Origin of the sequence: Kineococcus sp. NPDC059986 (genome assembly GCF_040702905.1) — a bacterium.
Lineage (GTDB): Bacteria > Actinomycetota > Actinomycetes > Actinomycetales > Kineococcaceae > Kineococcus.
In genome coordinates, this window is record NZ_JBFBND010000019.1 from 1 (window position 1) to 93,366 (window position 93,366).

91 protein-coding genes, 2 tRNA genes and 1 pseudogene are annotated in these 93,366 nt (G+C 74.0%); 50 read left to right on the forward strand and 44 right to left on the reverse strand.

Features of this window, described 5'->3' with window-relative positions; genetic code table 11:
• The first annotated feature begins 185 nt into the window (after window positions 1-185).
• Window positions 186-797: a hypothetical protein gene (locus tag AB0637_RS14960; RefSeq protein WP_366173230.1), complete on the forward strand. Its 612-nt coding sequence runs from the start codon at window positions 186-188 to the stop codon at window positions 795-797.
• Window positions 798-971: 174 nt separating this feature from the next.
• On the opposite strand, the gene AB0637_RS14965 is transcribed toward AB0637_RS14960, so the two are convergent.
• The 5 genes from AB0637_RS14965 to AB0637_RS14985 all read right to left on the reverse strand — a co-directional run bounded on the left by AB0637_RS14965 (window position 972) and on the right by AB0637_RS14985 (window position 5,884).
• A complete protein-coding gene (locus tag AB0637_RS14965; RefSeq protein WP_366173231.1) occupies window positions 972-2,078 on the reverse strand; it encodes a hypothetical protein in 1,107 nt (368 codons plus the stop codon).
• 213 nt (window positions 2,079-2,291) lie between these two features.
• A complete protein-coding gene (locus AB0637_RS14970; protein ID WP_366173232.1) occupies window positions 2,292-3,404 on the reverse strand; it encodes an HNH endonuclease family protein in 1,113 nt (370 codons plus the stop codon).
• Between the two features lie 54 nt (window positions 3,405-3,458).
• Window positions 3,459-4,082, reverse strand: coding sequence for a maleylpyruvate isomerase family mycothiol-dependent enzyme (locus tag AB0637_RS14975; RefSeq protein WP_366173233.1), 624 nt, complete (start codon window positions 4,080-4,082; stop codon window positions 3,459-3,461).
• Between the two features lie 16 nt (window positions 4,083-4,098).
• Window positions 4,099-5,481: an APC family permease gene (locus AB0637_RS14980; protein ID WP_366173234.1), complete on the reverse strand. Its 1,383-nt coding sequence runs from the start codon at window positions 5,479-5,481 to the stop codon at window positions 4,099-4,101.
• An 85-nt stretch (window positions 5,482-5,566) separates the two neighbouring features.
• On the reverse strand, window positions 5,567-5,884 hold the full coding sequence (locus AB0637_RS14985) for a hypothetical protein (RefSeq protein WP_366173235.1): 318 nt from the start codon (window positions 5,882-5,884) through the stop codon (window positions 5,567-5,569).
• Between the two features lie 57 nt (window positions 5,885-5,941).
• Between AB0637_RS14985 and AB0637_RS14990 the strand changes: the two genes are divergently transcribed.
• Window positions 5,942-7,861 carry a CYTH and CHAD domain-containing protein gene (locus tag AB0637_RS14990; RefSeq protein WP_366173236.1) on the forward strand — a complete coding sequence of 640 codons (1,920 nt, stop codon included), beginning with the start codon at window positions 5,942-5,944 and terminating at the stop codon, window positions 7,859-7,861.
• Window positions 7,862-7,865: 4 nt separating this feature from the next.
• Here the strand turns inward: AB0637_RS14990 and AB0637_RS14995 are convergent, their stop codons facing one another.
• Window positions 7,866-9,635 (reverse strand): bifunctional diguanylate cyclase/phosphodiesterase, encoded by a 1,770-nt coding sequence (locus AB0637_RS14995; RefSeq protein WP_366173237.1) that lies wholly within the window; start codon window positions 9,633-9,635, stop codon window positions 7,866-7,868.
• A gap of 165 nt (window positions 9,636-9,800) precedes the next feature.
• Here AB0637_RS14995 and AB0637_RS15000 point away from each other — a divergent pair, with 165 nt between their 5' ends.
• Together AB0637_RS15000 and AB0637_RS15005 are read left to right on the forward strand one after the other, a co-directional pair.
• Complete coding sequence (locus AB0637_RS15000) at window positions 9,801-12,563, forward strand: EAL domain-containing protein (protein WP_366173238.1); 2,763 nt, start codon at window positions 9,801-9,803, stop codon at window positions 12,561-12,563.
• Between the two features lie 20 nt (window positions 12,564-12,583).
• Window positions 12,584-13,105, forward strand: a complete 522-nt coding sequence (locus tag AB0637_RS15005) for an FBP domain-containing protein (RefSeq protein WP_366173239.1) — start codon at window positions 12,584-12,586, stop codon at window positions 13,103-13,105.
• Between the two features lie 78 nt (window positions 13,106-13,183).
• On the opposite strand, the gene AB0637_RS15010 is transcribed toward AB0637_RS15005, so the two are convergent.
• Window positions 13,184-13,756, reverse strand: coding sequence for a GNAT family N-acetyltransferase (locus tag AB0637_RS15010; RefSeq protein ID WP_366173240.1), 573 nt, complete (start codon window positions 13,754-13,756; stop codon window positions 13,184-13,186).
• Window positions 13,757-14,005: 249 nt separating this feature from the next.
• Between AB0637_RS15010 and AB0637_RS15015 the strand changes: the two genes are divergently transcribed.
• From AB0637_RS15015 to AB0637_RS15025, 3 genes are all read left to right on the forward strand, one after another.
• Window positions 14,006-14,995: a glycoside hydrolase family 6 protein gene (locus AB0637_RS15015; RefSeq protein ID WP_366173241.1), complete on the forward strand. Its 990-nt coding sequence runs from the start codon at window positions 14,006-14,008 to the stop codon at window positions 14,993-14,995.
• Between the two features lie 17 nt (window positions 14,996-15,012).
• A tRNA-Gly gene (locus AB0637_RS15020) sits at window positions 15,013-15,085 on the forward strand.
• 23 nt (window positions 15,086-15,108) lie between these two features.
• A complete protein-coding gene (locus AB0637_RS15025; protein WP_366173242.1) occupies window positions 15,109-15,561 on the forward strand; it encodes a hypothetical protein in 453 nt (150 codons plus the stop codon).
• Here the strand turns inward: AB0637_RS15025 and AB0637_RS15030 are convergent.
• Window positions 15,513-17,504, reverse strand: a complete 1,992-nt coding sequence (locus AB0637_RS15030) for a SpoIIE family protein phosphatase (RefSeq protein ID WP_366173243.1) — start codon at window positions 17,502-17,504, stop codon at window positions 15,513-15,515. The genes AB0637_RS15025 and AB0637_RS15030 overlap by 49 nt on opposite strands.
• Before the next feature lie 50 nt (window positions 17,505-17,554).
• Window positions 17,555-18,028, reverse strand: a complete 474-nt coding sequence (gene soxR, locus AB0637_RS15035) for a redox-sensitive transcriptional activator SoxR (RefSeq protein WP_366173244.1) — start codon at window positions 18,026-18,028, stop codon at window positions 17,555-17,557.
• A 46-nt stretch (window positions 18,029-18,074) separates the two neighbouring features.
• Between soxR and AB0637_RS15040 the strand changes: the two genes are divergently transcribed.
• Window positions 18,075-18,749: a VOC family protein gene (locus AB0637_RS15040; protein ID WP_366173246.1), complete on the forward strand. Its 675-nt coding sequence runs from the start codon at window positions 18,075-18,077 to the stop codon at window positions 18,747-18,749.
• A gap of 25 nt (window positions 18,750-18,774) precedes the next feature.
• Window positions 18,775-19,812, forward strand: a complete 1,038-nt coding sequence (locus AB0637_RS15045; RefSeq protein WP_366173247.1) for an LLM class flavin-dependent oxidoreductase — start codon at window positions 18,775-18,777, stop codon at window positions 19,810-19,812.
• A gap of 169 nt (window positions 19,813-19,981) precedes the next feature.
• Here AB0637_RS15045 and AB0637_RS15050 read toward each other — a convergent pair whose 3' ends face one another.
• Genes AB0637_RS15050 through AB0637_RS15065 form a run of 4 tightly spaced genes read right to left on the reverse strand, consistent with a single transcriptional unit; the run spans window position 19,982 to window position 23,376 of the window.
• Window positions 19,982-20,281, reverse strand: a complete 300-nt coding sequence (locus AB0637_RS15050; protein WP_366173248.1) for a DUF3618 domain-containing protein — start codon at window positions 20,279-20,281, stop codon at window positions 19,982-19,984.
• Window positions 20,278-20,751, reverse strand: a complete 474-nt coding sequence (locus tag AB0637_RS15055; protein WP_366173249.1) for a phage holin family protein — start codon at window positions 20,749-20,751, stop codon at window positions 20,278-20,280. The genes AB0637_RS15050 and AB0637_RS15055 overlap by 4 nt, the downstream gene beginning before the upstream one ends.
• Before the next feature lie 32 nt (window positions 20,752-20,783).
• Complete coding sequence (pruA, locus tag AB0637_RS15060; RefSeq protein WP_366173250.1) at window positions 20,784-22,418, reverse strand: L-glutamate gamma-semialdehyde dehydrogenase; 1,635 nt, start codon at window positions 22,416-22,418, stop codon at window positions 20,784-20,786.
• A 40-nt stretch (window positions 22,419-22,458) separates the two neighbouring features.
• The gene (locus tag AB0637_RS15065) at window positions 22,459-23,376 is read right to left on the reverse strand and encodes a proline dehydrogenase family protein (RefSeq protein WP_366173251.1); all 918 of its coding nucleotides are present in this window, start codon (window positions 23,374-23,376) and stop codon (window positions 22,459-22,461) included.
• Between the two features lie 89 nt (window positions 23,377-23,465).
• Between AB0637_RS15065 and AB0637_RS15070 the strand changes: the two genes are divergently transcribed.
• A complete protein-coding gene (locus AB0637_RS15070; protein ID WP_366173252.1) occupies window positions 23,466-24,578 on the forward strand; it encodes a helix-turn-helix domain-containing protein in 1,113 nt (370 codons plus the stop codon).
• A 56-nt stretch (window positions 24,579-24,634) separates the two neighbouring features.
• A complete protein-coding gene (locus AB0637_RS15075) occupies window positions 24,635-25,300 on the forward strand; it encodes a type IV toxin-antitoxin system AbiEi family antitoxin (RefSeq protein WP_366173254.1) in 666 nt (221 codons plus the stop codon).
• Window positions 25,301-25,824: 524 nt separating this feature from the next.
• Here the strand turns inward: AB0637_RS15075 and AB0637_RS15080 are convergent.
• Window positions 25,825-26,574, reverse strand: coding sequence for an SDR family NAD(P)-dependent oxidoreductase (locus tag AB0637_RS15080; RefSeq protein ID WP_366173255.1), 750 nt, complete (start codon window positions 26,572-26,574; stop codon window positions 25,825-25,827).
• Between the two features lie 143 nt (window positions 26,575-26,717).
• Between AB0637_RS15080 and AB0637_RS15085 the strand changes: the two genes are divergently transcribed.
• The 7 genes from AB0637_RS15085 (at window position 26,718) to AB0637_RS15115 (ending at window position 31,517) form a co-directional block, all read left to right on the forward strand.
• Entirely contained in the window at window positions 26,718-27,566 is an 849-nt protein-coding gene (locus tag AB0637_RS15085) for a helix-turn-helix transcriptional regulator (RefSeq protein WP_366173256.1), read from the forward strand.
• A gap of 41 nt (window positions 27,567-27,607) precedes the next feature.
• Window positions 27,608-28,168: a nucleotidyl transferase AbiEii/AbiGii toxin family protein gene (locus tag AB0637_RS15090; protein ID WP_366173257.1), complete on the forward strand. Its 561-nt coding sequence runs from the start codon at window positions 27,608-27,610 to the stop codon at window positions 28,166-28,168.
• 63 nt (window positions 28,169-28,231) lie between these two features.
• Window positions 28,232-29,032, forward strand: coding sequence for a PHP domain-containing protein (locus AB0637_RS15095; RefSeq protein ID WP_366173258.1), 801 nt, complete (start codon window positions 28,232-28,234; stop codon window positions 29,030-29,032).
• Complete coding sequence (locus tag AB0637_RS15100; RefSeq protein WP_366173259.1) at window positions 29,029-29,520, forward strand: hypothetical protein; 492 nt, start codon at window positions 29,029-29,031, stop codon at window positions 29,518-29,520. The genes AB0637_RS15095 and AB0637_RS15100 overlap by 4 nt, the downstream gene beginning before the upstream one ends.
• A complete protein-coding gene (locus AB0637_RS15105; RefSeq protein ID WP_366173260.1) occupies window positions 29,517-30,020 on the forward strand; it encodes a putative immunity protein in 504 nt (167 codons plus the stop codon). The genes AB0637_RS15100 and AB0637_RS15105 overlap by 4 nt, the downstream gene beginning before the upstream one ends.
• 37 nt (window positions 30,021-30,057) lie before the next feature.
• The gene (gene pip / locus AB0637_RS15110; protein ID WP_366173261.1) at window positions 30,058-31,023 is read left to right on the forward strand and encodes a prolyl aminopeptidase; all 966 of its coding nucleotides are present in this window, start codon (window positions 30,058-30,060) and stop codon (window positions 31,021-31,023) included.
• A complete protein-coding gene (locus tag AB0637_RS15115) occupies window positions 31,020-31,517 on the forward strand; it encodes a MarR family transcriptional regulator (RefSeq protein ID WP_366173262.1) in 498 nt (165 codons plus the stop codon). The genes pip and AB0637_RS15115 overlap by 4 nt, the downstream gene beginning before the upstream one ends.
• Here AB0637_RS15115 and AB0637_RS15120 read toward each other — a convergent pair.
• Together AB0637_RS15120 and AB0637_RS15125 are read right to left on the reverse strand one after the other, a co-directional pair.
• Complete coding sequence (locus tag AB0637_RS15120) at window positions 31,475-32,317, reverse strand: DUF4241 domain-containing protein (protein ID WP_366173264.1); 843 nt, start codon at window positions 32,315-32,317, stop codon at window positions 31,475-31,477. The two genes, AB0637_RS15115 and AB0637_RS15120, sit on opposite strands and share 43 nt — an antisense overlap.
• 82 nt (window positions 32,318-32,399) lie before the next feature.
• Window positions 32,400-32,903, reverse strand: a complete 504-nt coding sequence (locus AB0637_RS15125; RefSeq protein WP_366173265.1) for a hypothetical protein — start codon at window positions 32,901-32,903, stop codon at window positions 32,400-32,402.
• Window positions 32,904-32,925: 22 nt separating this feature from the next.
• Between AB0637_RS15125 and AB0637_RS15130 the strand changes: the two genes are divergently transcribed.
• Entirely contained in the window at window positions 32,926-33,369 is a 444-nt protein-coding gene (locus AB0637_RS15130) for a GNAT family N-acetyltransferase (RefSeq protein ID WP_366173266.1), read from the forward strand.
• On the opposite strand, the gene AB0637_RS15135 is transcribed toward AB0637_RS15130, so the two are convergent.
• The 4 genes from AB0637_RS15135 to AB0637_RS15150 form a co-directional block, all read right to left on the reverse strand.
• Complete coding sequence (locus AB0637_RS15135) at window positions 33,329-34,198, reverse strand: hypothetical protein (RefSeq protein ID WP_366173267.1); 870 nt, start codon at window positions 34,196-34,198, stop codon at window positions 33,329-33,331. The genes AB0637_RS15130 and AB0637_RS15135 overlap by 41 nt on opposite strands.
• Window positions 34,195-34,653, reverse strand: a complete 459-nt coding sequence (locus AB0637_RS15140) for a hypothetical protein (RefSeq protein WP_366173268.1) — start codon at window positions 34,651-34,653, stop codon at window positions 34,195-34,197. The genes AB0637_RS15135 and AB0637_RS15140 overlap by 4 nt, the downstream gene beginning before the upstream one ends.
• 26 nt (window positions 34,654-34,679) lie before the next feature.
• A complete protein-coding gene (locus AB0637_RS15145; protein ID WP_366173270.1) occupies window positions 34,680-36,713 on the reverse strand; it encodes a SpoIIE family protein phosphatase in 2,034 nt (677 codons plus the stop codon).
• 86 nt (window positions 36,714-36,799) lie between these two features.
• Window positions 36,800-37,237 (reverse strand): MarR family transcriptional regulator, encoded by a 438-nt coding sequence (locus AB0637_RS15150; RefSeq protein ID WP_366173271.1) that lies wholly within the window; start codon window positions 37,235-37,237, stop codon window positions 36,800-36,802.
• A 121-nt stretch (window positions 37,238-37,358) separates the two neighbouring features.
• Between AB0637_RS15150 and AB0637_RS15155 the strand changes: the two genes are divergently transcribed.
• Window positions 37,359-39,128, forward strand: coding sequence for an ABC transporter ATP-binding protein (locus tag AB0637_RS15155; RefSeq protein ID WP_366173323.1), 1,770 nt, complete (start codon window positions 37,359-37,361; stop codon window positions 39,126-39,128).
• An 8-nt stretch (window positions 39,129-39,136) separates the two neighbouring features.
• On the opposite strand, the gene AB0637_RS15160 is transcribed toward AB0637_RS15155, so the two are convergent.
• A complete protein-coding gene (locus AB0637_RS15160) occupies window positions 39,137-40,369 on the reverse strand; it encodes a PAS domain S-box protein (RefSeq protein WP_366173272.1) in 1,233 nt (410 codons plus the stop codon).
• Window positions 40,370-40,456: 87 nt separating this feature from the next.
• The gene (locus AB0637_RS15165) at window positions 40,457-41,032 is read right to left on the reverse strand and encodes a TetR/AcrR family transcriptional regulator (protein ID WP_366173273.1); all 576 of its coding nucleotides are present in this window, start codon (window positions 41,030-41,032) and stop codon (window positions 40,457-40,459) included.
• Between the two features lie 113 nt (window positions 41,033-41,145).
• Here AB0637_RS15165 and AB0637_RS15170 point away from each other — a divergent pair, with 113 nt between their 5' ends.
• Together AB0637_RS15170 and AB0637_RS15175 are read left to right on the forward strand one after the other, a co-directional pair.
• Window positions 41,146-42,714: an MFS transporter gene (locus AB0637_RS15170; RefSeq protein WP_366173274.1), complete on the forward strand. Its 1,569-nt coding sequence runs from the start codon at window positions 41,146-41,148 to the stop codon at window positions 42,712-42,714.
• A gap of 37 nt (window positions 42,715-42,751) precedes the next feature.
• The gene (locus tag AB0637_RS15175; protein WP_366173276.1) at window positions 42,752-43,177 is read left to right on the forward strand and encodes a ChaB family protein; all 426 of its coding nucleotides are present in this window, start codon (window positions 42,752-42,754) and stop codon (window positions 43,175-43,177) included.
• A gap of 12 nt (window positions 43,178-43,189) precedes the next feature.
• Here the strand turns inward: AB0637_RS15175 and AB0637_RS15180 are convergent, their stop codons facing one another.
• From AB0637_RS15180 to AB0637_RS15205, 6 genes are all read right to left on the reverse strand, one after another.
• Window positions 43,190-43,999, reverse strand: coding sequence for a hypothetical protein (locus AB0637_RS15180; protein ID WP_366173277.1), 810 nt, complete (start codon window positions 43,997-43,999; stop codon window positions 43,190-43,192).
• Window positions 44,000-44,183: 184 nt separating this feature from the next.
• Entirely contained in the window at window positions 44,184-44,447 is a 264-nt protein-coding gene (locus tag AB0637_RS15185; RefSeq protein WP_366173324.1) for a GNAT family N-acetyltransferase, read from the reverse strand.
• Window positions 44,448-44,460: 13 nt separating this feature from the next.
• On the reverse strand, window positions 44,461-44,847 hold the full coding sequence (locus AB0637_RS15190) for a Fic family protein (protein WP_366173278.1): 387 nt from the start codon (window positions 44,845-44,847) through the stop codon (window positions 44,461-44,463).
• Window positions 44,844-45,041: a DNA-binding protein gene (locus AB0637_RS15195; protein WP_366173279.1), complete on the reverse strand. Its 198-nt coding sequence runs from the start codon at window positions 45,039-45,041 to the stop codon at window positions 44,844-44,846. Before AB0637_RS15195 ends, AB0637_RS15190 begins: the two co-directional genes overlap by 4 nt.
• Window positions 45,042-45,204: 163 nt before the next feature.
• Complete coding sequence (locus AB0637_RS15200) at window positions 45,205-46,173, reverse strand: hypothetical protein (protein WP_366173280.1); 969 nt, start codon at window positions 46,171-46,173, stop codon at window positions 45,205-45,207.
• A gap of 253 nt (window positions 46,174-46,426) precedes the next feature.
• A complete protein-coding gene (locus tag AB0637_RS15205) occupies window positions 46,427-47,017 on the reverse strand; it encodes a hypothetical protein (RefSeq protein WP_366173281.1) in 591 nt (196 codons plus the stop codon).
• A gap of 17 nt (window positions 47,018-47,034) precedes the next feature.
• On the opposite strand from AB0637_RS15205, the gene AB0637_RS15210 reads away from it, so the two are divergent.
• Both AB0637_RS15210 and AB0637_RS15215 read left to right on the forward strand, forming a co-directional pair.
• Entirely contained in the window at window positions 47,035-47,661 is a 627-nt protein-coding gene (locus AB0637_RS15210; RefSeq protein ID WP_366173282.1) for a VOC family protein, read from the forward strand.
• 123 nt (window positions 47,662-47,784) lie between these two features.
• The gene (locus AB0637_RS15215) at window positions 47,785-48,435 is read left to right on the forward strand and encodes a PilZ domain-containing protein (RefSeq protein WP_366173284.1); all 651 of its coding nucleotides are present in this window, start codon (window positions 47,785-47,787) and stop codon (window positions 48,433-48,435) included.
• Between the two features lie 105 nt (window positions 48,436-48,540).
• On the opposite strand, the gene AB0637_RS15220 is transcribed toward AB0637_RS15215, so the two are convergent.
• Window positions 48,541-49,533 carry a DUF5666 domain-containing protein gene (locus AB0637_RS15220; RefSeq protein WP_366173285.1) on the reverse strand — a complete coding sequence of 331 codons (993 nt, stop codon included), beginning with the start codon at window positions 49,531-49,533 and terminating at the stop codon, window positions 48,541-48,543.
• A 181-nt stretch (window positions 49,534-49,714) separates the two neighbouring features.
• On the opposite strand from AB0637_RS15220, the gene AB0637_RS15225 reads away from it, so the two are divergent.
• From AB0637_RS15225 to AB0637_RS15235, 3 genes are all read left to right on the forward strand, one after another.
• Window positions 49,715-50,416, forward strand: coding sequence for a response regulator transcription factor (locus AB0637_RS15225; protein WP_366173286.1), 702 nt, complete (start codon window positions 49,715-49,717; stop codon window positions 50,414-50,416).
• A gap of 3 nt (window positions 50,417-50,419) precedes the next feature.
• A complete protein-coding gene (locus AB0637_RS15230; RefSeq protein WP_366173287.1) occupies window positions 50,420-51,787 on the forward strand; it encodes a HAMP domain-containing sensor histidine kinase in 1,368 nt (455 codons plus the stop codon).
• Window positions 51,788-51,898: 111 nt separating this feature from the next.
• Window positions 51,899-52,219: a hypothetical protein gene (locus tag AB0637_RS15235; RefSeq protein WP_366173288.1), complete on the forward strand. Its 321-nt coding sequence runs from the start codon at window positions 51,899-51,901 to the stop codon at window positions 52,217-52,219.
• 84 nt (window positions 52,220-52,303) lie between these two features.
• Here the strand turns inward: AB0637_RS15235 and AB0637_RS15240 are convergent, their stop codons facing one another.
• Window positions 52,304-53,839, reverse strand: a complete 1,536-nt coding sequence (locus tag AB0637_RS15240) for a CCA tRNA nucleotidyltransferase (RefSeq protein ID WP_366173289.1) — start codon at window positions 53,837-53,839, stop codon at window positions 52,304-52,306.
• 32 nt (window positions 53,840-53,871) lie between these two features.
• Here AB0637_RS15240 and AB0637_RS15245 point away from each other — a divergent pair, with 32 nt between their 5' ends.
• Both AB0637_RS15245 and AB0637_RS15250 read left to right on the forward strand, forming a co-directional pair.
• Entirely contained in the window at window positions 53,872-54,348 is a 477-nt protein-coding gene (locus AB0637_RS15245; RefSeq protein WP_366173290.1) for an NUDIX hydrolase, read from the forward strand.
• Window positions 54,345-56,540, forward strand: a complete 2,196-nt coding sequence (locus AB0637_RS15250) for a DUF6049 family protein (RefSeq protein ID WP_366173291.1) — start codon at window positions 54,345-54,347, stop codon at window positions 56,538-56,540. The genes AB0637_RS15245 and AB0637_RS15250 overlap by 4 nt, the downstream gene beginning before the upstream one ends.
• On the opposite strand, the gene murJ is transcribed toward AB0637_RS15250, so the two are convergent.
• A complete protein-coding gene (gene murJ, locus AB0637_RS15255) occupies window positions 56,505-58,175 on the reverse strand; it encodes a murein biosynthesis integral membrane protein MurJ (protein WP_366173292.1) in 1,671 nt (556 codons plus the stop codon). The genes AB0637_RS15250 and murJ overlap by 36 nt on opposite strands.
• An 89-nt stretch (window positions 58,176-58,264) precedes the next feature.
• Here murJ and AB0637_RS15260 point away from each other — a divergent pair, with 89 nt between their 5' ends.
• Window positions 58,265-59,404, forward strand: coding sequence for a C40 family peptidase (locus AB0637_RS15260; protein WP_366173293.1), 1,140 nt, complete (start codon window positions 58,265-58,267; stop codon window positions 59,402-59,404).
• Between the two features lie 9 nt (window positions 59,405-59,413).
• Here the strand turns inward: AB0637_RS15260 and AB0637_RS15265 are convergent, their stop codons facing one another.
• Window positions 59,414-60,349, reverse strand: coding sequence for a hypothetical protein (locus AB0637_RS15265; protein WP_366173295.1), 936 nt, complete (start codon window positions 60,347-60,349; stop codon window positions 59,414-59,416).
• A gap of 282 nt (window positions 60,350-60,631) precedes the next feature.
• Here AB0637_RS15265 and AB0637_RS15270 point away from each other — a divergent pair, with 282 nt between their 5' ends.
• From AB0637_RS15270 to trxA, 5 genes are all read left to right on the forward strand, one after another.
• Window positions 60,632-62,098, forward strand: coding sequence for a hypothetical protein (locus tag AB0637_RS15270; RefSeq protein WP_366173296.1), 1,467 nt, complete (start codon window positions 60,632-60,634; stop codon window positions 62,096-62,098).
• Complete coding sequence (gene sigM / locus AB0637_RS15275) at window positions 62,095-62,709, forward strand: RNA polymerase sigma factor SigM (RefSeq protein WP_366173297.1); 615 nt, start codon at window positions 62,095-62,097, stop codon at window positions 62,707-62,709. The genes AB0637_RS15270 and sigM overlap by 4 nt, the downstream gene beginning before the upstream one ends.
• An 87-nt stretch (window positions 62,710-62,796) precedes the next feature.
• A complete protein-coding gene (locus AB0637_RS15280; protein WP_366173298.1) occupies window positions 62,797-63,639 on the forward strand; it encodes a hypothetical protein in 843 nt (280 codons plus the stop codon).
• Between the two features lie 118 nt (window positions 63,640-63,757).
• Window positions 63,758-64,801 (forward strand): thioredoxin-disulfide reductase, encoded by a 1,044-nt coding sequence (gene trxB, locus AB0637_RS15285; protein ID WP_366173300.1) that lies wholly within the window; start codon window positions 63,758-63,760, stop codon window positions 64,799-64,801.
• A 28-nt stretch (window positions 64,802-64,829) separates the two neighbouring features.
• Window positions 64,830-65,156, forward strand: coding sequence for a thioredoxin (gene trxA / locus AB0637_RS15290; RefSeq protein WP_366173301.1), 327 nt, complete (start codon window positions 64,830-64,832; stop codon window positions 65,154-65,156).
• 72 nt (window positions 65,157-65,228) lie between these two features.
• Here the strand turns inward: trxA and AB0637_RS15295 are convergent, their stop codons facing one another.
• Window positions 65,229-65,891, reverse strand: a complete 663-nt coding sequence (locus tag AB0637_RS15295) for a GNAT family N-acetyltransferase (protein ID WP_366173303.1) — start codon at window positions 65,889-65,891, stop codon at window positions 65,229-65,231.
• 151 nt (window positions 65,892-66,042) lie between these two features.
• Between AB0637_RS15295 and AB0637_RS15300 the strand changes: the two genes are divergently transcribed.
• Window positions 66,043-67,464, forward strand: coding sequence for a PLP-dependent aminotransferase family protein (locus AB0637_RS15300; RefSeq protein ID WP_366173304.1), 1,422 nt, complete (start codon window positions 66,043-66,045; stop codon window positions 67,462-67,464).
• The gene (locus tag AB0637_RS15305; RefSeq protein WP_366173305.1) at window positions 67,461-68,417 is read left to right on the forward strand and encodes a D-alanine--D-alanine ligase; all 957 of its coding nucleotides are present in this window, start codon (window positions 67,461-67,463) and stop codon (window positions 68,415-68,417) included. Before AB0637_RS15300 ends, AB0637_RS15305 begins: the two co-directional genes overlap by 4 nt.
• Window positions 68,418-68,419: 2 nt before the next feature.
• Here AB0637_RS15305 and AB0637_RS15310 read toward each other — a convergent pair whose 3' ends face one another.
• From AB0637_RS15310 to rpmH, 8 genes are all read right to left on the reverse strand, one after another.
• Window positions 68,420-69,565 carry a ParB/RepB/Spo0J family partition protein gene (locus AB0637_RS15310; protein WP_366173306.1) on the reverse strand — a complete coding sequence of 382 codons (1,146 nt, stop codon included), beginning with the start codon at window positions 69,563-69,565 and terminating at the stop codon, window positions 68,420-68,422.
• The gene (locus tag AB0637_RS15315) at window positions 69,562-70,548 is read right to left on the reverse strand and encodes a ParA family protein (RefSeq protein ID WP_366173325.1); all 987 of its coding nucleotides are present in this window, start codon (window positions 70,546-70,548) and stop codon (window positions 69,562-69,564) included. Before AB0637_RS15315 ends, AB0637_RS15310 begins: the two co-directional genes overlap by 4 nt.
• Before the next feature lie 368 nt (window positions 70,549-70,916).
• Entirely contained in the window at window positions 70,917-71,675 is a 759-nt protein-coding gene (gene rsmG / locus AB0637_RS15320; RefSeq protein WP_366173326.1) for a 16S rRNA (guanine(527)-N(7))-methyltransferase RsmG, read from the reverse strand.
• A gap of 47 nt (window positions 71,676-71,722) precedes the next feature.
• On the reverse strand, window positions 71,723-72,286 hold the full coding sequence (locus AB0637_RS15325; RefSeq protein ID WP_366173327.1) for a R3H domain-containing nucleic acid-binding protein: 564 nt from the start codon (window positions 72,284-72,286) through the stop codon (window positions 71,723-71,725).
• A gap of 85 nt (window positions 72,287-72,371) precedes the next feature.
• Window positions 72,372-73,385, reverse strand: a complete 1,014-nt coding sequence (gene yidC / locus AB0637_RS15330; protein WP_366173307.1) for a membrane protein insertase YidC — start codon at window positions 73,383-73,385, stop codon at window positions 72,372-72,374.
• A 45-nt stretch (window positions 73,386-73,430) separates the two neighbouring features.
• Complete coding sequence (gene yidD / locus AB0637_RS15335; RefSeq protein WP_366173328.1) at window positions 73,431-73,679, reverse strand: membrane protein insertion efficiency factor YidD; 249 nt, start codon at window positions 73,677-73,679, stop codon at window positions 73,431-73,433.
• Between the two features lie 43 nt (window positions 73,680-73,722).
• Window positions 73,723-74,073 carry a ribonuclease P protein component gene (gene rnpA / locus AB0637_RS15340; RefSeq protein WP_366173308.1) on the reverse strand — a complete coding sequence of 117 codons (351 nt, stop codon included), beginning with the start codon at window positions 74,071-74,073 and terminating at the stop codon, window positions 73,723-73,725.
• Between the two features lie 19 nt (window positions 74,074-74,092).
• Entirely contained in the window at window positions 74,093-74,230 is a 138-nt protein-coding gene (gene rpmH / locus AB0637_RS15345) for a 50S ribosomal protein L34 (protein ID WP_366173309.1), read from the reverse strand.
• A 539-nt stretch (window positions 74,231-74,769) separates the two neighbouring features.
• Between rpmH and dnaA the strand changes: the two genes are divergently transcribed.
• From dnaA to AB0637_RS15400, 11 genes are all read left to right on the forward strand, one after another.
• On the forward strand, window positions 74,770-76,338 hold the full coding sequence (dnaA, locus tag AB0637_RS15350; protein ID WP_366173310.1) for a chromosomal replication initiator protein DnaA: 1,569 nt from the start codon (window positions 74,770-74,772) through the stop codon (window positions 76,336-76,338).
• A gap of 748 nt (window positions 76,339-77,086) precedes the next feature.
• Window positions 77,087-78,214, forward strand: coding sequence for a DNA polymerase III subunit beta (gene dnaN / locus AB0637_RS15355; protein ID WP_366173311.1), 1,128 nt, complete (start codon window positions 77,087-77,089; stop codon window positions 78,212-78,214).
• Window positions 78,215-78,277: 63 nt separating this feature from the next.
• Window positions 78,278-79,192, forward strand: a complete 915-nt coding sequence (gene gnd / locus AB0637_RS15360) for a phosphogluconate dehydrogenase (NAD(+)-dependent, decarboxylating) (RefSeq protein ID WP_366173312.1) — start codon at window positions 78,278-78,280, stop codon at window positions 79,190-79,192.
• 49 nt (window positions 79,193-79,241) lie between these two features.
• Window positions 79,242-80,426: a DNA replication/repair protein RecF gene (gene recF / locus AB0637_RS15365; protein WP_366173313.1), complete on the forward strand. Its 1,185-nt coding sequence runs from the start codon at window positions 79,242-79,244 to the stop codon at window positions 80,424-80,426.
• Window positions 80,419-81,033, forward strand: coding sequence for a DciA family protein (locus AB0637_RS15370; protein WP_366173314.1), 615 nt, complete (start codon window positions 80,419-80,421; stop codon window positions 81,031-81,033). The genes recF and AB0637_RS15370 overlap by 8 nt, the downstream gene beginning before the upstream one ends.
• 375 nt (window positions 81,034-81,408) lie before the next feature.
• Window positions 81,409-83,415, forward strand: coding sequence for a DNA topoisomerase (ATP-hydrolyzing) subunit B (gyrB, locus tag AB0637_RS15375; protein ID WP_366173329.1), 2,007 nt, complete (start codon window positions 81,409-81,411; stop codon window positions 83,413-83,415).
• A 69-nt stretch (window positions 83,416-83,484) separates the two neighbouring features.
• Window positions 83,485-86,214: a DNA gyrase subunit A gene (gene gyrA, locus AB0637_RS15380; protein WP_366173315.1), complete on the forward strand. Its 2,730-nt coding sequence runs from the start codon at window positions 83,485-83,487 to the stop codon at window positions 86,212-86,214.
• On the forward strand, window positions 86,211-86,741 hold the full coding sequence (locus tag AB0637_RS15385; RefSeq protein WP_366173316.1) for a DUF3566 domain-containing protein: 531 nt from the start codon (window positions 86,211-86,213) through the stop codon (window positions 86,739-86,741). Before gyrA ends, AB0637_RS15385 begins: the two co-directional genes overlap by 4 nt.
• 64 nt (window positions 86,742-86,805) lie before the next feature.
• Window positions 86,806-86,879, forward strand: a tRNA-Ile gene (locus AB0637_RS15390).
• Between the two features lie 93 nt (window positions 86,880-86,972).
• On the forward strand, window positions 86,973-87,986 hold the full coding sequence (locus tag AB0637_RS15395; protein ID WP_366173318.1) for an ATP-binding protein: 1,014 nt from the start codon (window positions 86,973-86,975) through the stop codon (window positions 87,984-87,986).
• 16 nt (window positions 87,987-88,002) lie between these two features.
• Window positions 88,003-88,590, forward strand: coding sequence for a hypothetical protein (locus AB0637_RS15400; RefSeq protein WP_366173319.1), 588 nt, complete (start codon window positions 88,003-88,005; stop codon window positions 88,588-88,590).
• Window positions 88,591-88,605: 15 nt separating this feature from the next.
• On the opposite strand, the gene AB0637_RS15405 is transcribed toward AB0637_RS15400, so the two are convergent.
• On the reverse strand, window positions 88,606-89,997 hold the full coding sequence (locus tag AB0637_RS15405; RefSeq protein WP_366173320.1) for a polysaccharide biosynthesis tyrosine autokinase: 1,392 nt from the start codon (window positions 89,995-89,997) through the stop codon (window positions 88,606-88,608).
• A gap of 194 nt (window positions 89,998-90,191) precedes the next feature.
• Between AB0637_RS15405 and AB0637_RS15410 the strand changes: the two genes are divergently transcribed.
• Window positions 90,192-91,577, forward strand: a complete 1,386-nt coding sequence (locus AB0637_RS15410; protein WP_366173330.1) for a sugar transferase — start codon at window positions 90,192-90,194, stop codon at window positions 91,575-91,577.
• A complete protein-coding gene (locus tag AB0637_RS15415; RefSeq protein ID WP_366173321.1) occupies window positions 91,574-92,695 on the forward strand; it encodes a glycosyltransferase in 1,122 nt (373 codons plus the stop codon). Before AB0637_RS15410 ends, AB0637_RS15415 begins: the two co-directional genes overlap by 4 nt.
• A gap of 150 nt (window positions 92,696-92,845) precedes the next feature.
• Here the strand turns inward: AB0637_RS15415 and AB0637_RS15420 are convergent, their stop codons facing one another.
• Entirely contained in the window at window positions 92,846-92,992 is a 147-nt protein-coding gene (locus AB0637_RS15420) for a hypothetical protein (protein WP_366173322.1), read from the reverse strand.
• A 75-nt stretch (window positions 92,993-93,067) separates the two neighbouring features.
• Window positions 93,068-93,366: pseudogene (locus AB0637_RS15425) on the reverse strand (methyl-accepting chemotaxis protein); the annotation flags it as partial.

Genomic DNA, 93,366 nt, shown 5'->3' on the forward strand with positions numbered 1-93,366 from the left:
TCGGGTCCCGGAGGGGAGCCTCTCGGCCGTACAGCGTGGCCACGAGGTAGCGCGCCATTGAAGCGGCCGGTACCTCGCACCTCGCGGGATGACCGTGAAGTCGTGACCACTGCTCTAGTCCTGGCCTGCTCCCAGCCAGCATGATCGCTTCCTGAGGGAGCAATACATCGGCATCAAGGTGAGGAGTGCAGCTCATGGGAGTCGACACTGGGTTCACCCGCGAGGACCACCACGGCCCGGTCTGGGCCGACCTCGACGAAGACCACTTGCCCTGCACGGTCCAAGCGGACGCCGTCATCGGAGAATCCGCGAAGGTGGCCGTCTTCCTCAGCGGCTTCCGCGTCTTCCCCACAGGGGTGTCCACACGCTTGAGCGTGCGGCTGCGCGATGGTCAGGACGAGGCGACCGAGAACCAGATGATCAACGACGTCTTCGATGACTCCTGGACGCACTTCCCGTCCCCCAGCGCCGACACCTCGCGTTTGACCTGGTGGTTCGAGTTCTCCGACGGCCGCTCGGCCTACGGCGTGGATGACGCCCTGCGCGAGGAACTGCACGCGACCGCTGACGCAGGAGCCCCAGCGGTGCCATCGCGGCCGGTGCTGGTCGGCGGTGCTGGCAGCGGCATCGGTGGTCCGCTGAGCGTGGAGCGCGACTTCTGGTTGTGGCCGCTGCCCTCGCCAGGCGTCTTGCGGGTGCATTGCGCCTGGTCTGCGCTGGGAGTCGCGCTGACCACCGTGAACTTGGACGCCGATGCATTGCTGCACGCTGCCGGGCAGGCCCGCCGGCTCTGGTGAGCTCCAGTGGGTAGTCGCTTCGATCAAGCTCCTTCCACGGTGGTGGCGTCGACAGCCTCCCCGCAGACGACTTACCGACCATCCTCAATTCGTCATGTGCGGACGATTGACGACGTGTTGATCTGCGCTATGCGGGGGAAGTCGTCTGCGGGGCGCTCGGGCTGCGGGGACTCCTCAAACGCGCGGTGACGACCCCTGCAAGACAGGTCGCGGCACAGCGGTGCCCTGGTGATAGATCGCCTCCCATCCCTGCACCGCGCGCCGCCACAGGGTCATTCGACGCGACGTCCGCCCGCCTCGGCGCAGCTCATAGGTGACCAGGAAGGTGTCCTGTCCCAGCGCGCGGCAGTGGAAGTCGTCGGCCTGCCATGTCTGGTACTCCCGCGCCTCACGGCGACGCAACAGCACACCGACGACGTCTTGTCGGGTGTGACGCCGGCCGTTGACTCCGACGGCGACGAAGTCAGCGGCCAGGTACGCGTAGGAGTCGCCCGTCGCCAGCCTCTCGGTCAGTCGGTGCAGAACGGGTTCGCGGGCCTGTAACTCACGCAGCACCGGTACGACGTCGGGGTCTGTCTGCGGGGGCCACGTGCTGCTGTCAGTGGCATCAGCGGCCTCCTCGTCGTGGAAGTTCGAGGGTTGAGTCGTGGGCTGGTCGCCACTAGTTCCTGGGCGCCCGGGCTCACTCTGGTGGGTTGCCCGCCCCTGCAGACCAGTGCCGGCGGCCAGCACCTCACCATCGGCGGCCACGGCCCGCCAGGAGGTGCGCTGGGCCGTCTGCCGCGCCGTGCCCTCCAGCCAGGCGGCCGTCCACCACAGACCGGCCGCCGTGGGGGCGAAGTGCTCGGCGCCGTCCGGTGTCCTGAGCATGATGGCGATGACGGCCTGGTCGGCGTGGCCGAAGAAGTGCCCGATGCCGCCTTCGGGGTCGCCGTTGGGATCGAAGTGGTCCCAGGTGGCGGTTGCTGGGTGGGTCGGTGCGGCAAGGGAGGCGGCGAACCAGCTGCGGCTGCTGGAGCTGCGGTGCCCGTAGGAGAGGTAGATCCGATCGTGTCCTGGAGCTCGGAACGCGGTGGCGTGGGCGATCGGGGTGGGTTCGGCGAGGATGTGGGCGGCGAAGACCGCGTGCAGGCCCTCGGGTGCGGGGGTGGGCGCTCGGGGCTTCTGATCCCCCAGGGTGGGCCTACGCAGGTGGGAGTTCACGACGGCGTCGAAGCAGGAGCCGGCGGCCCGTTCGGAGACCGTCGTGGGGTCCAATATTCGGGGCACGCGCAGCTTCATCGGGTTGAGGCTAGTCGCGCCGTGCCATCGTGGGCCGCTCGCCGGGGCGTGGTCTGTGAGCACCTGCTCGATCTGCCCGGACTGCCCAGGCGCCGAGCAGGACGACCGCCCGCAAATCGGCATGAGCGGTAAGTCCAGCAGCTCTTGTGCTGCTGGGTGAGGCCGCCTGTTACGTGCGATTGCGCGGACATGTCCATGTAGCAGCGGTCCAGCTCACGCCCGGGTCGTGACAGTTCCACCGCAGATAACGTGGTCGGCGTCGCGGTAGAAGGCGTACTCCGGGTCCTCGCCCTCGACGTAGGGGCCGTACCCGGCGGCCTTGGCCGCCTTGCACGTCCCCAGGTCCGGGTCGGTGCCTGCGGCCGCGGCGACGACGGGCGGGACGGCCGGGTCGACGGGTGGCGGAGCGACCGTCGAGGGCGCGGGCACCTGCGGGGACTCGGAGACCGCCACCGGCGCCGGCGCCGGCGCCGGGACGAGCGCGACGGCCGCCGGGGCGGGCGCAACAGCCCCCGAGGCGGGCGCGGTGGCCATCGGGACGGGTTCGCCGGGGCAGGCGGCGAGGACCCGGGCCATGGCGTCACGTTCGGCGGCCGTGACCCACAGGCCCCACGTCGCCTTCACGGCGATCTGGCGGGCGACGTACGCGCAGCGGTAGGCGCGGTTCGGCGGGAGCCACGTCGCGGCGTCGCCGTCACCCTTCTGGGCGTTGAGGGGCCCGTCGACCGCAAGGAGTTCGAGGGGGTCGTTGGCGAAGGCCGCGCGGCGGGCGGGGTCCCACTGCTGGGCGCCCTTCTGCCAGGCGTCCGACAGCGCGACGACGTGGTCGACCTGCACGGCCGAGGACGTCGTCTCGCCGCGGGTGAAGGCGATCGTCGCGCCGCTGTAGGGGTCGGCGAGGGTGCCGGTGAGGACGACGCAGTCGCGGGTGCCGGGCTTGAACGTGTCCGCGGTGAGGTCGCGGGCGAGGACGTCGTTGTGGGTGTCGCAGCCGTTGCGGTCGGTGTCCACCCAGCCGTCGCCGAACTGCTCGCGGCCGTACCCGGTCCGGGGGGCGCGGCCCTTGACGGGCAGCGTGGCGAGGGCGGCGGCGGCCGTGCCGGCCTGCGGCGTCGTGACCGCGGAGCTCGACGGCGACGGCACCCCCGCGGACGGGGACGACACCGGGGACGACACCGGGGACGAGGCCGGGGACGACGCCGGGTCGCTCGGCGCGGACGGGTCCACGGCGGTGGCGGCGGGCAGGCCGCACCCGGCCAGGACGGGGACGGCGACCGCCAGCGCACCCGCGGCGACCACCCTCGACCAGGAGTTCCGGTACCTCACCCCACCATCGTCGGCAGGCGCACCGCCCGGCTGGAGCGCGGGTCCCCGGGTCGGTCAGGGCAGCCGCGACCGCAGGACGCCGACGCCCTCCCCCGCGAGGTCGTCCAGCCCCGCGGCGCGGCCGGTGACGGCGAGCAGGAGGGCGTCCGCCGGACCCCGCACCTCCGGGCCGTCACCGTGCGCGAACCCCACGTCCTGCGCGACGAGGCGCAACCCCGTCAGCGCGCCCTTCGGCACGAACCCCCGCGGTGACGTCGAGAGGAACTCCAGCGCCGCCCGTGCGCGCGGCGCGGGGACGTCGTGGTGCAGGCCCAGGGGCCGGCGCACGTCCGCGCCGTGGACGAGCACGTCGACGAGCGGAGCCTGCGGTCCGGACCCCGGTGGCGTGAACCGGGCGTCGGCGCCCGCGTGCAGCGTGCGGCGCAGGTCCGCGAACGACCGCCGGGCCAGCGTGCGGGTGACGCGCCGGTTGGCCCGGTCGAAGTCCCCGCGGGACAGCAGGACCGCGAGCACGACCCGCGGGACGCTGACCTCCAGCGGCATGACGAGGTGGGCCAGGACGTCGTGCACGGTCCACGCCGCACACAGGCTCGGCGTCGTCTGCCGCTGGGGGGTGAGGTCGGCGAGCTGGTCGGCGAGGGTGCGGCGCTCGTCGGCGATCTCGGCGAAGAGGTCCACGGGTCCGTGGCCGGGGTCAGACCGTGGCGCGCGAGGCCGACCGGCGCCAGACGTGGGTCACGAGCCCCAGAACGACGCCCAGCCCGACGAGGACGCCGGCGATCTCGTACTGCTCGGTCGCCCGGCCGGACGTCCACGGCAGCACGAGGTACGCGCAGGCGACGGCGCCGACGACCGGCAGGACCCGCCCGGCGGAGAAGTGCGAGTGGGCCACCCGGTCCCGGCGCAGGACGAGGACGGCCACGTTGACGACGCAGAACACCGTGAGCAGCAGCAGCGACGTCGTCCCGCCGAGCACCGCGACGACCGGGGAGTCGGGCGCGAGCGAGACGTAGGTGATGAGCGCCAGGGCGATGCCGGTGGTGAGGGCGACGGCCGCCCACGGGGTGCGCCGGGTCGGGTGGACGGCCGACAGGAACGGCGGCAGGACGCCCTGCCGGCCCATCCCGTAGAGCAGGCGGCTGGCCATGAGCATGTTGATGAGCGCGGAGTTCGCGACGGCGAACATCGAGATGAACGGCAGCGCCTCGGCCATCGGGAAACCCGGCGCCGCGGTCTGCGCCACCTCCACGAGCGGGGTCTCGCTCTCCTTCAGCACCCCGACGGGGACGACCGCGACGGCGCAGATCGAGACGAGGACGTAGATGACGGCCGTGATGCTCAACCCGGTGAGCAGGGTGCGCGGGAAGATGCGGCTGGGGTCCTTGGTCTCCTCGGCCATGTTCACCGAGTCCTCGAAACCCACCATGGCGAAGAACGCCAGCGAGGTCGCGGTGCTCACGGCGAGCAGGAGGTTCTTGTCCTCCGGCGTCTCGAACAGCACGACCCGGGAGAAGTCCGCGTTCCCGCCGAGGATCGCGTAGAACCCCAGGCCGATGACCGTCAGCAGCCCGGTGAGTTCGACGATCGTGAGGACGACGTTGAGCTTGACGCTCTCGGACACCCCGCGCAGGTTCACGGCGGCGATGAGGAGCATGAACGCCAGGGCCACCAGCAGGATCCCGGTGTTCCCCAGGCCGAGCCCGAAACCCGCGACGAGGTTCGCGGCGAACGCGCGGGCGGCCGCCGAGGCGGACGTGATGCCCGAGCACATGACGACGAAGCAGACGAGGAACGTCAGGAAGTGCAGGCCGAACGCCTTGTGCACGTAGAGCGCGGCGCCCGCCGCCTGCGGGTACTTCGTCACGAGTTCGAGGTAGGAGAACGCCGTGACGGTCGCGACGGCGAAGGCGACGAGGAACGGCAACCACGCCGCGCCGCCGACCTCCCCGGCGACCTGACCGGTGAGGGCGTAGACGCCCGTGCCGAGGATGTCGCCGACGATGAACAGCAGCAGCAGCTTCGGACCGATCACCCGGTTGAGTTCCGGCGGCGCCTGCTGCTCGACGGTGGTGCTCACACTGACCTCCCACTGCTGCGCGGTGCGGGACGTGCGGGTGGTCCATCGTGGCAGTTGCCGCCCCGGGTGGTCCAGACGAGGAGCGTCAGTCCAGGGAGTACGCGGCGGCGAAGTCGTCGACCGCGCGGACGACCTCGCGGGCGCTGCCCGGCGGAACCCCGTCCTGCTCGGTGAGCGCGGCCGCCCGTGCGGTCGCGTCCAGGCCCGCGGTGCGGCGGCCGGCGTCCGCGAGCGCCGCCCCGGCCAGCGCCGTGCGCGGCAGACCGGCCGCCGCGCCGAGCCGGTCCAGGACGAGGCCGGCGACCCAGTCGGGGTCGAAGCTGCCGTGCGGGGGCGCGAAGACGCGTTCACCCTCGACGTAGTCGCCGCTGCCGCCCCAGTGCCGCCCCGTGTTCTCCGCCACCCCCGCACGGTAGGGGGACGGGGGGCGCTCGGCCACGCCTGCCGGTAGAACCGACGCATGGTCAACCAGCCCGGACAGGTCCACGAGGAGGTCGAGGTCAAGTACGACCTCGCCGCCGACGCCGAACTTCCCGCCCTGGGCAGCGTGGTCCGGGACCTCCCGGACGCCGAGGAGCGGGGCCTGCGGCAGGGTGACCTGGGCGAGCACGACCTCGTCGCGACGTACTTCGACACCGCGGACCTGCGGCTGCAGGCGGCCCGGACCACGTTGCGCCGCCGCACGGGTGGGCACGACGCGGGCTGGCACCTCAAGACCCCCGGTCAGGAGGGCGCCCGGCTGGAGCGCCGGGTCCCGCTGGGGCGTGCGGTGTCGACGGTCCCGGTGGCGCTGCGCCGGCTCGTCGAGGACGTCACCGGGGGCGAGCGACTCGTGCCCGTGGCCGAGATCCGGACGCACCGCACGGTGCGCACGCTCGTGGACGCGGCCGGGACGCGACTGCTGGAGCTGGCCGACGACCGGGTCCGGGCCCGACGGCTGCTCGACGGCCCGAGCGGGGACGACCAGGACCCGGCGCAGGACGGGTCGCAGGACGAGGGCGAGGGCGGCGGTCTCGCGGCGGGGGCGGCCGGTGGTGCCGTCGTCGGAGCGGCGGGCGGTGCCGCGGTGGGCGCGGCCCCCGGTGCTGCCGTGGGGGCCGCGGTGGGGGCGGCCGTGGGAGCGGCCGTCAGCGCCGTCGAGGACCTCCCCCCGGGACAGGACGACGGCACCCACGTCTGGCGCGAGGTGGAGCTCGAGCTCGTCGACGGTGACCGTGCGCTCTTCGACGCGGTCGACGCCCGGTTGCGGGCCGCGGGGCTGGAGGTGTCGGGCAGCGGGTCGAAGCTCGCCCGCGTGCTCGGCGGCCGTCCCGCGCGCCCGGCGACTCCGTCCCCCGAACCCCCGGTCGAGACCTCGGCAGACGCGCCGGTGCCCGACGCCGACGCATCGGAGGAGCCGACGCCGCGTGCCGCGGAGCGGGTCCTGACCCCGGCGGCCCCCCGCCGCACGGACCTCGACCGGTCCTCGCGCGCCGGGGACGTCCTCGTCGCGCACCTGGCCGAGCAGGTGCAGCGCATCCTCGACCAGGACCCGCGCGTGCGGGCGGACGAACCCGACAGCGTCCACGCCATGCGGGTCGCCACGCGTCGGCTGCGCAGCGCGCTGAAGACCTACGGGTCGCTGCTGGCGACCCCCACCGGACCCCTGCGCGACGAGCTGCGCTGGCTCGCCGGCGAACTCGGCGGAGCCCGGGACGCGGAGGTGCTGCGGGACCGCCTCGTGCACTCCGTCGCCACGCTCGACACCCCGCTCGACACGGAGGCCGGGACGGAGGCCGGGACGGACGAGCAGGCCGTCGAGGGGACCGTCCCCCGGCTCGTGCGCGAGCAGCTCGAGGGCGACTACCGGACGGCCCACGACCGGGTGCTCGCGGACCTGGACTCCGAGCGCTACCAGTCGCTGCTCGACGCGCTGCAGGACCTCGTCGAGCGCCCGGCGTTGTCCGACCGGGGCCGGCGCAAGGCCGGGAAGGTGCTGCCGAAGCGGGTCGCGAAGACGTTCCGCACGCTCGCCGACCTCGTCCACCGCGCCCAGGACGCCGAGCCGGGGACCGGGCGCGACGAACTGCTGCACGAGGCGCGGAAGGCGGCCAAGCAGTCCCGCTACGCCGCCGAGGCCGTCGTCGTGGTGTTCGGCAAGGACGCCAAGCGGTTCGCGCGTGCCGTCACGGAACTGCAGGAGGTCCTCGGCGAGCACCAGGACTCCGTCGTGACGCGGCAGCGGCTGGCGGACCTCGCGGCGGCCGCCCGGCCCGAGGTGGCGTTCGCCTACGGCCGGTTGTTCGCGCAGGAGGAGCAGCACGCGGCGGCCGGTGAGGCCGACGTCGCCTACGCCTGGGCCGGTGCGACGGCGAAGCGGCTGCACCGCTGGTTGCGCTGACTCCTCAGGGGCCCGGCACCGGCGCGGGGAACCACCGTTCCTCCGGCGCCGGGACCCCGAAGTGGAACCCCTGCGCCGACTGCCACCCCTGGGCGGCCAGGTGCCGGGCCTGCGCGGCCGTCTCGACGCCCTCGCACGTCGAGGTGAGGCCGAAACCGCCTGCCAGGCCCGCCACGGCCGCCGCGATGCGGTCGGACCCGGCGTCGTGGGGCAGGTCGGCGACGAACGAGCGGTCCAGCTTCAGCCCCGTCACCGGCAGCCGGCGCAGGTAGGACAGGGCGGAGTAGCCGGTGCCGAAGTCGTCGATGAGCACGCCGACGCCGAGGGCGGCGAGGTCCCGCAGTTCCGCCTCGGTCACGGCGTCGCCCGGGACGAGGGAGCCCTCGAGCAGTTCCACGGTGAGCCGGCAGGGTGAGAGCCCGCGCCGGCGCAACCCGCGGTCGACCGTCGCGGCGAAGGTCCCGTCGAGGCGGCGGGCCGAGGTGTTCACGGCGACCCGGACGTCGGGGTGGCGCGTCAGGAAGCCGAGCACCTCCTCCAGGACGTGACCGTCGACGACGCCGAGCAGCCCGCACTCCTCCGCGACGTCGAGGAACTGCTCCGGCAGCAGCAGCCCCCGCCGGGGGTGGGCCCACCGGACGAGCGCCTCGAACCCCGTCCGGCGGCCGTCGCGCAGGTCGACGACGGGTTGGTAGTGCACCCGCAGCTCCCCTGCCTCCAGCGCGCGGCGCAGGTCGTTCTCGACGGTCAGGCGGCGGACGGCGCGCTCGCGCAGGGTGTCGGTGAAGACCCGGCAGCACGCGCCGCCGGCCGCCTTCGCGGCGTCGAGGGCCGTGGTCGCGTCGCGGAGGACGGCCACCGCGTCCAGCTCTCCGCCCGCGCCCCCGTCCGGGGCGGCGCGCGGGGCGGCGAGGTCCACGACGAGGAGGCCGGTGCTCGCCGAGCAGCGGATCTCCTGGGGGCCGGCGGGGGTGTCGAGCAGGAAGGGGGCGCCCAGGCTGCGGGTGAGCCGGTGGGCCACGTCGACGGCCTCGTCGGCACCGGTGAGCCCCGCCAGGACGAGGAGGAACTCGTCGTCCCCGAGGCGGGCCAACAGGTCGCCGCCCCGGACGCCCTGGGCCAGGCGCCCGGCCACGGTCGCCAGCACCTGGTCCCCGACGTCGTGGCCGAGGCTGTCGTTGACCACCCGGAACCGGTCGAGGTCGCAGGTGATGACGGCGAGCAACCCGGTCCCGGCGCGCAGCCGGGCGGTGAGGTCGGCGACGGCCCCGGCGCGGTCGGGCAGGCCCGTGAGCGCGTCCCGACCGGGACCGGGACGCCTCCCCCTGCTGAGCGGGGTGGGCTCCGCGGCGGGGGCGAGGTGGGACGGCAGGAGCTGCACCACGACGACCGGCCCCCCGCGCGCACCGCCGACGGGGCTGCCCAGCGTGAGCAGCACCGCCCACGGCTGCACCACGCCGTCGACCTGCCGGACGAGCGTCCCGGTGAGGACGTGCCCGGCACCGGCGAGCAGGTCGTCGACGCACCGCTCGACGGTGAGGGGTTCGTCGAGGGACTCCGGGGCGGACAGGAGCTCCCCCAACTTGCGTCCGACGACGTCGTGGTCCGACGCGTCGGCGGTGTCCCCGCGCACGGTGGCCGCGAACGTGGGTCCGACCTCGAGGACGAGTCCGTGCAGGTCGCAGACGGCCACCGCGGTCGTGGCCGCCCGGACGGCGTGCGTGACGTCGAGCACCGGCCCGCAGGCCCCGGGAGGGTCCTCGTCCTGTCGCACGGCGCACCTCCTTCCCATGGGTGGACTCCACCCTCCCCGCATCTTCTAGAAGATCCGAGGAGGCGAGTCTGCCGCTCAAAGGCCGCCCGCACAATCCACGCGGTCAGGGGGCCACCGTGGACGGGCTGCGCCGAACGGGGGACGGTCGCTGCGACGGGGCCCCGCGTGCTCAGGAAAACGGTCCCGGGCGCCGATCCCCTGCAGGTGGCGGACCTCCCGGAGCAGCGAGCGCAGCGCGCGATCAGTCTGCGCAGCAGACTGCTCGTGCTCGTGCTCGTGCCCATCATCGGCTTCTCGGCCTTCGCCTCGATCCTCGTCGTGCACCGCTTCCAGCGCGTCCAGGACGCCGAGGACGCCGTCCGCCAGGTGCGCGCCGCCGTCGCCCTCGACGCCGTCCGCGCCCGCATCGCCGAGGAGGCGATCCCCCTCGTCTCCTCCGTCGAGCTGCTCGACCTCGGCACCGGGGACCAGGGCACCGGGAACGGCGAGGGCCTCTCGGAGGTCCTGCAGACCCTCTTCCACCAGGCCACCGAGCGCACCGACGCCGCCGCGACCGACGCCGCCCGCGACACCCTCGCGCGTCCGGAGGTGCTCCAGGCCACCCAACGCGTGGCCGCCGTGCGCGCCTCCTGGGGTGCCGGGGAGACCGTCAGCGAGCGCGAGACGAACAACCGCCAGCTCTTCGACAAGTACCGCTACCTCGTGGAGGACCTGAGCGACGCCGTCGACGCCCACCTCGCGACCGCAGCCTCCGCGGGCGGCGGCGACACCGGCCTCGAGCACGCCGTCGCCGACCTGCGCCGCACCGCGCACGCCACGACCCTCGCCGGCGAGGAGGTGCCGTACTACCTCGGGTTCCTCGCCGCCCCCGACGGGACCGAGGGCGCCTCGCGCCAGCTCTTCCTGCGCAGCTGGGCCGGGTTCAAGATCGCGTCCGACGACGTCACCGCGTCCAGCCAGGCCACCGTCCGCTCCGGGTGGCTCGCCGCGCTCGCCGACCAGCAGACGCAGGTCGTCGACCGCGCGCTCGCGGAGGCCGTCGCCTCGGGCAGCCACACGCCGCCGGAGTCGGCGGTCCTCGTCTCCCTCAGCTCCGCCGTCGTCGGCCGCGACGACGCGCTGCGCGCCGTCCTCGACACCGCGGCGACGCAGGCCGTCCAGGCCGCCGAGAGCTACCGCAGCGAGGCGCAGCAGGAGCTGGCCAAGTACGCCGCCGTCACCGGCCTGCTGCTCCTGCTGTCGGTCGGGGGGACGTTCTCCACCAGCCGCTCCATCGGCGCGCCGCTGGCCCGGCTCGCCGACGCCGCCCGGTCCATCAGCCGCGGCGAACTCGTCGACGTCGCCGTCGAGGGTCCCCCGGAGACGCGGATCGTCGCGCACGGTCTCGGCGCGGCCGTCGCGAGCCTGCGGTCGGTGCAGGCGCAGGCCCAGGCCGTCGCCGACGGCGCCTTCGACGACGAGATCCTGCAGCGGCCGCTCGGCGGCCCCCTCGGCGGCGTCGTCCACGCCTCCGTGCAGCAGATCCTCGGCGTCATGCGCGACCGCGAGCAGCTCCAGGAGGAGATGGCCCACCAGGCCACCCACGACGCGCTGACGACGCTGCCGAACCGCGCCGAGGCCCTGGCCCAGATCGACCGCGCCCTGCGGCGGACGCAGCGCACGGGCGACCGCGTCGGCCTGCTGTTCCTCGACCTCGACCAGTTCAAGACCGTCAACGACTCCCTGGGCCACATCGCCGGCGACGCCGTCCTGCAGACCGTCGCGCAGCGGCTGCGTCAGCGCGTGCGCGGTGTCGACGTGGTGGCCCGGCTCGGTGGTGACGAGTTCGTCGTCCTCGTCGAACCCGTGCAGGACGAGAAGGGGCTGCTCGACTTCGGGCAGGCCCTCATCGACACCATCTCCGCACCGATCCCGCTGCCCGGTTCGGCCGAGTCGCAGGCCGTCATCGGCGCGAGCGTCGGCGTCGCCGTCAGCCGCGTCGAGGCCCTCGCCGCCCACGACGAGTCCGGCGAGGCCGCCGACCGGCTGCTGCAGGAGGCGCACACCGCCGCCTACCGGGCCAAGAACGCCGGCCGCGGCCGCGTCGAGGTCTACGACGACGACCTGCGGAGGGCCCTCGCGGCGCACACCGCGCTGGAGGAGGGGCTGCGGCGGGCGCTCGTGGAGGACGAACTGGTCCTGCACTACCAGCCGGTGACCGACCTGGAGACGGGTCGCGTCCGCAGCGTCGAGGCGCTCGTGCGGTGGCAGAAGCCGGGCGAGGGGCTCGTGCCGCCGGGGGTCTTCATCCCCGTCGCCGAGAGCTCCGACCTCATCTGCGACCTGGGCCGGTGGGCCCTGAAGACGGCCCTGACCCAGCTGGCGGAGTTCGACGCCGCCGGGGGCCCCGGCTCGGGGCTGAAGGTCGCCGTCAACATCTCCGGCCGCCACCTGCGCTCCCCGCGCCTGGTGGACGACGTCCGCTCCGCGCTCGCGGTGTCCGGGACGGCGCCGCAGCGGCTCGCGCTGGAGATCACCGAGACCGTCATGGTCGAGGACGACGCGGCCTGGGCGCGGCTCGAGGAGCTGCGCGCCATCGGCGTCCAGATCGCGATCGACGACTTCGGGACGGGGTACACCTCGTTCGGCCAGCTCGCCCGGGTGCCCGTCGACGTGCTGAAGATCGACCGCAGCTTCGTCGACTCCGACGACCCGCGGACCGTCGAGCTCGTGCGCCTCGTCGTCGGCGCGGCCCGCAGCTTCGGCCTGCGCGTCGTGGCCGAGGGCGTGGAGCAGGCCTCGCAGGTGCGCGCGCTGCAGGCCGTCGGCTGCGACACCGCGCAGGGCTTCTACTTCTCCCGGCCCGTCTCCGCCGACCGGTTGCCGGCCGCCGTGACGGGCTGCCAGGACATCTTCGACACGACCTGCCGTTTCGAGCGGGCGAGCTGACGGGCGTACGCTCGACGGTCGTGTCCCCGGCAACGTTGGACCTCACGGACGGTCACCTGACCGACGAGGCCATCCGCTCCACGATGACGAACTGCTCCCGCGGCGAAGCGCACCGCATGCGCGTCCCGGACTGGGTGCACGACTGCGACCCCGTGCACGAGGTGGTCGGGTGGCGCGACCCCAAGGCGCCCGAGCGCGGGTGGCTGCTCGTGCCGCTCGGTGAGGCCGTCGTCGGCCTGGCGCTGCGCGCGACGCCCGGCACGGGCGTGCGGACCACCGCCATGTGCGACCTGTGCCGCACGACGCGCTCACCCGGTGAGGTGTCCCTCTTCGTCGCCGCCCGCGCCGGGGAGTCCGGCCGCAAGCACAACACCGTCGGCACCTACCTGTGCTCGGACCTGGCCTGCGCCGACAACGTCCGCGTCCTGCGGGCCACCCCGACGCTCAAGCCGGACCCGGGGCTGAGCATCTCCCAGCGGCGCGACGCGCTCCGGGAGCGGGCCGCCGCGTTCGCCGCGAAGGTGCTGGCCTCGCGGGACTGACGGGCTGGTGCGTGCACGGTCCCCGGACCGGCGACGCCTGCTCCTCGACGTCGTCCGTGTCGTCCGACCACCAGCGCCTCAGCGCAGGTCGCGCCGCACCAGCACCCGCGGGAACCCCGCGAGCGTCGACGTCGTCGGTGCCGCCACCACGAACCCGTGCGCCTCGAACAGCCCCCGCGTCCCGACGTAGGCCATCGTCAGGTCGACCTTCGCGTCCTCGTTGTCGACGGGGTACGCCTCCACGACGGGGGCGCCGTGCGCGCGGGCGAACTCCACGGCGCCCTCGACGAGGTGGTGGGCGATGCCCTGGCCCCGGTGCCCCGGCCGGACCCGGAGGCACCACAGCGACCAGACGGGCAGGTCGTCGACGTGGGGGATGCGGCGGTTCGTCGCGAACGACGTGTCCGCGCGCGGGTGGACGGCGGCCCAGCCGACGGGCTCGTCCCCGTCGTAGGCCAGCACTCCGGGGGGCGGGTCCTCGGACACCAATCCGCGCACCCGCTCCCCGCGGGCGGGGCCGGCGAGTGCGCGGTGCTCGGGACCGGGCAGGCGGTAGCTCAGACACCAGCAGACGTTCGCGTCCGGCCGCTTCGGGCCGACCAGGGTGGCCACGTCCTCGAAGGCGGTGGCCGGGTGCACGTCGATCGCCATGTCCCCATGCTGCCCGCGTCACCCGGCGGGAAGCACGCCTTCCGCCCCGGGGAGCGCCCCCTGAGGGCGGAAAGAGTGTTTTCCGCGCGATGGTCGGGGGTGGGGTCGGGGGGTGGGGACTGGGGGTGGGGACTGGGCCGCACGGGCGGTCCGCTCACCCACCCGGGTCCGCGCCGTGCACGGGGCGTGGCGGGCGTGGCGGTCCGCGCGCTCCACTGGGGTCGCGGGACCGGCCCGCACGATCGTGGGGTGGACGTGCGTCTGGGACCGTTGCGACGTGCTGGTGTGCTGGGGGTGGTCGGCGGGCTCGTCGCCGCCCTGACCGTCGGAGGGGGCGCCGTGGGCGAGGCGACACCGCGGCTCGGGCTGCACCCGCTGTGGTCGGACCCCGACTCCCTGGCCCACCGCCAGCTCGCCGCCTACGAGACCGCCGGCCGCACCCGCCTCGCCGACGCCCTGCGGCCGCTGGCCCAGGCCCCGACGGCGACGTGGTTCACCGGGGACGCCCCGCGCGAACGTGCCCGGACGCTGACGACGGCCGCGGCGGCCGCGGGCGAACTGCCCGTCCTCGTCGCCTACGACGTCCCCGGCCGCGACTGCGGGTCGTTCTCCTCCGGCGGCGCCGCGGACGACGACGCGTACCTGGCCTGGATCGGCGAGCTGGCGGCGGGCATCGGCGAGCGCCCGGCCGTCGTCGTCCTCGAACCGGACGCCGTCGCCTTCGCCGTCACGGGCTGCGGGAGCGTCGTCACGCGGGACCGGTTGGCGCTGCTGCGCCGCGCCGTGGAGGTCCTGACCGCCCTGCCCGCCACCCACGTCTACGTCGACGCGGGGCACGCGGGCTGGGTGCAGGACCTGCCGGCCCTGGCGAGCGCGTTGCGGGCGGCGGGGATCGACCGGTCCGCGGGGTTCGCGCTCAACGTCTCGAACTTCCAGCCCACCGACGTCACGGTCGCCTACGGCCGCAGGCTGTCCCGCCTCCTGGGCGGGGCGCACTTCGTCGTCGACACGAGCCGGAACGGGGCCGGTGCCCCCGCCTCGACGGGCCGCGACGAGGACTGGTGCAACCCGCCGGGACGCCGGACCGGGCGGCCGCCGTCGACCCTCACGGGCGAGGACGTCGTCGACGCGTGGCTGTGGGTGAAGCGGCCCGGGGAGTCCGACGGCAGCTGCCGTCCGGGTGAACCGGCGGCCGGGGAGTGGTTCGAGGAGTACGCCCTCGCGCTCGTGGGCGTGTAGAGTCATCACTGCACGTTGCGGACGTAGCGCAGTTGGTAGCGCATAACCTTGCCAAGGTTAGGGTCGCGAGTTCGAGTCTCGTCGTCCGCTCTCTCGAAGTAGCGTCGGGCCCTGTGTGGGCCCGACGCTCTTCTGCTTCCTGGGCCTGGGCTGGGGTCCGGGCCGTCCGCAACCTCCCCGCCAGCACGCTCGCGCTGGCCTGGGCCCTGCACCACGGGGCCACCGTCTTCGTCGGTGACGACTTCTTCGTCGAGTGCTCCGGGATGCCGCGCGGCACCTACGGCCGGGGCGGGACGACCGTCGGCAACGTCTGGCTGTACGGCGAGCTCGGCGGGGAACGCCGGCGCCGGCACGAGCTGCGGCACGCCGACCAGTACGCCCTGCTGGGGACGCTGCCGTTCCTCACGCTCTACGGGCTCAACGCGCTGGTGACCCGCAACCTCCCGCACCGCAACGTCTTCGAGCGGTGGGCGGGTCTGGACGACGGCGGGTACGCGCGAGCGCCCCGACGCAGACCTCAGGGGCGGACGCGCACCGCGAGGACGGCGACGTCGTCCTCGGCGTGACCCTCGACGAGCTGCAGGACGCCGTCGCACAGCTGCTCCGGACCCAGACCGGCGAACCGCCCCGCCGTCTCGGCCAGCCACGCCAGCCCGTCGTCGAGGGAGGCGCCGCGGCGCTCGATGAGCCCGTCGGTGTAGAGCAGGACCGTGGCCCCCGGGGCGAGGCCGTGGACGTGGTCGGCCCGCACGAAACCGGCGTCGAGCCCGAGCAGCAGGTCCGGGCTCGTGCGCAACAGCTCGACGGTCCCGTCGGGATCGACGACGAGCGGGGGCATGTGCCCGGCGTTGGACCACCGCAGCCGCCACGTCGGGGACCCCTCCAGGGGTTCGACGGTGGCGAGGATGCCGGTCGCCAGGGCCCCCACGCCGAGGTCGCGCATGGCCCGGTCGAGCGCGGCCAACGCCGCGGCCGGGGAGACCTCGAGGGAGTAGCCGATCCCGCGCAGCAGGTTGCGCACCTGCCCCATGGCCGCCGCGGCGTCCTGGTCGTGGCCCGTGACGTCACCGATGACGAGGCAGGCGGCCCCGGCGGCGGTGAGGAACGCGTCGTGCCAGTCGCCGCCGACCTGGGCGTGCTCGGCGGCCGGCAGGTAGCGGACCGCCGTCTCCAGGTGCTCCGGCTGGGGCGCGGACGTCAAGAGGCTGCGCTGCAACGTCTCCGCCATGGTCCGGACGGCGGCCGCGGCGCTGCGCTCGGCGTTCGTGGCCCGGACGCGGTCGAGCGCCTGCGCCGTGGAAGCCGCCAGCGCGGACAGCACGTCGGTGTCCTCGGCCGCCAGTTCCCGCGGCACCCGCCACGACAGCCCGAGGGCGCCGATGACGCGGTCGCCGACCCACAGCGGCCAGGCCGCGGTCCCGTCGTCCGCGACGACGGCCGTCCCCCGCAGCGCCGCCCCGAGGGCACCGACGGCCGGGTCCCGCTCGTCCCCGCGCACGCGCAGGATCCCCTCCTCGAGCAGCCCCAGGACGATGCCGTCGGCGCCGAGCAGCCCGACCGCACCGCGGCCCAGGACGCGCAGGACGTCGTCCTCCGTCTCGACCGTCGGCAGGGCCTGCGCGACGGCGACGAGGCCGGCGAGCCGCTGGGCCTGCCACTGCTGCAGGTTCGCGCGGCGCCGCTCGGCCTCGTAGGAGGCGGCCGCCGAGAGGCCGTCGCCGACCGTCGCGGCCGCCAGGCGCAGGAAGTCCCGGTAGGCACCGTCCAGGGGGATCAGTTCGCTGAGCCGGGCGGCCAGCACGCCGGGCGACTCCCCGCCGAGCGCGGCCGGGATGCGGACCCAGGCCAGCCGGCCCGCGGGCCGCTCCTCGACGACCACCTGCCGCGCCTGCAGCGCCGTGGGCGGGGGCGGCAGCCGGAGGGGACCGCCGGGCAGCTGCAGGTCCACCTCGGGCAGGTCCAGGGGGGCCGTGGAGAGCACGTCGAGGGCCTTCGCGGCGATCTCGGCGGGCGGCTGGAGCTCGGAGGCGAGGTCACCCAGCCGGGTCAGCAGCTCCAGGCGCCGGTGGTCCTGCACCTGCCGCGTCGTCTCGACGGCGACGTCCATGACGCCGGCGACCTCGCCGTCGTCGTCGCGGACCGGGGAGTAGGAGAAGGTGAAGTAGGTCTCCTCGGGGTGCCCGTGCCGGTCCATGACGACGGGCAGGTCCTCGAACCAGACGGCCTCCCCGGAGCGGGCCTGGGCGAAGAGGGGTTCCAGACCGTCCCAGGCCTCGGCGAAGACCTCCCGCACCGGCCGGCCGAGCGCGGTGGGGTGCTTGTCGCCGATCATGCCCGCGTAGGCCTGGTTGTAGAGCATCTCCAGGTCCGGGCCCCAGCAGATGACGATCGCGAAGCGGGTCTCGAGCGCGAGTTCGAGCACCCGGCGCAGCGCGCGGGGCCAGGTGTCGGGATGGCCGAGCGACGTCGTGGACCAGTCGACCTGGTCGTACACACGGCGGAGCTCCACCTCAGGTCCGAAGGGGAGACGGCCGACCACCCCCTGAACCTAGTGGTCACCTAGACGGTCGACTCACCACCGTCGTCCGTGGCCTCGCGCAGCCAGCGCGAGCCGCTGCCCTCCGTGGCGGCGGTGTCGTGGGGGTTGAGGAGCGTGCAGCGGGTCAGCGAGAGGCAGCCGCAGCCGATGCACCCCGTGAGGGAGGTGCGCAGGGCCTCCAGTTCCCGGATGCGGGTGTCGAGCAGCTCCTGCCAGCGGGTGCCGACGCGGGCCCACTCGCGGGCGGTCGGCGGCCGGCCCGCGGGCAGCGTCGCGAGGGCCTCGCCGATGTCGGCCAGGGAGAGCCCGACGCGCTGACCGGCGGCGACGACGGCGAGCCGGCGCAGGACGTGCCGCGGGAAGCGACGGCGGCCGCCGGCGTCCCGCACCGCCTCCACGAGTCCCCGCTCCTCGTAGTGGCGCAGCGCCGCGACGGACACCCCGGCCCGCTGCGCGACGGTCCCGATGCTCAGCAGGTCGTCGCGGGCGCTCACGGGGACATCTTGACCTGCAGTGCGCTGCAGCTGGTGACGTGGTCGGGTGCGCATCGACCACGTCGTCCTCCCCGTCCCCGATCCCGCCCGGACCGCGGCCTTCCACCGCGACGCCCTGGGCCTGACCGTCCACGAGGCCGACGCCAGCTGCGTCGTCGACGTGGGCTGGACGCGGCTGCAGCTGGTGCCCGACCCGGACGCCCGACCCGCGACCCAGCACCTGGCGATCACCGTCCCGGGGGACGCCGGGCCCGCCGCGCTGGAGTGGGTCGCGCAGCGGGCGACCGTCCTCGGGGACGGGCTCGTCGAGCTGTCGCCGTCGTGGGACGGCTGCTCGGTGTACTTCGAGGACGCGCCCGGCGGGACGGTGCTGGAGCTCGTCGCGCGGCGCCGGCTGCCCCACCGGCTGGGCGCCGAGCCCTTCGGGCCGGAGCACCTGCTGGGGATCAGCGAGGTCGGCGTGCCCGTCGCGTGCGTCCCGACGGCACGGGAGCGGCTGGGGCGGGGGGCCGGGCTCCGGCCGTTCGGCGGGGCGGGGTCCCCCGAGTTCGCGGCCGTCGGCGACGACGAGGGGCTGCTCGTGCTCGTCGCCCCGGAACGGCCGTGGTTCCCGACGCAGGACCGCCCCGCCCGACCGACGCGGCTGGACGTCACGCTGTCGGGGACACGCGGGCGTGGCGCTCTGCTCCTGAACCCGGGTACGCTCGTCTCGTATCGTTGAGACTTCAAACAGGGGGCTGGGCACCGTGGAGATCGGGATCAGCGCGTTCGCGGAGACCACGCCGTACCCGGGGACGGGCACGACCATCTCCCACGCCGAGCGGCTGCGGGAGGTCGTCGAGGAGATCGAGCTCGCCGACCAGGTCGGGCTCGACGTCTACGGCCTCGGCGAGCACCACCGCCCCGACTACGCCGCGTCCGCGCCCGCCGTCGTCCTGGCTGCCGCCGCGTCCCGCACGTCCCGCATCCGGCTCTCGACGGCCGTCAGCGTGCTGTCCTCGGACGACCCGGTCCGGGTGTTCCAGCAGTTCGCGACGCTCGACGGGCTCTCGAACGGGCGGGCGGAGATCATGGCCGGCCGCGGGTCGTTCATCGAGTCGTTCCCGCTGTTCGGCTACGACCTCGACGCCTACGACGAGCTGTTCGCCGAGAAGCTCGACCTGCTGCTGGCCATCCGGGACGATCCGGCGCACGTGACCTGGCCGGGTGGGAAGCACCGCGCCGGCATCCCCGGTCTCGGGGTCTTCCCGCTGCCCGTGCAGCAGCCGCTGCCGGTGTGGATCGCCGTCGGCGGCAACCCCGAGTCCGTCGTGCGCGCCGGGACCCTCGGCCTGCCGTTGGCCATCGCGATCATCGGCGGCATGCCGGAGCAGTTCGGCCCGCTCGCCGACCTGTACCGCCAGGCGGGTCGCAAGGCCGGGCACGACGAGTCCGTCCTGCGCATCGCGACGCACTCGCACGGGTTCGTCGCCCCGACGACGCAGCAGGCGACGTCGGTGCACTTCAAGCCCTACCAGGGCGTCATGAACCAACTCGGGCACGAACGCGGCTGGGGGTACTTCTCGCACACGTCCTACGAGGCCGCACGCAGCCGCCGCGGCGCGCTGCTCGTCGGGTCACCCGAGGAGGTGGCCGAGAAGATCCTCTTCCAGCACGAGCACCTGGGGATCGACCGGTTCATGCTGCACCTGTCCGCCGGGACGATGCCGCACGCGGACGTGCTGAAGGCCGTCGAGCTGCTCGGGACCGAGGTCGCGCCGCTCGTGCGCAAGGAGTTGAGCTGACCTCGACGCTGCGTCACCGCGCGGGGCTCCGGGGTTGAGCTCGTTGACGCAGCCGGCTAGTAGGTTGAGTCGGCTGCTGGAGCCAACGCGAAGCGTTGGACAACGAGCCCTCCCCCGGAGGGCGCTGTGCACAGAGTTGTCCACATCATCCACAGACCCGGGCGCGGGTTCAGCGCTCCCGGACGACGAGCCAGACGGCGAACGCCGTGGCGACGACGATCGCCCCGACGAGCACGGCGGTCTGCTGAGGCGGTGTGCCCGGGGCCCGCTCGCTCGTCTCCCGGACCCGGTGCTGCGCCGTCGTCTTGAGCTCGTCGACCTTCGCCGAGGCCTGCGCCTTGACGTCGGCCTTGGCGGCGAGGGCGTCGGCGGTCGCGGCGAGGCGTTCGCGGGTCTTCTCGATGTCCTCGACGAGGGCGTCGCGGTCGGTCGGGACGGGACCCGTCCCGGGGGTGGGGCTCGCGCTCATCGGTGGAAACCCTCCTTGACGGTCTGGACGTCCTGCTTGAGGCCGTCCACGGCGGCCTGCGGCACGGGCGGAGTGGCCTCGGAGACCTCCTTCTTGCCCATCACCGCCAGCAGCGCGGCGACGGCGAAGAGGACGACGCCGACGATCAGTGCGGACAGCCACGCCGGGACGAGGTGGGCAAGCCCCAGGACGGCCGTCGTCACGAGCGCTCCGACGCCGAAGAACGCGAGGAGACCGGCACCGGAGAACATCCCGATCCCGATGCCGGCCTTCTTGCCCTTGGCGGTGAGGTCGAGCTTGGCCAGCTGCACCTCGTCCTTCACCAGCCGCGACATCTGCTCGGTGAGCTGGCTGACGAGCTGACCCACGCTCTCGTCACGCCGGTGCTGCGTGCCGGACGGGGCCGGGCCCGGTCCGTGCGACACGCTGAGGTCGTCGGTCCGGGTGCCGGGCCCCGTGGGTTGCGTCATGCAGGGCCCTTACCCGCACAGGACGTTCTCAATCACCGCATGTGCGGGTACACGTGCGTCGTCGGGGCGACGAACGTCTCCTTGATCGCGCGGGGGCTCGTCCAGCGCTGGAGGTTGAGGATCGAACCGGCCTTGTCGTTGGTGCCGGACGCGCGGGACCCGCCGAACGGCTGCTGCCCGACGACGGCCCCGGTCGGCTTGTCGTTGACGTAGAAGTTCCCCGCGGCGAACCGCAGGGCCTCCGACGCCTGCACGACGGCGGCGCGGTCGGTCGCGACGACCGAGCCCGTCAACCCGTAGGCCGCGCCCTCGTCGACGGTCCGCAGGACGTCGGCCCAGGCGCCGGGGCGGGAGTCGTCGTAGACGTGGACGGCGAGGAACGGCCCGAAGTACTCGGTGCCGAACGCGTCGTCGGTCGGGTCCTGACCCAGCACGACCGTCGGCCGGACGAACCAGCCCTCGGAGTCGTCGTACGTCCCGCCGGCGGCGACGGTCAGGCCGTCGGTGCTGCGGGCGCGTTCGATCGCGGCGACGTTCTTGGCGTAGCTGCGCGCGTCGATGACGGCGCCACCGAAGTTCGACAGGTCGCTCACGTCGCCGTACGTGAGGGACTCCACGTGGGCGAGGAACTCCTCCCCCACGACGTTCCACACCGACCGCGGGACGAAGGCGCGGGAGGCGGCGGAGCACTTCTGCCCCTGGTACTCGAAGGCGCCGAGGAGCAGCGCCGTCGACAGCGTCGCGGGGTCGGCCGAGGGGTGGGCGACGACGAAGTCCTTGCCGCCCGTCTCCCCCACCAGGCGCGGGTAGGTGCGGTAGTTCCCGATGTTCTCCCCGACGGTCCGCCACAGGTGCTGGAACGTCGCGGTGGACCCGGTGAAGTGGATCCCGGCGAGGTTCGGGTCGGCGAGCAGGACGTCGGAGGCGTCCTTGCCGTCACCCGTGATGAGGTTCACCACCCCCGGCGGCAGCCCGGCCGCCTCGAGCAGCTTCATCGTGTGCCAGGCCGCGAGCGTCTGCGTCGGGGAGGGTTTCCACACGACGGTGTTCCCCATGAGCGCGGGCGCCGTCGGCAGGTTCCCGGCGATGGCGGTGAAGTTGAACGGCGTGATGGCGTAGAGGAAACCCTCGAGCGGGCGGTGGTCGAGGCGGTTCCACACCCCGGGGCTCGAGACCGGCTGCTCCTCCAGCAGACGGCGGCCGAACGCGACGTTGAACCGCCAGAAGTCGACGAGTTCGCACGGGGCGTCGATCTCGGCCTGCTGCGCGGTCTTGGACTGCCCGAGCATCGTGGCGGCCGCGATCCTCTCCCGCCACGGACCGGCGAGCAGGTCGGCCGCGCGCAGGAACACCGCGGCGCGGTCGTCGTAGTCCATCGCGGCCCAGTCGCGGCGGGCGGCGAGCGCCGCGTCGGCGGCGGCCCGGGCCTGGTCGCGGGTGGCGGTCCCGAACGTCCCGAGGACGCTGGCGTGCTGGTGCGGCTGGACGACGTCGACGCGCGTCCCCCCGCCCAGTTCCTCGCGCCCGCCGATGGTCTGGGTGAGTTCCACCGGGTTCGCGACGTGCGCGGCGAGGGCGTCGGTGAGGAGCTTGCGCTCGGGACTGCCGGGGGCGTACCCGTGGATCGGTTCGTTGCGCGGGGCGGGGACGTCGGTCACGGATTGCACGACGGGTTTCCTTCCGTGTCGATGGTCGTCGGGGGGGTGCTCAGCCGGCGACGAGGGAGCGGGCGAAGAACGCGAGGTTCGCGGGGCGTTCGGCGAGGCGGCGGGAGAAGTACCCGTACCAGTCGGTGCCGTAGGGGACGTACACCCGGACGGTGTGGTCGCGGGCGAGGCGCTGCTGCTCGGCGGAGCGGATGCCGTAGAGCATCTGGAACTCCGCGGAACCGTCCGGCCTGCCCTTGAGGAGTTCCTCGGCGACGGCGACGATGCGCAGGTCGTGGGTCGCGACCATCGGGTAGGCGCCGCCGTCGAGGAGCGCCTTGAGGCACCGCACGTACGCCTTGTCGACGTCGGCCTTCGCGGGGTAGGCGACCTCGGGCGGTTCGTTGTAGGCGCCCTTGACGAGCCGGACGCGGGACCCGGCGTGGGCGAGGTCGCGGGCGTCGCCCTCGGTGCGGCGCAGCATCGCCTGCAGGACGCAGCCCGTGCGGGGGAAGTCGGCGCGCAGCGCGCGGACGGTCGTCAGGGTGTCGTCGACGCGGGTGTGGTCCTCCATGTCGACGGTGACGTCGACCCCCAGCGCCTGCGCGCGCTCGACCAGGCGGTGGGCCCGTTCGGTCGCGCGGCGGGGACCGTCCGGGCCGAGGCCCTGCCCGAGGGCGGACAGCTTGATCGAGATCTCGTTGCCGCAGGTGAGGCCCTCGCCGGCGAGGCGTTCGAGGAGCTCGGTGTAGCCGGCGACGGTCTCGTCGGCCTGCTCGGGCGCGGTGACGTCCTCACCGAGCCGGTCGAGGGACACGGCGATGCCCTGCGCCGTGAGGTCGCGGACCGCACCGGCGGCCGCGTCGACGTCGTCGCCGGCGATGAAGCGGGCGACGACGGGCCGGCTGAGGGTGCTGCCGGTCACGAGCCGGCGGATCCCGTCGTTGCCGGCGACACCGAGGAGGAGTTGTCCGAACACCCTTCGACGCTAGAACGCCCGCGTGACGCGGGCCACTGACGTCTGCCACGTCTTTCGGGGTTCTCGTCATCCAGGTGGATGATGAGCACGTGAACCCGACCGACCAGGTGCAGGACCTCGTCGACACCGTCGCCGAGCTCACCGGCGCCCCGGTGACGCTGGAGGACCGCGACCTGCTGCTCGTCGCGAGCTCGGGCCACGACGAGGTCATCGACGACGTCCGGCGCCGCTCGATCCTGCGCCGCCGCTCGGACCCGCGGGTCCAGGAGCTCTTCGCCGGGTTCGGCATCGCGCGGGCGACCGCACCGCTGCGCATACCCGGCGACCCGACGTCGGGACGGCTGGCCCGGTGGTGCCTGCCCGTGCGGTGGCGGGGCGTGACGTACGGGTACCTGTGGCTGCTCGACCCGCACGACCGCGTCCGCGCCGAGCACCTCAACCGCGTGCGCGACGCCCTCGACCTGGTCGCCGCGCACCTCGCGACGCGGGCCCGCACGGCCGACCGCACGACGTGGGCCGTCGGAGAGCTGCTGTCCACCGACGCGGGGTCACGCGCCCGGGCGGTGGAGGAGCTGCAGCGCGACGGACTGCTCACCCCCACGGTCACGGTCGTGGCGATCGCCCCCGTCGACGGCGGCCCCACGGGGGCGGTCAACGGCTGGCTGCTGCCCCGCGCGGTGCTGTCCGCCGCCGTCGGCCACCGCGCCGCGCTCGTCGTGCCGACCCCCCTCGGCGGACGCGACGTCGCCGAACGCGCCGCCGCTGCTCTGCTGTCCCAGCACCCGGGGGGTCTGGCCGTGGGGGTGTCGGGGGTGGTCGCGGCCGGGTCGGCGCACACGGGGTGGCAGCAGGCCGACGCGGCGCTGCGCTCTGGAGGCGCCGGGGTCCGGGAGTGGGAGCGGCTCGGGGCGCTCCGGTTGCACGCCCTCGGCGACCCGGCGGCGCTCGCCGACGTCGTGCGCGACGAACGGGCCCGCCGGCTGCTGGCCGCCGAACCCGACCTCGTCCTCACCGCCCGGACGTACCTCGACCTCGCGGGGTCGGCGCAGCGGACGGCCGAGGCGCTGTCGATCCACCGGCAGACGCTCTACCACCGGTTGCGCCGCGTCACCGCGGTCAGCGGGTACGACCTCGACGACGGACGGGACCGGCTGGCCCTGCACCTCGCCCTGGTGCTGGGCGGCTCACACGGCGATTCCTAGCTGTCTGCTTATCGAAAGGGATAAGGTACGAGGTACTGACCGGTTGAAGGAGTGACGTGGCCGCCTTGCCCCCGGAACTCACCCGCGCTCCCCTGCGCACGTTCCGCAACGACGTCCTGGCACCCCGCTACACGCAGCCCGCTGTGCAGCTCCACCGGCTGCGGGAGCAGGGCCGGGTCAGGCGAGCCGCCCGGGGTGTGCACTACCTGGTGCCGGAAGGAGCCGACAGCGGATGGCGCCCGAGCCTGGAGAGCCTGGCCGCCGGCGTGGCCACCGCGACCTTCGGGGACCGCGTACCGGTCCTCATGCACGTGTCCGCCGCCCGGGTGCTGGGTGCGCTCCCGCGGGCCCTGGCCGTCGCCGTCGTCGCGGTGCCCGAACAACGCCCACCCCTCGTGCCGGAGGACAGGGAGGACGCTCGCGTGGTCTTCGTCAGGCGAGCGGTCGACACTCTGGACGCTCAGCTCGAAGAGACCGACCTCGGCCCGGTCCTGGTCACGAGCCCCGAGCAGACGCTCCTCGACCTGGCCCGGCGTCCGGACCTGGTGAACCTCCCCGGCGAGGTGTGGGACGCCGTCAGAGGGCTTTGGCCGCGGTGTGACCCGACGGAGCTGCAGCGGCTGGCCGTCGAGCAACGCGGACGCGCGGCCCTCCGTCGCGCCCAGGCGGCACGTCGTGGGCACGGGCACCCCGTGGACCTGTCACCGGAGGGACGGGCGTGAGCGAGGGACCACTGGCGCGGTACCGGGCGCAGAGACCACCCGACAGCTGGTGGACCGACGTCTCGTCCGAGGACGCGGCGTGGATGGACAGCGACTGGATGCACCTCGCGACGGCCGCGGCGGCCACGTCCTCCGGTCGGGAGCACCTCCAGCGCGAGCGCCTCGAGGCAGCGGAGGCCGGGCAGGACGCCGCCGTCGCCAGGCTCGACACCGCCCTCGCAGGGGGCGCTCTCCTCCTGAGCGCGGCAGCAGCGCGCGACGCGGAACGGCGGCGGGCCTTGACGACAAGGCCGCGTTCCCCGCTCCGCGAGGAGCTCGAGGAGTGCGCGACCCAGTTCGGCGCCGACCCGGAACAGGTCTCGCGGGACCACGCCATCAGTCACGTCCTCGCGGCGCTCGCGGACCTGCCGGGGGCCGGTGACGGCAGTGGCGACCTGGTCTTCATCGGCGGGACGGCCCTCGCACGAACCCTCTTGCCGACACTGCGTCTTGAGGGGCGTGGTGGGTCCCTCCCCGCCGGACGGTCACCTCGTCACCCCGCTCAACATCGCCAGGACCTGCCGGTGGGTGCCCGTGGCCTCGGCGTAGCGGGCGAACTCGGCCCGCCGGACCACCACCTCCTCGACGTCCCGGTCGGAGTGCAGCAGCCCCAGCGCCTCGTCCAGGAACTCCTCGAGCGGCATCGCGTCCGGGTCGTCCTGCTGGCCCATCAGGGTGGTGCGGACCGCCGGCGGCACCACCTCGACCACCTGCACCGACCGGTCGGCCAGCTGGACCCGCAGGCTCTGGGTGAAGGAGTGCAGGGCCGCCTTGGTCGCGCTGTAGGTCGGGGTCGCCGCCCACGGCACGAAACCCAGGGCGGAGGTGACGTTCACGACCACCGGGTCGTCGTTCCTCAGCAGCTGCGGCAGGAACGCGTACGTCGTGCGGACCGGCCCGAGCAGGTTGGTCGTGACGTGCGCTTCGGCGACGGACACGGACGAGGCGTCGAGCAGGTCCTCCTGCGCCATGACGCCCGCGTTGTTGACGAGGACGTTCAGCTCGGGGTGGGTCTCGGCCAGGGTCCGGGCGGCACGGGCGATCGACACGGGATCGGTGACGTCCAGGACGACCGTTCCCAGACCCGGGTGGTCGGCCGCGATCCGGTCCAGCACGTCCTCGCGGCGGCCGGCGACCACGACCCGGTTGCCGGCCGCCCAGAACCGCAGGGCCATCCCCAGACCGATGCCGGCCGTTCCTCCGGTGATGAGCAGGGTGTTGCCGGTGGCCTTCATCGCGCACGTCCTCTGGTCGATCGTCCCGGTGGTTCCCACCGACACCTCGACCGTAGGAACGGTCCGACCGGTGGTGAAGAGACCGCCCGTCCAGGGATCGGCGGTCCCTGGTCGGGGACCGGGAGGCGACCTAGCCTGAGGTCATGCACCAGAAGGACCTCGCGGACTTCCTGTGGAGTCGGCGCGAGACCCTGCAACCGGGTGACGTCGGACTCCCGGCCGGTACCCGACGGCGGACGAAGGGTCTGCGACGCGAGGAGGTCGCGGCGCTGGCGGGCATGTCGACCGACTACTACGCACGGCTGGAGCAGCAGCGCAGCCCGCAGCCGTCGGTGCCGATGGTCGCGGCGCTGGCCAGGGCCCTGCGCCTGACCCTCGACGAACGGGACCACCTGTTCACCCTCGTGGGTCACGGCGTTCCCGCGCGCCACCTCCGGTCCGAGCACGTGAGCCCGACGCTGCTCCGCGTCCTCGACCGACTGGACGACAGCCCCGCACTCGTCGTCGACGACCTGGCCGCGGTGCTGGCGCAGAACGCGCTGAACGTGGCCCTGACGACCGACAAGAGCCGGCACACGGGTCTCGCGCGCAGCGCCTACTACCGCTGGTTCGTGGATCCGCAGGAACGCGCGCACTACGCGGCCGCCGACCACGTGCAGCTCGGACGCACGCACGTCGCCCGGCTCCGAGCCGCCGTGACCGCGGGCAGCGACCGGCAGACCGCGGCCCGCATCGTCGACGAGCTGCAGGGGCGGAGCCAGGAGTTCCGGGAGTTCTGGAAGCGGCAGGAGGTCACGCAGCGCTACGAGGACCGACGCTCCTTCGTGCACCCCGAACTGGGGCAGATCGACCTGGACTGCGAGTACCTCTACGTGGAGAACCGCGCCCAGAGCCTCATCGTTCTGACCGCGCGGCCCGGCAGCGAGAGCTACGACAAGCTGAAGCTCCTCTCGGTCATCGGCCACCGTTCCTGGGCCGCCGGCACCCTCTGAGCGAGGACGTCGACCTGGTCACGTCCGTTCCTCGACGGGAGGTGGCGGAACGCATCGAGGGGGTGCTGCGACGGCGACTGCGACGCACCCACGGCGGGTTCTCCTGGCTCGGACCCAGCCTCGCGGACGTCGACGCCGTCGAGCCGGCCGTGGCGTCGATCGGGCGCGTGAACGTGCGCTTCCAGCTCCTGCCCGGATCGCGCTACCCCCGTTGGCCCCTCCAGGTCCGTCGGCTCCACCAGCGCTACTCCGACGCCCCGCCGGCCTCGCTCACGAGCCTGAGCACGGCCGGGTTCGTCGTCAGCAAGCTGAGCGCGTGGCACGACAGGAGGAGCCCCAGGGACCTCTACGACCTGTGGGCTCTCGGGGTGGTCGGCGGCTTCACTCCCGAGGCGGTACACCTGCAGAGGCGCCTCGGACCGACAGGCGGATCCCTCCCGGCCTTCGTCCCGCCCCCGTCCGAGGACGCGTGGACTGCAGCCCTGGCCCACCAGGGGCGCGTCCAGGTGTCGGCCGCTGTCGCGGCCCGCGAGGTCGGCGAGATGTGGGGACGAGCCGTGCGCGCAGCAGACCGACCCTCGTCCACCGACCACCGGCCGTGACGTTCCCGGTCGCCGTCGAGCACGCCTCTCGCGCTGCTGCGTGACGGCTGACAGGCTGGCGGGGTGCTGCCAGCCGACGGTCACGTGCACAGCCAGTTCTCCTGGGACGCGCGGAACGTCGGCGCGATGCGGGAGACGTGCGCCCGCGCGGTCGAGCTGGGGCTGCCGTCGGTGGCGTTCACCGAGCACGTCGACGTCACCCCGTTCCGCGCGGGGTTCCTCGAGCGGGAGCACGGGGAGTTCGTCGTCGACGGGATCCTGCGAGCGCCGCTGCCGGACGCGGACGCCTACCGCGAGAGCCTGGAACGGTGCCGCGCCGAGTTCACCGACCTCGTCGTCCTCAGCGGCCGGGAGGTCGGGCAGCCGCACCTGCACGCCGCGGAACTCGCCGCGCTGACACCCGTCGACCGCGTCGTGGGATCGCTGCACTGCCTGTGGGACGGGGAGGCGTACGCCGAACCCTGGCTGCTGTTCGAGCAGCGGCCCGCGGCCGACGTGTTCCGCGACTACCTCGCCGAGGTGTGCCGGATGGCGACGGCGGACTTCGACACGTTCGCGCACCTGGACTACCCGGTCCGCAGCTGGCCGGGGGAGTTCGACCCGGCGGAGTTCGAGGAGGAGCTGCGCACGGCGCTGCGGGCGCTCGCGGTGACCGGGCGGTGCCTGGAGTACAACACCCGGATCCCGTTGCACCCGACCGTCCTGCGGTGGTGGGTGCAGGAGGGGGGCGAACGGCTGACGTTCGGCAGCGACGCGCACCACCCCGGTGCGGTCGGGCACGGCCTGGCCGAGGCGGGGACCGTCGCGGCGTCGGTGGGGTTCGCCCCGGCCCGCCGCCCGCAGGACCCCTGGGTGCGGTCGTGACCTGGTGGGAGGACGTCCACGGCGACCCGTGCCGGGAGTGCGGCACGTCGTGGGTCGTCGGGTTCGAGCGCGCCGTCGAGGACGTCGCGCGGGTGCCGTGGGAGTTCGCGCTCTTGCTGCCGCTCGCGGGTCCCCCGACGAGCGGGTGGTCCGGGACGGAGTACACCGTGCACGTCGCCGACACGCTGCGGTCCTGGTCCGAGCGCCTCGTCGCGGCGCTCGCGGGCGACGCGGCCGTCCCCGCGGGCCACGACGCCGACGAACTGGCGGCGGCGCGGCGGTACGGCTCGTTCGGGCCCGGCGCGGCGCTGTGGGCGGTCCGGCGGGCGACGGAGGAGTGGTGCGACGTCGTCCGCGAAGCCCACGCCCGCGGGGTCGCGGTGCGGCACGCGCGGCACGGGGACCTCTCGGCCCACGACATCGCGCTGCGGAACCGGCACGGGGCGCTGCACCACGTCGGTGACGTGCGGCGGTTGGCCGTCCCGTGATCCTGCCCGCCGTCCGCGACCCGCGCCTCGTCACGGTCCGCCGCGGGGGCACGCTGATCGACGCCGACCACCACCTGCTGGCCCTCTGGGCCGCCGACTGCGCCGAGCACGTGCTCGACCTGTTCGAGCGCGAGCGCCCGGACGACCCTCGACCGCGGCAGGCCGTCGAGGCCGTCGGCGCCTGGACCCGCGGGTCGCTGCCGATGATGCAGTGCCGGGCGCTCGGCGGGCACGCGATGGGAGCCGCGCGTCCGCTGCGCGGGGCGGCCCGGTTCGCCGCCTACGCCGCGGGGCAGGCCGCGTGCGTCGCCCACGTCGCCGAGCACGACCTCGGCGCCGCCGCGTACGCGATCAAGGCCGTCGCCGCCGACGCGGGCGTCGCGGCGGGACGGGCGGAGCGGGAGCGGCAACGGGACCGGCTGCCGGCCGCCGTGCGGGCGCTCGTCCTGGAGGACCAGGAGCAGCGGGATGCGATCTGCTGGGGCGTCTTCGGCCGCTAGGCTTCGATGCAACAGCACTGTTGCACCAGGAGGTCCCGTGACCGGCCACCCCGAAGGCACCCCGCACGCGCAGGGACTCCTCGACGTCGGCGACGGCCACCGCGTCGCGTGGTGGGTGAGCGGCGACCCCGTCGGGACGCCGGTCGTCGTCCTGCACGGCGGCCCGGGCGGCCGCGCCACCCCGGGATGGCGGCGGTTCCTGGACCCGGCGCGCTACCGCATCGTCCAGTTCGACCAGCGCAACTGCGGGGAGAGCACCCCGCGGGCGTCGGACGACGTCGTCGACCTGTCCGCCAACACCACCCCGAACCTGCTGGCCGACGTCGAACGGCTCCGCGAGCACCTCGGCGTCGAGCGCTGGGTCGTCCTCGGCGCGTCGTGGGGCAGCACCCTCGGGCTCGCCTACGCGCAGCGGCACCCCGACCGCGTCCGCGCGCTCGTCCTGTTCTCGGTCGCCACGACGACGCGGCGGGAGGTCGAGTGGATCACCCGCGCCGTCGGGCGGGTCTTCCCCCACGAGTGGGAGGCGTTCCGCGACGCCGTCCCGCCGGCCGAACGGCACGGGGACCTCGCCGCGGCGTACGCACGCCTCCTGCACGACCCCGATCCGGCCGTCCGTGCCGACGCCGCCCGGGCCTGGTGCACGTGGGAGGACGTCCACGTCTCCCTCGTCCCCGGCCACCAGCCGAACCCGCGGTACGAGGACCCGGCGTTCCGGCTGGCCTTCGCCCGGCTCGTGACGCACTACTTCGCGGCGGCCGGGTTCCTCGCCGACCTCGCCCCGGGCGGTGACCTCGTCGCCGGTGCGGGACGGCTCGCCGGGATCCCGGGCGTCCTCGTCCACGGCCGCCTCGACGTCTCCAGCCCCCTCGACATCGCATGGAACCTGCACCGCGCGTGGCCGGGCAGCGAACTCGTCGTCGTCGAGGACGGCGGACACGGCGGGGACGCGTTCCTCGCCCCGGTGACCGCGGCCGCCGACCGCTTCGCCGCCGCACCGTGACCGCGCAGGTCACAGGGCTGGGGACGCAGCTGCGGCGGCTGCTCGACCGGCTGGAGCGCGACGTCGCCGACCTGGGCGCCGAGCTGGGTCTGGAGGGGCACCGCCCGCGGTACTCCCCCGTCGTGCGGGCCGTCCTGGCCCACGGGCCGCTGACGATCCGCGGGGTCGCCGAGGCGACCGGGGTGACGCACTCCGCCGCGAGCCAGACGGTCGCGCAGATGCGGCGCGACGGCTGGCTGCAGGCGGCACGGGGCGCCGACGGCCGGGAACGCGTCGTCGACCTCACCGCCAGCGCGCGCGACCTCCTCCCCGTCGTGGAGCGGGAGTGGCGCACGACGGAGGCCGCCGTCGCCGACCTCGACGCGGAACTGCCGATGCCGCTGGCGGAGCTGCTGACGCTGGCCGAAGCCGCGTTGGACCGGCGCTCGCTGCGGGAGCGGATGGGTGCGGTTCAGGCGGTCGCGCCGTCGGACCCGTCGTCCAGCGGGACGTAGCCCACGGGCAGGCCGCCGCTCACCCCGGCCGTCTCCCACGGCATCCCGCCGTCGCTGAGGACGGACACGACGCGGCCGTCGGCGTCGTAGCCCGTGTAGGTGGGGTAGCCGCCGTCGCCGATGCCGGTGGAGAAGACGACCCCGTCCTCGACGCCGTCGGTCGCACGGACCAGGCAGTGGGGCGCCGGTCCGCCGGCCGGGTAGGCGGCGGCCAGGTACGCGTCGAAGACCGTGCCGAGCTCCCCGGGCGGGAGGGTGCCGTCCGGGTCGATGTCGACGGGCGGTGCGACCGCGGACCAGAAGCCGCCGTCACCACCGTCGGTGACGATGTCCAGCGCGCGGACCGAGACCCAGCGCACGACCGCGGTGTCCGCGAACGACAGCTCCAGCCAGGCGACCCGGCCCCCGTCACCCGGGTCCCAGACCGCCACGGTGACGTCGGCGTCGACCGGCCCGTCGGCCACGGCGAACGGGTCGGCCCCGGACGTCGACGACGCCCAGACGGCGTCCGCGCCGGGACCGCCGAACAGGGAGCCGGTGGGCAGGTGCAGGGTCACCGCGTGCTCGAGGCGCACCGGTCCCGTCAGCTCCGGCCCGTCCGGGAACGACAGGGTCACCGGGGGTGCCAGGTGGGTGCTGCCCGGCGGTGGTCCGTCCCCCGCGCAGGCGCGGAAGGCGACGACGGGGACGCGCGCGGGAGTGCTCGGGGAGCTGCTCGGGGGCTCGGGCGCGGGTGCCGCACCGGGGGCCGCGCACCCGACGAGGAGCAGGAGGGAGAGCAGGGCGGGACCGGGACGCACGGCTCAGGACAGCACGCGGGGCCGTCCACGGGGTGGCGACGAGGGGCGACCACCCGGTCGGAGCACCGGCGTCCACACGGCGTCAGCCCCGCCCCCACACCTCCTCGACAGCGGCGACCTGAGCAGGCAGGTCCATCCCGCCCACGTCCAACCGCACGTCGACGGCCGGCGGGTCGGCGGCGTCGCGACGGTGCAGCCAGGCGAACTCCTCCTCCGTCAGCCAGACCGGGCGGGTGGCGGCACGACGCGACGCCTCGACGAACGGGACGCGCAGGTGGACGAGGAGGACGCCGGGCAGCTCCGCGCGGTAGGCCGCCGCGGTGCCCGGGTCGAGGACGTCGGCGAGGACGACGTCGAAGCCCTCGGCCAGCAGGTTCCGCGCGACGGCGCACGCGCTGCGGACGGCGAGCGCCGTCTGCCGCGGACCGTCGGGCTCCCACACCGGGGCGTGACCGGCGACGACGAACTGCCGCACGTCGTCGAGGTCGATGAACGCCGCGGCGGGGCGGGCGGCGGCCAGCGTCCGGCCCGTCGTCGTCTTGCCCACGGCGGGACCGCCGGTGAGGACCAGGGGGCGGCGGGGCACCCGACGTGTCTACCGTCGCCGCGTGAGCGGTGCACCACGGTTGCGACCCCTGCGGGCCGGGGACCTGCCGGCGCTCGCGGTCCTGGGGTCCCGCGCCGCCGACGAGCTCGAGCGGGGTGCGGCCGTGGACGTGCTCGTGGCCGTCGTCGAGGGACGGGTGGTGGGGGTGGGCGCCGTCGACCACGTCGCGCGACCGGGCGCCGGGGTGCTGTTCCTGCTGCTCGTCGATCCGGACCACCGTTCGCGCGGGCTGGGGACGTCGCTCGTCCAGGCCCTGGAGACGTGCGCCCACGGGCGCGGCGCGGGCGTCACCGAGATCGAGGTGGACGCCGGGAACGACCGGGCGCTGGCCCTGTACGAACGGCTGGGCTACCGCCGGGTCGGGGTCGTCGGGCCGGACGGGTCCGGGGACCGCCGGCGCGTGCTCAGACGGACTCCGGCACGGGCTGCTGTGCCGCCCGGGTGACCCGGCGCCGGCGGGCCCCGAGGCGTTCGAGGGGCAGGAAGGCCGCCCAGCACACGACGGTCGGGAGGAAGTGGATGCCGAGGGTCAGGTAGGTCGAGAGGTGGAAGAGCATCGCGGCCCCGACCGCGACGTACAGCTTCTTCCCGCGCAGCCACAGCGCGACGGGGGCGAGGAACTCGCAGACGAGCACCGTCCACTGCACGGCGACGAGGAACGCCGGGAACCGGCCGACCCAGTCGCCGAGCGTCGACCCGCGCCGGGTGACGGCCCAGACGGTGACCGCGCCGTTGGCCCAGTCCCAGGGCGTCCCGCTGCGCACGCACTTGCTGACCGCCGACCCCGTGTAGGTCATGACGGTCGCCACCTGAACGCACCGCAGGGCCCAGCCGGCGGCGCGGCTCGGGTGCTGGTCGTCGAAGTCGGCGCGGCCGGCGGTGAGCAGGACGACCATGCCGACGACGATCGCCATGTGGTCGTGGGCGACGTACCCGAAGCCCATCGACCACAGCACCCAGGACAGGTAGCCCAGCGAGCTCAGCCACCCCGCCAGGTAGCGGGTGCGCCGGGGCACGGTCAGCACGAGCCCCAGGACCATCGCGGCGAGCGCGAGGGAGGCCGTGAGCGTCGTGGGCGGCGGCCAGTGCAGGACCCGGCCGACGAGCGTGGGGCGCCAGAAGGCGCCGACGTGCACGTGCTCGAAGACGTGGTTCGTGATGAACAGGGCGTCCACCAGCGCGAACGCGCCGAGCACGACGCGCAGCCACGCGACGCGCGCCACGGGCAGGGCGGGGACGAGGAAGCGCAGCACCCGGCCGTCGGCGGCGCTCACGACGCGGTCCAGGTGGCGAGGACGCGGACCTCGGTCGGGCCGACGAGCCGGGCGTCGCGCATCTGCTGCTCGCTGCGGACGAGCCGCAGCTGCCGCAACCGGTCGGCCCCCGGGTGCAGGGCCGCCCGGGACCGGGCGATGTCCCCGAGCAGGGCCGGGTCGGCGATGATCCGCTGCCCCTGCCCCTCCAGCTCGGCGCGCGAGAGCCCGACCGCGGCGGGGCTCAAGGGCACCGGGACGGTGCGGCCGTCGACCGTCGTGCCCTCCAGGGAGGTCGAGACGACGCTGCCGTCCGCCGGACGCGGGGTGGCGTACTGGGACAGCGAGCCGAGCGGGAACCAGTCGTTGGTGTCGGCGAGCTGACCGCCCAGCAGGACGGCGACCCCGGCGCCGAGGGCCGCCACGCGCCAGGCGACGGAACGGGGGGACAGGTCGCCGGGCGCCGTGGTGCTCACAGTCGGTGATTCTGGCCGACGGGCGGTCAGCTGCGGGTGCGAACCGCCACGACGGCCACGTCGTCCTCGGGGCGGGGAGGCAGCAGGTCGTCGAGGACGGCGTCGCACAGCCCTTCGAGGTCGAGTCCGGCGTGCCGGGAGACGGCGTCCAGGAGCAGGGCCGTGCCCTCGTCGAGGCTCTGGTCACGCCGTTCGACGAGGCCGTCGGTGTGGAAGAGGACGGTGTCGCCGGGCCGCAGGACGACCTCGCCCTCGTGGCGGGTGGTCGTCGGGTCGATGCCCAGGAGCAGGTCCGGGCCCTCGCTGCCCTCGGCGACGACGAGGGGGACGGCGACGCCGTTGCGGCCCAGCACGACGGGGGCGGGGTGACCGGCGCTGGAGAACTCCAGGACCACCCCGTCCGGGCGGGGGTCCAGCCGGCCCACGAGGACGGTCGCGAGGGTGCCGAGGCCGAGCCCGGCCATGGCCGCGTCAAGGCGGCGGAGCAGCGCCGCGGGACCGTCCGGTGCTGCGAAGGCGATGCCGCGCAACAGGTTCCGCAGCTGACCCATGGCGGCCGCCGCGGCGGTGTCGTGGCCCACGACGTCGCCGATGACGAGGGTCGTCGTCCCGTCCGGCTGGTGGAAGGCGTCGTACCAGTCGCCCCCCACCTGGACGGCCCGGGCGGCGGGGCGGTAGCGGACGGCCGTCTGCCAGTGCGGGGACTGCGCCGGCGGGGTCAGCAGGTCGCGCTGCAGACCCTCGGCGATGCGCTGCTGCTGTCCGTACAGACGGGCGGTGTCGAGGGCCAGCGCGCCCCGCTCGGCGACCCCGGAGATCGTCGCGAGGTCCTCGGGGTCGAACGGGCGGCGGCCGTGGTCGCGCGCGAGGGTCACGAGGCCCACCGTGCGGCCGCGGGCCCGCAACGGCAGGACGACGACGTGCTCGGCGTCCAGGGCGGTGGCCTCCTCGCGCGCGGCCCCGGGACCGACGAGGTCCTCCATCGCCCGGACCGCCGGGACGGGCATCGTGACGGGACGGCCGGTGCGGACGGCCTGGAGGATGAAGGGCGGACCCGCGGGGTTGCGCTCGGTGAGGGCGCGCATGCGGTGGGAGCGGTAGGACTCGAGCAGGTCCTGGCGGGTGGGGTCGGCGTGCCGGCAGCCGACGTCGCGCAGCGTCGACTGGCCCTCGACGACCGAGACGATGCACCAGTCCCCCAGGACCGGCACGAGGATGTCCGAGAACCGGGCCACGGCGGTCTCGGCGTCCAGCGTCCCGGACAGGTGCGCCCCCACCCGGGTCAGCACCTGGACCTGCGTGCGCGCCCGGTGCGCGGCCTCCTCCGCCTCGCGGCGTGCCGTGGAAGGCAGCAGCAGGACGCTCGTGCCGTCGCCGTCGGGCCAGGCGCGCAGCTCGCACCACAGCGAGAGCGGCTCGGGGTGCAGCAGCTCGACGGTCTCGGCGCGCCCGGTCCGTTCGACGGCCTGCAGGACGCGGTCGGCCTCGGACCCCGAGGCCAGCGGGAAGACGTCGCCCCAGGGCCGACCGAGGAGGTCGGCGCGCGAGCGACCCGCGAGCCGCTCGGCCTCGGCGTTGACGGCGCGCAGCAGCCCGCCGTGGTCGAGGGCGTAGTAGGCCGCGGGCAGGGACTCCAGCGCGCTGGCGGCGTCGACGACGTGGTCGGCGGTGGTGTCGTGCACGACCCCGAGCAGCCGGACGGGCCGCGCACCCTCGGTGACGACCCGACCGCGGACCCCGACCCACGCCGGCCGGTCACCGCGCGGCCGCACGCGCAGTTCCACGTGGAACGGGGCCGCCGTCGCGACCGCCCGGGTGACCGCGTCGCGGAACCGCCGGGTCTCCTCGGGTCCGACGAGGTCGGCGAAGCGGTCCGCGAACCCGGTCGCCGTCGCCTCGGCCGGCTCCCCGAGGAGCAGTGCCAACCGCTCGTCGGCGCTCAGCTCACCGGTGAGCAGGTCGTAGTCGAAGAGCGCGACGCGGGCCGCCTCGAGGGCGAGGCCCAGCCGGACCTCGTCGAGGGTGTGACGGGCGGGGGCCGGCCCCACGGGCTCCAGCACGCTCGCCACCTCCTTCACGTCTCGACGGCGAGGACCCACGCGTTGAGCCGACTGTAGTCGGGGCGCTCCTCAGGGTGAGGGGGGTCTCAGAGGACGGGGTCGCCCAGGGCCCCCTCGACACGGCGAAGGAGCTCGAGGAGCTGCTGGCGGTCGTCCTCCTCCAGCACGCGCAACGCACGGGTGGCCGTCGCCCGCGAGCGCCGTCGCAGCTCCTCGAGGACGGCCGTCCCGGGGCCGGTCAGCTCCAGGAGGACCGAGCGGCGGTTCCCGGGGTCGGGCGTGCGGCGCAGCAGCCCGGCCTGTTCGAGGGGGTCGACGAGGTCGGTCAGGGAGCGGGGGGCGATGTGCAGCCGCACCGCGACCTCCCCCATCCGGGGCGGTTCCTCGCACCGGCCGACGACGCGCAGCACGCGCCCCTGGGCCGGCGTGATGCCGAGGTCCTCGACGTCGCCGTGGGCGCTGCGCCGCAGCCGCCACTGCACCGAGCGCAGCGTCTCCAGCAGGTCCCCGTCGAGGTCGTCCACTCCCGCACCCTACCGTTGTTGAGGTAACCTCACTGTGAGGTGACCACAAGAAAGAGGTGAGCTCGTGCGGGGAGACCCCGAACGCGACCCCTTCCGGCCGGGGAAGACCGACACGACCGGCCTGGACCGCCCCCGCCGCGACGAGGTCGGGCGCGTGCTGCGGTTGTTCCACCCGCACACCCGGACGCTGGCCGTCGTCGGCGTCCTCATCGCCTTCTCGGCCGTGACCGGCGTGGCCTCGCCGTTCCTCATCCGCGAGGTCGTCGACGTCGCCCTGCCCCGGGGCGACGTCCGGCTGCTCGCCTGGCTGGCCGCCGGGCTCATCGGCATCGTCGCCGTCGGCACGGCCCTCGACGTCGTGCAGGGCCTGCTGACCACGCGCGTCGGGCAGGCCGTCATGCACGGCCTGCGGACCTCGCTCTACTCCCACCTGCAGCGGATGTCCCTGGGCTTCTTCGCCCGGACCCGCACGGGCGAGGTGCAGTCCCGCATCGCCAACGACATCGGCGCCATGCAGACCGTCGTCACGAGCACCGGCGCCGACTTCGTCCAGAACCTCGCCACCGTCGTGGTGACGGTCGTGGCGATGCTCGCGCTGGACTGGCGGCTGGCCCTGTTCTCCTTCTGCGTCCTTCCCTTCTCGGTCTGGCTGAACCGGCGCGTGGGACGGCTGCGGCGGCGCATCACCGCGCAACGGCAGCGTCAGCTCGCCGAGATGTCCGCGACCGTCGAGGAGACCCTGTCGATCTCGGGGATCCTGCTGACGCGCACGACCGGCCGCACCCCTGAGGTCGTCGAGCGCTTCACCGCCCAGTCCGACGACGTCGCCCGCCTCGAGGTCGGCTCGGAGATGGCCGGTCGCTGGCAGTGGTCGCTCATCACGTTGACGATGGCCGCCGTCCCCGCCCTCACCTACCTGCTCGGCGGGTGGATCCGGGGCACCGGGACGGCGCTGAGCATCGGCACGCTCGTCGCGCTCGTGACCCTGCAGGGACAGCTGTTCCGTCCCCTGGGCGCGCTGCTGCGCATCGTCGTCCGGCTGCACGCCTCGATGGCGCTCTTCAGCCGCGTCTTCGAGTACCTCGACACCCCCGTGGAGGTGGAGGAGCGTCCCGACGCCCGCGCCCTGCCGCGACCGCGTGGGCACGTCCGCTTCGACGGTGTCACCTTCGGCTACCCGGGGGCCGACGCGCCGACCGTGGCCGACGTGAGCCTCGACGTGCCCGCCGGGACGTCGCTCGCGGTCGTCGGCGCCACCGGGTCCGGCAAGACGACGCTCGGCTACCTGCTGGCCCGGCTGTACGACGTCGACGCGGGGGCGGTGCGCCTCGACGGCGTCGACGTCCGGGACCTGACGGCCCGGTCCCTGTCCGACGCCGTCGGCGTGGTGACGCAGGAGACCTTCCTGCTGCACGCCTCCGTCGCCGACAACCTGCGCTTCGCCAAACCCGACGCGACGGACTCCGAACTGCGCCGGGCCGCGCGGATCGCCCAGGTCGAGGGCGTCCTCGACGCGCTCCCGCAGGGCTTCGACACCGTCGTCGGCGAACGCGGCTACCGGTTCTCGGGCGGGGAGAAGCAGCGCATCGCCCTGGCCCGCACGGTGTTGCGCGACCCTCCGGTGCTGCTGCTCGACGAGGCGACGTCGGCGCTGGACACCCGCACCGAGCGGGCCATGGCCGCGGCCCTCGCCGAGCTGTCCGCGGGCCGGACGACGATCACCATCGCCCACCGGCTGTCCACCGTCCGCGACGCCGACCAGATCGTCGTGCTGGACCACGGCCGGGTCGTCGAACGCGGGACGCACACCGAGCTGCTGGACGCCGGCGGCCGGTACGCCGAGCTCGTGGCCGCCGACGCCGAGCGCGTGGAGGCCGGGCGGCTGCCCTGAGCCGGGGGTCAGCGGGCGTTCTTCTGCGCCCGCACGTCCTCCTCGACCCGCTCCAGCACCGACCGCACCCCCGTGTCGAAGGGGGAGCGGCACTCGACCGGGGTGGCCCGCACCACGCCGACGGTCACGCCCACCCGGCGGTCGTCGGCCCGGCGCCCGCGCCCCGGCAGCGGGGTCGGCGGCGTCCACGCCCGGACGACGTCGGCGATGCGTTCCGCCTGCACCTCGTCGGTGCCCGGCAGGACGACCGCGAACTCGTCCGCGCCGAGCCGGCCGGCGGTCGCGCTCGGCGGCAGCGCCGAGCGCAGGTGGGCGGCGAAGGCGATGAGCAGCGCGTCACCGGCGGCCAGGCCGTAGGAGTCGTTGACGGCGCGGAAGCCGTCGAGGTCGGCGGCCAGGACGCACACCGGTTCGTCCCCGTCGGCGGACGCGCCGAGGGCCGCGGACAGCCGCTCCTGCAGGAGGCTGCGCGCGGCGACCCCCGTGAGGGCGTCGCGGTGGGTGGCCTTGGCCATCTGCGTCGCCCGGTCGCGCAGGGCGCGGGTGGCGGCGCGCAACGACTGCTCCAGCTCCCGCACGGGGGTGACGTCGCGCCCCACGAGGACGGCGCCGGCGTACCCGCCGTGGGCGTCGTGGAGCGCGGTCGCGGCCGACTCCACGACGAGGGACCGGCCTCCGTGGGTGACGAACTCCACCTCCACGCCCGACCAGGTGCGCCCGGCGACGAGTTCGCGGCGCACGGCCTCGAGGTACTCCTCGACCTCCTCGTCCTGCCACAGCCCGCGCGCGTGCCGGCCCACGAGGTCCTCGGCGCGCACGCCGTACAACCGCTCGGCGCCCTTGTTGAGCAGCTCGACGGTGCCCGCCGCGTCGACGACGACGACGGCGTCCCCGACGTGCTCGAGCAGGTCCTCGAGGAGCCGGCGGCTCCGGGAGCCGACGTCACCCCGGCAGACGCGCACGGAGGTGTGGACGAGGTCGCCGTCGGCCCAGACGACCGCCGCGCCGCCGACCCGCCGGCCCTGGGCGTCGCGCAGGTCGACGGGGCCGTCGACGGTGGGGACCTCGCCGAGGACCTCCTGGGGGAAGCGGCCGAGGACGGTGGCCGCGGACAGGCCGAAGACGGTGACGGCGGCCCGGTTCCAGGCGCTCAGGCGCCCGGTCGCGTCCACCGACCAGGTGGGGTCGGGGAAGCCGTCCAGGAACCTCGCGGTCGCGACGTCCTGCGCATCGAGCTGCACCGCTCCACCCCGATCCTGCATCGCCCGCTGTCCCACACCAGGTGATCGGCGGCGGGGGGCGGCCGGACGAGGGACCGAACGGGTGGATCAGGCCGTCGGGGCGGCGTGGCGGCTCGACGCCACGAGGTGCCGGACCTCCTCGAGGATGTCCTCGAGGTCGGTGACGGGGATGCCCATGGACGCCGTCCCCCAGAGCCCGTCGCCGATGAGCTGCACGAGGCGGGCCAGGCCCCGGTCGCCGCCGAGCTGGTCCTCGATGAGCTCGCGCCACGCGTCGTTGACGGCGACGTATGCGCCGCTGGCGCGCGAGTCGCCCTCCTGCGCGAGGCGGAGCAGGGCGATGAGCGCCGTGCTCAGCGGGTCCGGTTCGGCGCCCCCGAGGGACACCGCCTCGGTGGCCGAGGTGCGGACGTAGTACTCCGCGGGGCCCTCGGGTGCCGTGCGCATCTGCTCGAGGTCCTCGCGCGCGAAGCGCTCGAAGCGCAGGACCAGTCCTTCGACGAGGGCGTCCTTGTTGGCGAAGTGGTAGAGCAGGCCGCCCTTGGAGACACCCGCGCGGGCGGCGACGGCCTCGAGGGTCGCGGAGCGTGCGCCGGTGGCGACGACGAGGGCGGCGAAGGCGTCGACGAGGCGGTCACGGGTCGCGAGGGGGTCCCTGGGCACCGGACGAGGTTACGGCGTGGACACCGGGCCACTGCGACGAGTAGCCAGCTGTACCGTCTGGACGGTACAGTCGCCGTCGACGTCGACTCGTCACCCCGATGAACCGAGGAACCGTGACCACCACGACCGCCCAGCCGGTCTCCCCCGCCCCGATCAGCCGCCCCACCGCCCGCCAGTGGGCCGCCCTGGCCGTGCTCGTCCTGCCGGTGCTGATCATCTCCATCGACATGACGGTCCTGAGCTTCGCGCTCCCCGCGATCAGCGAGGCCGTCTCGCCCACCGGCACCCAGCTGCTGTGGATCGTCGACGGGTACTCCCTGGCCATCGCCGGCCTGCTCGTCACCATGGGCACGCTTGGCGACCGCCACGGCGCCCGCAAGATGCTCCTCATCGGCTCCGCCGGCTTCGGCGTCGTCTCCCTCCTCGCCGCCTTCGCCGACTCGGCCACCGCGCTCATCGCCGCGCGCGTCGCCCTCGGCGTCTTCGGCGCGACGCTCATGCCGTCGACGTTGTCGTTGCTGCGCAGCACGTTCACCGACCGCGAGCAGCGGCGGACGGCCTTCGCCGTGTGGGCCGGCGGGTTCGCCGCCGGTGGTGCGCTCGGGCCGATCGTCGGCGGCTGGCTGCTCGAGCACTTCTGGTGGGGTTCGGTCTTCCTGCTCAACGTGCCCTTCATGGTGCTGCTGCTCGTCCTCACCCCGCTCGTCGTCCGCGAGCACCGCGGCGGCGGCGTCCACGGCCGGCTCGACGTCGTCAGCGTCGTCGTCTCCGTCCTGGCGCTGACCTCGCTCGTCTACGGGATCAAGACCCTCGCCGAGCACGGCCTCGCCGCGGTCCCCGTCGCGACGTTCCTGGTCGGTCTGGCCCTCGGCGTCGTCTTCGTGCGCCGCCAGCTCCAGCTCGCCGAGCCGCTGCTCGACGTCGACCTCTTCCGCCTCCCCGTCTTCCGGTCCTCCGTCCTGGCGAACCTCATGAGCATCTGCGGGATGACGGGCATGCTCTTCGCCGTCTCGCAGTACCTTCAGCTCGTCCTGGGGATGCGGCCGCTGGACGCCGGTCTGCTGCTGCTGCCCGGTGCCGTCGTGACGTTCGCCGCCGGGCTGATCGCCGCCAAGCTGGCCCGCCGGCTGCGGCTGGACCTGCTCATCGCGACCGGTCTGCTGCTCGGCACCGCCGGCTACACCGTCATGGCGCTGCTGGGGACGGGCGGCGGGTCGGCGCAGGCCGTCCAGCTCGCCGTCGCCTTCGCCGTGCTGTGCGCGGGGGCCGGGCTCGCCGAGACGCTGACGAACGACGCCATCCTGTCCGCGGCCCCCCCGCACCGGACGGGGGCCGCGTCGGCCATCTCCGAGACGGCCTACGAGGTCGGTGCCGTCCTCGGGACCACCGTCCTGGGCAGCGTCCTCAACGCCGTGTACCGCCAGCAGGTCGAGGTCCCCGCGGGGGCCGAGGCCGCCCGGGAGACCTTGGGGGCCGCCGTCGAGGTGTCCGCCACGGTGCCGGGCGGTGACGCCCTGCTCGCCTCGGCCCGCGAGGCCTTCACCCACGGCCTCGACGTGACCGCCGCGGCCGGGGCCGTCCTCACGGCGGCCGCCGCGCTCGTCGTCTGGCGCTCGCTGCGGCCCGGCCGGGACCTGGCCCAGGACGAAGCCCGGGATGTGGTCACCGCCGACCGGGCCTAGCGTCGGCGGCACCGGAACGGGACGTGAGGAGCGCGCGGTGCCGAAGACCTCGAAGTCGGGAAAGCCCCTGGAGAAGGAGCTGCCGAGCACGTTGCAGCGCTCGGACGAGAAGGCGCAGGCGACGTTCGCGCAGACGCACGACTCGGCCGCCGCGACGTACCACGACGACGCGGCGGCCAACCGCGTCGCGTGGGCCGCCGTCAAGCACACCCACGAGAAGGTGGGCGACCACTGGCAGCCCAAGGAGGACGGGCACAAGGGGCCGTCCGACCCGCAGTCCGAGGGTGGTGTCGACACCCACCGTCGCTCCTCGGGCGGGGTCGACGAGCACGCGACCAAGGAGCACCTCCTCGAGATCGCCCGCGAGCTCGACGTGAGCGGCCGGTCGCGGATGACGAAGGCCGAGCTCGTCGGGGCGATCCAGAAGGCCAACGACAAGGCGACGCGGGACAGCCGGTCCTGACGGGCCCTCCCCTCACGCTCGGGGACGGCGGTACGCCTCGAGCTGTCCGGCCGGGAGCTTCGGCACCGCGTCGACAGCGGTGGCCGGCGCCTCTGCGGCGGTCCGGTCCCGAGCCTCCTCGGCGGGAGGCTGGAGGGCCGCCTCACCCGCATGCCTGGGTACGTCCTCGCGGCCGGGTCCAGCAGGCACGTCGGTGTCGCTGGTGTCCGGCCTCCCGTCCCGCACCCGCCACAGCACGAGGGCAGCGGTCAGCGACAGCACCGTCGTGACCGCGAGCAGCGCCAGGACGGGGGCGACCTGGACCAGTCCGCCGGTGTTCGGCAGCAGGTAGGTCATCTGCAGGTTCCCGAACGGCTCGCTGGGCGGTTCGTCGGTCAGGTCGTACAGCATCACCAGGCACAGCACGCTCTCCGCCGCCGTCAGCACCGCCGCCCCCGCCGCGACCCGACCGGCCCAGCGGGAGGGCACGAGCCAGCCGGGGCGCCCCGCCGCGACGAGGCACGCCAACGCCACGAGCACCAGGGCGGAGCCGAGCAGGACCTCCGGCACCGGCACCGTCGCCCACAGCAGGCGGAACCGCACGGAGAAGGTGAAGTCGATCCGGGTGCGCAACGTCTGCTCCGAGACGTAGGTGCCGAAGTAGACCGTGTCCGCGGCCCCCGTCAGGAAGCGCCGGAACACCTCACCGAGGACCACCGCGATCGCGACCGCGCTCGCGACGAGCGACCACGGCACCCACACCAGCGGGCCCCACCCGTCCGGCTCCCTCGTCCCCTCCTCCTCGGGCAGGGGGGTCTCGGGCTGCCCGCTCCGGTCGTCCACCTCCCGAACGTACGGCGCGGGCACCGGGGCGTCGCGCCAGGAGCGGAGGGAACCCCCGGACGTCCGTGGCCGGCGCGAGGACCCCCGCCGCGGTGGTCGCCGCACCCGTCGGCGGCACGACCTGCCGGGATGACGGTGACGCCGGGGGTGACGCCCGATCGAGACCCGTGATGACGCACGACCCTCAGAGTCGGGAGCGGCCGACTCCCAGGCGCGCTTCGTAGTACAGGACGTCGTCGACAGTCCTCAGCACCTCGAAGCCGGCTCGCGCCAGCGTTCGCTGGGAGGCGACGTTGTCGAGGGTCGTGTCGGCGCACACCCTGCTCAGTCCCTCGTCCGCGGCGACACCCAGCAGGGCGACGACCGCTTCGAGGGCGTACCCGTGCCCGCGAGCCGGTGCCTGACGCGGGATGACCGCGAAGGAGCATTCGCCCCGCCGGCGACACAGGTGGTCGTGCGCTTCACGCGAGGTGTCGGCTGATCAGCCTCGCCAGCTCCGCGCCATCGAGGTCTCCGGCGGCCACTGCCAGCACCATCTCTTCCGCGCCGTCGACGTCCATGCTCAGGTCGGTGCCGTTGAGCAGGCAGAAGATGCGGGTGGCGGACCACGCCAGACGCTCGTCGCCGTCGACCAGCGGGTGGTTGCGGGCCAGGGAGTGCATCAGGGCGGCGGCCTTGTCCGCCAGGGTCGGGTAGGCCTCGCGACCGAAGACGGTGGTGCGGGGACGCGCGGCGGCCGAGGCGAGCAAGCCGAGGTCGCGGACCTGCACGTCCTGGACGATGCCGGCGGCGATCTCGAGCAGGTCTTCGGTCGAGAGGTGGTCCAGCGGGGGTTCGGGCTGGGTCACCGCGCGAGGCGGGCGAGGAGTTCGGCGTCCTCCGTGCGTACCCGGTCGATGGCCGCGCGCAGGCGGGCGGGGCGGTCGGAAACGTACTCGCCGATGGCGGTGCGGGCGACTTCCTGCATGGAGCGACCCTCTTGTTCGGCGCGTCGGCGCAAGGCCTCGGTCTCGTCGTCGGTCAGTCGAAGGTTCATCGCCATGAACCGACGGTACCGCTCTGGTACCAATCACGTCAGGTGTGTCGACGTCTCTGCGACGGCGCCGGTCGCGCAGTGGACGCGGGATGGCCGGAAGGTCGTGTCTCGTCCCCCTGCGCTGCCGCACCGACGAGGGGGGTGGTTGCGGTGCGCGTGGGCGTGGGCATCAGGAAGCCAGTACCGCGCGGGCCCCTGCGATGAGCTCGGCGAGAAGGTTCCCGGTCACGACCCCACGACGCTCGACTTCTCGATGCGCGGCAACCACAGGCTGCAGCGAGTCCGGCCACCCCAGCTGGTCGTGGACCTCCACGGCGATCCGACGGGCCGCCTCCTCGGGCCGCAGGTCCCCGTCGACGGCGGCGGCCGCCCACGAGCGCGCCACCTGCCAGCGCGCCTGCGTGACGTCGAGCTGGGGAGCCCCCAACTCGTCGAGAGCCTGCTCGTAGTCGCAGCGGAGGCGGTCCGCGTCGCTCAGGTCGCCGGCGAGGATGCGGTGCAACGCCGGGACGTCGACACCCGCGTCGCGTGCGTGCTGCGCCCAGCGGAGAACCCCCACCGGGTCAGCCCAACCGAGGACCAGGTCGGCGCGCGAGTCAGCGAGGTCACGCAGGCGGGGAACGATCGTCGGGGCGGCTTCGTAGTCGCTCAGATCGGCGTCCAGGGTGACCAGGGCGATGTCCTCAACCGCAGTGGCGTGGGCCGTGACGGCCACTTCGACGTCGGGCAGCGCAGCGGCCGCTACCCAGTACCGGCTTCCGGAGCGGTGCAGCGCGAAGGGCGTCGGGGTTCCGTCGACGAGGAGCGTGATGTCGCTGCGCCCGCGCAGGGACACCGCGATGTCGTCGTCGTCCTCGTCGGCGAGTCCCGGGAGGGTCAACAGCGCCGTGCGGACCGCGTCGGCGTACCCGGCGCCAGGAGCGGTGTCACGCGGCTCGGTGACGACCCGAACGCTGGGACGGGGCGAGCTGGGGTCCACCTCCCCGTGGCAGAGGGTGATCGTCGTGGTGGGTGCGCCGATGGGGTTCCACATCGCCAACCCGCGGGGTCCGGTGAAGGACGCGTCCAGGCCCAGCGCGCGGAAGGGCAGAGGCAACGGCACGGCGTGGATGAACCTCGAGTTCTCTCGAGAGATCACCCCGGCAGGTTCGCACAGCGAAGGGTGGGTCAACTCGTCGCAGCGCCCGGAGCAGGCCCGGGAAGGCTGCGGCGACGAGGGGCGACCACCGGGAGCAGGTCAGGTGCCTGGCGGAAACGACATCTCGTCTCCTGGTGCAAGGGGACGGCGCGCGTGCCACCGCTAGCGGCCGTGGGCGCAGTGGTCAGCGCAAGACCCCCCTCGACGAGCGGAGCGCCGTCGCGGTGGCCGCGGTGTCCGCCGAGCCCGGCCCTCAGCTCCCGGGTTTCAGCAGCGGCGCCGCACACCGCCGGTGCGCCGCCTCCACCTCCTCCTGCTGCCGCCGCGCCCGGTCGGCGAGGCCGCGGACACCTGCGGTCCAGTCACCGCGCAACCCCTGGGCCACGACGAGGTCGGCGAGCAGCCGCGCCGCCACCGCGCGCCGGTGCAGGCCGCCGAGCACGTCCTCCAGCGCGAGCAGCCCTTCGACGACGGCGGCACGGGTCGGGTGGGTGGCCGGCAGCACCCCGGCGACCCGTTCCAGGACGGGCAGGCGGTGCAGGAGGGGCGTGATCCGGCCGGCGTGCGCCGACAGCCACCCGACGCCGACGACGGCCCAGTCGGTGCTCGCGCCCAGCCGTCGCATGGCGTTGCGCAGGACCGCGCGGTCGGCGGCGACCTCGCGGCGCACGCGCAGCAGCGTCGTCCGTTCGACCTCGAGCACGTCGAGGGTGGCGGCGCGCCGCAGCTGCTCGCTCAGGGCCGTCGCGGCGGCCAGCTGTTCGTTGAGGTAGGCCCGCAGGACGGGGTCGGCGTCGGACGCGGCCCGACGCCGTCCGGACAGCAGGGCGGCGACCGTCGGCACAGGAGGACGCTAACCCCATGGAGTTCCTGCGCGCCCTGCCGGTCCTGCCGGTCCACGACCTCGACGCCGAGACCGCCTTCTACGAGGCCCTGTCGTTCCACGTGCAACACCGCGACGACGGCTTCGCGGCGCTGGAGCGCGACCGGGTGCTGTTCGGCCTGCGGCAGGTCCCGGCCGACGTGCCGGTCCCGCCGGGCGGGGTGTCCTGGCAGGTCGAGGTCGACGACGTGGCGGCGGCGCTCGCGGCGGCGCGGACGGGCGGGCTGTACGTCGCGGCGACCCCGCACCAGCAGCCGTCCGGGGAGTGGACGCTGCGCCTGGTGACGCCGGCCGGGTACGAGCTGGTGCTGGAGGGGCCCTCCTCCGGGACGACCGTGCTGGACCTGCGCGCCCTGGCGCTGTCGCTGCCGGACGTCGTCGAGCTCGTCGACGAGGGCCGGACGGGCTTCCGCCGGGTCGGCGGCGCGTGGCTCGCGCGGGTGGCCGGGGACCACGCCGAACTGCACACCGGGGACGGTCCCGACGGGGTGACGGCCGTGGACCTGCGGACCGTGACGCGGGACCACCTCGAGGAGTTGCTGCGCTCGGCGTGGGAGGAGAACCCGGGTCCGGTGCCGGATGTGGGACCCCTGCGCACGGAGTGACGGTTGTGACGTGCGGTAGTCGTGAGAACGCCGCGACCTGCAGCGTTCAGGTGGAACGCGCCCCCTTCGTCACGTAGCGTGTTCATTCGATCACGCGATCGGGGAGACACAGGGGGAAGAACGATGGACGCTGTGCAGGGCGGCACGATCATGACCGAGGGGCCCGCGGTCGACACGACGGTCACCCTCATGCCGACGACGTCCGCGGGGACGGGCGTCTGGCACACCGGGACGGTCCGTTCGTGGACGGCCGGTGCGGCGGGCCTCGTCGTCACCAGTCACGTCACCACGAGCCGGGAGACCGTCGAGGAGCTCGACGGTCAGCGCGTCTGGGTCAGCACCGACCCCGGCGACGGCTCCTCCGTCACCCCGCACGCCGTCTTCCAGGCCGTCGCGCAGGCCCACCGCGACGACGAGCTCGCGCTCACCGGCGTCATGCTGCTCGCCTCGGAGACCCGCCGTGGCGCCGTCCGCGCCCCCGCCTCCCTGCCGGCCCACCTCACGACCACCGACGGCGTCGCGGACGTCCGTACGGTCGACTACTCCCGCACCGGCATGCGCATCGAAGGCGCCGCCGACGTCCCCGGCGGCACCGACGTCGAGATCGCGCTCGAGCTCGCCGACGGCCACGAGGTGCACGCCCGCGGCGAGGTCGTGCGCGTCGACGAGCACTCCGGGGAGGCCGTCGTCCGCTTCGTCGAACTCGAGGAGGGGGCCGCGCAGGCCCTCGAACGCAGCGTCCTCACCGAGCTGGCCCGCCAGAACCGCTCCTGACCGCCCGCACGACAGCACCCCCGGACCGCACTCGGTCCGGGGGTGCTGTGCGTTCGCGGCGGGCGGGCCTTCGCGGGGGGACGTGCCCTCCCGCCGCGGCTCGGGTCAGCTGCCGCTGGTCGGCGCGCTGCCGCCGGTCGTCGGGGACGCGCTGCCCGTCGGCGGCGTCGGGTCGTCCTGACCCGGCGTCGGGGCGGACCCGTCACCCGGGGTCGGCGCACCCTCGGGCGGCGTCGGCGCCCCCTCACCCGGAGCGGGCGGGGTCGGCGCGCCGGCCGGCGGGGTGGGCGGCGTGGGCCGGCCGACCTCGACGCGGGTCGCCGTGAAGGACCCGCCGTCACCGGCCTTCGTGCCCGCGGCGGCCTCGGCGTGCACGTGCTCGCCGACCGCGATCGACGAGACGTCCGCGGCCTGCCCGTCGCGCAGGACCTGCGCTCCGTCGACGTCCACGACGGTGCTCGTGCCGTCGGGGCCGGCGATGGTGAGGGAGCTCCCGTCGACCTTCGTGACGTCCCCGTCGGCGCGCAGCGGTTCGACGACGACCCGGGCCGCGGTGGCGTTCCCGGACGTCGAGGACGAGGTCAGTTCGGCGTGGACGCGCTGGCCCACGGTGATCGCGCTGCGGTCGGCGGTCTGCTCGCCCTGGCCGGGGCCCTTGTCGAGCACGACGACGGTGTCGTCGGTGAGCGTGACCGTCGTCTTCTCACCGCGCGGAGCGGTGAGGGTCAGGGTGTCGCCGTCGACGGCGGTGACCGTTCCGGCGGCGGGCGGGCCGACGCGGTCGCCGCGGCCGGGGCCCCCCGGAGCGCCGGGGCCGGCCGGGCCGGGACCACCCGGGGCGGGCGGCGCGGGGGCGTCGGTGCCGGGGGCGGGCGCCGACCCGTCACCGGGCGCGGCGGGCGCCGAGGCGGACGGGCTGGTCGCGGTGCCGCTCGGAGTGCTCGGGGCGGTGGTGGCCGCGAAGGCGGCCGTGGTGGCCAGACCACCGGCGGCCGTCGCCACGACGGCGCCGAGGACGAACCGGCGGATGCGGGCGCTGCGGCGAGCGGTGCCGTGCGCAGCGCGGTCGGTCGGGTCGGTCGGACGGTTGGTCGTCACGGTGTTCCTCCACAGGTCGGTCTTCGTGACTTGCTCACCGGGACCTGGTGGTCCGCGGTGAGGTCAAGACCACCGTCCGGAACTGAAGCGGACCTGAAGCGGGTGCGTTCCGCCGCAGTCCTTCAGGTCACCTTCAGCTCGCGCGTTGGCCGCGCCCCCGCGGCTCTGCGATGTTCTTCCGGTGCCCACCGCAGCCGTCCGGGTCCTCCTCGTCGAGGACGACCCGCTCATCGCCGAGTCCGTCACCGAGGCGCTCACCGACACCGGGATGGTCGTGCGCGCCTGCCCCGACGGTCGCGGCCTCGACGAGGTCGTCGAGCACTTCCGCCCCGACATCGCCGTCCTCGACGTCATGCTCCCCGGCGAGGACGGCATGTCGCTGGCCCGGCGCGTGTGCGTGCCGCGGGACGTGCCCGTCGTCTTCGTGACGGCCCGGGACGACATCGACGACCGGCTCTCGGGCTTTGCCGCGGGCGCGGACGACTACGTCGTGAAGCCGTTCGCCGTCGAGGAGCTCCTCGTCCGGCTGCGCGCCGTGCTGCGTCGCTCCGGCCGGACGCCCCAGGTGGTCGAGGTGGACGACCTCGTCGTCGACGAGTCCGCGTCCGTCGCGCTGCGCGGCGGCACCCCCCTCGACCTCACGGCGACGGAGTTCCGGCTGCTCGCCCAGCTCGTCCGCTACCGCGGGCGCACCCTGTCCAAGCTGCAGCTGCTCACCCAGGTCTGGGGCTACGAGCACTACGACCAGAACCTCGTCGAGGTCCACGTCAGCGCCCTGCGCCGCAAGCTGGAGGAGCACGGACCGCGCCTCGTCCACACCGTCCGCGGGCTCGGCTACGTGCTGCGCGCCCCGACCGCGCCGGCCGCCGACCGGGACGGCTGAGCGGTGCGCACCGTCTCCCTGCGCCGTCGCGTGGTCGCCGTCACGACGGCCGTCCTCGCGGCGCTGCTGCTCGCCGTCGGGGTCTTCGTCGACGCCGACCTCGGGTCGCGGCTGCGCGACGACGCCCGGTCCCGGCTCGCCGCCCTCGCCGAGCTCGGGGTCCAGCTCGACGGCCAGGTCGACGACCAGACCCTCGTCAACCGGCTCGCCACCGCCGGCGCGACGGCCGAGCTGGAGACCGACGAGGGCACCGTCGTCGGCACCCCCGGCCCCGCGGACGGACCCGGCCCACCCGGTCCCGCGGGCGGACCGGCGGGGGGACCGAAGGCCGCCGTCGTCCAGGACGGTGAGCTGCTGCGGACCAGCCGGACGCTGGGCGACGACCGGGTCCTCGTGCTCACGACCTCGTTGCGCCCCGTCGAGGACGCCCTGTCGCAGTTCCGGCGCTCGATGCTGCTCGGGGCGCTCGCGGGCCTGGCCCTCGCGGTCGTGGCGTCGTGGCTGCTGCTGGGCCGGGCGTTGAAACCCCTCGACACCATGACGGCGACGGCCCGCTCGATCGCCGAGGGCGACCGGGGCCGCCGTCTCACCCCCGACCGCACCGACACCGAGCTCGGCCGGACGGCCGCCGCCTTCGACGCGATGATCGACTCCCTGGAGGGCGCCGAGCAGCGGGCCACCCGGTCGCGCGACCGGTTGCAGCGCTTCCTGTCCGACGTCGCCCACGACCTGCGGACCCCGCTGGCCGCCGTCATCACCGCCGCCGAGCGGCTGCTGCTCGAGACCGGCGACGGACCCCACCGCCGTGACCGGGAGGAGGCCGCCGTCCGGATCGTGCGGGAGGCCCGGCGCGCGGCCCAGCTCGTCACCGACCTGCTGTCCGCGTCCCGGCTGGAGGAGCTGCAGGCCCGCGCGGTGCACGCCGACCTCGCCTCCCTCGTGCAGGCGGCGGTGGACGAGGCCGGTCACCTCGGGCACGGCGTGACGGTCCGGGCCTCGGCCGTCGACGTCGTCGCCGACCCCGACCACGTCCGCCGCATCCTCGTGAACCTGCTGTCCAACGCCCGCCGCGCCGCCCCCGCCGGGGAGGTCGTCGTCGCCGTCGACCGCGTCGGTGGGCAGGGCCGCGTCGTCGTCGCCGACAGCGGACCGGGCATCGCCCCGCAGGACCGCGAACGCGTCTTCGACCGCCTCGTGCGGCTCGACCCCGCCCGCGCCGGGGACGGCGGCAGCGGTCTGGGCCTGTCGATCTCCCGGGGCCTCGCCCGCTCCGGTGGCGGGGACCTGCGCTGCGCGGACCCCGCCGACCCCGACCTGCCCCCGCGCCTGCCCGGCGGCGCCGTCCTCGTCCTCACCGTCCCGGCCGGCTGACCCCCACCCCTTCGCGGAAAACACTCTTTCCGCCCTGTGGACCGGTCCAGAATGGCGGAAAGAGTGCCTTCCGCCCGGCGGCTCGGGGTGGGCGGCTGGAAGCATCACGGCATGTCGCGTCCCGGCGAGCCCTTGGTGTTCGGCCCCGGTGTGCCGCGGTGGTGGTGGCGCTGGACCCCGCGCGGCCGCCGCGTGATGGCCGGGATCTGGCGCAGGCACGCCGCGGAGGTCCGGCGCTGGGAGGTCGACGGCCCACCCGACGGGTTCGAGACCCCGCCCGGGGGCCTCGTGCGCCGGTGGGCCGAGGACGCCGAACGCATGACGGACGTCTGGAGCCTCCCGCTGCACCGGGAGCTCCTGCGCCCCCACCCCAGGGGCTGGCGCCGGTTCAGCCGGTTCCACCGCTTCCGGCACCTGCCGGCCCCTGACTGACGAGTCGGAAAGCACTCCTTCCGCCCCGCGAACGGCTTCGCAAGGGCGGAAAGAGTGTTTTCCGCGGGGGGTTGGGGGGTCGCGTCAGGCCTCGCGGGACTCCGGCTGCTCGGCCCACCAGGCGCGCAGCTCGCGCTCGGCCTCCTCGGCCCCGAGCGGCCCGCGGTCCATCCGCAACCCGAGAAGGTGCTGGTAGGCGCGACCGACGACGCGGGACGGCCCGATCCCCAGCAGCTGCATGATCGCGTTGCCGTCGAGGTCGGGGCGGATGGAGTCGAGCTCCTCCTTCTCCCGCAGCCGGGCGATCCGCTCCTCGAGGTCGTCGTAGGCGTCCGACAGGCGCTTGGCCTTGCGGGCGTTGCGCGTCGTGCAGTCGCTGCGCGTCAGCCGGTGCAGGCGTTCGAGCAGCGGGCCGGCGTCGGTGACGTACCGGCGGACCGCGGAGTCCGTCCACTCGCCGTCGCCGTACCCGTGGAAGCGCAGGTGCAGCTCGGTGAGCCGCGCGACGGCCTTGATCGTGTCGTTGTCGAAGCGCAGGGCCTTGAGCCGCTTCGCGACCATCTTGGCGCCGACGACCTCGTGGTGGTGGAAGCTCACGCCGCCGCCCTCCTCGAACCGGCGCGTGCGGGGCTTGCCGACGTCGTGCAGCAGCGCCGCGAGCCGGAGCAGGAGGTCCGGCCCCGGGACGGGGTCATCCGGACCGCCCTCGAGGTCGATGGCCTGCTCCAGGACGGTGAGGGAGTGCTCGTAGACGTCCTTGTGCCGGTGGTGCTCGTCGATCTCCAGCTGCAACGCCGGCAGCTCGGGCAGGACGTGGGCGGCCAGACCGGTGTCGACGAGCAGTCGCAGCCCGGCGACGGGGTCCACCGCGAGCAGCGTCTTCTCCAGCTCCACCCGCACCCGCTCGGCCGAGACGATCGTGATGCGGTCGGCCATCGCCGTCATCGCCGCCGTGACCTCCGGGGCCACCCGCAGGCGCAGCTGCGCCGCGAACCGGGCCGCGCGCATCATCCGCAGCGGGTCGTCGGAGAACGACTGCTCCGGGGTGCCGGGCGTGCGCAGGACGCCCGCGGCGAGGTCGGTGAGGCCGTCGTGCGGGTCGACGAAGTCCATCGACGGCAGCTGCAGCGCCATCGCGTTGACGGTGAAGTCGCGGCGCGACAGGTCCCCGACGAGGTCGTCGCCGTAGGCCACCTCGGGTTTGCGGGAGGCCGGGTCGTAGCTCTCGGAGCGGTACGTCGTCACCTCCACGACGAGGTCCCGCTTGCGCGCGCCGATGGTCCCGAACTCCTTGCCGATGTCCCAGGACGCGTCGCCCCAGGCTCCCAGCAGCCGTGCGGTGTCGTCGGGACGGGCATCCGTGGTGAAGTCGAGGTCGGTCGAGCGGCGGCCCAGGAGGGCGTCGCGCACGGGACCGCCGACGAGGGAGAGCGAGAACCCGGCCCCCTCGAAGACGCGGCCGAGGTCGACCAGGAGCGCCATGACCGGCTCCAGCGCGGCCACGGCGCGGCCCTTCGCCTCGTCCTTGGCGGACGCCAGGACCGACTCCAGGGCGGCGGCCGGTCCGGTGGACCGGGGGGTGGGGGACTCCTCGTGCAGCACGGGGTCCAAGCCTGCCATGAGTCGACAGCTGCGCTGGCTACAGTGAGCCGATGGTCAAGCCTGCTCGGGAGCCGCGTCGGCGGCTGCCCACCGTGCAGGAGACCTCCTCCGGTGGGCTCGTCGTCGACCTCTCGACCGGGGTCCCCCGGGCCGCCGTCATCTGCCGCCTCAACCGCGCGGGCCGCCAGGAGTGGTGCCTGCCCAAGGGCCACCTCGAGGGCGAGGAGACGCTCGAAGAGGCGGCGGTGCGCGAGATCGAGGAGGAGACGGGCATCCGCGGCGAGGTCGTGGAGACGCTCGGCAGCATCGACTACTGGTTCTCCGCCGACGGGCGCCGCATCCACAAGGTCGTCCACCTCTTCCTGCTGCGCGCCGTCGGTGGCTCCCTGACGGTGGAGAACGACCCGGACGCCGAGGCCATCGACGTCGAGTGGATCCCGTTCACCGACCTCGACGAGCGGCTCGCCTTCCCCAACGAACGACGGGCGGCGACGGCGGCGACCCTGCGGCTGGGCGAACTGGCGTGACGACGCGCGTCTCGCGCCGCGGGCTGCTCACGGGACTGGCCGCCGGTGGTGCGGTCCTGGCCGCGGTCGACCCGGCGCAGGCCTCGACCACCCGCCCCACCGCGAGCGCCACCTCGACGTCCTCGACGCGGCTGCCCCTGAGGGTCGTCCTGCTCGAGCTCACCCCCTCGGCCTACGCGGCGGGCGACCCGGCGCGGTCGACGATCGTCGCCCGCGCCCGCATCGAGCACCAGGGGTCGGACCCGGTGTCGTCGCTGACGGCGCGGCTCGTGGCCCAGCGCTCCCCGGTCGTCGCCCGCTCCGGCCTCGACACGTGGGCGCGGGCTTCGGACCGGGCGTCCATCACGCGGTCCTCGGCCAGCTCCGACGACGTCGTCGTCGGCACCGGATCGCTGGACCCGGGCGCCTCCGCGGAGGTCCTCATCACGCTGCCGGCCGCCTCCCTCGGCGGGGGCGTCGGGGCGCACCTGGCGGCCGTGGAGGTCTCCGACGACTCCGGCCGCCTCGGGGTGGCCCGCACGTTCCTCGTCTCGGCTCCCGGCGCGGTGACGCCGACGCCGCTGACGTTGCTGCTGCCCCTCGTGGCGGGCCGGGACGTCACGGCGACGGGTCTGGCGAGCGCCGTGCAGGACCGGCTCGGCCCCCTCGTCGAGGGCAGCACCGACCAGCGGGTCGCGTGGGCCCTCGACCCCGCGCTGACGGCGACCGTCGCATCCGTGCGGGCGGCCGCCGGGACCCCGACGCCGGGCGCGACCCCGGACCCGACCGCCTCCAGCAGCCCGCAGCCCTCCTCGGAGCAGACGCAGCGGCTGTCCGCGTGGCTGGACCAGCTCGCGACGGCGAGCGCCGGTCGTGACGTCGTGGGCCTGCCGTTCGGTGACCCCGACCTCGAGGCGCTGTCGCGGGCCCCGTCCGGGGCGGAGCTGCTGCAGCGCGCCACGGACGCCGCCGCAGGTGCCTTCGACGGCCTGGGCGGTGCGTCCGTGCGGACCGACGTGGCCTGGCCCGCGGACGAGGCCGCCGACGAGGACCTCCTCGGCTTCTGCGTCGAGGGCGAGGCCTCGACGGTCGTCCTCGACGACCGCTGCCTCGTCCCCGACCGCGACCTGACCTTCACGCCCGCGGGACGCGCCACCGTCGACCTGTCCGGCGGCCGCTCGGTCGCCGCGCTCGTCGCCGACCGGACGCTGTCCTCGGTCCTGGCCGACGTCGCCGACCCCGACCAGGCGGTCCTCGTGCGGCAGCGGCTGGTGGCCGAGGCCGCCACGGTGACGCTGCAGCGGCCCAACGACGCCCGCGGTCAGCTCCTCGTCGCCCCCCGCAGCTTCGCGCCGCAGGCCGCGACCCTGTCCGGGCTGGTGGACGACCTCGAGGCGTCGGGGTGGGCCAGCTGGCAGACCCTGACGGCGCTGCAGCAGACGACCGCCCCCGACGGCGAGCGCTCCGACCCGGAGGTGGCCGCCGCGACGGCCCGGGCGGCGCTGCCGACCGCCCACGTCGAGGACGTGGAGGAGCAGTTGGTGGCCGTCGACGACTTCCGCAGCGCCCTGCAGACGTCGACCCCCGACGTGGACCTGCTGTCCCAGCAGCGGGCGGCGCTGGCCCTCCTCGGCGTCTCCTGGCGCGGGCACACCGACGAGCTGCCGCGTGCGCGGGCCGCCCTCGCCCGGGCCGTGCAGCTGCTGACAGCGGGCGTGAGCATCGCGACGGGCAGCGTCCGCAACCTCGCCGCCGAGCGCAGCGAGCTGCCCATCACCGTCGTCAACGAGCTCGACGTGCCCGTCGTCGTCGACCTCGTGCTCCGGCCCCGCACCCCCCGCGTCCAGCTCGACGCCGTGCCGCGTCAGACGGTGCCGGCCCGCAGCCAGCAGCGCGTCGCCGTGCCCGTGCGGGCGCTCGCGAACGGTTCCGTCGTCGTCGACGCGCAGCTGCGGACGCCCGCCGGCAGCGCCATCGGCCCGGCCGTCGACATCCGGCTCAACGTCCGCGCCGACGTCGAGAACTGGATCTCCGGGGTCGTCGGGGGCGGGGCGGCGGGCCTGCTCGTGCTGGGTGTCGTGCGCGCGTTCCGCAAGGGCCGCCGCCGGGTCGACGAGGCCGAGCACCCCGTCGACACCGCTCCGGAGACGCCCGAGGACCCCGCGCCCGCGGGGGACTCAGCGCCGGCCGAGCCCGGGCAGCCGGCGAAGTAGCGGGCCGACGAGGTCGTCGAGCTCGCGCACGCGCATCAGCCGGCACAGGACGGTGAAGACGGCGAGGACGAGGACACCGCCGACGAGGACGACGGCGAGGTCCGCCCCACGGCCGTCACCCAGGCGTGTGCCGCCGAGGGAGACCGCCCAGCCGACGGCCGCCGCGACGGCCGTGATGATCAGCAGCCGTACGAGGGTCCGCAGCAGGAGGTACCCGTCGATGCCACCGCCGTCCAGGGCCCGCAGCCGCCGGCGGAGCAGCACGAGCCCCAGGCCGCAGCCCACGACGTTGGCCAGGCTCATGAAGGCGCCGATGCCGATGACCTGCCACCGCGGCTCGAGGACGAAGTAGCAGACCAGGTTGCCGATCGAGGTGACCGCCGCGACGACCACCTGGACCACGAACGGCGTCCTGGCGTCCTCGTAGGCGTAGAAGACCCGCTGCACGAGGTAGGTCACGCTGAACGGGACGAGGCCGACGGTCATGGCGACGAGGACCTGGCCGATCGGGTGCGCCGCGAACATCGCGCCCCCGATGGCCGGTCCCAGGCTGAGGAAGGCCGCGGTGGCCAGCGCCCCGGCGGCCGCCACGGTCCGGGCGCCCGTCGAGAAGTCGCGCCGGACGGCGGCCACGTCGCCGGCCACGGCCGAGCGGCTCAGGCGTGTGAAGAGCGCGGTCACGAGCGAGACCGCCACGAGCGAGTGCGGCAGCATGAAGAGCAGGTAGGCGTAGCTGTACGAGTTCCCCGACGCCCCGTTGACTCCTGCCTCGTTGAGCGCGTAGCCGGCGGACGTCATGACCTTCGAGGTGGGGATGAAGGCCACCTGACCCACCGCGACCCCAGCGAACGTCCAGCCCGCCACCCGGCCGGCGCTGCGCAGGCCGATGCCGCGGAAGCCGAAGCGGGGGCGGTAGCGGAAGCCGACGCGGTGCAGCGGCCACAGCAGGACGAGCGCCTGCAGCGCCACGCCCGCCGTCGCCGTGCCGGCGAGCAGCGCGATCATCTGCGGGGTCCAGGCGCCGGCGGAGTAGCCCTCGCCACCGGGGTACAGCGCGAGGAACGCCACCGTCCCGCCGATCGCGACGACGTTGTTGACGACGGGGGCCCACATGAAGGGCCCGAAGCTGCCCCGCGCGTTGAGCACCTGGCCGAGCACGGTGTAGAGCCCGTAGAAGAAGACCTGCGGCAAGCACCAGAAGGCCATCGCGGTGCCGAGCGCGAGCCAGTCGTCGTTCCACTTGTCGGCGTACAGCTGGACGACGAGCGGCGCGCACAGGGTGATGAGCACCGTGGCGCCGGCCATGACGAGCAGCGCGAGGGTGATGAGCCGGTCGACGAAGTCCTTGCCCCCGTCGGGGAGCTTGAAGGCCCGCACGATCTGCGGGACGAGGACGGCGTTGAGGACACCGCCCGCCACGAGGATGTAGAAGTTGTTGGGCGCCTTGTTGGCGACGTCGAAGACCTGCCCGCCGACGCCGGCGGCCGCACCGCCGATGGCCGAGGCGAGCAGGGCGACACGGACGAACCCCAGGACCCGCGAGACCAGCGTCCCGCCCGCCATGACGGCGCTGGACCGGGCGAGGGAGGCCTTGGACTCGTCCGGGACGGCCGTCTGGTCGGGGGCTGCGCTCACGCCACGATGGTGGCCGATGCCTGCGCCGTCCGGGTCATCGCGTCCCCGGTCCGGTCAAGGTCTTCACACGCGGTGACGACCCCACCACGGTGAAGAACCTCAGGCGGGTCGTCGGGGCGGGTGTCCTCGCGCTGGCCCTCGTCGCGCCCGCGGCGGGCGCGCACGCCGACCCGGTGACGACCGCGCAGAGCCAGCCGCGCAGCCGGACGCTGCAGGCGCAGGCCGACGCGCTGCGCGCCTCCGTCGAGGGCCTGCAGCTGCAGCAGTCCGTCGCGACCGAGGCCTACGACACCGCCGTCGACGACACCGAGCGGGCGATCCACGAGGAGGTCCGCGCACAGGCCGCCCTGGACGCGGCCTCGGGCACCAGCAGCGCAGCCGGCACCGCCGCGACCCGCCGCGTCCGCTCCCTCTACATGGCCGGACCCGGCCTGCCGTCGGGCCTGTCCTCGGGTCTGGACCTCCTGACGACCGGCGACCTCGACCAGGCCGCGAGCGCCGCCCGGTCCGCCGCGGTCGCGGCCACGGTCGTCGCCGACGACGAGACCACCCTGACCCGCGCGGTGACGGCCCGCGCCGACGCCGACGCGGCCGAGGCGCACCTGCAGGACGTCCGGCGGCAGAAGACGGCGGCCCAGGCGGCCGCGCAGACGGCGAAGACGCAGGTCACGACGGCCCTGGCCCGCCAGCAGCAGCTGCTCGACGCCGCCGACACCGCCGTCCGCGACGCCGTGGCGCAGGAGGAGGAAGAGGCCCGCCAGGCCGCGCTCGCCGCCGCCGCGCAGCAGGCCGCGGCCGCCGGGGTGGCCGACGCGACCTCCCCGGACTCCACGGCGGGTGTCGCCGACGCCGTCGCGAACGCCTCGACCGCGGCCCTCGGGGCCATCGCCGCCGCGCACACCCGCGAGGGCATGTCCTACGTGTGGGGGGCGACCGGTCCGTCGACGTTCGACTGCTCGGGGCTGACGCAGTGGGCCTACGCGCAGGCGGGCGTCACGATCCCGCGCACGTCGCGCCAGCAGTACGCCGGGCTGCCGAAGGTGCCGCTGGACCAGCTGCAGCCCGGTGACCTCGTCTTCTACGCCAACGGGTCGGACCCCTCGACGATCCACCACGTCGCGCTCTACCTCGGCGGAGGGAAGGTCCTGCACGCCCCGCACACCGGCGACGTCGTGCGCGTGGCGGGCGTCGCGATGCCGGGGCTGTTCGGCGCGGTCCGCCCGTCCTGACCGGCCCCGCTAGCGGGAGGCCAGCACGGCGAGGGTGAGGCTCGCGACGTCCTCGACGACGGCGGCCTGCCAGTCGGGCACGACCTCCGCGGCCCCGGCCCGCCAGGCCGCGCCCAGCAGCGACCCCGCGAGCGCCCCGACGGCCCCCGCGACGACCGGCCCGGCCACGCGCCGGTGGTCGCGCTTGGCCAGCGCGAGGGCACCGCCGGCGCCCGCGGCCAGGCGTGCCGGCAGACCTCCCGCCGACAACCGGCTCGGCGTGGCGGGGTTCTTGTCGGCGACGACCTCGGCCCCGACGGCCACGAGGGCCCCGACCTTGGCCAGCGCGTTCCCACCCGTGAGCGCCGGACCGGCCAGGCCGAGGGAGCTGCGGCCTCCCGCGGCGACCCCCAGCAGCAGCGAGCGGGCGACGAGCCCTGCGGAGGCGCGCGTCGGGGGCTCGGCCACCACGACCGTGCTCCCCTCGTCGGGCCGGCCGTCGGCCAGTCGCAGCGTCGCGTGCGCGGCGAGGCCGAAGGCCAGGTGGGGCACGGCGTCGGCGACCCAGTCCTCGCTCGTCCACTCCCGCACGTCGGTCACGCCGAGCGCGTGCGCGGGCCCGTCCGTCGCGGCCATGGCCAGCGCCCCCGTGACGATCCCGCCGACGACGGGCGGCATCCGCAGCCCGGCCGCGCGGGCCGTCCCGACGAGGGCCCCGACGCCGAGGCCGGCCACGGTCCCCGACAGCGCCCCGAGAGCCGTGCGGCGGTTGGCGCGCTCGCCCCGCGCTCCCCCGACCTCGGTGCCGAGCCGGTCGGCCAGCGCGTCGACGACGTCACCGGGCAACGTGCTCGCGTCCCGGCCGCGCCAGGCCATGTCGGCGTACGTCACGGCGGTGATCACGGCGGTCCCGACGGCACCGGCCGCCAGTCCGCTGCGCAGGCCACGTCCCAGGGAGCTGCTCACGCGGTCATCCTGTGCGTCGCGGGGAGCCCGCGCGCGCCGAACGGGCGCGGGCCCCGCGCGCCCTAGCATTGGGGGCGACGGGACGGTCCCGGGTGCGGGCGAGAGCCCGCGGACGAGACGCAGGGGGCAGGACTGGACGGGGCAGGCCGCAGCACGGACCGGGACACGGGCGCGGGGCGGGTCGCCGACCGCTACCTGCTCGACCGGGAGCTGTCGGTCGAGACGGACCTCGGCACCCGGGAGTACCTGGGCCGCGACCTCACGCTCGACCGTCCCGTGCGGGTGCGGACGCTGCCGGCCACGGACCCGCGCGCCGAGGAGTTCCTCGACGCCGCCCGCCGCACCGCCATGCTCAACGACCCCCACGTGCCGCGCATCCTCGACGCCGGCACCGACGAGGACCCGGCCCAGCTCGAGGCCCCGACGGTCTACGTCGTGGAGGAGGCCGTCGCCGGCTCGACCATGACCGAGCTCCTGCACTCCGGTCCGCTGCGCCCGGCCGCCGTCCGCGCCCTCGTCGGCGAGGTCGCGACGGCCCTGGACGCCGCCGCCCGTCGCGGGCTGCACCACACCCGCCTCACGCCCGACGACGTCCTGCTCGACCCCGACGGCGTCGTCCGGGTGCGCGGGGTGGGCGTCGAGGCGGCCCTCGAGATCGACCCGCCGGCGGTCTCCGCGGCGCGGGCGGCGGCCCTGGCCAACCGCGCGGACGCCGTCGGCCTCGTCGCGCTCGTCTACGCCGGGCTCGTCGGCCGGTGGCCGGTCCTGGAGGGCCTGACGCCCTGCCCGGCCCTGCCCGAGGCACCCACCGGTGACGGCAAGCCGTTGCCGCCCAAGGACATCCGTCCCGACGTCCCGAACGACCTGGACACCCTGTGCGCGGTCACGTTCGGCCCGCACGAGGACGGCCCGCGCGACCCGGCCGAGCTGGCCCTGCAGCTGGCGCCGTGGTCGATGGACGTCTGGGACGAGACGCTGCGGCGCATGCGCGGCGAGGCCGCGACGGCCGCCGTCCGCGGCCGGCTGAAGAACCGCGAGGAGGTCGTGCCCGAGGCCGAGCCGCCCGTGCCCTTCACGCGGCCGCACTCGACGGCGCGACCGCCGCGCGACGACTCCCGTCTGGTCCTCGTGCTCCTCGGCGCGCTCGTGGCCGTGGGCCTCGTCCTCGCGCTGTGGCAGCTCAGCGGCATCGGCGCTCCCCGCAGCGCGAACGAGCAGACCCCCGCACCGTCGGCGTCCGCACCCGCGAGCGCGCCCGCACCGACGTCCTCGGCGCCCAGCTCGACCAGCGCCGCGCCCTCCGCCGCACCCGTCGTGCTGCCCGTCGCGGCGATCTCCGCCCTGGACCCGCAGGGCGGCGGCGAGAACTCCCAGACGGCCCCCCGGGCGGTCGACGGGGACCCGGCGACGGCGTGGGAGAGCCAGCGCTACAACTCCGCGGCCTTCGGCGGGCTCAAGGAGGGCATCGGCCTGCTCCTGGACCTCGGCACCGAGGCGCAGGTGAGCTCGGTCGCGCTCACCGACGGCGGCGAGGGCGGCTCCGTGTCGCTGCTGACGGCCCCCGGCCCCTCCCTCGACGGCTCCCAGCCCGTCGCGACGGCCCCGGCGGGCGGTCAGCAGACGCTGACGCCCGCGCAGCCGGTGCGCGCCCGCTACCTCGTCGTGTGGTTCACCCAGCTGCCGACGACCGACGGGGTGTTCCGGGCCTCGGTCGCCGAGATCGCCGTCACCGGAACGCCCGCGTCGTGACCGGGGCGGGAGCCCCGGGACCCGGTCCGACGACCGGCCAGGACCCCCGGACCGACGCCGAGCTCGTCGCCGCCCACGTCGCGGGCGACCCGGAGGCGTTCGGGGAGGTCGTCCGCCGGCACCGGGACCGGTTGTGGGCCGTCGCGCTGCGCACCACGGGTGACCGCGAGGAGGCCGCCGACGCCGTCCAGGACGCCCTCGTGTCCGCGCTGCGCGCCGCCGACCGCTTCCGCGGCGACTCCGCGGTCACGACGTGGCTGCACCGCATCGTCGTCAACGCCTGCCTGGACCGCGCCCGGCGCAAGGCCGTGCGGCCCACCCGGCCCCTGGAGGAGGAGGTCGGGTCCGGTGAGGACGGGACCCGCACGGGGGCGGCGCTGGCCGTCGTCGAGGACGCGACCCCGCACGTGGAGGCGCAGCTCGACGTCACCGCGGCCCTCGCGCGGCTGCCCGAGGCCCAGCGGGCGGCCCTCGTCCTCGTCGACATGTACGACGTCCCGGTGGCCGAGGCCGCCGAGGTGCTGGGGGTGGCGGTGGGCACGGTGAAGTCCCGTTGCTCCCGGGGCCGGGTCGCCCTGGCCGAGCTGCTCCGGCCGGGAGGGAACCTGTGAGCCGCGCCCCGCGTCGTAGAGCCCGTTCCACCTCGTGTCCCGTTCAGGGACCTGCGACCGGATCCATCCGAGGGAGGCGTGTCCACGGTGAGTGGTGAGTCCGACGGCGGCCGGCTCGACGGCAACCGTCCCGACGACGAGCTCGACGCGCAGGAGCGCTACGTGCGCGACCTGCTGCGCGGAGCGGCCGACGTCGGGCCGATGCCGGACGACGTCGTCGCCCGTGTGGACGCGGCGCTGCGGGCGGCGCAGGCCGACCTGCCCGGGGACACCGCGGGTGTCACGCCCGTCGCCTCGCTCGCCGAACGCCGCAACGCCTCGTGGCGCCGCCGCCTCCCGCGCGTCCTCGCCGCGGCGGCCGGCATCGCCGTCGTCGGCGGTGGCGCGCTGTTCGTCGGGCTGCAGGGCCCGGGGGGCGCCGACTCCGCCTCGAGCGGGGCGGCCGCCGGGGGCGGGTCCTCCGCCGCCTCCGAAGCCGTTCCCGGCTCGGCACCGGTGCTGCTCAGCGGCCGCGACTACGCCGACGCGGCCGCCGTCCGCGACCTCGGTGAGGGCGTCCTGGCCCACGACGCCGGCGGCGCGGCGGACGAGGCGGCCCCCCAGGGGCGCGCCGAGGACGCCACCCCCGGGACGGGCGACACCGACCGCAAGCACACGATGCTCAACGCCCCCCGCTCGACGCTGGGCCCGACGGATGCCCCGCCCGCGACCACGGACGAGGCCCAGCGCCCCGCCGCCGAGCGGGCCCTCGCCTGCACCAAGCAGCTCGGCGTCGACCCCGGCTCCGTCCTCGCCGTGGAGATCGCCTCCTGGCAGGCGCAGCCCGCCGCGTTCGTCGTCCACAAGACCGCCGACGGCGCCGAGGTGGTCGTCGTCGCGCTCGACTGCACCCCGGGTGACGCGGCACTGAGCACCGTCCCCGTCCCCTGAGCGGGGTCCCCGGCGGTCCGGGCCGGGGAACAGCGGACCCCTACGATCGGTTGAGCAAGCAGCACGGAACCCCGGGTCACGGGGTCCGGCACCGATCGAGGGAAGCAGGTCCGCACAGGTGAGCGAGTCCAGCAACGGGGCCACTCCGCAGGACGTCCGCAACGTCATCGTCGTGGGCTCGGGGCCGGCCGGCTACACCGCGGCCCTCTACGCGGCGCGCGCCGAACTGCAGCCGCTCGTCTTCGAGGGGTCGGTGACCGCCGGCGGTGCGCTGATGAACACCACCGAGGTCGAGAACTTCCCGGGCTTCCCCGAGGGGATCATGGGCCCGGACCTCATGGACAACATGCGGGCCCAGGCCGAGCGCTTCGGTGCCGAGCTCATCACCGACGACGTCGTCGACGTGCGCCTCGACGGTGACGTCAAGGAGGTCACGACGGGCGGCGGCCAGACGTACCGCGCCCACTCCGTGATCCTCGCCCTCGGCTCGGCCTACCGCGAGCTCGGGCTGCCCGACGAGAAGCGGCTGTCCGGTCGCGGCGTCAGCTGGTGCGCGACCTGCGACGGGTTCTTCTTCCGCGAGCAGGACATCGTCGTCGTCGGCGGCGGCGACTCCGCCGTCGAGGAGGCGACGTTCCTCACGCGCTTCGCGAAGACGGTGACGATCGTGCACCGCCGCGGCGAGCTGCGCGCCTCGCGCATCATGGCCAAGCGCGCGGAGGAGAACGAGAAGATCCGCTTCGCCTGGAACTCCGAGGTCGTCGGCATCACGGGTGACGCGAAGGTCGAGGGACTCACGTTGCGCGACATCGTGACCGGCGAGACCCGCGAGATCCCCGCGACGGGGCTGTTCATCGCGATCGGACACGAACCGCGCACCGACCTCGTCAAGGGCCAGGTCGACCTCGACGAGAACGGCTTCGTCCTCGTCGAGGGCCGCAGCACCCGCACGAACATCGCGGGGGTCTTCGCGGCCGGCGACGTCGTCGACCACGAGTACATGCAGGCCATCACGGCCGCCGGCATGGGCTGCTCCGCCGCGCTGGACGCCGAGAAGTACCTCGCCGCCCGGGGCGACGCCGGTCTCGAGCAGCAGCCCGCGCGCGAGGAGACCGACCCGGACGTCCCGGCGGCCGACACCGTCGACCGTCCCCAGCACTGACCCGTCCCGACCCAGCGAGGAGAACCCCGTGAGCGCCACCGCCGCCACCACCGACGCCACCTTCGACGTCGACGTCCTGCAGTCCGACAAGCCCGTCCTCGTGGACTTCTGGGCCCCCTGGTGCGGCCCGTGCCGCCAGGTCGCCCCGATCCTCGAGGAGATCGCGGCCGAGCACGGCGAGAAGATCACCGTCGTCAAGGTCAACACCGACGAGAACCCCCGCGTCGCGGCCAAGTACGGCGTGACGTCCATCCCGACGCTCAACGTCTACTCCGGCGGCGAGGTCGTGAAGACGATCATCGGCGCCCGCCCGAAGCCCGCGCTGCTCAAGGAGCTCGAGGACTTCGTCGGCTGACGGAACACCCGCACGACGAGAGGCCGGTCCCCGCGCAGGGGGCCGGCCTCGCGTTCGTTCCGGGGTGACGCGTCAGGCGGGCGCCACCCCGGTGAGCGTGGGGACGCGGACGCTGCCGAGGATGCGCTCCAGCGCCGCCTCGACGTCCTCGCGCCAGGACAGGGCGCTCTTCAGCTCCAGGCGCAGCCGCGGGTGGCGGTGGTGCGGGCGGACGACCGTGAAACCGACCGACTCCAGCAGGTGCGCCGGCAGCACGCACGGCTCCCCGTGGTCGTGGGCGTTCTCCTCGCTGCCGTCACCGCCGACGGCCGCGGGCCCCCCACCGAAGGCCTCGACGGCCTTGACCCCGCGCTGGGTGAGGTCCTTGGCCGCTCCCTGCAGCAGCATCCGCGCCAGTCCCTCACCGCGGTAGGCCGGTTCGATCCAGCCGGTGGTCAGCAGGACGGCGTCGCCGCTGACCGGGGAGGTGGGGAAGCGGCTCTGCTGGGGCACGTACAGCGGCGGGGCGTACATGACGAAGCCGACGGGCTGGTCGTCGACGTAGACGAGGCGCCCGCAAGGACCCCACTGCAGGAGGACGGTGGAGATCCACGCCTCCTTCTCGAAGTCCGGGTACCCCGCCTCCGCCGCACGCGCCGCGGCGGCCTCGTCGAGCTCCCAGAAGACGCACTGCCGCGAGGGTTTGGGCAGGTCGGCGACGGTGTCGAGCGTCAGCGGGGCCATGCGTCGTCCCACCGGGGCGGCCTCCCGTCTCGTGCCCGACGCGCCGTCGGCGTTCCGTCCGTGCAGGGCCTTCACGCCGTGCCGGTGCGTGAGGGCCAGTCTAGGTGGCAGGCTCGGAGTGAGCTCCGCACCCGGAGTGACGACCTCACCGTGAGGTCCAACGATGCCGCAGGAGGCCGCCATGAGCCAGCACCCGCCGTCCACGAGTCCCGGTGACGCGCCCGTCGCGTCCGCCGCGGCCCGGGCCGGCGCCGCTGCTGCCTCCACCGCTTCCTCCGCGCACGGCGCGGGCCGCCGCCTGGACCGCTGGGTCGGCACGTACGCCCAGCGCACCGCGTCGATGACCGCCTCGGAGATCCGCGCCCTGTTCGCCGTGGCCAACCGCCCCGAGGTCGTCTCCCTCGCGGGCGGCATGCCGTACCTGCCCGCGCTCCCCCTCGAGGCCATCGCCGAGCTGAGCGCCCGCATCGTCGCCGAGAAGGGTGCCCAGGCCCTGCAGTACGGGTCCGGCCAGGGCGAGGAGCGGCTGCGCGAGCAGATCGTCGAGGTCATGCGGCCGCAGGGCATCGCCGCCCACCCCGACGACGTCGTCGTCACGACGGGGTCGCAGCAGGCGCTCGACCTCGTGTCCCGCATCTTCCTCGACCCCGGCGACGTGGTGCTGGCCGAGGCCCCGAGCTACGTGGGCGCCCTCGGGGTCTTCCGCAGCTACCAGGCGCAGGTCGAGCACGTGCCGCTCGACCACGACGGGCTCCAGCCGGCCGCGCTGGAGGAGGCGCTCGTGCGGCTGCGCTCGCAGGGTCGGCGGGTGAAGTTCCTCTACACCGTGCCGAACCACCACAACCCCGCCGGGGTGACGCTGTCCCTGGAACGGCGCCACCAGGTGCTCGACATCGTGCGGCGCCACGACCTGCTCGTCCTCGAGGACGACCCCTACGCCCTCCTCGGCTTCGACGGCGACCCGCTGCCGGCGATGCGGTCGATGGACGCCGAGCACGTCATCCACCTCGGCAGCTTCTCCAAGACCTTCGCCCCCGGCTACCGCGTCGGCTGGGCCGTCGCCCCGCACGCCGTGCGGGAGAAGCTCGTGCTGGCCTCGGAGTCGGCGATCCTGTGCCCGACGTCGTTCGGCCAGTTCGCCATCGCCGAGTACCTCGCCACCTACGACTGGAAGGGGCAGGTCAAGGTGTTCCGCGAGCTGTACCGCGAACGGCGCGACGCCATGCTCGCCGCCCTGGCGACGCACCTGCCGCAGGCGACGTGGACCCACCCGGGGGGTGGGTTCTACGTGTGGCTCACGCTGCCCGCGGGCCTGGACGCCAAGGCCATGCTGCCGCGCGCCGTGACCGGTCGGGTCGCGTACGTGCCCGGTGGAGCCTTCTACGCCGACGGGACGGGTGGGCACTCGATGCGGTTGTCCTACTGCTTCCCGACCGCCGACCGCATCACGGAGGGGGTCCGGCGGTTGGCCGGCGTGGTCCACGACGAGATCGAGGTCCAGCAGCTCTTCGGCTCGCCGGCGGGTCGGGTTCCCGAACGCTTCCGCGACCAGGGTGTCGTCAACCCGGGTCCGGAGCTGGCGTGAGCGCCTCCGGAGCGGACCCGCGGGTCACCGTCCTGGCCGGGGGGTTGTCGCACGAGCGCGACGTGTCCCTGCGGTCCGGTCGTCGGGTGGCGGACGCCCTGCGCGCCGCCGGGTGCGAGGTGACCGTCCTGGACGCCGACGCCCACCTCCTGCCCCGCCTGGCGGCCGATCGGCCCGACGTGGTGTGGCCCGTGCTGCACGGCGCCATCGGGGAGGACGGCGCCCTGCGCGACGTCCTGGAGCTGCTCTCGCTGCCGTTCGTGGGCTCGAAGGCCGCCGCGTGCCGGTTGGCGTGGGACAAGCCCATCGCGCAGTCCGTCGTCGCCGCGGCCGGTCTGCGGGTCCCGGCGTCCATCGCGCTGCCGCAGGCGACCTTCCGCGACCTCGGCGCCCAGCCCGTGCTGACGGCCGCGGCCGACTGGGCAGGCTTCCCGCTCGTCGTGAAGCCGAGCCGCGGGGGGTCGGCGCTCGGGGTCGCCGTCGTCGGGGACGTCCGCGACCTGGCCCGCGCCGTCGTCGACGCCTTCGCCTACGGCGACACCGCGCTGGTCCAGGAGCACGTCCCCGGCACGGAGGTGGCCGTCTCCGTCGTCGAGACGGCCGGGGAGGTCCACGTGCTGCCCGCCGTCGAGATCGTCGCCGACGGCGGCTCCTACGACTACGCGGCCCGCTACACGGCCGGGGCCACGGAGTTCTACGTGCCCGCCCGGCTGCCGGACGACGTCGCGGCCCGGCTCGCCGGCGCCGCCCGCACCGCCCACGACGTCCTGGGTCTGCGGCACTTGTCGCGGATCGACTTCATCGTCACCGACGCGGGCGACCCCGTCTTCCTCGAGGCGAACGCCGCCCCGGGGATGACGGAGACGTCCCTGCTCCCGCAGGCCGCCGAGGCTGCGGGGCACGGACTCGACGTCCTCTACCGGGGGGTCGTCGAGTCCGCGCTCGCGCGCTGACGTCAGTTCTGGGTGCCGAGCAACCGCAGGATCCGGTCGAGGTCCTCGACCCCGGCGAAGTCGACCGTCAACCGGCCCCGGGTGCGGCCCATGCTGATCTTCACCCGGGTGTCCAGGCGGTCGGCCAGCAGCGTGGCCCGGGTGTCGAGCTCCGGCTGCGGCTCGGCGGGGTTGCGCCGCCGCGGGGCGGTGTCGGCATCCCCGAGGGCGATCATCTCCTCGACGGCGCGGACCGACAGCCCTTCGGCCACGACGCGCTGGGCGAGGCGCTCCATGGCGGCCCCGTCCTCGAGGGACAGCAGGGCGCGCGCGTGCCCGGCGCTGATGACGCCCGCCGCGACCCGGCGCTGCACGAGCGGCGGCAGCTTCATGAGGCGCAGGGTGTTGCTGATCTGCGGCCGCGACCGGCCGATGCGCGAGGCCAGTTCCTCGTGCGTGCAGCCGAAGTCCTCGAGGAGCTGCTGGTAGGCCGCCGCCTCTTCGAGCGGGTTGAGCTGGGCGCGGTGCAGGTTCTCCAGCAGGGCGTCGCGCAGGAGGTCGTCGTCGGCCGTCTCGCGGACGATGGCGGGGATGGTCTCGAACCCCGCCTCCGTCGTCGCGCGCCAGCGACGCTCACCCATGACGAGCTCGTAACGGGGGAACCCGTCCTCGCCGGCCGCGACCGGGCGCACGACGATCGGCTGCAGCACGCCGATCTCACGGATCGAGTGGACCAGTTCGGCGAGGTCGTCCTCGTCGAACACCGTGCGGGGCTGGCGCGGGTTCGGCGTAATGGCCGCGACCGGCACCTCGGCGAAGCGGGCGCCCGGGACCTCGACGAGACCGTCGTCGGACGTTGCCGCAGCGTCGGTGGGACCGTTGGTGTCCCCGGTGGCTGTGTCGTCCTCGACGTGGTCAGCGGTCGTGATGACGGCGAGGTCGCCGATCCGGTCCTCGTGCGCGGGCGTCGCCTCGGCGGTCGTCTCCTCCGCGGGCTGCGCGACGGACGGACGCTGGTCGAAGAAGACGTCGACGGGGCGCCCAGCGGGCCGCATCGCCGGCGGCAGCGAGGGGGCCGCGCCAGGCCGGTTGACCGTGGTCGTCGCCGTCCCGCCGCTGGGGATCAGGGCCCCGAGACCACGTCCGAGACCACGTCGCTTGTCGCTCACGCTCCACCCTCCTTCGACGCGAAGCCGCGTCGCGTCACCAGACCATCCGTCCACCGTGCCCAGGGATCCGCCACCGCCGGGGCCGAACCCACGCCAGCATCCCCCGCGGACGGCGCGGTCTCGCGCACGCCACGCTGAGCCATTTCGCGTGCCGCCTCGAGGTAAGCCAGCGCCCCCGAGGACAGCGGGTCGTACGCCATGACCGTCTGGCCGTGGCTCGGCGCCTCCGAGATGCGCACCGAGCGCGGCACGAGCGACCGCAGGACCTGCTCGCCGAAGTGGTGCCGGACCTCCTCGACGACCTGCGCGGCCAGGCGGGTCCGCCCGTCGTACATGGTGAGGAGGATCGTCGTGACGGACAGGTCGGGGTTGAGGTGCTCCTGGATCAGCTCGATGTTCGAGAGCAGCTGGCTGAGCCCTTCGAGTGCGTAGTACTCGCACTGGATGGGGATGAGCACCTCGGGCGCTGCCACGAAGGCGTTGATCGTCAGCAGGCCCAGGCTCGGCGGGCAGTCGATGAGGACGTAGTCGACGCGACGCTCACCCGCCTGCTGGAGGGCCTTGAAGTACTTGGCGACGGCGCGCTGGAGGCGCGACTCGCGCGCCACCATCGAGACCAGCTCGATCTCCGCACCCGCGAGGTCCACCGTCGCCGGCGCGCACCACAGGTCCGGCGCCTCGTCGCACTTCTGCACCACGTCCATCAGTGGCTTGCCTTCGACGAGCACCTCGTACATGCCGTCCACGCCCGCGCGGTGATCGATCCCCAGGGCCGTCGAGGCGTTGCCCTGCGGGTCGAGGTCGAGCACCAGGACTTTGAGGCCCGCGGCCGACAGGGCGGAGGCGAGGTTCACCGCGGTCGTCGTCTTGCCGACGCCGCCCTTCTGGTTGGCGATGGTCATGATGCGCGTGTCCGTCGGTCGCGGGAACCGCTCGGGAGTGCGCGCCGCGGGTGTTTCACGTGGAACAGGGGCGGGACCCAGGTCGCCGTCAACGTCGTCCGGGTACGCCGCAGGCGTCTTCTCGACGGATGCGCGCAACTCCACGACGGGCGCTAGGTGCTCGGACGGGGCGTCCGCCACCGCCGCGAGCGGCTCGACGTCCGGCTCCGTTTCACGTGGAACGTCAGCCACGGGAGGTTGCGGGTCCGCTGTTTCACGTGGAACCACAATGCTGGCGCCGGGCGCGACGGCGCTCTCGGTCACCGCGGCGGCAGCGTTGAACTCATCGGTTTCACGTGGAACGTCAGCGACCTCGGCGACCGGAAACCACCCGAGGCCACGCTGCCTGGTGACCGTGGACGTCCCGCCGAACCATCCCAGCTGACTCACGCTCTGATCCTTCCCGTGGTTCACCGTCGCGGACCCTTGGGTCCCCGACGCTTCGGTGCCGTCGTGGTGCTCGTCGAACTGCGGAGCGGACCGTGACCGCGGGCGACGCGGACGACCGTCGTTCCCGACTCCTCGTCCGGCCCGACCCGCAAGACTTCCGGCTCGGCGGTGATGCCCATGCTGGACAACACACCGGCCGCGGCGGCGATCTCGTCGGCGGCGCTGCGGCCCTTGATGGCCACGAGGTGCCCACCGGTCACGACCAGCGGCAGCGCCCATCCGTACAGGGTGGCCAGGGGCGCCACTGCCCGGGCGGTGACCACGGACGCGGAGAACTCGCCGCGAACGTCCTCGGCGCGCCCGCGGGCGACGGCGACCTGGTCGCGCAGGTCCAGCTCCGCGATCGCCTCCCGGAGGAAGGTGTACCGGCGCTCCAGCGGCTCGACGAGGCGCACCTGGACGTCCGGCCTGGCCAGCGCCAGGGGGATGCCCGGCAGACCGGCCCCGGACCCGATGTCGAGGACGGACGACCCCTGCTCGATGACGTCGCCGAGGTAAGCGCAGTTCAGCAGGTGCCGGTCCCACAGGCGGGGGACTTCACGGGGACCGATGAGCCCCCGCTCCACCCCGGCCGTCGCGAGGAGGTCGCGGTAGGCCGCGGCACGCTCCACGCGGTCACCGAAGACCCGTTCGACCTCGGGGCGGAGGGCCTCGTCGAGAGCCCCGGGAACGACGGAGGGCGGTGGTGTTCCACGTGGAACACCACCGCCCTCAGGCACATCATCCGACACCCCGTCACCCTATCGGCCGACGGAGCACGGTCAGATCACTCGTCGCTGCCCTGTGCATCCTCGGTGCGCGTCGGGAGGACGACGACCCGGCGCCGCGGCTCCTCGCCCTCGGACTCGCTGACGAGACCCTTCGCCGCGACGGCGTCGTGTACGACCTTGCGTTCGAAGGCCGACATCGGCTCGAGGCGTTCGGCCGCCCCCGACGTCTCGACGCGCGCGACGACCTCGTGGGCCAGTCGGACGAGCGAGGTGCGCTTGGTCGAGCGGTGACCGCCGACGTCGAGCATGAGGCGCGTCCGGTCGCCGGTCTGCGCCTGCACGGCGAGGCGCGTCAGCTCCTGGAGCGCTTCGAGCACCTCGCCCTCGGAGCCGACGAGGCGGGAGAGGGCGGGGGTGCCGGCCTCGTCCGCGACGACCGCGACCGAAGCGCGACCGTTCTCGATGTCGATGTCGATGTCCCCGTCGAGGTCGACGATGTCGAGCAGTTCCTCGAGGTAGTCGGCGGCGATGTCGCCTTCCTCCTCGAGACGCGACTTCGTGGACCCCTTGCGGCGGGGCTCCTCGGTCGCCGTCGCATCGGCACCCTCGGCGGTGTCCACCGGGGTCTCCTCGACCGCGTCCGTCGTGTCGTTCACACGTCCTCCTGGCTGGTGTGGCAGTGGAGCTGGTCTGTCGGGCGGGTCGTCAGCGGTTCGGACCCTGGCTCGACCGCGAGCCTCCGGGTCGGCGCTGCTCACGGCTGTTGCCCCGCTTGGGCTGCTGGCGCTGACGTCGCACCGGCGTGGCCGGGGTCGTGTGCTCCGCGGTGGTCGCGGCCTCGGGCGCGCCGTCCTTGGTGAGCACGACCCCGCGACGGGCCGCGCGACGGGCCTTGCGCTCCTCCAGCTCCTTCTCCGCGAGCGAACCGGGGTTCGGCATGCGGCGGATGACGAAGAACTGCTGGCCCATGGACCAGACGTTCGTCGTGAGCCAGTAGAGGAGGACACCGATCGGGAAGTTGACGCCGGAGACGGCGAAGATGATCGGCAGGATGTAGAGCATCAGCTTCTGCTGCTGCGCGAAAGGGTTGCCCTCCATCGACGCCGACGAGGTGTTCTTCGCCATCAGCTGCTTCTGCGTCACGAACTGCGACGCGGACATGAGGACGATCATGACCGCGGTGAGGACGATGGCGTTCCAGTTGCCGTTGCCCCACGACTTCATGAAGACGTCGGAGAGCTGCGCGCCGAAGATGCGCGCGCTGTCCGCCTGAGCCACGAGCGTCGCGTCCAACGGACCGACGGTCTTGCGCTGGGCGATGCCGTTCAGCGTGTGGAACAGCGCGAGGAAGATCGGCGACTGGAGCAGGATGGGAAGGCAGCTGGCCATCGGGTTCGTCCCCGACGACCGGTAGAGCGCCATCATCTCCTGCTGCATGGCCTGGCGGGAGGCGGGATCGTTCTTGCCCTTGTACTTGGCCTGGATCTTCCGCATCTCGGGCTGGATGACCTGCATCCCGCGCATCGCCTTGATCTGCTTGACGAAGAGCGGGATGAGCAGGATGCGGATGACGACCACGAGGCCGACGATCGACAGCGACCAGGCGGCCCCGCCCGCCGGGTCGAGCCCGACGGCAGTGAGTAGCTCATGGAAACGCACCATGATCCACGCGACCACCCACTGGATGGGATGCAGAAGGTCGTAGAAGAACTCGATCATGGGGCGGTTCGTCCTCTCACAGGGGTCGGGCTCACAGGGCTGACCTCAGGGCGTTGGCACCCGGGAGTGTCCCTTCGGCGGAACGGGGTCCACCCCACCAGGGTTCCACGGGTGGCAGCGGAGGAGACGCCGGACGGTCAACCAGGTCCCGACGACGGCACCCCGGGTCCGCAGCGCCTCGACGGCGTACGCGGAGCACGAGGGGTAGAAGCGGCAGGTCGGCCCCAGGACGGGCGAGACGAGCAGCTGGTAGGCACGGACGAGCAGGACCAGCAGCAGTGCCGGCCAGCGCAGCGGGTGCCACCACCGGCGTCCGGAGGGAGACGCGTCCGCCGGCTCAGCCACCGGGGACCAGCCCCAGACGCTGCAGCCCTCGGTCGACGTCGGCGCCGAGCTCGGCCGACGTCGCCTCGGCCGCCCCCGGGAGGGCGCGGACCACGAGGAGCCCGCCCTCGAGCGGCAGCGACGTGAGCCGCGCCGCCGCGAGGTGGCGCAGCCGGCGCTGAGTGCGGTGCCGGAGCACCGACCCGCCGACGGCCTTGGACACGACGAAGCCCACCCGCGTGGGGTGGGCTCGGTCGGTCGCCGCCCAGTGCAGGACCAGGCGACGGGTGCCCGCACGCCGACCCGCCCGGAAGGCGACGGTGAAGTCGTCCCGGTGGCGAAGTCGGTGCTCCGCGGTCAGCACGCGGGCGCGGGATGCGAGGTCAGGCGGCGATCTGCGCGCGGCCCTTGGTGCGGCGCGCGGAGAGGATGGCGCGGCCGGCGCGGGTGCGCATGCGCAGACGGAACCCGTGCACCTTGGCGCGGCGACGGTTGTTCGGCTGGAAGGTGCGCTTGCTCACGGCGGAACTCCTGGGACTCGTGCGGGCGGGCCCCGCCGGACTGCCGACCCGGGCCACGCCAGGAGCAAGTCCTGGGAGCGGTCGGAACGGCGATGCGGAGCACAATCCCCCGTAGCGTACGGCCGGTGACCCGACCCGGTCAAAGCGCGCACGCGTCGAGCGCCCGACGGCGGGCACCGACCGTCCACAGGCGCCGCCGCTCGGCCGTCCGGGTGGTGCCCAGAAGGTAGCGTTCCCCTCCAGGTCCGGGCGGCACGACCCGCCGGGGCCAGGCCCCTCGGCTCCAGGTCGGGACACCGCGGCGACGGTGCTCCGCCCCTGCGGCGTCGCGCGGGCGTCCAGCGGACATCGGCGCGGCGGACGGCACTTGAACGCGGGCCGTCCACGTTGTTACGGTCCCGCTCGACGTGCCGACGCCCGCATCCGATCGAGGTGCCTGCGACGGGCGGTTCGTCGCACCCCCACCGTCATGCACAGGTGTGGACAAGGGTGTGGACGAGTCCCGTCAGACGGATTCCGGCACGACGGGAGAGGGCTCGATGCAGACCGACGGAGGGGACTTCCCCAGCGTCTGGGAACGTGCCGTCGCACAACTGGACGACGGGGGGATCACCCCTCACCAGCGAGCGTTCGTGCGGCTGACCCGCCCCCTCGGCCTCCTGGACGGGACCGCGCTGCTGGCGGTCCCCAACGACCTGACCAAGGACGTCATCGAGCAGAAGGTCCGCGAACCGCTGACCCGCGCGCTGTCCGACGCCTACGGCTCGGCCATCCGCCTCGCGGTGACGGTCGACCCCTCGATCGGCCAGGTCCTCGCCCCCGAACGCACGGGTGAGCGGTCCGGCGACGACGGCGTCCCCAGCGTCGAGCGCGAACGCGTCGGGATCGGTTCGTCCCTGGACGCGGAGGCCGGGTCGCACGTGCCGTCCCAGGACGACCGCCGGGGCGGGCTGGACGAGGGGTCACCCCTCGACGACTCCGACCCCGACCTGCTCTTCACGGGCTACAAGGTCGACCGCGGTGCGGGGACGGGCCGGCAGGCGCCGCGCAACCGGTCCACGACCAAGGTCGAGAACGCCCGGCTGAACCCGAAGTACATCTTCGAGTCCTTCGTCATCGGCGCCAGCAACCGCTTCGCGCACGCGGCCGCCGTGGCCGTGGCCGAAGCACCGGCCAAGGCGTACAACCCGCTGTTCATCTACGGCGAGTCCGGGCTGGGCAAGACGCACCTGCTGCACGCGATCGGGCACTACGCCCAGAACCTCTACCCGGGCGTGCAGGTGCGGTACGTGAACTCCGAGGAGTTCACCAACGACTTCATCAACTCGATCCGCGACGACAAGGCGCAGGCCTTCCAGCGCCGGCACCGCGACGTGGACGTCCTCCTCATCGACGACATCCAGTTCCTGTCGAACAAGGTCCAGACGCAGGAGGAGTTCTTCCACACCTTCAACACGCTGCACAACGCGAGCAAGCAGGTCGTCATCACGTCCGACCTGCCGCCCAAGCAGCTGTCGGGGTTCGAGGAACGGATGCGCAGCCGCTTCGAGTGGGGGCTCATCACCGACGTCCAGCCGCCGGACCTCGAGACCCGCATCGCCATCCTGCGCAAGAAGGCCATCGGTGAGCGCCTCGAGGTCCCGGACGACGTCAACGAGTACATCGCCTCGAAGATCTCCTCCAACATCCGCGAGCTCGAGGGCGCCCTCATCCGCGTCACGGCCTTCGCCAGCCTCAACCGGCAGCCCGTCGACATGAGCCTGGCCGAGATCGTGCTGCGCGACCTCATCCCCAACGACGAGACCCCCGAGATCACGGCGGCCGCGATCATGGGGCAGACGGCCTCGTACTTCTCCGTGACGCTCGACGACCTCTGCGGGACGTCCCGGTCGCGCACCCTCGTCACGGCCCGGCAGATCGCCATGTACCTCTGCCGGGAGCTGACCGAGCTGTCGCTGCCGAAGATCGGGCAGCACTTCGGTGGCCGCGACCACACGACGGTCATGCACGCCGAGCGCAAGATCAAGCAGCAGATGGCCGAGCGCCGCAGCACCTACAACCAGGTCACCGAGCTGACGAACCGCATCAAGAAGCAGGCGGGCGCCTGACCGGCTCCTGACCGCCACACGGGGCTCCAGGGCCCCCGCACGACCCCCAGAGCCCCGCCGGCAGCGACGCCGGCGGGGCTCTTCGTCGTCCCCGTCCCCGTCCCAGGGTCTTCGGACCCCTTCAGAGCCCTCGGGGAGGCCTCTCCGTGGCGCGCAGGGACGTGTCCACAGTTGTCCACACGCTGGGGACAGAGGTGTGGACGACGGACCCGCGAGCCGTGGACAACCCCGTGGACGGAGCGTGGACGACGTGGGGACCGCCTGGGGACGGACGTGGACGACGGCCCGCCGACGGAGCCGCCTGTGGACGACGGGACCGCCCGGTCCTCAGGTCCTCCACACGCCCACAGCAGCCCGGCAGGCCCCCTGACCTGCGACGACGCTCGTCCGTCCACAGTCTCCACAAGGGCTACTACGATGACTGATCCCTCCATGGTGAAGCTCGTCAGCCCACGTCCAGTGTGGACTGGGGGTGGGGACGGGCCCTGGACGGGAGGGGTTCCACCCCTGGGGACGACACCGTCCCGGGTGGTCGTTCGAACAACGTGTGCAGAGTCGTCTGATGTCTGATCACGCCCCGTGACCTCTCCGGGTGCGGGTGGCTCCGTACCCCGTGGAGGCGCGTGCACGCCCTCGAGCGCTCTCCACTACTGTCGGAAGCCGCCGCGTCGTGCCGCCGTCCGCCAGGACCGCAGGACGCGGGAGACAGCGGTGCGAGCCGCGCGGGACGAGTGGGAGGCGGTGCCTGGTGGAGTTGCAGGTCGAGCGCGACGTGCTGGCCGACGCCGTGGCGTGGGCGGCCCGGGCGCTGCCCTCGCGCCCTCCGGTGCCCGTGCTCGCGGGAGTGCTCCTCGAGGCGACCGACGAGGGCACGCTGAAGCTGTCGACGTTCGACTACGAGGTGTCCGCGCGGGCCGAGCTGCCCGCCGACGTCCGCACCGCCGGCCGCGTGCTGGTCTCCGGACGCCTCCTGGCCGACATCTCCCGCAGCCTGCCCAACCGGCCCGTCACGCTGACGACGGAAGGCTCCAAGGTCGTCGTCACGTGCGGCGCGAGCCGGTTCACGCTCCTGACGATGTCGGTCGACGAGTACCCCTCGCTCCCGCAGCTGCCCGAGGCCTCCGGGGAGATCGCCGGGGGCGAGTTCACCGAGGCCGTCGCCCAGGTCACGATCGCCGCGAGCCGCGACGAGACGCTCCCGATCCTCACGGGCGTCCGGATGGAGATCGAGGGCGACCGCGTCACCCTGCTGGCCACCGACCGGTACCGCCTGGCCGTGCGCGAGCTGCGCTGGCACCCCAGCACCCCGGACCTGTCCGCGGTGGCGTTGGTGCGGGCCCGCACCCTCTCGGACGTCGCGCGGTCCCTGGGCGGGGGCAGCAACCTCACGGTCGCCCTCGCCGACGGCGCCAGCGACCTCATCGGCTTCCAGGCCGGCGGTCGGTACTCGACCTCGCTGCTCGTCGACGGGGAGTACCCCAAGGTCCGGGCCCTGTTCCCGGCGGAGTCGCCCACGCACGCCGTCGTCTCCACGGCGGCGCTGACGGAGGCCGTCAAGCGCGTGGCCCTCGTCGCCGAGCGCAACACGCCTGTGCGCTTGCGTTTCGAGGACGGCGTGCTGTCCTTGGAGGCGGGACAGGGCGAGGACGCGCAGGCGACGGAGGCCCTGGAGGCCACCCTCGTCGGTGAGTCCATCGCCATCGCCTTCAACCCGCAGTTCCTGCTGGACGGACTCGGCGCGCTGGCCGCGCCCTTCGCCCGGCTCTCGTTCACCCAGGCGACGCGTCCGGCGGTCATCACGGGCCAGGCGGACCTCGACGGGGACGACGACGACAGCTACCGGTACCTCCTGATGCCGGTCCGCCTCGCCGGCTGAGCCCGGCGGTCACACAGCCCGGCTCGAGAGAGCAGCCGGGCGCGAGAAGGGAAGCGTCTGGCCATGCACATCGGTCTCGTCGGACTCGGCAAGATGGGCGGCAACATGCGCGCCCGGCTCCGCGGCAAGGGCATCGAGGTCACCGGGTACGACCCGAACCCCGACGTCACGGACGTCCCCAGCCTCGCGGCCCTCGTCGAGGCGCTGCCCTCGCCCAAGGTCGTCTGGGTCATGGTGCCCTCCGGCAAGATCACCCGGGACACCGTCGCCAGCCTCGCCCCGCTCCTCAAGGACGGCGACCTGGTCATCGACGGCGGCAACTCCAAGTGGACCGACGACGAGGTGAACGCCAAGCTCCTCGCCGAGCGCGGCACCGGCTACCTCGACTGCGGCGTCTCCGGCGGTGTGTGGGGCAAGGACAACGGCTACGGCCTCATGGTCGGCGGTGCGAAGGGCCACGTGGACCTCGCCCTGCCCGTCTTCGACGCGCTGCGCCCCGAGGGCCCCCGCGAGGAGGGCTTCGTCCACGCCGGCGGCGTCGGCGCGGGGCACTACTCCAAGATGGTCCACAACGGCATCGAGTACGGCCTCATGCACGCCTACGCCGAGGGCTACGAGCTCCTCGAGGCGAAGGGGATCATCCACGACGTCCCCGCCGTCTTCAAGGCGTGGACGCGCGGCACCGTCGTCCGCTCCTGGCTGCTGGACCTCATGGTCCGGGCCCTGGAGGAGGACCCCAAGCTCGACAACATCCGCGGCTACGCGCAGGACTCCGGCGAGGGTCGCTGGACCCTGGAGCAGGCCATCGAGAACGCGGTCCCGATGCCCGTGCTCGCCGCGGCGCTGTTCGCGCGCTTCGCCTCCCGCCAGGAGGACTCGCCCTCGATCAAGGCCGTCGCCGCGCTGCGCAACCAGTTCGGCGGCCACGCCGTGACGTCGGCCGGCCCGAGCTCGGGTGCGGGCTCCGTCCACGAGTGACGCTCGCCCGAGCCTGAGGACGCCCTGACGGACGGGAGGACCGGACCGCGTGCACGTCGCGCACCTCTCCCTCGTCGACTACCGGTCGTACGAGAGCCTCGAGCTCGACCTGCGTCCGGGGACGACGACCTTCGTCGGCCTCAACGGGCAGGGCAAGACCAACCTCGTCGAGGCGATCGGCTACGTCGCCACGCTCGGCAGCCACCGCGTCTCGGGTGACGCTCCCCTGGTCCGCCAGGGCGCTCCCCGGGCCGTGGTGCGCGCCGAACTGGTGCGTGGCGGTCGCCGCGCCCTCGTCGAGCTCGAGATCACCCCGGGCAAGGCGAACCGGGCCCGGCTGAACCGCAACCCGGTGCGGCGGACCCGTGACGTCCTCGGGGTCCTGCGGACCGTGCTGTTCGCCCCGGAGGACCTCGCCCTCGTCAAGGGCGACCCGACGGAGCGGCGGCGCTACCTCGACGACCTCCTCGTCACGCGCTGGCCGCGGGTGGCGGGGGTCCGCGCGGACTACGACCGGGTCCTGCGCCAGCGCGGTGCCCTGCTGAAGTCGGCCGGTAGCGCCATGCGCTCGGGCCGCGCCGACACCCACACCCTCGACGTGTGGGACGAGCACCTCGCCGCGTCCGGTGCGGAGCTGCTCTCGGCCCGGCTCGCGCTGCTGGGCGACCTGAGGGAACCGGCCGCCGAGGCGTACCGCTCCGTGAGCAAGGGCCAGGGCGACCTCGAGCTGGGGTACCGCTCGTCGCTGCCGCTGCTCGCCGAGGGCGTGGCGACCACCCCCGGCGGAGCCGTGCCGAGCCCTGAGGAGCTGCGGACGGCCTTGCTCGCCCAGATGGTCGAGCAGCGCAAGGCCGAGCTCGACCGCGGGGTGTGCCTCGTCGGGCCGCACCGGGACGACCTCGTGCTGACCCTCGGCGGGATGCCCGCCAAGGGGTACGCCAGCCACGGCGAGAGCTGGTCGGTGGCGCTGGGCCTGCGACTGGCCAGCTACCGGTTGCTGCTGGAGGACGACGCCCACGAGGACCCCGGTGGTCCCGTCCTCGTCCTCGACGACGTCTTCGCGGAGCTGGACGCCGGCCGGCGCGAGCGGCTGTCCGAGGTCGTCGCCGACGCCGAGCAGGTCCTCGTCACGGCCGCCGTCCCCGAGGACGTGCCGGCCGCGCTGCGCGGGGACCGGGCCGACCGGGTCCACGTCGCGACGGGCGTCGCGGTCCGGGAGGACGACGGTGACTGACGCGCCGGACCAGCCGCCCGACGAGGGCCTCACCACGGACGACGCGGCCGAGGGCGAGGCGGACGGGCAGGACCGGGCCGGCGCCGACCTCGCGCGCACGGCCCTCGGTCGCGCCCGGGCGGCCGCGGCGGCCAAGGGTCTGCGTCCCGGCCGGGCCCCGTTGGGTGGCCTGAAGCCGGCCGAGGCACGCCGGGCGGAGGCGTTGCGCCGCAGCGGGGCCTCGGCCCGGTCCGGGGCCTGGCCGGACGCCCGGGACCCCCAGAGCCTGGACTCGACGCTGGGCCGGCTGGTCGGCGAACGCGGCTGGGAGCAGCCCGTGGCGGTCGGCGGGGCCTTCGGACGGTGGGACGCCGTCGTCGGTCCGGAGCTGGCGGGCCACTGCGCACCGGAGACGCTCAAGGACGGCACGCTCGTGGTGCGGGCGGAGTCGACGGCCTGGGCGACCCAGGTCCGACTGCTGACGAGCCACCTCGTGCGCCGCCTCGACGAGGAGCTCGGCCACGGCGTCGTCACCAAGGTCGTCGTGCGGGGGCCGCAGGGCCCGTCGTGGCGCAAGGGCGGCCGGTCCGCACCCGGCGGCCGCGGGCCGCGCGACACCTACGGCTGACCCGGCTCGACGTCGGAGCCCGGGAACGGCTCAGAACCGCGTGACCCCCCGGTGCGAGGTCCCCCACGCGAGAGGGGGTCGCGCGGCTCAGAGGGCGCGCAGGGCCGCGCGCAGCGACGGGGGCGGCCCGGAACGGGGTAGACTGTCAGCGAACCTGGTGGTCACGCGGGCACCTGGATCGCACGGGCTGCGCCTCCGTGACCGCACGGTCACGGCTGGACGTCCCGCGCACGCCTCGACGGGCCCCACCGGCTCGTCGCGCCCGCGCTCGACCGCCTCGACGCGGAGGGAGTGCACGCACTCGTGCCAGACCAAGAGACGCCCGGTCCCGAGGACGCGAACCCGCAGGACGTGAACCCGGAGGACGCACCGTCCCTGGCCGACGCGGTCACCCCCGACGGGGTCCCCAGGCACGAGTACGGCGCGGACGAGATCACCGTCCTGGAGGGCCTGGAGGCCGTCCGCAAGCGACCCGGGATGTACATCGGGTCCACGGGCGAGCGCGGGCTGCACCACCTCGTCTACGAGATCGTCGACAACTCCGTCGACGAGGCCCTGGCCGGGTACTGCGACACCGTCGACGTGACCCTGCTGGCCGACGGCGGGGTGCGCGTCGTCGACAACGGCCGCGGCATCCCCGTCGACGTCATGCCCGGTGAGGGCCGTCCCGCGGTCGAGGTCGTCCTCACCGTCCTGCACGCCGGCGGGAAGTTCGGGGGCGGCGGGTACGCGGTGTCAGGCGGTCTGCACGGCGTCGGCAGCTCCGTCGTCAACGCGCTGTCCACCCGGCTCGACGTCGAGGTCCGCCGCCAGGGCCACGCGTGGCGGCAGTCCTACGCGAACGGCGTGCCGCTGGCGCCCCTCGTCAAGGGTGAGGAGACCGACGCCACCGGGACGACCATCACGTTCTGGGCCAACGACGAGATCTTCGAGACCACGGACTACTCGTACGAGACGCTGCGCACGAACTTCCAGCAGCGGGCCTTCCTCAACAAGGGCCTCACGCTGAACCTCACCGACCAGCGCGTCCACCCCGAGGACGAGACGGCCGCCAGCCCGGACGACGCCGTGGTGCGCTCGGCGAGCTACCGGTACGACGACGGGCTCATCGACTACGTCAAGCACCTCAACACCCTGAAGAAGAACGACCCGCTCCACGAGACGGTCATCTCCCTCGAGGCCGAGGACCGCGAGAAGGGCATCGCCGTCGAGGTCGCGATGCAGTGGACGACGTCCTACTCCGAGGCCGTCTTCACCTACGCCAACAACATCAACACCTCCGAGGGCGGGACGCACGAGGCGGGGTTCCGCACGGCGCTGACCAACCTCGTCATCGACTACGCCCGCTCGTCCAAGCCGCAGATCATCAAGGACAACGAGAACCTCGACGGTTCCGACATCCGCGAGGGCCTGACGGCCGTCATCTCGGTGAAGCTCACCGAGCCGCAGTTCGAGGGCCAGACGAAGACCAAGCTGGGCAACACGCTGGCCCGCACCTTCGTCCAGGCCCAGGTCCGCGAGCACCTCGGGCACTGGTTCCAGGCGAACCCGCGCGAGGCCATGCTCATCGCGAAGAAGGCCCAGTCCGCCTCGATCGCGCGCCAGGCCGCCCGCAAGGCCCGCGAGGCGAGCCGCAAGTCGCTGCTGGAGCGCAACTCGCTGCCCGGCAAGCTCAAGGACTGCCAGTCCAACAACCCCGCCGAGTGCGAGGTCTTCATCGTCGAGGGTGACTCCGCGGGCGGTTCGGCCACGCGCGGTCGCGATCCGCGCACCCAGGCGATCCTGCCGATCCGCGGCAAGATCCTCAACGTGGAGAAGGCCCGCCTCGACCGGGCCCTGGGCAACCAGGAGGTCCAGGCCCTCATCACGGCCTTCGGCACCGGCATCGGCGAGGACTTCAACCTCGAGAAGCTGCGGTACCACAAGATCATCATCATGGCCGACGCCGACGTCGACGGTCAGCACATCCGGACGCTGCTGCTCACGCTGCTCTTCCGCTACATGAGCCCGCTCGTCGAGGGCGGTCACGTGTACCTCGCGCAGCCGCCGCTGTACCGGATCAAGTGGCTGGGGGGTGCGGAGAACCACGAGTTCGCCTACTCCGACCGCGAACGGGACGCCCTCATGGAGGCCGGTCTGGCCGCCGGCAAGAAGCTCCCCAAGGAGGGCAGGACCCAGCGGTACAAGGGTCTGGGCGAGATGAACTGGGACGAGTTGTCCGAGACGACGATGGACCGGGCCCACCGCACGCTGCTGCAGGTGACCCTCGAGGACGCGGCCGCGGCCGACGCCGTGTTCTCCACCCTCATGGGCGAGGACGTCGAGTCCCGCCGCAGCTTCATCCAGCGCAACGCCCGCGACGTGAGGTTCCTCGACGTGTGACCGCTGTTCCGCACCGTGTTCCACGTGGAACAACCGCCCGAGAATCCGTGAGCTGAGAGGCACCGCCCCGTGAGCGAGAGCACCACCGAACCCCCCACCGGCGACCGCGTGGACCAGGTCGACCTGCAGGCGGAGATGCAGCGGTCCTACCTGGACTACGCGATGAGCGTCATCGTCTCGCGGGCCCTGCCGGACGTGCGGGACGGGCTCAAGCCCGTCCACCGACGGGTGCTCTACGCGATGTACGACGGCGGGTACCGCCCCGACCGCGGGTACTCCAAGTGCGCCCGCGTCGTCGGGGACGTCATGGGTCACTACCACCCGCACGGGGACACCTCGATCTACGACGCCCTCGTCCGGCTCGCCCAGGACTGGTCGCTGCGCTACCCGCTCGTCGACGGCCAGGGGAACTTCGGCTCACCCGGGAACGACCCGGCGGCGGCCCCGCGGTACACCGAGTGCCGCATGGCGCCGCTGGCCATGGAGATGGTCCGGGACATCGACGAGGAGACCGTCGACTTCTCCCCGAACTACGACGGCCACACGACCGAACCCGACGTCCTGCCGAGCCGGTTCCCGAACCTGCTCGTCAACGGTTCGGCCGGCATCGCCGTCGGCATGGCGACGAACATCCCGCCGCACAACCTCCGCGAGGTCGCCGAGGGCGCGAAGTGGTTGCTGGACAACCCGGACGCCTCCGACGACGAGCAGCTCGCGGCCCTGCTGCAGCGCATCAAGGGCCCCGACTTCCCGACGGGTGCGCAGATCCTCGGCCAGCGGGGCATCGCCGACGCCTACCGCACGGGCCGCGGGTCGATCACCATGCGCGCGGTCGTCACGGTCGAGGAGATCTCGGGCCGCACCTGCCTCGTCGTCAGCGAGCTGCCGTACCAGGTCAACCCGGACAACCTCGCCGAGAACATCGCGAACCTCGTCCGCGACGGCCGGCTCACCGGCATCGCCGACGTCCAGGACCACACGTCGGGGCGGACGGGCCAGCGGCTCGTCATCATCCTGCGCCGCGACGCCGTCGCGAAGGTCGTGCTGAACAACCTCTACAAGCACACCCAGCTGCAGCAGAACTTCGGCGCGAACATGCTGGCGCTCGTCGACGGCGTGCCGCGGACGCTGCCGATCACCGCGTTCCTCAAGCACTGGATCACCCACCAGCTGGAAGTCATCCAGCGCCGCACGCAGTTCCGGCTGCGCAAGGCCGAGGAGCGCGCGCACATCCTGCGCGCCCTGCTCAAGGCGCTCGACGCCATGGACGAGGTCATCGCCCTCATCCGGGCCAGCGCCACGGTGGAGATCGCCCGCGACGGCCTCATGGAACTCCTCGACATCGACGAGATCCAGTCCCGCGCCATCCTCGAGATGCAGCTGCGCCGCCTCGCCGCCCTGGAGCGGCAGCGGATCGTCGACGAGTACGACGAGCTCATGCGGCTCATCGAGGACTACAACGACATCCTCGCCCGCCCCGAGCGCCAGCGGCAGATCGTCGGCGACGAGCTCGCCGAGATCGTCGAGCGCTACGGCGACGAGCGGAAGACGCAGATCCTGCCCTTCGAGGGCGACATGACGGCCGAGGACCTCATCCCCGTCGAGGACGTCGTCGTCACCGTCACCCGCGGCGGGTACGCCAAGCGCACCCGGACCGACCTCTACCGGGCCCAGCGCCGCGGCGGCCGCGGGGTGCGCGGTGCCTCGCTGCGCGAGGACGACGTCGTGGAGCACTTCTTCACCACGACGACCCACCACTGGTTGCTGTTCTTCACCAACCTGGGCCGGGTTTACCGGGCCAAGGGGTACGAACTGCCCGAGGGTGGTCGCGACGGTCGCGGCCAGCACGTCGCGAACCTGCTGGCGTTCCAGCCGGGCGAGCGGATCGTGGCGGTGCTCGACATCGAGGACTACGAGCAGGCGCACTACCTCGTGCTCGCCACCCGGGGCGGCATCGTCAAGAAGACCCGCCTCTCGGAGTACGACTCGAACCGTTCCGGTGGGCTCATCGCCATCAACCTGCGCTCGCACCCCGGTCCCGACGGGGGTGAGGAGGTCGACGACGAGCTGTTCGGCGCGACCCTCGTCGACGAGGGCGAGGACCTGTTCCTCGTCTCCCGCAAGGGCATGAGCGTGCGCTTCGAGGCAACCGACGAGAACCTGCGCCCCATGGGCCGGGCCACCTCGGGCGTCACGGGCATGAAGTTCCGCGGCGACGACGAGCTGCTCGCGATGGCCGTCGCCCGCGACGACCTGTTCGTCTTCGTCGTCACCGAGCTCGGCTACGCCAAGCGCACCAAGATCGGGGAGTACCGCAAGCAGGGCCGCGGTGGTCTCGGCATCAAGGTCGCCAAGCTCACCGAGGAACGCGGTGACCTCGTCGGGGCCCTCACGGTCTCCGAGGAGGACGAGGTCCTCGTCGTCATGCAGGCCGGCCGCGTCGTGCGCTCCCGCGTCGACGAGGTCCCCGCCAAGGGCCGCGACACCATGGGCGTCACCTTCGCCCGCCCCGAGACGGGGGACCGGATCATCGCGGTGGCCCGCAACGTCGAGCGCGTCATCGACGAGGAGGTCGAGGCCGAGGAGGTCTCCGACGCCACGACGGAGGGCGCGGAGGACCCGTTGCTCGACACCGCGGGCGCCGGCGACGACCAGGCGGCCGCCGAAGGTGCCGACGAGGCACCCATCGGTGGAGCACCTGTGGAGGATCCGGGGAACGACCCTGTGGCAGGGGCGGCCGATGGCGTACCGTCGACCGAGGCTCCGTCGAGCGAGCCCGACACCGGAGGTGACGAGTGACCCCCGCCGAACGCGCGACAGCTTCGTCGGCAGCGGCTGGAACGCAGGGCAAGGGCCCGGCGACCGGTCAGACCGGTCGCCCCGCGGGCGACGCGACCCGGTCGGCGACCGCGACCGCGCCGTCCACCGGGCAGCAGGCCCGCCCCCGCAACGGGGTGGACTCCGTGCCGCGGCGTGTCCGCCTGAGCCTGGCCCGCGTCGACCCCTGGTCGATCACCAAGCTGTCGTTCCTGCTGTCGGTGGCCGTGGGCATCGCCCTCGTCGTCGCCACGGCGGTCATCTGGAGCGTCCTCGACGGCATGGGGGTGTTCACCGACCTCAACGGCCTGCTCAAGGACGTCGTGGGCAACGAGGTGGACTTCGACCTCCTGGACTACGTCGGGTTCGGCAAGGTGCTCTCGCTCGCGACGGTCATCGCCGTCGTCGACGTGGTCCTGCTGACGGCCCTGTCCACGATCGTCGCGTTCCTCTACAACGTCTCCGCCGCGCTCGTCGGTGGGCTGCACGTCACGCTGTCGGACGACTGAGCTCGCGCGGGTGCTGAGCACCCGTTCGGGTCCGGTAAGGTTGTCCCCGCTGCGTGCAGCGAACGGGCCTATAGCTCAGTCGGTTAGAGCGCTTCCCTGATAAGGAAGAGGTCGGAGGTTCAAGTCCTCCTAGGCCCACCGTCAAGCCCCCGTGGACGTCGTCCACGGGGGCTTCGTCGTTCCTCCCCCGAACGTGCGTGGTCGCTGGACTACTCACGGTAAGATCCAGTGGTGGAGGGACGGCTGCTGGCCACGGCCGCACAGGTGCGGGCACTCGTGGAGAGCCACAGCGCAGGTGACGAGGCCAGGTTCCGTGCCGCCGTCGGCGACGTCCTCGACAGCGCCGGCCGCAAGGGCGACCGGGCGCGCGAGGTCGAGGAACTGCGCGGACTGCTGGACACCCGGCGGGCCTCCGCCCGCCCGCAGACCCCCGCGGCACCGGCCCCGCCGAGCGCCGTCGTCCAGCCGCGGGGTGAGCTGGCGCAGGTCCTGCACGTCGCCCTCCCCCGGACGACCTTGGCCGACCTCGCCCTCGGCAGCGACGTCATGGCCCGGCTGCACCGCGTCCTCACCGAGCAGCGTCACGCCGACGTCCTGCGCGCGCGGGGTTTCGACCCGCTGCGCAAGCTGTTGCTGACGGGAGCCTCCGGGACGGGCAAGTCCATGACGGCCGAGGTGCTCGCCTCCGAGCTCGGGCTGCCCGTGTTCGCCGTCCGGTTCGACGTCTTCGCCGACCTCCCGGCCGAGGACGCCATCGCCAAGCTGTCGCTCGTCTTCGACCTCCTGGCCCAGAGCCGCGGGGTCTGCCTCTTCGACGACGTCGACGCCCTCATCGACCCCGACGGCGGTGAGCGCAGCCGCAGCCGGCTCCGTGACGTGCTGCGCGCGTTCACCGGGTTCCTCGACGCCGACACCTCCGCCAGCCTCCTCGTCGTCACGACCAACCGGCCGCAGCTGCTCGAACGTCCCGTCCTGCGGCGCTTCGACACCGTCGTCGACTACCCGCTGCCGAGCACGGGGGTGGTCCAGGAGGTCGTGCTCCGGCGGCTGCGCGGTTTCGACCTCTCCGCGGTGGAGTGGCCGCGCGTCGCGTCGACGGCGAGCGGGCTCAGCCACGAGCAGGTCTCGGCCGCCGCCGCGCTGGCCGCCAAGCAGTGCATCCTCGACGGCGCCGCCCAGGTCGAGACCTCGGCCCTGCTCGCCGCGCTGCGCGAACGACGGCAGATGCTCAAGATGGCCCCGTGAGGGCCGGGGGCACGGGGTGAGGACGAGGTTCGAGGTCCTGCTCGTCTGCACCGCCAACGTCAGCCGGTCGCCCATGGCGGCGTCGCTGCTGCGCCACCACCTGACCGACCGCTTCGGGGAGCGCGGGGCGACCATCCGGGTCGCCAGCGCCGGGACGACCGCACTCGTGGGGGAACCCGTCGACCCCGACGTCGCAACCGTCCTGCGCACCATCGGTCGTCCGGACCTCACGGGTGGGGAATCGGGACGTCAGGTCGACGCCCAGCTCGTCGGCGCCGCCGACCTCGTCCTGACGATGACCCGGGAGCAGCGGGGGGTCGTCATCGCGCTCGTCCCGCCGGCCCAGCGGCGCGTCTTCACCGTGCTGGAGCTCGCCCGGATCGCCCGGATGCTGGGGGACCAGAAGCGGTTGCCCCCGAGCGCGTCCCCGGGGGCCGGGTGGAAGGCGCTCGTCGGGGCCGCCCCCGCGTGGCGCGGACCGACGTCCCCGCAGGACCCGGCCCGCGACGACGTGGACGACGTCCACCGGGCCAAGCTCGACGTCCAGGTGAAGGCCGCCCGCCGGCTCGACGACGCGCTCGGGGCCGTCGTCGCGGTCCTCTGACCGGGGCGCTCGTCCTCAGCGCTCCAGCAGGACGTGCTCGGCGTCGGACGGGGTCGTCGGCTGGTAGCCGTACCCGTACTCGTACGCGTAGCTGTACTCCGACGCCTTCGCGGGGACCATGGTGAGCACGCCCCCCAGCACGGTGGCGTCGACGGCCCGCAACCGCTCCAGACCGCGGACCAGGTGGTCGCGCGTGGTCTTGGCGTGCCGGACGACGACCACGGCGCCGTCGGCCTGGCGGGCCAGGACCGCCGCGTCCGCGACGGGCAGCAGCGGCGGGGTGTCGATGATGACGAGGTCGGCCCGCTCGCGCAGCCGCTGCAGCAGTTCGGTCATGTGGCGTGAGCCCAGCAGCGCGGCCGGGTTCAGCGGGATCGGCCCCGCAGCCAGGACCGACAGGCCGGTGTCGCCGTAGGGCTGCAGGACGTCGTCGAGGTCGGCGCGGCCGGCGAGCACGGTCGTCAGCCCGGCGCTGTCCTCGACACCGAGGTAGTCGGCCACCCTCGGCAGCCGCAGGTCGCCCTCGACGAGGATCGTGCGCAGCCCCGCCGTCGCCGACGTGAGCGCCAGGTTCACGGCGGTCGTGCTCTTGCCCTCCCCGGGCAGCGCGGAGGTGACGACGACGACGCGGGGCGGGTGGTCGACGTCGGCGAACTGCAGGTTGGTCCGGATCTGGCGCAACGCCTCCGACTGCGGGGACCGCGAGCCCTCCACGACGAGTTCGGGGCGCTCGCCGCCCTCACCGTTCGGGACGGAGCCGAGGGCGGGTGCGCCGAGGTCGGTGATCGTCGTGAGCGTCTTGACCGTCGTGTCGAGGACCTCGCGCAGGATGGCCAGCCCGGTGCCCATGACGGCGCCGGCGAGCAGGCCCAGCGCGAGCATCTTCGTCAGGTCGGGGGCGATGGGCTCGCGACGGATCTCGGCCGGGCGCAGCACGTTGATGCGGACCGGGCTCATCGTCTCCGGCGTCGCCTGCTCGAGCTCGCTCACGGCCGCCCCGAAGTGCTTCGAGATGGAGTTGGCGACGTCCGCGGCCAGCTTCGGGGACGACTCGTCGACCGTGACCTCGATGAGGACGGTCCCGAGGGGGGCCGTGGAGTTCACGTGGTCCGCCAGGGCGCGCGGCGTCGTGTCCAGACCGAGCTCGCGGATGACCGGGGTGAGGACCTTGGGGCTCTCCAGCACGCTCGTGTACGACTGCACACGCTGCTGGGTGAACATGCTGCCCTGCATGAGCAGGGCCGCGTTGCCCGTGTCGTACATCGACACGAACATCAGGCAGTCGGCGCGGTAGACGGGGGCGCTCGTGGAGTAGCCGCCGAACCCCGCCCCCCCGCCGAGCAGCACCGACAGGACCACGAGGATCCAGTGCTTGCGCAGCGCGCGGAGGTAGTCGACGAGGTCCACGGGGCGTCCATCGGCGGACGGTGCCCCCAGCTGACCCGACCGGGTCGTTCAGTGCTCCGGGACACCGCCGAACGGGGTGAAACGATGGACAGGGACCCGGGAAGGCTCAAGTCGACACGCCGTCAGGACGACGAACAGCGGTGTCCAGCCCGTGCAGTGTGCTACGGGGCGCTACCCGGAGGATCGACGTGACCATGACCAGTGACCCGGGGACGAGCCTGCGCTCCCCCCGTTCCTGGTCCGCGGGCGCGGTCCGACGGGGCCGGCGCCGGCGGTCGCAGCTCGCCGTGCTCCTGCTGGCCACCGACGCCGTGTGCGTCCTCACGGTGGTGCTCCTGCTCGGGCACGCGGCCCCCGCCGTCGTCGTCTTCTCGGCGTCCGCGCTCGTCGTGCACGCCTTCGCGGGCCTCTACCGGCCGCGGATGGACCTCAGCATCCTCGACGACCTGCCGCTGCTCGGTGGCGCGAGCATCGCCGCCATCGGCGTCGCCTCCATCGCCGACGGGGCGCTCGGCGTCGGGGACGTCGGGGCCGGCACGCTCTGGGCGGCGCTCGCGCAGACCGCGCTCGTCGTCAGCAGCCGCGCGGTCGTGTACTCGGTGCGGATCCGCTACCGGCGGGCCGGGCGCGTCGCGATGCGCACCCTCGTCGTCGGGTGCGGCGGCCTCGGGGCACAGCTCGTCGACATCCTGCGGTCCGGTGAGCACGGGCTGCTGCCCGTCGGGTTCATCGACGACGACCCGCGGCTGCCGGCCGGCGAGCGTCCGCTGCCCGTGCTCGGCGGCATCGCCGACCTCGAGCGCGTCGTGCGCGAGCACCACGCCGACATCGTCGTCATCGCCTACTCCAACGTGCCCGAGATGGTCGTCGTCGACGTGCTGCGCAGCTGCCAGGGCCTGGACGTCGAGATCTTCACCGTGCCGCGGTTCTGGCAGGTGACCAACACCCACCGCTTCGTGCAGTCGGTGCGCGGTGTGCCGCTCGTGCAGCTGCGCCGACCGGCGTTCCGCGCGGCGACGTGGCCGCTCAAACGCGTCATGGACGTCGTGGCGTCCGCGGTCGGCCTCGTCGTCGCGGCGCCCGTGCTGCTCGCGTGCGCTCTGCTCGTGCGGCGCGAGGTCGGTCCGGGACCCCTCTTCCGGCAGGAACGCGTCGGTCTGGACGGCCGGACGTTCTCGCTGCTCAAGCTGCGGACCATGCGCCCCGACGCCGACTCCGACGTCCGCTGGCACGTCGAGGACGGGGTGGGCCCCGTGGGCGGCTGGCTGCGCCGGCTCTCCCTCGACGAACTGCCGCAACTGTGGAACGTGCTGCGCGGGGAGATGTCGCTCGTGGGCCCGCGCCCGGAACGGCCCCACTTCGTCGAGCAGTTCACGCTGGACTACGACGACTACCTGTGGCGGCACCGGGTTCCGGTGGGGGTCACCGGCTGGGCGCAGGTCCACGGGCTGCGGGGCGACACGTCGATCTCCGAGCGGGCCCGCTTCGACAACCACTACGTCGAGAACTGGTCGCTGTGGCTGGACGTCAAGGTCCTGCTGCGCACGGTGGTCCAGGTCCTCACGGCGGCGGGGCGGTGAGCGGGGACCCCCTCGTCCTCGTCCTCGGGACCGCCGACTGGAACGCCCCCGTCGCGACCAACCAGCACCGGGTGACGGCGGCGCTCGCGCCGGCCTTCCCCGTCGTCTTCGTCGAGGGGACGGGCACCCGGTCCCTGCAGCTGGGGGACGCGCGCCGTGTGCTGCGCCGGCTGCGCTCCACGCCGCAGCTCGCCGGCCGGGCCGTCCCCGCCGGGGTCGCGGTCGTCAGCCCCCGGGTCGTGCCGCACCACGCGCCCGTGACGCGTCGGGTCAACACCGCCCTGCTGCAGCGTCAGGTCGGCCGGTGGCTGCGGCACCGCGGACCCCGGTTGCTGTGGACGTACTCGCCGTTCACCCACGGGCTGGAACGGCACGCCGACCGGACCGTCTACCACCTCGTCGACCTGCTCCACGAGAACCCGGGCGTGCACCGGGGACGGCTGCTGGCGGCGGAACGGGACCTGCGGGCCGACCTCGCCCTGGCGACCAGCCCGGCCATCGCGGAGCACCTGCGGGCGCAGGGTTTCGCGACCACGCGGGTGCTGCCGAACGTCGCCGACGTCGCCCTCTTCACCGCAGCGGCCCGGGCCACCGTTTCCCGTGGAACATCCGCGGTCTTCGCGGGAACCCTGGCCCCGCACAAGCTCGACGGGGAGCTGCTCCTCGACCTCGCGTCCGTGCTGGGTGACCGGTTGCGGTTGGTGGGGCCGCTCGTCGACCCGGGGGACCCGTTGTGGCGCAGCCTGTCCGCGGCGGGCGCCCGGATCGGGGGTCCGCTCGGGCCGGCGGAGCTGGCGCGGGAGCTGGCCACGGCCGCGGTCGGGCTGGTGCCCTACCGGCTCTCGCCGCTCACGCGCGGCATCTCACCGTTGAAGACCTACGAGTACCTGGCCGCCGGTCTGCCGGTCGTCAGCACGCCCCTTCCGGCCGTCACCGCCCTCGAGGGAGCGGTCTTCGTCCGTGACCGGGCCGCGTTCGTCGCGCAGGTCGAGGACCTGCTGGCGGACGGTGACCCGGCGCGCCCGGAGCGGATGACCCGGCTCGCGCAGGGACACGACTGGGAGAGCCGGGGCGTCGAGCTGCGGGCACTGGTCCGGGACCTGCTGGCGGGCCCCTGAGGCGGAAAACACTCTTTCCGCCCCTCTGGACCGGTCCCGAGGGGCGGAGGGAGTGTTTTCCGCGCGGCCCTGGAGCGGGTGGTGACGCTCGGTGGTGACGCTCGGTGGTGACGCCGGGTGGTGGGGCCGGGTGGTGGGGCAGGGCCGGTGTCAGGCCCCGGTGCCGGGGCCGGGCGGGCGGCGCCCCTTGAGCACGCGCTTCACCACCACCACCCCGACGACGACGGCGACGACCGCCATCACGAGGAGGGAAAGGATCACGAGGATCCACGGGTGGTCGACGAGGTTGCGGAACACCCCGCCGACGCTAGCGGTGAGTCCCGGACCGCACGCCGAGGCGCGCGATCCGGGACCCGGTCCCTGTGAGCCGTGTCAGAGGCGGAAGGTGCCGACGAGGGCGTTGAGCTCGGCGGCGGAGCGGGCGACGTCTTCGGCGGTGGTGGCGGTGTGCCCGGCGCTGGTGGTGGTCTGGTGGGCGGCGGCGGCGATGCCGGTGATGTTGAGGGAGATCTCCTGGGAGCCGGTGGAGACCTCGGTGACGTTGCGGACCATCTCGGCGGTGGTGGCCGACTGCTGTTCGACGGCGGCGGCGATGGTGGCCTGCAGGGCGTCGACGCGGACGATGACGTCGCCGATCTGTTCGATGGCGGTGGTGGCGGCGGCGGCGTCGG

Coding starts and splice junctions, on each gene's coding strand:
- gnd (WP_366173312.1), top strand. CDS start 78,278: ATGCACATCGGTCTCGTCGGACTCGGCAAGATGGGCGGCAACATGCGC.
- AB0637_RS15195 (WP_366173279.1), bottom strand. CDS start 45,041: ATGGCGATGAACCTTCGACTGACCGACGACGAGACCGAGGCCTTGCGC.
- AB0637_RS15240 (WP_366173289.1), bottom strand. CDS start 53,839: ATGGCAGGCTTGGACCCCGTGCTGCACGAGGAGTCCCCCACCCCCCGG.
- AB0637_RS15235 (WP_366173288.1), top strand. CDS start 51,899: ATGTCGCGTCCCGGCGAGCCCTTGGTGTTCGGCCCCGGTGTGCCGCGG.
- AB0637_RS15010 (WP_366173240.1), bottom strand. CDS start 13,756: ATGGCGATCGACGTGCACCCGGCCACCGCCTTCGAGGACGTGGCCACC.
- AB0637_RS15410 (WP_366173330.1), top strand. CDS start 90,192: ATGACCAGTGACCCGGGGACGAGCCTGCGCTCCCCCCGTTCCTGGTCC.
- AB0637_RS15055 (WP_366173249.1), bottom strand. CDS start 20,751: ATGACGCAACCCACGGGGCCCGGCACCCGGACCGACGACCTCAGCGTG.
- AB0637_RS15215 (WP_366173284.1), top strand. CDS start 47,785: ATGGACGCTGTGCAGGGCGGCACGATCATGACCGAGGGGCCCGCGGTC.
- AB0637_RS14990 (WP_366173236.1), top strand. CDS start 5,942: ATGGTCAACCAGCCCGGACAGGTCCACGAGGAGGTCGAGGTCAAGTAC.
- AB0637_RS14965 (WP_366173231.1), bottom strand. CDS start 2,078: ATGAAGCTGCGCGTGCCCCGAATATTGGACCCCACGACGGTCTCCGAA.
- AB0637_RS15050 (WP_366173248.1), bottom strand. CDS start 20,281: ATGAGCGCGAGCCCCACCCCCGGGACGGGTCCCGTCCCGACCGACCGC.
- AB0637_RS15085 (WP_366173256.1), top strand. CDS start 26,718: ATGCACCAGAAGGACCTCGCGGACTTCCTGTGGAGTCGGCGCGAGACC.
- AB0637_RS15300 (WP_366173304.1), top strand. CDS start 66,043: ATGCCGCAGGAGGCCGCCATGAGCCAGCACCCGCCGTCCACGAGTCCC.
- yidC (WP_366173307.1), bottom strand. CDS start 73,385: ATGATCGAGTTCTTCTACGACCTTCTGCATCCCATCCAGTGGGTGGTC.
- dnaA (WP_366173310.1), top strand. CDS start 74,770: ATGCAGACCGACGGAGGGGACTTCCCCAGCGTCTGGGAACGTGCCGTC.
- AB0637_RS15245 (WP_366173290.1), top strand. CDS start 53,872: ATGGTCAAGCCTGCTCGGGAGCCGCGTCGGCGGCTGCCCACCGTGCAG.
- AB0637_RS15080 (WP_366173255.1), bottom strand. CDS start 26,574: ATGAAGGCCACCGGCAACACCCTGCTCATCACCGGAGGAACGGCCGGC.
- AB0637_RS15210 (WP_366173282.1), top strand. CDS start 47,035: ATGGAGTTCCTGCGCGCCCTGCCGGTCCTGCCGGTCCACGACCTCGAC.